The organism is Microbispora siamensis (assembly GCF_016863095.1).
GTDB lineage: Bacteria > Actinomycetota > Actinomycetes > Streptosporangiales > Streptosporangiaceae > Microbispora > Microbispora siamensis.
Genome location: NZ_BOOF01000041.1, coordinates 1 through 112,819, shown reverse-complemented (window position 1 = coordinate 112,819; position 112,819 = coordinate 1). Strand labels below are relative to the sequence as shown.

The 112,819-nt window shown below is 72.1% G+C and carries 101 protein-coding genes and 1 pseudogene; 35 read left to right on the top strand and 67 right to left on the bottom strand.

Annotated elements, in window-relative coordinates; all coding sequences use genetic code 11:
* Positions 1–46: 46 nt before the first annotated feature.
* The 3 genes from Msi02_RS31570 to Msi02_RS31560 form a co-directional block, all read right to left on the bottom strand.
* A complete protein-coding gene (locus Msi02_RS31570; RefSeq protein ID WP_204051569.1) occupies positions 47–886 on the bottom strand; it encodes a GNAT family N-acetyltransferase in 840 nt (279 codons plus the stop codon).
* Positions 887–983: 97 nt separating this feature from the next.
* Positions 984–1,889 carry a hypothetical protein gene (locus Msi02_RS31565; RefSeq protein ID WP_239108870.1) on the bottom strand — a complete coding sequence of 302 codons (906 nt, stop codon included), beginning with the start codon at positions 1,887–1,889 and terminating at the stop codon, positions 984–986.
* A 43-nt stretch (positions 1,890–1,932) separates the two neighbouring features.
* A complete protein-coding gene (locus tag Msi02_RS31560) occupies positions 1,933–2,895 on the bottom strand; it encodes a S66 peptidase family protein (RefSeq protein ID WP_239108868.1) in 963 nt (320 codons plus the stop codon).
* Positions 2,896–2,926: 31 nt separating this feature from the next.
* On the opposite strand from Msi02_RS31560, the gene Msi02_RS31555 reads away from it, so the two are divergent.
* On the top strand, positions 2,927–3,805 hold the full coding sequence (locus Msi02_RS31555; protein ID WP_204051568.1) for a sulfotransferase family protein: 879 nt from the start codon (positions 2,927–2,929) through the stop codon (positions 3,803–3,805).
* Between the two features lie 27 nt (positions 3,806–3,832).
* Here Msi02_RS31555 and Msi02_RS31550 read toward each other — a convergent pair whose 3' ends face one another.
* From Msi02_RS31550 to Msi02_RS31530, 5 genes are all read right to left on the bottom strand, one after another.
* Positions 3,833–5,719 (bottom strand): ABC transporter ATP-binding protein, encoded by a 1,887-nt coding sequence (locus Msi02_RS31550; protein WP_204051567.1) that lies wholly within the window; start codon positions 5,717–5,719, stop codon positions 3,833–3,835.
* A 174-nt stretch (positions 5,720–5,893) separates the two neighbouring features.
* On the bottom strand, positions 5,894–6,748 hold the full coding sequence (locus tag Msi02_RS31545; RefSeq protein ID WP_204051566.1) for an enoyl-CoA hydratase/isomerase family protein: 855 nt from the start codon (positions 6,746–6,748) through the stop codon (positions 5,894–5,896).
* Between the two features lie 201 nt (positions 6,749–6,949).
* Positions 6,950–7,165 (bottom strand): helix-turn-helix domain-containing protein, encoded by a 216-nt coding sequence (locus tag Msi02_RS31540; protein ID WP_030507271.1) that lies wholly within the window; start codon positions 7,163–7,165, stop codon positions 6,950–6,952.
* A 115-nt stretch (positions 7,166–7,280) separates the two neighbouring features.
* Positions 7,281–8,879: an ABC-F family ATP-binding cassette domain-containing protein gene (locus Msi02_RS31535; RefSeq protein ID WP_079318791.1), complete on the bottom strand. Its 1,599-nt coding sequence runs from the start codon at positions 8,877–8,879 to the stop codon at positions 7,281–7,283.
* A 148-nt stretch (positions 8,880–9,027) separates the two neighbouring features.
* Positions 9,028–9,816 (bottom strand): acVLRF1 family peptidyl-tRNA hydrolase, encoded by a 789-nt coding sequence (locus Msi02_RS31530; RefSeq protein ID WP_239108866.1) that lies wholly within the window; start codon positions 9,814–9,816, stop codon positions 9,028–9,030.
* A gap of 117 nt (positions 9,817–9,933) precedes the next feature.
* On the opposite strand from Msi02_RS31530, the gene Msi02_RS31525 reads away from it, so the two are divergent.
* Both Msi02_RS31525 and Msi02_RS31520 read left to right on the top strand, forming a co-directional pair.
* A complete protein-coding gene (locus Msi02_RS31525; protein ID WP_239108864.1) occupies positions 9,934–11,331 on the top strand; it encodes an EAL domain-containing protein in 1,398 nt (465 codons plus the stop codon).
* A gap of 72 nt (positions 11,332–11,403) precedes the next feature.
* Positions 11,404–11,952, top strand: a pseudogene (locus tag Msi02_RS31520) (aldo/keto reductase).
* 14 nt (positions 11,953–11,966) lie between these two features.
* Here Msi02_RS31520 and Msi02_RS31515 read toward each other — a convergent pair.
* The 8 genes from Msi02_RS31515 to Msi02_RS31480 all read right to left on the bottom strand — a co-directional run bounded on the left by Msi02_RS31515 (position 11,967) and on the right by Msi02_RS31480 (position 18,425).
* Positions 11,967–12,572, bottom strand: coding sequence for a response regulator transcription factor (locus Msi02_RS31515; RefSeq protein WP_079318769.1), 606 nt, complete (start codon positions 12,570–12,572; stop codon positions 11,967–11,969).
* The gene (locus Msi02_RS31510) at positions 12,569–13,738 is read right to left on the bottom strand and encodes a sensor histidine kinase (protein ID WP_204051565.1); all 1,170 of its coding nucleotides are present in this window, start codon (positions 13,736–13,738) and stop codon (positions 12,569–12,571) included. The genes Msi02_RS31515 and Msi02_RS31510 overlap by 4 nt, the downstream gene beginning before the upstream one ends.
* An 83-nt stretch (positions 13,739–13,821) precedes the next feature.
* Positions 13,822–14,559 (bottom strand): ABC transporter permease, encoded by a 738-nt coding sequence (locus Msi02_RS31505; RefSeq protein ID WP_079318754.1) that lies wholly within the window; start codon positions 14,557–14,559, stop codon positions 13,822–13,824.
* 2 nt (positions 14,560–14,561) lie between these two features.
* A complete protein-coding gene (locus Msi02_RS31500) occupies positions 14,562–15,446 on the bottom strand; it encodes an ABC transporter ATP-binding protein (RefSeq protein ID WP_204051564.1) in 885 nt (294 codons plus the stop codon).
* Between the two features lie 121 nt (positions 15,447–15,567).
* Positions 15,568–16,134, bottom strand: coding sequence for a hypothetical protein (locus Msi02_RS31495; protein WP_204051563.1), 567 nt, complete (start codon positions 16,132–16,134; stop codon positions 15,568–15,570).
* A gap of 55 nt (positions 16,135–16,189) precedes the next feature.
* On the bottom strand, positions 16,190–17,035 hold the full coding sequence (gene hisG / locus Msi02_RS31490; protein ID WP_079318748.1) for an ATP phosphoribosyltransferase: 846 nt from the start codon (positions 17,033–17,035) through the stop codon (positions 16,190–16,192).
* Between the two features lie 60 nt (positions 17,036–17,095).
* On the bottom strand, positions 17,096–17,359 hold the full coding sequence (locus tag Msi02_RS31485; RefSeq protein WP_030507281.1) for a phosphoribosyl-ATP diphosphatase: 264 nt from the start codon (positions 17,357–17,359) through the stop codon (positions 17,096–17,098).
* 100 nt (positions 17,360–17,459) lie between these two features.
* A complete protein-coding gene (locus Msi02_RS31480; RefSeq protein WP_204051562.1) occupies positions 17,460–18,425 on the bottom strand; it encodes an acetylxylan esterase in 966 nt (321 codons plus the stop codon).
* A gap of 332 nt (positions 18,426–18,757) precedes the next feature.
* Between Msi02_RS31480 and Msi02_RS31475 the strand changes: the two genes are divergently transcribed.
* From Msi02_RS31475 to Msi02_RS31465, 3 genes are all read left to right on the top strand, one after another.
* Entirely contained in the window at positions 18,758–20,014 is a 1,257-nt protein-coding gene (locus Msi02_RS31475; protein ID WP_204051561.1) for an extracellular solute-binding protein, read from the top strand.
* 151 nt (positions 20,015–20,165) lie between these two features.
* On the top strand, positions 20,166–21,080 hold the full coding sequence (locus Msi02_RS31470) for a carbohydrate ABC transporter permease (protein ID WP_204051560.1): 915 nt from the start codon (positions 20,166–20,168) through the stop codon (positions 21,078–21,080).
* Positions 21,080–22,039 (top strand): carbohydrate ABC transporter permease, encoded by a 960-nt coding sequence (locus tag Msi02_RS31465; protein WP_204051559.1) that lies wholly within the window; start codon positions 21,080–21,082, stop codon positions 22,037–22,039. The genes Msi02_RS31470 and Msi02_RS31465 overlap by 1 nt, the downstream gene beginning before the upstream one ends.
* Here Msi02_RS31465 and Msi02_RS31460 read toward each other — a convergent pair.
* The 11 genes from Msi02_RS31460 to Msi02_RS31410 form a co-directional block, all read right to left on the bottom strand.
* Positions 22,002–22,742: an alpha/beta fold hydrolase gene (locus tag Msi02_RS31460; RefSeq protein WP_204051558.1), complete on the bottom strand. Its 741-nt coding sequence runs from the start codon at positions 22,740–22,742 to the stop codon at positions 22,002–22,004. The two genes, Msi02_RS31465 and Msi02_RS31460, sit on opposite strands and share 38 nt — an antisense overlap.
* Positions 22,643–23,857, bottom strand: a complete 1,215-nt coding sequence (locus tag Msi02_RS31455) for an SDR family oxidoreductase (protein ID WP_204051557.1) — start codon at positions 23,855–23,857, stop codon at positions 22,643–22,645. The genes Msi02_RS31460 and Msi02_RS31455 overlap by 100 nt, the downstream gene beginning before the upstream one ends.
* Before the next feature lie 142 nt (positions 23,858–23,999).
* Positions 24,000–25,556, bottom strand: coding sequence for a DEAD/DEAH box helicase (locus Msi02_RS31450; protein ID WP_204051556.1), 1,557 nt, complete (start codon positions 25,554–25,556; stop codon positions 24,000–24,002).
* A 416-nt stretch (positions 25,557–25,972) separates the two neighbouring features.
* The gene (locus Msi02_RS31445) at positions 25,973–26,371 is read right to left on the bottom strand and encodes a metal-sulfur cluster assembly factor (protein ID WP_079318723.1); all 399 of its coding nucleotides are present in this window, start codon (positions 26,369–26,371) and stop codon (positions 25,973–25,975) included.
* A gap of 67 nt (positions 26,372–26,438) precedes the next feature.
* Positions 26,439–26,876 carry a Fe-S cluster assembly sulfur transfer protein SufU gene (sufU, locus tag Msi02_RS31440; RefSeq protein WP_204051555.1) on the bottom strand — a complete coding sequence of 146 codons (438 nt, stop codon included), beginning with the start codon at positions 26,874–26,876 and terminating at the stop codon, positions 26,439–26,441.
* A 3-nt stretch (positions 26,877–26,879) separates the two neighbouring features.
* Complete coding sequence (locus Msi02_RS31435; protein ID WP_139573120.1) at positions 26,880–28,142, bottom strand: cysteine desulfurase; 1,263 nt, start codon at positions 28,140–28,142, stop codon at positions 26,880–26,882.
* On the bottom strand, positions 28,142–28,918 hold the full coding sequence (gene sufC, locus Msi02_RS31430; RefSeq protein ID WP_204051554.1) for a Fe-S cluster assembly ATPase SufC: 777 nt from the start codon (positions 28,916–28,918) through the stop codon (positions 28,142–28,144). The genes Msi02_RS31435 and sufC overlap by 1 nt, the downstream gene beginning before the upstream one ends.
* 6 nt (positions 28,919–28,924) lie before the next feature.
* Entirely contained in the window at positions 28,925–29,254 is a 330-nt protein-coding gene (locus tag Msi02_RS31425) for a non-heme iron oxygenase ferredoxin subunit (protein WP_204051553.1), read from the bottom strand.
* Positions 29,251–30,375: a Fe-S cluster assembly protein SufD gene (sufD, locus tag Msi02_RS31420; RefSeq protein WP_204051552.1), complete on the bottom strand. Its 1,125-nt coding sequence runs from the start codon at positions 30,373–30,375 to the stop codon at positions 29,251–29,253. Before sufD ends, Msi02_RS31425 begins: the two co-directional genes overlap by 4 nt.
* Entirely contained in the window at positions 30,375–31,811 is a 1,437-nt protein-coding gene (gene sufB / locus Msi02_RS31415; RefSeq protein WP_275414193.1) for a Fe-S cluster assembly protein SufB, read from the bottom strand. The genes sufD and sufB overlap by 1 nt, the downstream gene beginning before the upstream one ends.
* Positions 31,784–32,521, bottom strand: coding sequence for a helix-turn-helix transcriptional regulator (locus tag Msi02_RS31410; protein WP_079318787.1), 738 nt, complete (start codon positions 32,519–32,521; stop codon positions 31,784–31,786). The genes sufB and Msi02_RS31410 overlap by 28 nt, the downstream gene beginning before the upstream one ends.
* Before the next feature lie 337 nt (positions 32,522–32,858).
* Here Msi02_RS31410 and Msi02_RS31405 point away from each other — a divergent pair, with 337 nt between their 5' ends.
* From Msi02_RS31405 to Msi02_RS31395, 3 genes are all read left to right on the top strand, one after another.
* On the top strand, positions 32,859–33,815 hold the full coding sequence (locus Msi02_RS31405; RefSeq protein WP_204051551.1) for an ABC transporter ATP-binding protein: 957 nt from the start codon (positions 32,859–32,861) through the stop codon (positions 33,813–33,815).
* A gap of 56 nt (positions 33,816–33,871) precedes the next feature.
* On the top strand, positions 33,872–34,588 hold the full coding sequence (locus tag Msi02_RS31400; protein ID WP_204051579.1) for an ABC transporter permease: 717 nt from the start codon (positions 33,872–33,874) through the stop codon (positions 34,586–34,588).
* A 126-nt stretch (positions 34,589–34,714) separates the two neighbouring features.
* Positions 34,715–35,626 (top strand): EamA family transporter, encoded by a 912-nt coding sequence (locus Msi02_RS31395; protein WP_204051550.1) that lies wholly within the window; start codon positions 34,715–34,717, stop codon positions 35,624–35,626.
* A 10-nt stretch (positions 35,627–35,636) separates the two neighbouring features.
* Here the strand turns inward: Msi02_RS31395 and Msi02_RS31390 are convergent, their stop codons facing one another.
* Positions 35,637–36,362 (bottom strand): GntR family transcriptional regulator, encoded by a 726-nt coding sequence (locus tag Msi02_RS31390; RefSeq protein ID WP_204051549.1) that lies wholly within the window; start codon positions 36,360–36,362, stop codon positions 35,637–35,639.
* A 139-nt stretch (positions 36,363–36,501) separates the two neighbouring features.
* Here Msi02_RS31390 and Msi02_RS31385 point away from each other — a divergent pair, with 139 nt between their 5' ends.
* Complete coding sequence (locus Msi02_RS31385) at positions 36,502–37,509, top strand: COX15/CtaA family protein (RefSeq protein ID WP_204051548.1); 1,008 nt, start codon at positions 36,502–36,504, stop codon at positions 37,507–37,509.
* Positions 37,510–37,512: 3 nt separating this feature from the next.
* Positions 37,513–38,211, top strand: coding sequence for a SanA/YdcF family protein (locus Msi02_RS31380; RefSeq protein ID WP_239108862.1), 699 nt, complete (start codon positions 37,513–37,515; stop codon positions 38,209–38,211).
* Between the two features lie 402 nt (positions 38,212–38,613).
* Here the strand turns inward: Msi02_RS31380 and Msi02_RS31375 are convergent, their stop codons facing one another.
* The 4 genes from Msi02_RS31375 to Msi02_RS31360 form a co-directional block, all read right to left on the bottom strand.
* Positions 38,614–39,693 carry a lytic polysaccharide monooxygenase auxiliary activity family 9 protein gene (locus tag Msi02_RS31375; RefSeq protein ID WP_239108861.1) on the bottom strand — a complete coding sequence of 360 codons (1,080 nt, stop codon included), beginning with the start codon at positions 39,691–39,693 and terminating at the stop codon, positions 38,614–38,616.
* Between the two features lie 355 nt (positions 39,694–40,048).
* The gene (locus tag Msi02_RS31370) at positions 40,049–41,059 is read right to left on the bottom strand and encodes a CaiB/BaiF CoA transferase family protein (RefSeq protein WP_308441842.1); all 1,011 of its coding nucleotides are present in this window, start codon (positions 41,057–41,059) and stop codon (positions 40,049–40,051) included.
* Positions 41,060–41,180: 121 nt separating this feature from the next.
* Complete coding sequence (locus Msi02_RS31365) at positions 41,181–42,431, bottom strand: DUF3500 domain-containing protein (RefSeq protein WP_204051547.1); 1,251 nt, start codon at positions 42,429–42,431, stop codon at positions 41,181–41,183.
* A gap of 31 nt (positions 42,432–42,462) precedes the next feature.
* Positions 42,463–43,188 carry a FadR/GntR family transcriptional regulator gene (locus Msi02_RS31360; RefSeq protein WP_204051546.1) on the bottom strand — a complete coding sequence of 242 codons (726 nt, stop codon included), beginning with the start codon at positions 43,186–43,188 and terminating at the stop codon, positions 42,463–42,465.
* 62 nt (positions 43,189–43,250) lie between these two features.
* On the opposite strand from Msi02_RS31360, the gene Msi02_RS31355 reads away from it, so the two are divergent.
* Both Msi02_RS31355 and Msi02_RS31350 read left to right on the top strand, forming a co-directional pair.
* Positions 43,251–44,105 carry a fumarylacetoacetate hydrolase family protein gene (locus tag Msi02_RS31355; RefSeq protein ID WP_204051545.1) on the top strand — a complete coding sequence of 285 codons (855 nt, stop codon included), beginning with the start codon at positions 43,251–43,253 and terminating at the stop codon, positions 44,103–44,105.
* Positions 44,102–45,589 carry a carboxyl transferase domain-containing protein gene (locus Msi02_RS31350; RefSeq protein WP_204051544.1) on the top strand — a complete coding sequence of 496 codons (1,488 nt, stop codon included), beginning with the start codon at positions 44,102–44,104 and terminating at the stop codon, positions 45,587–45,589. Before Msi02_RS31355 ends, Msi02_RS31350 begins: the two co-directional genes overlap by 4 nt.
* Before the next feature lie 25 nt (positions 45,590–45,614).
* Here Msi02_RS31350 and Msi02_RS31345 read toward each other — a convergent pair whose 3' ends face one another.
* On the bottom strand, positions 45,615–46,967 hold the full coding sequence (locus tag Msi02_RS31345; RefSeq protein WP_204051543.1) for a PrsW family intramembrane metalloprotease: 1,353 nt from the start codon (positions 46,965–46,967) through the stop codon (positions 45,615–45,617).
* Between the two features lie 145 nt (positions 46,968–47,112).
* Between Msi02_RS31345 and Msi02_RS31340 the strand changes: the two genes are divergently transcribed.
* Together Msi02_RS31340 and Msi02_RS31335 are read left to right on the top strand one after the other, a co-directional pair.
* Positions 47,113–48,660, top strand: a complete 1,548-nt coding sequence (locus Msi02_RS31340) for a N,N-dimethylformamidase beta subunit family domain-containing protein (protein WP_204051542.1) — start codon at positions 47,113–47,115, stop codon at positions 48,658–48,660.
* A 275-nt stretch (positions 48,661–48,935) separates the two neighbouring features.
* Positions 48,936–49,334 (top strand): nuclear transport factor 2 family protein, encoded by a 399-nt coding sequence (locus Msi02_RS31335; protein ID WP_204051541.1) that lies wholly within the window; start codon positions 48,936–48,938, stop codon positions 49,332–49,334.
* 262 nt (positions 49,335–49,596) lie between these two features.
* Here Msi02_RS31335 and Msi02_RS31330 read toward each other — a convergent pair whose 3' ends face one another.
* Positions 49,597–50,550, bottom strand: coding sequence for a heme o synthase (locus Msi02_RS31330; protein WP_079319896.1), 954 nt, complete (start codon positions 50,548–50,550; stop codon positions 49,597–49,599).
* Positions 50,551–50,763: 213 nt separating this feature from the next.
* Between Msi02_RS31330 and tkt the strand changes: the two genes are divergently transcribed.
* The 6 genes from tkt to pgl all read left to right on the top strand — a co-directional run bounded on the left by tkt (position 50,764) and on the right by pgl (position 59,127).
* The gene (gene tkt / locus Msi02_RS31325; protein ID WP_204051540.1) at positions 50,764–52,905 is read left to right on the top strand and encodes a transketolase; all 2,142 of its coding nucleotides are present in this window, start codon (positions 50,764–50,766) and stop codon (positions 52,903–52,905) included.
* Between the two features lie 10 nt (positions 52,906–52,915).
* Complete coding sequence (gene tal, locus Msi02_RS31320) at positions 52,916–54,019, top strand: transaldolase (protein WP_079319894.1); 1,104 nt, start codon at positions 52,916–52,918, stop codon at positions 54,017–54,019.
* Between the two features lie 7 nt (positions 54,020–54,026).
* A complete protein-coding gene (locus Msi02_RS31315) occupies positions 54,027–55,652 on the top strand; it encodes a phosphoglucose isomerase-related protein (protein WP_204051539.1) in 1,626 nt (541 codons plus the stop codon).
* A 205-nt stretch (positions 55,653–55,857) separates the two neighbouring features.
* A complete protein-coding gene (gene zwf / locus Msi02_RS31310; RefSeq protein WP_143737806.1) occupies positions 55,858–57,378 on the top strand; it encodes a glucose-6-phosphate dehydrogenase in 1,521 nt (506 codons plus the stop codon).
* 49 nt (positions 57,379–57,427) lie between these two features.
* Positions 57,428–58,351, top strand: coding sequence for a glucose-6-phosphate dehydrogenase assembly protein OpcA (locus Msi02_RS31305; protein WP_239108859.1), 924 nt, complete (start codon positions 57,428–57,430; stop codon positions 58,349–58,351).
* Complete coding sequence (gene pgl / locus Msi02_RS31300; RefSeq protein WP_079319890.1) at positions 58,348–59,127, top strand: 6-phosphogluconolactonase; 780 nt, start codon at positions 58,348–58,350, stop codon at positions 59,125–59,127. Before Msi02_RS31305 ends, pgl begins: the two co-directional genes overlap by 4 nt.
* A gap of 165 nt (positions 59,128–59,292) precedes the next feature.
* Here the strand turns inward: pgl and Msi02_RS31295 are convergent, their stop codons facing one another.
* Positions 59,293–60,177: a hypothetical protein gene (locus tag Msi02_RS31295; RefSeq protein ID WP_204051538.1), complete on the bottom strand. Its 885-nt coding sequence runs from the start codon at positions 60,175–60,177 to the stop codon at positions 59,293–59,295.
* A gap of 37 nt (positions 60,178–60,214) precedes the next feature.
* Between Msi02_RS31295 and Msi02_RS31290 the strand changes: the two genes are divergently transcribed.
* Positions 60,215–60,781, top strand: a complete 567-nt coding sequence (locus tag Msi02_RS31290) for a YciI family protein (RefSeq protein ID WP_239108857.1) — start codon at positions 60,215–60,217, stop codon at positions 60,779–60,781.
* A gap of 70 nt (positions 60,782–60,851) precedes the next feature.
* Here Msi02_RS31290 and Msi02_RS31285 read toward each other — a convergent pair whose 3' ends face one another.
* Positions 60,852–61,928: a GNAT family N-acetyltransferase gene (locus Msi02_RS31285; RefSeq protein WP_204051537.1), complete on the bottom strand. Its 1,077-nt coding sequence runs from the start codon at positions 61,926–61,928 to the stop codon at positions 60,852–60,854.
* 196 nt (positions 61,929–62,124) lie between these two features.
* Between Msi02_RS31285 and Msi02_RS31280 the strand changes: the two genes are divergently transcribed.
* Together Msi02_RS31280 and Msi02_RS31275 are read left to right on the top strand one after the other, a co-directional pair.
* A complete protein-coding gene (locus Msi02_RS31280; protein ID WP_204051536.1) occupies positions 62,125–63,522 on the top strand; it encodes an NAD(P)/FAD-dependent oxidoreductase in 1,398 nt (465 codons plus the stop codon).
* A 10-nt stretch (positions 63,523–63,532) separates the two neighbouring features.
* Positions 63,533–65,140 (top strand): amidohydrolase, encoded by a 1,608-nt coding sequence (locus Msi02_RS31275; protein ID WP_204051535.1) that lies wholly within the window; start codon positions 63,533–63,535, stop codon positions 65,138–65,140.
* A 12-nt stretch (positions 65,141–65,152) separates the two neighbouring features.
* Here Msi02_RS31275 and Msi02_RS31270 read toward each other — a convergent pair whose 3' ends face one another.
* On the bottom strand, positions 65,153–65,755 hold the full coding sequence (locus tag Msi02_RS31270) for a hypothetical protein (protein ID WP_204051534.1): 603 nt from the start codon (positions 65,753–65,755) through the stop codon (positions 65,153–65,155).
* 166 nt (positions 65,756–65,921) lie between these two features.
* Between Msi02_RS31270 and Msi02_RS31265 the strand changes: the two genes are divergently transcribed.
* Positions 65,922–67,862 (top strand): sensor histidine kinase, encoded by a 1,941-nt coding sequence (locus Msi02_RS31265; protein WP_204051533.1) that lies wholly within the window; start codon positions 65,922–65,924, stop codon positions 67,860–67,862.
* Complete coding sequence (locus tag Msi02_RS31260; protein WP_204051532.1) at positions 67,859–68,500, top strand: response regulator; 642 nt, start codon at positions 67,859–67,861, stop codon at positions 68,498–68,500. Before Msi02_RS31265 ends, Msi02_RS31260 begins: the two co-directional genes overlap by 4 nt.
* Before the next feature lie 21 nt (positions 68,501–68,521).
* On the opposite strand, the gene Msi02_RS31255 is transcribed toward Msi02_RS31260, so the two are convergent.
* On the bottom strand, positions 68,522–69,415 hold the full coding sequence (locus Msi02_RS31255) for an MBL fold metallo-hydrolase (protein WP_204051531.1): 894 nt from the start codon (positions 69,413–69,415) through the stop codon (positions 68,522–68,524).
* A 118-nt stretch (positions 69,416–69,533) separates the two neighbouring features.
* Here Msi02_RS31255 and Msi02_RS31250 point away from each other — a divergent pair, with 118 nt between their 5' ends.
* Positions 69,534–70,421, top strand: a complete 888-nt coding sequence (locus Msi02_RS31250; protein WP_204051530.1) for a LysR family transcriptional regulator — start codon at positions 69,534–69,536, stop codon at positions 70,419–70,421.
* Positions 70,422–70,466: 45 nt separating this feature from the next.
* Here the strand turns inward: Msi02_RS31250 and Msi02_RS31245 are convergent, their stop codons facing one another.
* From Msi02_RS31245 to Msi02_RS31200, 10 genes are all read right to left on the bottom strand, one after another.
* Entirely contained in the window at positions 70,467–70,814 is a 348-nt protein-coding gene (locus Msi02_RS31245; RefSeq protein WP_079319880.1) for an RNA polymerase-binding protein RbpA, read from the bottom strand.
* Between the two features lie 75 nt (positions 70,815–70,889).
* The gene (secG, locus tag Msi02_RS31240) at positions 70,890–71,120 is read right to left on the bottom strand and encodes a preprotein translocase subunit SecG (RefSeq protein WP_076441471.1); all 231 of its coding nucleotides are present in this window, start codon (positions 71,118–71,120) and stop codon (positions 70,890–70,892) included.
* A gap of 124 nt (positions 71,121–71,244) precedes the next feature.
* Positions 71,245–72,024 (bottom strand): triose-phosphate isomerase, encoded by a 780-nt coding sequence (gene tpiA / locus Msi02_RS31235; RefSeq protein WP_204051529.1) that lies wholly within the window; start codon positions 72,022–72,024, stop codon positions 71,245–71,247.
* Positions 72,025–73,212 carry a phosphoglycerate kinase gene (locus Msi02_RS31230; RefSeq protein WP_204051528.1) on the bottom strand — a complete coding sequence of 396 codons (1,188 nt, stop codon included), beginning with the start codon at positions 73,210–73,212 and terminating at the stop codon, positions 72,025–72,027.
* Positions 73,212–74,216, bottom strand: coding sequence for a type I glyceraldehyde-3-phosphate dehydrogenase (gap, locus tag Msi02_RS31225; protein WP_204051527.1), 1,005 nt, complete (start codon positions 74,214–74,216; stop codon positions 73,212–73,214). The genes Msi02_RS31230 and gap overlap by 1 nt, the downstream gene beginning before the upstream one ends.
* 310 nt (positions 74,217–74,526) lie before the next feature.
* A complete protein-coding gene (whiA, locus tag Msi02_RS31220) occupies positions 74,527–75,507 on the bottom strand; it encodes a DNA-binding protein WhiA (protein WP_079319876.1) in 981 nt (326 codons plus the stop codon).
* Positions 75,508–75,570: 63 nt separating this feature from the next.
* Complete coding sequence (locus tag Msi02_RS31215) at positions 75,571–76,530, bottom strand: gluconeogenesis factor YvcK family protein (RefSeq protein WP_204051574.1); 960 nt, start codon at positions 76,528–76,530, stop codon at positions 75,571–75,573.
* A gap of 219 nt (positions 76,531–76,749) precedes the next feature.
* Positions 76,750–77,619, bottom strand: coding sequence for an RNase adapter RapZ (gene rapZ / locus Msi02_RS31210; RefSeq protein WP_079319418.1), 870 nt, complete (start codon positions 77,617–77,619; stop codon positions 76,750–76,752).
* A 248-nt stretch (positions 77,620–77,867) separates the two neighbouring features.
* On the bottom strand, positions 77,868–79,916 hold the full coding sequence (gene uvrC / locus Msi02_RS31205; protein WP_204051526.1) for an excinuclease ABC subunit UvrC: 2,049 nt from the start codon (positions 79,914–79,916) through the stop codon (positions 77,868–77,870).
* A 136-nt stretch (positions 79,917–80,052) separates the two neighbouring features.
* A complete protein-coding gene (locus tag Msi02_RS31200) occupies positions 80,053–81,249 on the bottom strand; it encodes an FAD-dependent oxidoreductase (protein WP_204051525.1) in 1,197 nt (398 codons plus the stop codon).
* A gap of 53 nt (positions 81,250–81,302) precedes the next feature.
* Here Msi02_RS31200 and Msi02_RS31195 point away from each other — a divergent pair, with 53 nt between their 5' ends.
* On the top strand, positions 81,303–81,995 hold the full coding sequence (locus Msi02_RS31195; protein ID WP_204051524.1) for a TetR/AcrR family transcriptional regulator: 693 nt from the start codon (positions 81,303–81,305) through the stop codon (positions 81,993–81,995).
* A 159-nt stretch (positions 81,996–82,154) separates the two neighbouring features.
* Here the strand turns inward: Msi02_RS31195 and Msi02_RS31190 are convergent, their stop codons facing one another.
* Positions 82,155–82,604, bottom strand: coding sequence for a Rieske (2Fe-2S) protein (locus Msi02_RS31190; RefSeq protein ID WP_204051523.1), 450 nt, complete (start codon positions 82,602–82,604; stop codon positions 82,155–82,157).
* Positions 82,605–82,769: 165 nt separating this feature from the next.
* Positions 82,770–85,610, bottom strand: a complete 2,841-nt coding sequence (gene uvrA / locus Msi02_RS31185) for an excinuclease ABC subunit UvrA (RefSeq protein ID WP_204051522.1) — start codon at positions 85,608–85,610, stop codon at positions 82,770–82,772.
* 270 nt (positions 85,611–85,880) lie between these two features.
* On the opposite strand from uvrA, the gene Msi02_RS31180 reads away from it, so the two are divergent.
* From Msi02_RS31180 to menC, 4 genes are all read left to right on the top strand, one after another.
* Positions 85,881–86,768, top strand: coding sequence for a maleylpyruvate isomerase family mycothiol-dependent enzyme (locus Msi02_RS31180; protein ID WP_204051521.1), 888 nt, complete (start codon positions 85,881–85,883; stop codon positions 86,766–86,768).
* 12 nt (positions 86,769–86,780) lie between these two features.
* Positions 86,781–87,425 carry an MBL fold metallo-hydrolase gene (locus Msi02_RS31175; protein WP_079319424.1) on the top strand — a complete coding sequence of 215 codons (645 nt, stop codon included), beginning with the start codon at positions 86,781–86,783 and terminating at the stop codon, positions 87,423–87,425.
* A 270-nt stretch (positions 87,426–87,695) separates the two neighbouring features.
* Positions 87,696–89,090 (top strand): GntT/GntP/DsdX family permease, encoded by a 1,395-nt coding sequence (locus tag Msi02_RS31170; RefSeq protein ID WP_204051520.1) that lies wholly within the window; start codon positions 87,696–87,698, stop codon positions 89,088–89,090.
* Between the two features lie 67 nt (positions 89,091–89,157).
* On the top strand, positions 89,158–90,258 hold the full coding sequence (gene menC / locus Msi02_RS31165; RefSeq protein WP_204051519.1) for an o-succinylbenzoate synthase: 1,101 nt from the start codon (positions 89,158–89,160) through the stop codon (positions 90,256–90,258).
* Between the two features lie 43 nt (positions 90,259–90,301).
* Here menC and Msi02_RS31160 read toward each other — a convergent pair whose 3' ends face one another.
* The 13 genes from Msi02_RS31160 to Msi02_RS31100 form a co-directional block, all read right to left on the bottom strand.
* Complete coding sequence (locus tag Msi02_RS31160) at positions 90,302–90,601, bottom strand: hypothetical protein (protein WP_079319427.1); 300 nt, start codon at positions 90,599–90,601, stop codon at positions 90,302–90,304.
* A gap of 100 nt (positions 90,602–90,701) precedes the next feature.
* Positions 90,702–91,541, bottom strand: coding sequence for a CDP-diacylglycerol--serine O-phosphatidyltransferase (pssA, locus tag Msi02_RS31155; RefSeq protein WP_204051518.1), 840 nt, complete (start codon positions 91,539–91,541; stop codon positions 90,702–90,704).
* Complete coding sequence (locus Msi02_RS31150) at positions 91,528–92,187, bottom strand: phosphatidylserine decarboxylase (RefSeq protein ID WP_079319437.1); 660 nt, start codon at positions 92,185–92,187, stop codon at positions 91,528–91,530. The genes pssA and Msi02_RS31150 overlap by 14 nt, the downstream gene beginning before the upstream one ends.
* 138 nt (positions 92,188–92,325) lie before the next feature.
* Positions 92,326–93,339 (bottom strand): TerC family protein, encoded by a 1,014-nt coding sequence (locus Msi02_RS31145; protein ID WP_239108855.1) that lies wholly within the window; start codon positions 93,337–93,339, stop codon positions 92,326–92,328.
* 280 nt (positions 93,340–93,619) lie between these two features.
* On the bottom strand, positions 93,620–94,732 hold the full coding sequence (locus Msi02_RS31140; RefSeq protein WP_204051517.1) for a glycosyltransferase family 4 protein: 1,113 nt from the start codon (positions 94,730–94,732) through the stop codon (positions 93,620–93,622).
* Positions 94,733–94,900: 168 nt separating this feature from the next.
* Entirely contained in the window at positions 94,901–96,583 is a 1,683-nt protein-coding gene (gene murJ, locus Msi02_RS31135) for a murein biosynthesis integral membrane protein MurJ (RefSeq protein WP_204051516.1), read from the bottom strand.
* Between the two features lie 55 nt (positions 96,584–96,638).
* Positions 96,639–97,592: a hypothetical protein gene (locus tag Msi02_RS31130; RefSeq protein WP_239108854.1), complete on the bottom strand. Its 954-nt coding sequence runs from the start codon at positions 97,590–97,592 to the stop codon at positions 96,639–96,641.
* A 52-nt stretch (positions 97,593–97,644) separates the two neighbouring features.
* A complete protein-coding gene (locus tag Msi02_RS31125; protein WP_204051515.1) occupies positions 97,645–98,622 on the bottom strand; it encodes a copper transporter in 978 nt (325 codons plus the stop codon).
* Positions 98,619–99,815, bottom strand: coding sequence for a putative cytokinetic ring protein SteA (gene steA / locus Msi02_RS31120; protein ID WP_079319438.1), 1,197 nt, complete (start codon positions 99,813–99,815; stop codon positions 98,619–98,621). The genes Msi02_RS31125 and steA overlap by 4 nt, the downstream gene beginning before the upstream one ends.
* Before the next feature lie 477 nt (positions 99,816–100,292).
* Entirely contained in the window at positions 100,293–102,062 is a 1,770-nt protein-coding gene (gene recN / locus Msi02_RS31115) for a DNA repair protein RecN (protein WP_204051514.1), read from the bottom strand.
* 182 nt (positions 102,063–102,244) lie between these two features.
* Positions 102,245–103,192 carry an NAD kinase gene (locus Msi02_RS31110; protein ID WP_239108852.1) on the bottom strand — a complete coding sequence of 316 codons (948 nt, stop codon included), beginning with the start codon at positions 103,190–103,192 and terminating at the stop codon, positions 102,245–102,247.
* A 25-nt stretch (positions 103,193–103,217) separates the two neighbouring features.
* Positions 103,218–104,027 carry a TlyA family RNA methyltransferase gene (locus Msi02_RS31105; RefSeq protein WP_239108851.1) on the bottom strand — a complete coding sequence of 270 codons (810 nt, stop codon included), beginning with the start codon at positions 104,025–104,027 and terminating at the stop codon, positions 103,218–103,220.
* 82 nt (positions 104,028–104,109) lie between these two features.
* A complete protein-coding gene (locus Msi02_RS31100; RefSeq protein WP_204051512.1) occupies positions 104,110–104,331 on the bottom strand; it encodes a hypothetical protein in 222 nt (73 codons plus the stop codon).
* 375 nt (positions 104,332–104,706) lie between these two features.
* On the opposite strand from Msi02_RS31100, the gene Msi02_RS31095 reads away from it, so the two are divergent.
* On the top strand, positions 104,707–105,096 hold the full coding sequence (locus tag Msi02_RS31095; protein ID WP_239108850.1) for an SCP2 sterol-binding domain-containing protein: 390 nt from the start codon (positions 104,707–104,709) through the stop codon (positions 105,094–105,096).
* A gap of 339 nt (positions 105,097–105,435) precedes the next feature.
* On the opposite strand, the gene Msi02_RS31090 is transcribed toward Msi02_RS31095, so the two are convergent.
* Both Msi02_RS31090 and Msi02_RS31085 read right to left on the bottom strand, forming a co-directional pair.
* On the bottom strand, positions 105,436–106,440 hold the full coding sequence (locus tag Msi02_RS31090) for an HAD-IIA family hydrolase (protein WP_204051511.1): 1,005 nt from the start codon (positions 106,438–106,440) through the stop codon (positions 105,436–105,438).
* Between the two features lie 20 nt (positions 106,441–106,460).
* Positions 106,461–106,802 carry a tetratricopeptide repeat protein gene (locus tag Msi02_RS31085; protein WP_226873954.1) on the bottom strand — a complete coding sequence of 114 codons (342 nt, stop codon included), beginning with the start codon at positions 106,800–106,802 and terminating at the stop codon, positions 106,461–106,463.
* Between the two features lie 177 nt (positions 106,803–106,979).
* On the opposite strand from Msi02_RS31085, the gene Msi02_RS31080 reads away from it, so the two are divergent.
* Positions 106,980–108,206 carry a DUF1015 family protein gene (locus Msi02_RS31080; RefSeq protein WP_239108848.1) on the top strand — a complete coding sequence of 409 codons (1,227 nt, stop codon included), beginning with the start codon at positions 106,980–106,982 and terminating at the stop codon, positions 108,204–108,206.
* Here the strand turns inward: Msi02_RS31080 and Msi02_RS31075 are convergent.
* The gene (locus Msi02_RS31075) at positions 108,181–108,786 is read right to left on the bottom strand and encodes a single stranded DNA-binding domain-containing protein (protein WP_204051509.1); all 606 of its coding nucleotides are present in this window, start codon (positions 108,784–108,786) and stop codon (positions 108,181–108,183) included. The two genes, Msi02_RS31080 and Msi02_RS31075, sit on opposite strands and share 26 nt — an antisense overlap.
* A 104-nt stretch (positions 108,787–108,890) precedes the next feature.
* Between Msi02_RS31075 and Msi02_RS31070 the strand changes: the two genes are divergently transcribed.
* Positions 108,891–109,817, top strand: coding sequence for an MBL fold metallo-hydrolase (locus Msi02_RS31070; RefSeq protein WP_239108846.1), 927 nt, complete (start codon positions 108,891–108,893; stop codon positions 109,815–109,817).
* Between the two features lie 77 nt (positions 109,818–109,894).
* On the opposite strand, the gene Msi02_RS31065 is transcribed toward Msi02_RS31070, so the two are convergent.
* Positions 109,895–110,977 carry a tetratricopeptide repeat protein gene (locus Msi02_RS31065; protein WP_239108844.1) on the bottom strand — a complete coding sequence of 361 codons (1,083 nt, stop codon included), beginning with the start codon at positions 110,975–110,977 and terminating at the stop codon, positions 109,895–109,897.
* Between the last annotated feature and the right edge of the window lie 1,842 nt (positions 110,978–112,819).

Below are 112,819 nucleotides of genomic sequence, written 5' to 3'. Positions count from 1 at the left end.
CGTTCACCCACATCCACCTGATCCGCACGGCGCAGGCGCTGGCCCGTCACGCCGAGCGGCGGTAGCCGAGGCTCCTGGCGCACTCGCGGAACCCGAGCGACCGGTACAGCCGGGCGGGCACCGGATAGGCGTCGTCGCCGCGCGGGCTCACCACGGCCCGCCGTGCGCCCGCCCGCCGCGCCGCGTCCAGCGCGGCCAGGCAGACGGCCCGCGCGAGGCCGCGCCGGCGGTGGCCCGGCGCGGTGCCGGCCGGTTCGATCCGGGCGGCCAGGTTGGCCTCGTCCAGCCAGACCAGGCAGAACGCCGCGGCGCTCCCGTCCGGCGCCTCGGCGATCCAGTCCAGGTCCGGCCGGTACGGCCAGGCCCGCCGGACCGCGCGGTAGCTCTCCTCGGTCACCCTCGACGGATGGAACGCCGCCCGGTGCGCGGCGACGCGCTGGGGGACGTCGGCGTCGCCCACCGCGCGCAGGCGGTATCCGGCGGGCGGGCTCGGCTCGGACAGGCCGTCGTCCAGGTCCATGACCATGTGCAGGAAGAAGGGTCCCTCGGCCGTACGGCGGTAGCCGTGCCGGTCGAGCGCCGGGAACAGGTGCGTCTCGGTGCTGGAGACCGTGACCGTCCGGGCCGGTCCGGGTGCTGTCGCCGCGAACCAGTCCAGGACCTCGCCGGCCAGTGCGGGGTGCCGCGGATCGGCCGCCAGACCGAGGTGGCCGGAATCGGCCCACCCCCAGGCCGCGGTCGCGTCACCGGCGGCCCAGAGCATGGTCGGCCACTCGTGCTCCCTGCCCGTGTGCTGAAAGCGTTCCCACGCCAGGTCGCCGACGTGCCAGGTCGCCCCCGGGCGACCACAACCGGGCGGCGAGATCCTGCATCGCCCGCAGGTCATCCACCCCGGCGTACGGCCTGCGGTCGAAGCGCGCGCTCGTCACGCCGGCCAGTCTCACCCCTGCCGGCGTCCCCCCGCACCCGATTTCCGGGTCGGGCTACTGCTGGCCGGCGATGCGGGCGAGGAGCCGGGCGAACTCCGGCGGCGGCGCGACGACCAGCCTGGTCTGCCCGTCGTGGCTGATGAGGTCGGCCTGGATGCGGGTCAGCTTGCCCCGGCGCCACCAGTACACGTGGGGGCTCAGCCCGTCGGGCCGGCCGGCATGCTCCCGGTGGGCGAAGATGCGCAGGCGCTCGATCGCCCGGACCACGCCGATGCCGGCCACCGGGTGCACCGCGACCATGCCCCGGTGCGGCAGCACGGCGAGCATGCCGTCCTCGGGCACGTCCATGTACGCCGTCAGGCGGCGCAGGTGGGCCGCCGCGCTGGGCGCGGTCAGCAGCGACACCTCGGTCCCGGCGAGGTCGAGCCGCGACACGGTGGGCCGCTCGTCGGTCAGGGCGTTGCCGATGGCCACGTCGAGCGCCTCGGCCGGCGGGATCGGCCAGCAGAACGCCTCCTCCGGCCGCACCGGACGGGCGCCGATGGTCAGCACCTCGATCAGGTCGGCGCTGAGGTGGCGGCCGATGATGCGGGAGGGGTCGGGGAAGGCGGGGTCGTCGGCGGCGTGCACCCGGGTGCGCAGCAGCGGCTTGATCGGCGTGAGGTTGCAGGCGTCGAACGGCTCGCCCGACACGGCGTGGGCCAGGTGCTCGGAGACGAGCATCGGCCAGTCCTCGCGGGCGCGGCGCGCGGCCTCCCGGCGCAGGCCGACGAGGTTCACCACCCGCTCGCGCTCGGGCGAGGTCAGCGTCAGCGACGTGCCGTCGGCCGCGAACGCGCAGGTATAGCCCATGGTCTCGGCGACCAGGGCCAGCAGGGAGTCGAGATCGACGTCCTCGACGGCTCTCGGGGCGGGATGGTCCGGCCGCGTCCGGCTGAGCAGTCGCCGCAAGAGTCCCAACGCACCATCCCTTCGCCACGGCCCGGGCACATCCGGGCGCGTCTCAGGTTGCCGCGTCAGAGTCGCGGAAGGTGCCCGCGACAGAGCACGATTCGGTCACAATAGTCACATTCGTCTCCAACCACATCGGCAACTGTGGTGCGCCATGGCCCACGGGCAGGCCCGCGACGGTCGGCACGCCCAGCGGAGCCAGGAGTTCGGCCAGCATGGGCAAGGGCTCGCCGCAGTCCACCCACGATCCCAGCACGATGCCCGCCACTCCGTCGAGACACCCGGCCTGCAGCAGTTGCGTCACCATGCGGTCGATCCGGTACGGCTCCTCGGTGACGTCCTCCAGCAGCACGATACGGTCCCGCGCGCGCAGCGCGTACGGCGTGCCGCACAGGGCGGCGAGCAGGGCGAGGTTGCCCCCGGTGAGCCGGCCCTCGGCCCGGCCCGGGACGATCACCCGGTCGCCCGTGATCGGGGCGGGCGTGCCGCCCTCGAACAGGGCCTCCTTCAGGTGAGCGAAGGTGACCGGCTCGGGCCCCTCCGGGTCGCTGATCGTCGCGCAGGCCGGCATCGGCCCGAACAGCGTCGCCAGGCCCAGCCGGTCGGCGAAGGCCCGGTGCAGCGCGGTGATGTCGCTCGACCCGAGCAGGATCTTCGGACCGGCCGCCGCCATGGCGTCCCAGTCGAGCAGCCCGAGCAGCCGGGTGGTGCCGTAGCCGCCCCTGGCGCAGACGACCGCCGCCACCCCGGGATCGCACCACGCGTCCTGGAGGTCGGCCGCCCGTGCGGCGTCCGGCCCGGCCAGGTAGCCCTCCCGCGCGAGGATCGACGCCCCGTGCACGACCCGCAGCCCGAGCCCGGTCAGGACCTCGGTGCCGCGCTCGAGCCGTACGGGATCGACGGGGCCGGCCGGCGCGACCAGCGCGACGGTGTCGCCGGGCCGCAGCCGCCGGGGCAGGCTCGGGACCGTTACCGAGGCGTCACCGCCCGCCCCGCCGGGGAAGCGCTCGCTCACCCTTCAAAGGGTGTCAGACTTAGCGGTATCTATGCGACCTCCGACGCACATCCTCGTGGTCAACGGTGTCAAGGTCCGCCGTCCGGTGTTCGTTGTCGCGGCGCCGCACTCCGGCGCGGACCTGCTGGGCCGTGCCCTCAAGCGCTCGCCCGGCTTCCACGTGACCATGGGCAGGGGCCCGGTGGCCCGGGTCGTCTACGCCTTCGCCAGGAGGCCGTCGATCGCCCGCAGCGGCGGCGCCCCGCAGGTGCTGCGCGACGTGCTGGCGGAGGCGTGGCAGGTGGTCCCGGCGGCGTGCGCGGAGTGCACGGCCGCCTGCAGGGAGGCGGGCGGCATCGTCGGCGCGGGGCCCTGCGTCGGGCCGGGCACGCTGTCCCGGTTCGGCGACGCCAGCCCCGACCTGCTCTACAGTGCGCCGGTGCTGCTGCGGGCGTTCCCCGACGCCCGGCTCATCCAGATCATCCGCGACGGCCGTGACGTGGTCGCCGACATGCTCGCCGACCCCGCCTGCATGACCTGGGTCAAGCCCCACATGCTGAGCGAGGACGCCGAGTTTCCCAACCCGTTCCTCGGCGTGCGCTCCGCCGAGCATCGCGAGCGCTGGGCCGGGATGCCGCCCGCGGGCAAGTGCGCCCTGCGCTGGCGCGGCGCCGTACGGCTGAGCGCCGCCCTGCGGCGCGAACTGCCCGGCGAGCACCTGCTCACCCTGCGGTACGAGGACATGGTGGCCTCGCCGGGAGAGGCCATGGACGCGGTGTCGTCCTTCCTGGAGGCCAAGGTCTCCACGATCGCGCTGTACGGCGCGACGATCCCCCGGCCGGGAAGCTGGCGCAGGCGGCTGTCGGCCGAGGACGCCGAACTGGTCGAGAAGGTGGCCAGGGAGGAGCTCACCCGCCTCGGCTACCGCTGAACCGTCATCCCGGGCGGTCCCGTCCCTTCAGGAGCCGTCCTGGCCCGGGCCGGTGAACTGGGTGCGATACAGCTCGGCGTACGCGCCGCCTCGCTCCAGCAGCTCCTCGTGCCGGCCGCGCTCGACGACCTGGCCGTCCTCGACCACCAGGATCGTGTCGGCCTCGCGGATCGTCGACAGCCGGTGGGCGATCACCAGCGACGTCCTGCCCCGCAGGGCGGTCTTCAGCGCCTGCTGCACCGCGGCCTCGGACTCCGAGTCCAGGTGGGCGGTGGCCTCGTCGAGCACCACCACCCGCGGCGCCTTCAGCAGGAGCCGGGCCAGGGCGATGCGCTGCTTCTCCCCTCCCGACAGCCGGTAGCCGCGGTCGCCGACGACCGTCTCCAGCTCCTCGGGCAGGTTCTTCACCAGGTCGGCGATCTGGGCCGCGCGCAGGGCCTCCCAGACCTCCTCGTCGGTCGCCTCCGGACGGGCGTAGCGGAGGTTGTTGCCGATCGTGTCGTGGAACAGGTGGGCGTCCTGCATGACCACGCCCACCGTGTCCCTGATGCCGTCGAGGGTGGCGTCGCGGACGTCCACGCCGTTGATCCGCACGGTTCCCTCGTCCACGTCGTACAGCCGCGACACCAGTTGGGTGATGGTCGTCTTGCCCGCGCCCGAGTGGCCGACGAGCGCCACCAGCTCGCCCGGGTGCGCGGTGAACGACACGCCCTTGAGCACCTCCTGCGAGGGCCCGGTGTCCGGGCGGGCCACCGACTCGAGCGAGGCCAGCGACACCTCGGATGCGGCCGGATAACGGAAGCGGACGTCGTCGAACTCGATCGTGACCGGCCCATCGGGGATCGGCCGCGCGTCCGGCTTCTCGGCGACCATCGGCTTGAGGTCGAGCACCTCGAAGACCCGGTCGAAGCTCACCAGCGCGGTCATCACGTCCACGTGGACGTTCGACAGGCTGGTCAGCGGGCCGTACAGGCGCATGAGCAGGGACGACTGGGCGACGAGGGTGCCGAGCGCGAAGGCTCCGGAGATCGCGAGCGCGCCGCCGAGTCCGTAGACGAGCGCGGTGGCCAGCGCGGCGACCAGGCCCAGCGCGATGCGGAACACCGCGCCGTACATGGCGACGATCACGCCAACGTCGCGGACCCGGCCCGCGCGCTCCGCGAAGTGGGCCGCCTCGTCGTCCGGCCTGCCGTACAGCTTGGCGACCATGGCCCCGGCCACGTTGAACCGCTCGGTCATCACCGAGCTCATCTCGGCGTCGAGCTGCATCTGCTCGCGGGTCAGCGCGGACATCCGGCGGCCGACCCACTTGGCCGGGAAGATGAAGATCGGCAGCAGCACCAGCGCGACCAGCGTGACCTGCCACGACAGCACGAGCATGGTGCCGAGCACCATGACCAGGCTGATGACGTTGGACACCACCGACGACAGGGTGCTGGTGAGGGCCCGCTGCGCCCCGATGACGTCGCTGTTCAGCCGGGAGACCAGTGCGCCGGTCTGGGCGCGCATGAAGAAGGCGACCGGCATGCGCTGCACGTGGTCGAAGACCTCGGTGCGCAGGTTGTAGATCAGGCCCTCGCCGATGCGCGCGGAGTACCACCGCTGCAGCAGGCCGAGCCCGGCGTCCAGCACCGCGAGCGCCCCGATCGCCACGGCGAGCCACACCACCACGTCGACCCGCTTGGGGGCGATGCCGTAATCGATGATCGCCTTCATCAGCAGCGGGTTGGCGACCACGATGACCGCGTCGACCACGACCAGCGCGAGGAACCCCGCGATCTGGGCGCGGAACGGCCGGGCGTAGCCGGCGATGCGCCGGACGGTCCCCGGTGCGAGCCGCTCCTTCGTCACGGAGCTGTCACGCCGTAAGGACCGCATCACCTGGAGACCGTAGCCCCCGTTCATCATCGACATATGCCGTACATCCTCCCAGCCGTGCAGCGGTGGGAGGACTCCCCCGATTCCCCCGTCAGCTCGAAGCGAACAGCACGTATCAGTTCGACCCGGACACCGACCTTAGTTCGACCCGAACAGCGCCCTTCAGCTCGACCCGAACAGTGCCCTTCAGTTCGACGCGAACAGTGCCCTTCAGTTCGACGCGAACAGTGCCCGGATGCGCGTCACCTGCTCGGCCCGCTCGGCGGCGGCCTGCTCCTCCAGCGTGCGTCCCGGCGCGGCCTGCAGCAGCCTCTTGGTGGCGGCCGCGGCGGCGCGGTCGGTCGCCAGGAGCGCGGCGGCCAGGTCCTGTACGGCCTGGGCCAGCTCGGACGCGGGCACCGCGATCTCGGCCAGGCCGAGCCGTACGGCTTCGGCGGCCCCTACGGTACGCGCGGTCAGGCACATCTCGATGGCCCGGGGAACCCCCACGATGTCGGCCAGGGGCTTGGTCCCGGTCAGGTCGGGAACCAGCCCCAGCGCGGGCTCCTTCATGCAGAACTTCACGTCGTCGGCGACGACACGCAGGTCGCACGCGAGTGCGAGCTGGAAGCCCGCCCCGATCGCGTGGCCCTGCACGGCCGCGATCGACACGATCTCCGGTCTGCGCAGCCACAGGAAGCCCTTCTGGGCCTCGGCGATGCGCTGCTCGAACTCGGTGTCGCCGAGCGCCGCGGCGCTCGCGAACGACCCCTGCCCGGGCACCCCCTCAGGTGTGAACATACGCAGGTCGATCCCGGCTGAGAAGGACGGCCCCTCGCCTCTGACCACGACCACTCTCACCTGCTCCGGAAGGGTTTCCCCGATCCGGGCCAGGGCCGACCATGTCGCGAACGTCTGAGCGTTGCGCTTGTCCGGCCGGTCCAAAGTGACGGTCGCGATCTCGCCGTCCACCTCGAAGCGCAGTCCGACCTCGGCCGGCGCGGCCGCCGAGATCGTCGACACATCGGAGCCGTCGCCCGTTTCACGGGCGTGCTCCAGATTCCCCCCCATTGCCGCTTCCGCCATGCCCTGCTCCTGCGTCCGGTGCGGAGCGACGTCGCCTCGCACGGCCGGTCCGGTGCGGCGCACCGTCCGTGCCGGGCGTCCGCCCTCCTGTTTCATCCCGCGGTCGCGCCCGAGCTTACCGAATATCGTTCTGGCGAGTCGGACGCGACCGCTCCTCCTGCAGGAACGAGCGGCTGCGGTCGCGCGTCTTGAGGTGGATCTCTAGCGCTTGGACTTGCCCCGGGTCGCGCCGCCGCGCCCGCGCAGAGTCACCCCGGACTCGCTCAGGATGCGGTGGATGAACCCGTACGACCGGCCGGTGGAAGCAGCCAGAGCGCGGATGCTCTCACCCGCGGAATAGCGCTTCTTGAGATCAGCGGCCAGCTTTTCCCGGTCGGCCCCGGTCACCCGGGTGCCCTTCTTCAGAGTCTCGGCCACGAGTACCTCCTGTAGTGCCAGACTTCCGCAGCGTTACTTCAGCCCATGATCAGTCATTTCGACGGGATCGGCTACCTACTCCGCGGGAAAAGATCCCTACCCGCTCAAATTAAGATCAGGCAAGCGCCACAAGATCGGAAAATTCGTCGCTCCATGCGTCTTCTACTCCGTCTGGCAACAGAATCACCCTATCCGGCTTCAGCGCCTCCACGGCCCCCTCGTCGTGCGTGACCAGCACAATCGCGCCCGTGTAGGAGCCGAGGGCCGCCAGCACCTGATCGCGGGAGGCCGGATCGAGGTTGTTGGTGGGCTCGTCGAGCAGCAGCACGTTGGCGCTCGACAGCACCAGCGTCGCGAGGGCGAGACGGGTCTTCTCGCCGCCGGACAGGACCCCGGCGGGCTTGTCCACGTCGTCGCCGGTGAACAGGAACGACCCCAGCACCTTGCGCAGGTCGACGTCGGCCAGGTCGGGCCCGGCCGACCGCATGTTCTCCAGGACCGTGCGCTCGGGGTCGAGCGTCTCGTGCTCCTGCGCGTAGTAGCCGAGCTTGAGCCCGTGACCGGGCACGACCTCGCCGGTGTCGGGCTTCTCGATGCCGCCGAGCAGGCGCAGGAGGGTGGTCTTGCCCGCGCCGTTCAGGCCCAGGATGACGATGCGCGAGCCCCGGTCGACCGCGGCGTCGACGTCGGTGAACACCTCCAGCGAGCCGTACGACTTGGACAGGCCGCGGGCCGTCAGCGGGGTCTTCCCGCAGGGCGCGGGGTCGGGGAAGCGCAGCTTGGCCACGCGGTCGGAGCGCCGCTCGCCCTCGACGCCGGACAGCAGCCGCCGCGCGCGCCGCTCCATGTCCTGGGCCGCCTTGGCCTTGGTGGCCTTCGCCCGCATGCGGTCGGCCTGGGACAGCAGGGCGGACGCCTGCCGCTCGGCGTTGGCCCGCTCCCGCTTGCGCCGCTTCTCGTCGGTCTCCCGCTGGGCGAGGTAGGCCTTCCAGCCGACGTTGTAGGTGTCGATGACGCAGCGGTTGGCGTCGAGATGGAGCACCCGGTTTACCGTCGCATCAAGAAGGTTTACGTCATGGCTGATGATCACCAAGCCGCCCTGGTGCGAGCGCAAAAAATCACGAAGCCAGCCGATCGAGTCCGCATCGAGGTGGTTTGTCGGCTCGTCAAGCAGGAGAGTCTCCGCTCCGGAGAACAGGATGCGGGCCAGTTCCACTCGCCGTCGCTGGCCGCCGGACAGGGTCTCCAGCGGCTGGCCGAGGACCCGGTCGGGCAGCCCGAGGCTGGAGGCGATCGAGGCCGCCTCCGACTCGGCGGCGTAGCCGCCGAGGACGTGCAGGCGGTCCTCGAGGCGGCCGTACGCGCGCACCGCCCGGTCGCGCACGCGCTGGTCGTCGGCCGCCATGCCGGCCTCGGCCTCGCGTAGTTCGCGGAGCACGTCGTCGAGGCCGCGGGCCGACAGGATCCGGTCGCGCGCCAGCACGCTCAGGTCGCCGGTGCGGGGGTCCTGCGGCAGGTAGCCGACGCTGCCGGAGATCGTGACCGTGCCCGCGGCGGGCAGGCCCTCTCCCGCCAGCACCTTGGTGAGGGTGGTCTTGCCGGCCCCGTTGCGGCCGACCAGACCGATCTTGTCGCCCGGGTTCACCCGGAACGAGGCGCCCTCGATGAGCAGGCGCGAGCCGGCGCGAAGTTCGATGTCAGAAGCAATGATCATGATGAAGGGGACACTCCCGTAGGTGATGAGGTCGGGATCGGCACCGGGAGCGATCAATCGGGAGTGCGCATGGGCTCAAGTGTAGTGCCGCCGCGTCCATCGCCGCCTGCGGCGAAACCCCGCCCGCGCCCCGCCGCCGCGGGGCCGGTCAGGGGTCGAGCAGGCGGATCCGTACGGCGCGGAACAGTGCGGGGGTGCCCTCCAGGACCGTCAGCCGGGGGTCGGGGACAGTGAGGAAGGGACCGGTCTCCAGGGCGAACAGCGGTGCGAGGCGCCGGTCGGCCCTGATCTCGTCGATCGAGCGCCGGTCCCCGCCGAGCACGACGGCCTCCAGGTCCGCGAGCCTCGGCAGGAGCACCCGGGCGGCCACGTCGGCGGCGGCCCGCAGCGCCTCGGCCGACTGTTTGTCCCTGCGCCGGGCGAAGCGCTGCTGCGACCACCCGCCCGCCGCGCTGCGCCCGTGGACCTGGCGCGAGCCGACCTTGCCGGTGACGAGGCGGGAACCGGTGAAGACGCCGGCGGCGTGCCCGCCGAGCCGGGCCAGCAGCACGCCGACGGTCCGTTCGCGGCACACGTGCGCCACCAACGCCGCCGCGGGCGGAGGAAGACGGAACTCGCCCTCGCTCCCGCCGACGCTCTCGCCCCCGTCATCGCGCGCGCCGTCGCAAGGCGCCGCCGGCTGCGGCGCCACGCGGGCGGGCTCCGCCGACGGGGACGACGAGCTCGGCGGCAACGGCGCCGGCGAGGAGCGCAGCGGCGGGAACGGCACGTGGCACTCGGCGACCGCGCCGTCGGCGGCGTCGAGACGGACCAGGTCCGTCAGGACGACGGCCTCGACCGCGCCGTGCCGCTCGGCGAAGCGCGTGATCCATCCGGCCAGCCGCTCGGGGGCGACCGAGATCCATCTGCCGCCTCCCACGGCGGACCGTGCCGTCATGGCTGATCAGCCTACTCGTGCACCGTCTGTCGGATTCCGTCCAACTGACGGGGAAATATAGGTGAATTTCCTCCTGCGGACGTCAACGTCGGGGGCCCGGCGTCCCACAATTCAATCGTGTCGCTCCCCTCCCCCTCGGCGGCGCCGCTCGCCGCGACCCCTCAGAGCGTCCCGGCGCCCGGCCCGGCCCCGGCGACCCCGTTCCCCCCGGCCAGCGCGCGGGAACACGGCCCGGCGGACACCGTGCGGGAGCACGGCCCGGCGAACGGCGTGTGGGAACACGGCCCGGCCGACGTCGTGCCGGAACACGCCCCGGCCACCATGGTGCGGAGGTACACCCCGGCGGCCGCCGCCCAGCCGTACGACCCGCGCGCGTACGCGCCCGCGGCTCCCGTGCCCGGCTTCCCCGGCCCGGCCGCACCGCTCTTCCTCCCGGTGGTCGACCTCGACACCGGCGGCGCCGTGGCCATCGAGGTGATCGCCGAGGGCGCCTCCTCCGGCGCCCCGGGCGTGGCGGGCACGGTGAACGGCGTGCTGGCCGCCGCCCGCGAGGAGGCCCTGCTGCCGCTGGTCCTGCCGATCTCCGCCGCCGCCGTGGCCGGGGGCTCGGCCGGCCTCGCGCCGCTGCACGAGGCGATGCGCATGTGCAACCGGCGCCCGCGCGAGGTCATCCTCGTGATCGAGGGCGATCACGCGCCCGTGGAGCGTACGGCCCTGCTGTCCGGGATCGACGGGCTGCGCGCGGTGGGCTACCTCATCGCGTTCGGCGGCATCGGCACCGCCGCGCTGCCGCTCGACCTGCTCGCCGACGCCTCGCCGTACGTGATCGCGCTGTCCGCCGAACTGGTGGCGCGGGGGCCGCGCGATCCCCGGCGCGGCGCGCTCGCGGAGTCGCTGGTCCGCCTGGCGCGCGGCATCGGCGCGCACGTGCTCGCCCCGGGCGTGCGGGACGAGGCACAACTGGCGGCCGTACGCGGCTGGGGCATCCGGCTCGCGCAGGGTCCCCTGCTCGCACCGTCCGACTGGCGGCCCTCCCACGGGTACAACCGCGTCCACGTGCCGCTGCCGGTGCCGGAGGCGGCCGCCGTCAACGCGGCGCTGGGCCCCCGGGTGCAGGAGTTCCTGCTTCCCGCGGTGACGCTGCCCGCCGGGTCGACGGCCGAGGAGGTGGTCGCCGTGCTGAGCGCCGAGCCCTCGATCACGAGCGTGATCCTCGTGGACGAGTACCAGCGTCCGCAGGGCAGCATCGACCGCAGCCGGTTCCTGCTCTTCATGGCCGGGGCGTACGGCCACGCGCTGCACGCGAAGAAGCCGGCCGGCCGCCTGGCGGACCCCGCGAAGATCGTGGCGAAGACGACTCCCGTGATCGCGGCCATGCAGGTGGCGGGGCGGGACAACGCCCGCGTGTACGACGACCTCGTGGTGGTCGACGAGGTCGGCAGGTGCATGGGCGTGGTCCGGGTCGGCGACCTGCTGCGGCACGCCGCCGACCTCCAGTCGCAGCCCTCCCGCTGAGCCCGCCGCGGGACCACGGCCGGGAGCGCGTCCCGCCTTCTTCACGGGCGATGCGTACGGCCGCGTCGCCGCTTGCCGCGAACTTTCGGCTCGTCCAACTTCGCCGGGTGGCACATCGCTCAGGCGCAGGAGGCCGCGCGGTCCCGGCACTTCCTCGGGCTCGTCAGCGAACAGTCCATCTACAACCTGATGTCGCGCTGGGCCGAGCTGGAGGTGCTGCCCGCCGCGCGGCACTACGGGCTGGGGGTGATCCCATGGTCGCCGCTGCACGGCGGAGTGCTCAGCGGCGTCCTGCGCAAGTAGCGTGAAGGGGTCGCCGGCCGCAGCGGCTCAGGGCTCTGGGCCGCCGCGCTGGCCGAGCACCGGGACTCCGTCGAGGCGTACGAGAAGTTGTGCGCCGACATCGGCGAGGACCCGGCCCACGTCGGACTGGCATGGCTGCTCGCGCAGGACGGCGTGACCGGGCCGATCGTCGGGCCGCGGACGGTCGAGCAGCTCGACGGCTCGCTGCGCGCACTGAGGATCACGCTCGACGACGGCACGCTCGCCAAGCTGGACGAGCTCTTCCCGTCCCCCGGGCCCAACGGAGCCAGGCCCGCGCCCGAGGCGTACGCCTGGTGACCGCGCCTGCCCCGCTAGAGCCAGCCCTGCGCCTGGGCCTTCTGGACGGCCTCGATGCGGTTGCGCGCGCCGGTCTTCTGGATGGCCGCCGACAGGTAGTTGCGCACCGTGCCCTCCGACAGGTGCAGCCGCAGCGCGATGTCGTTGATCGTCGAGCCGTCCGCGGCGGCGGACAGCACGTCGCGCTCGCGCGGCGACAGGGGGTTCGGGCCGGCGCTGAGCGCGGCGGCGGCCAGCCCCGGGTCGATCACGCGCTCGCCCCGCAGCACCCGCCTGATCGCGGCGGCCAGTTCGCTCGCGGGGCTGTCCTTCACCAGGAAGGCCACCGCCCCGGCCTCCATCGCGCGGCGCAGGTAGCCGGGCCTGCCGAAGGTCGTGAGGATCACCACCCGGCACCCGGGGACCCGGCGGCGCAGCTCCTCGGCGGCGGCGATCCCGTCCCTGCCGGGCATCTCGATGTCGAGCAGCGCGATGTCCGGCCTGGTCGCCTCGGCGACGGTGATCACCTCGTCGCCGTTCGCCGCCTCTCCGACCACCTCGATGTCGGGCTCCAGGCCGAGCAGGGAGGCGAGCGCTCCCCGCACCATGCTCTGGTCCTCCGCAAGCACGACCCTGATCACTTGCCCAACCTATCCGCGATCATCTCCGCCGTACGGTTTGGGGGCGGCGCAACCGCGATCCGCACCCGGAACCCCCGCTCGCCAGCCGCGACCTCCAGGTTCCCGCCCGCCGCGCGCACCCGCTCGCCGAGCCCGGCGAGGCCGTTGCCCGGCTCGTACGCACCGCCGCGGCCGTTGTCGCCGATCTCCAGCACCGCGCCCTCCTCGCCGTACGACACGTCGATCTCGCAGCGGGTGGCGCCGGAGTGCCGTACGACGTTGGTGGTGGCCTCGCGTACGGCCCAGGCGAACAGGCCGTCGAGGTCCTCGGGCAGCGGGGTGCCGCGGGTGCGCACGGTGAGGGCGACGCCGGCGGCGCCCAGCGCCGACCTGGCGCCGTCGATCTCCTCTGACAGGCGGCGCCGGCGGTATCCGCTGACGGCTTCGCGCACCTGGGCCAGCGCCTGCCGCGCCACCGACTCGATGTCGGCCACCTCGCCTGCGGCCTTCGGCGAGCCCTGCTCGCCCAGGCGGCGGGCCAGCTCGCTCTTCAGCACGATGAGCGAGAGGCTGTGCCCCAGCAGGTCGTGCAGGTCGCGGGCGATCCGCAGCCGCTCCTCTGTGGCGGCCAGCCTGGCGACCTCGCTCTGCGCCTGCCTGAGCTGGACGACGAGGACGCGGGTGTTGCGGACGCTCATGAACAGCACGCCGAGCGTGACGACCTGCAGCACGAGCGCCCACACCGTGCCGTCGTCGGCGCCCATGACCTTGCCCTCGGCGACGACGAGCGCGGCCATGGCCGCGACCCCCAGCAGGGCGCGGCGGGGCGGCAGTCCCATGGCGTAGGCGACCACCAGATAGACCGGCAGGGTCAGCCAGGAAGGGCTCCGGAACAACAGCGGGAAGACGGCCCCCATCACCGTCGCGACGCCGAGCAGGGGGAACGTCCACCGGGGATGGTCGTCGAGGGCGCGCGGCCCCAGCACGACCGTCAGGTAGACGGCCACGAAGACCGCGAGCGCGGCCATCCACCAGACCGCCCGCGCGCCGGTCACCGTGCCGTCGACCACCTCGGACACCGGGTAGAAGAGGTAGATCAGGCCCAGCGACATGCCCATCAGGCGCCTCAGGCGGGAGGGACGGTCGTCCATCCCGCCGAAGGTGAACACTCTGGCCAGCCGGCTCATCCCGCTGTCCCTCCGAACGTGGTGATATCAGGCGCACACTGTCGCCGGTGTCCGATCAGGCGCGCACTGTGGCACGTGTCCGATCAGGCGCGCACTGTGGCACGACGGTAGGCGACGAGAGCCAGCGCCACCAGGGCCACCCCCCAGACGAGGATGCCGGCCGCGTCGGCCGTGTGCGGGGTCTCGCCCGCCGCGATCCGCCATCCGATGCGCGCGTAGTCGTACGACGGGGTCACGTGGGCGATGCTCTTCATGGCCGCGGGCATCATGCTCTCGGGGAACCAGAGCCCGCCGAGCAGGGCCAGCCCGAACATCCCGATCATGGCGACGGGCTGCGCGGTGTCGGGCGGCAGCAGGGAGCCGATCGCCAGGCCGAGCGCCGCGAAGGGGATCGTGCCGGCCCACATCGCCAGGATCAGCTCCACCCACCGCACCGGCGACAGCGACACGTGCTGGGTCAGCACCGCGGCCAGTCCGACCAGCAGCAGCGACGGCAGGACCAGCAGCAGCGAGGAGACCAGCTTCGTCAAGATGATCGCCCGGCCGGGCAGCGGGGTGATCTGGAGCTGCCGCAGCCAGCCGCTGTGCCGCTCCTGCGACCAGGGCACGGCCGTCGACATCATGGCGGCGGCCAGCGCGCCGTACGCGGCCATCGAGACCATCAGCAGGACGCTGCCGCGCAGCCCGGTGGCCTGGTCGGACTCCGATCCCCACAGGTTGGAGTAGAGGAGGTAGAACCCGACGGGGAAGGCGACCACGAAGATGACGTAGCGCTTGTTGCGCAGCATCCGCAGCAGTTCGACCTTGATGTAGTGCCGCATCGTCAGGCCTCCTTGGTGAGGGCGAGGAAGGCGTCCTCCAGGTCGGCCCCGTGGAGCTGGAGGTCGCGGATGTCGAGGGTGGTCTTGCGATACAGCGCGGCGACGGTGGCGTCGAGGTCGGTGGTGCGCAGCGTGACCCGGCCGCCCTGGAGTTCCACGCCGGTCGTCCCGGGCAGGGCGTCGAGCCCGGCGACCGGCTGCTCGCCCAGCAGGAAGCTCACCGCCTGACCGGCGACCCCGGCCTTGATCTCGGCGGCGCTGCCGTCGGCGACGACCCGGCCGCGGGCGATCACGACGACCCGGTCGGCGTTCTCGTCGGCCTCCTCCAGGTAGTGGGTGGCGAACAGGATCGTCCGGCCCCGCGCGGCGTACGCCCGCATGTTGTCCCAGAACGTACGGCGGGACTCGACGTCCATGGCCGCGGTCGGCTCGTCGAGCAGCAGCAGCCTCGGCCCGCCCGCGATCGCCAGCGCGAACCGCACCCGCTGGGTCTGCCCGCCGGACAGCCGGTCGGCCCGCCGGCGGGCGAGCTCGGTGAGGTCGGCGAGCCGGAGGATCTCCTCCAGCGGCAGCGGGCGGGGGTAGAGCCGCCGGACGAAGTCCACGGTCTCGGCCACGGTCAGCTCGGGGATCAGCGCGCCCTCCTGGAGCATCGCGCCGATCTCCCCGTTGGCGACCGCCGTCTCCGGCGGCTCGCCGAAGACCCGGATCTCGCCGGAACTGGGCCGCAGCAGGCCGAGCAGCATGTTGATCGAGGTGGACTTCCCGGCCCCGTTCGGCCCGAGGAGGGCGACCGTGGCGCCGGCCGGGACCTCCAGGTCGAGGCCGTCGACCGCGAGCACGTCCCCGTATCTCTTGGTGACGTCGGTGAAGGCGATGGCGTTCATGCCCTCACGGTAGGGATCGGGCGGGTCCGCCCGTCAGTGCCGCGTCTCCGGCCTTCGCGATGACATTTGTCATCCGCCTCCCTCCCCCGTACGAGAGGGGAGGGAGGAGGTACAGGGGTCGTCAGGCCACTCGTCTCAGGTCCATCTGGAAGTTCTGCCGCCAGGTGACGCCGCCGTCGAGGGTGTACTCACCGACCTCGTGCCACGTTCTGCCGGTGAAGCGCAGGGTGTACCGGATGGTGGGCCCCCCGGTGTGGAGGCTCCACTGGAAGAAGTGGTCGCCGACCACGGGCACGGACTCGGTGACGTGCCCCTGGGAGAACGCCTCCCACCGGTACTGCCCGGTCTCGTCGCTGTAGCCGACGACCGCGAGCGCGGTGTCCACGATCCTGCCCGGATCGGCCTTGTCCCGTCCCTGGCCCTCCACCGTGAGCACCTGGCCGCCCGCCTTGTAGGCCACCTTCTCGGTCTGGAGGAACTCCTGCCGGCCGGAGGCGGTGTCGACCCATCCCGAACCGGCCCATCGACCGACCATGAAGTCGAGCCTGCGGATCGCGTCGAGTTGCGTCGCGGGGACCTCTGCCGTCCCCGCGCTGGTCGCCGAGTGCTCCGCCGCGACGGCGGGCGCGCCCGCCGCGAGGGTGAGCGCGCAGATCAACGGCACCAGCAGACGTTGTAATCGCATCATGACGCGATCTTGACACAGGGCGCGCCACGGTGACAGCGGGTCGAGAGAGCCTGGTTCAGAGGCGGCAGGCGAAGATGGCGGTGACGAGGATCGCCTTGGCGCCGATCTCCCAGAGCTGGTCCATCACCTGCTGGTGGCCCTTGCGCGGGACCATCGCCCGCACGGCCACCCAGCCCTCGCGGTGGAGCGGGGAGACGGTCGGCCCCTCCATGCCGGGGGTGATGGCGATGGCCTCGTCGATGCGCTCGGCCCGGATGTCGTAGTCGATCATGACGAAGTCGCGGGCCACGATCACGCCCTGCAGGCGGCGGATGAGCTGCTGGAACCCGTTGGCCTCGGGCGCGCCGGCCCGCTTGATCAAGACGGCCTCGGAGTGCGCGATGGGCTCGCCGAACACCTCCAGGCCGACGTTGCGCAGCGTCGTGCCGGTCTCCACCACGTCGGCGACCGCGTCGGCGACGCCGAGCCTGATCGCCGTCTCGACCGCGCCGTCGAGCTTGATGACCCGGGCGTCCACGCCCTGGTCGGCCAGGTACTTGCCGAGCAGCCCGGCGTACGAGGTGGCGATGCGCAGGCCGGACAGGCCGGAGACGCCGGAGTAGGCGCCCGGCGTGGAGGCGAAGCGGAACGTCGACCGGCCGAACCCGAGCGGCATGACCTCCTCGGCGGGGGCGCCGGAGTCGAAGAGCATGTCGCGGCCGGTGATCCCGGCGTCGAGGGTGCCCTCGCCGACGTAGACGGCGATGTCGCGCGGGCGGAGGAAGAACAGCTCGCAGGAGTTCTCGGAGTCGACGACCACGAGCTCCTTGCTATCCCTGCGCTGGCGGTAGCCCGCCTCCTTCAGCATGGTCTGGGCGGCCTCGGAGAGCGCGCCCTTGTTCGGTACGGCGATGCGCAGCATGAGTGGGAGATCCTTTCGGGCAAGAACGAGGTCGATGGACGATCCGGGCCGCCGTGGCGGCTACAGATGCTTGTAGACCTCGTCCAGCCCGATCCCGCGCGCCAGCATCAGGACCTGGACGTGGTAGAGCAGCTGCGAGATCTCCTCGGCCGCCCGGTCCGCCGACTCGTGCTCGGCCGCCATCCAGCTCTCCGCGGCCTCCTCGACGACCTTCTTGCCGATGGCATGGACGCCGGCGTCCAGGGCGGCCACGGTGCCGGACCCCGCGGGCCGGGTGCGCGCCTTCTCTGCCAGCTCGGCGTACAGCTCTTCGAAGGTCTTCATGGTCTCTCTCGGGTCGTGTGCCTGCGCGTTCAGGGTATCGGCCCCAGGGTAGTCGCGGGGGCGGGCCGCCGCGCCCCGCGTCCACCCTGCGAGATCGGATTCAGCCGAGGATCTTCCTGGCCAGCCTGAGCAGCTCGAGCGCCTGCTGCGACTCCCCGCCCTCGTGGCCGTTGAACGGCCAGACCGTGATGTCCTTGGGGCCCGCGTAGTGGTTGTAGGCACCGAAGACCGTCGAGGCCGGGGTGACGCCGTCGCGCAGGGCGACGGAGAACCGGGCGGGCGTGCGGGCCCGCGCCGCGAAGTGCAGTCCGTCGAAGTAGTCGAGGGTCGCGAAGATGTCCTCCACCCGGGTCCTGTGGATCCCGCAGAACCGGCCCAGCTCGCCGTACGGGTCCTCGTCGGTGATCTCGACGGCGCGCCGGATGTCGCACATGAACGGCACGTTGACGAACGCGTAGGCGAGGTCCGGCACGAGCGCGGCGGCGGCCAGCGCCATGCCGCCGCCCTGGCTGCCGCCGGTCACGACGACCCGCCCGGCGTCCACCAGGGGGTGCGACCTGGCCGCCTCGACCGCGCGCACGACGTCGGTGTAGAGCCGCCGGTAGTAGTAGTCGTCCCGGTCGAACACGCCCTGGGTGAGCTTGCCGGGGATCTGCGCGCCGTTGCCGCCCACCGGGTCGGGGGTGTCCCCCGAGCGCCAGGTGCCGCCCTGCCCGCGGGTGTCCATCACGAACGTCGCGTATCCGGCGGCCGGCCACAGCAGCCAGTCGTGCGGCCGGCCGCGCCCGCCGCCGTACCCGATGAACTCCACCACGCACGGCAACGGTCCCGGCGCGCCCGCCGGCGCGATGAACCACCCCTTGATCGGATGCCCGCCGAATCCCGCGAACGTCACGTCGGCCACGTCCACCAGCGCGAGGTCGGCCTCGTACGGCTCGAAGACGGGGTTCAGGTCGTGCGCGCGGGCCTCGGCCAGCGTGCGGTCCCAGAACGCGTCGAAATCGGCCGGTTCCCGGCGCTCGGGCACGTACGCGCGCAACTGGTCGAGGGGCATGTCGACGAACATGGGGGCTCCCGTGGGGATGGTGGGCCTGGCTCGTGTACGCCGCAAGGTTACACAAGTGCCCTGTTTCATACTTCTGACCCGGTTAAGAGTCGTACGCCGGAATCCACCTCGCCACCGGCAACCCAGCTGACCTGCGAAATCACGTACCGAACGGCGTGACGTCCGGATTGACGGGATGAAACGCCCTCTTGAAACTAATCCGGTTTAGTGCTGGACTCTGCACGAATTCCAAGCGTGGGAGGTGCGCCGCGCGGACACGGCCTCGCGGCGGGCCGCCTCTCGGGGGGCGCGACATGTCAGTCGATCACTTTCCGTAGAGATCGGAGACGTCCATGCGACGAACGACGGCGGCCACCTGCGCCGCCCTGATCGCCGCCCTCGGCGCGGGCTGCGCCACCAGCGGCACGCCGGAGACCAAGCAGGCGGACGCGAACGCCCCCGCCGCCATCACGTGGTGGTCCACCGGGGGCGACGACGAGAGCGCGGCCTTCCAGAAGGCCGCCGACCTGTACACGAAGTCGCACCCCAACGTGACGATCAAGGTGCAGACGCTGAGCTGGGACGACGCGTACGCGAAGCTGCTCGCGGCCTCGACCAGCCGCAGCGGGCCCGACATCATCTCCGGCGGCATGACCTGGACCATCCAGTTCGGCCTGCGCGGCGGCATGGTCGACCTGCGCAAGTACGGCATCGAGCAGCTCCAGGCCAAGGCGCAGCCCGCCCAGTGGAAGTCGGCCGTCTCCCCCGACGGCACCGTCTACGGCATCCCGCTCGACATGTCCACCGAGGCGCTCTACTACCGGACCGACCTGTTCGAGAAGGCCGGGCTCAAGGAGCCGCCCAAGACCTGGAACGAGCTGACCGCCGACATCGAGAAGCTCAAGAAGTCGGGGGTCAAGACGCCGATCAGCATCGACTGGGGCAACCTCGACTGGATCGGCTACTTCAACTTCCTCTACCAGGCCGGCGGCAGCTTCTACACGCCGGACTGCAAGCCCTCGCTGAACACCCCGCAGGCCGAGCAGGCGCTGTCGTACTGGATCGACCTGTACCGCGAGCACGGCGCTCCGAAGGACACGGTGACGACCTCCGACGCGCTGGACGCGGGCACCGCGATGGTCTACGGCGGCAACTGGAACGCCCTCGCCATCGACACCAGCAAGCCCAAGCTGAAGGGCAAGTGGGCGATCGCCCCGCTGCCGGTCGGCCCGGCGGGGCCCACGACCTTCATCGGCGGCCGGGCCGTCGGAGTCACGTCGTACAGCAAGCACATCCAGCAGGCGGCGGACTTCGTGAAGTTCCTCTACACCGACGAGGCCGTCGACGCGGTGTCGGCGGAGTCGAAGGCCCGCAACGTCGCCTACATCCCGCCCCGCCCGGACAAGGTCGCCGACTCCCCGTTCACGCCGGAGCACTCGGCGGTGTTCGCGGAGATCATCAAGACCGGTGCGGCGGCGCCCGGGTGTCCTGGCTGGGACGAGAGCGCCTCCGACGTGGCCAAGCAGCTCCAGGCCGCGATCCTCGGCAATGCCGACGTGAAGACGGCGCTGGCCGAGGCCGCCAAGGTCATGGAGCGCAACGCCGGATAGGGACGGCCGTGGCTCGCCGGTGACGCCTGACCCCTCACCGGCCGCGGCCTCCGTCCTCCACACCTGCCCGGGCCGGTGCCGCCCGACCCCGCACCGGCCCGGGTCCGCCCACGGTTTCCCTCGCACGGGGAACGACCCGACTGGAGACGACATGGCAACCCACGCCGCCGCACCCCGGCAACGATGGCGCCGCTACGGCACGTCCTATCTGATGCTGCTGCCGTTCCTCGGCCTGTTCGCCGGTTTCCTCGTCTGGCCGCTGGCCAACTCGCTCTACCTCAGCTTCACCAAGTTCGACGGGGTGAACGCACCCGAGTTCGAGGGGCTGGAGAACTTCCGGCGCCTGCTGTTCGACGACGACCGGTTCCGGCACGCCCTCGGCAACACCTTCCTCTACGTCGTGGCGTCCGTCGGGATCGGGACGCTGCTGTCGCTCGGCCTCGCGCTGGCCTTCAGCGGGTCGAGCTGGCCGCACCGCATCATGCGGACGATCTTCTTCCTGCCCTCGGTGACCTCGTCGATCGCGCTCATGCTGCTCTGGAAGTGGATCTTCAATCCGGGCGACTTCGGCCTGGCCAACACGGTCATGACCTGGTTCGGCGGCAGGGCCGTCGAATGGCTCGCCACCCCCGGGCTGACGATCCCCATCCTCGTGCTCATGTCGGTCTGGGGCGGGATGGGCTACGGCATGGTGCTGTACGTCGCCGGGCTCAACACGATCCCGCAGGAGTACTACGAGGCGGCCCGCATCGACGGCGCCACCAGCTGGCAGCAGTTCCGCCGGGTGACGCTGCCGCTGCTGCGCCCGGTCACCACGTACGTGGTCGTGACCGGCCTCATCGGGGCCTTCCAGGTCTTTGAAGCCGTCTACATCGTGTTCCGTGGCACCAACAACATCGGCGGCGTGCTCGACTCGGGCCTGATGATCGTGCCCTACCTGTACGACCAGGGCTTCACGCACTTCAAGCTCGGCTACGCCTCGGCCATCGCGTGGGTGCTCTTCCTGATCATCTTCGCCCTCAGCATGGTCAACCTCCGCATCGGCCGCGCCCTGAAGGAGCTGTGATGGCCGTCGCCCCCACGACCACCCCGCTCGTCGCCGATCCCGCCGCCGCGCCCCGGCAGGCGCCCGCCGCCGGGTCGGGCGCCACCTGGCGGGGCCATCTGCTGCGCCTGCCGTTCTACCTGCTGTCGCTCACGATGATCGCGCCGTTCTACTGGATGCTGATCACGGTGTTCAAGCCGGTGACGGAGCTCAACCGGCAGCCACCGTCGTTCGTGCCCGAGCATCCCACGCTGAGCAACTTCTACGACCCCGGCTACTCCCCCACCCAGGTCAACCCCGGCCATCTCCAGGGCATCTTCCAGCGGTTCCAGGTGGACTTCGGGTTCGGCCGCTTCATGTTCAACAGCCTGGTGATCACGGTCGCCATCACGGTCGGGTCGCTGCTGATCGCCTCGCTGGCGGCGTACGTGATCACCAAGCACCGCGTGCCGGGGCGGCGGCTGATCTTCCTGCTGATCGTCGCCTCGATGATGGTGCCCTGGCAGACCACCCTGGTGCCGAACTACGTCATCATGCGGAACCTGGGCTGGCTGGACACCTACCAGGGCTACATCGTCCCGGCGCTGGCCAAGGCGTTCGTGCTGTTCTTCCTGGTGCAGTTCCTCCACTCGGTGCCGGACGAGCTCATCCAGGCCGCCCGGGTCGACGGCGCCGGGGAGTGGCGCATCTGGTGGCAGATCGTGCTGCCGCTGCTGCGCCCGGCCCTCGCCGCGATGTCGATCTTCATCGTGCTCGCCGAGTGGAACAACTTCCTGTGGCCGCTGATCATCGTGCAGAGCGACGAGATGGCCAACATCCCGGTCGCGCTGGCCCGCCTCAACACGTACTTCGGGGGCGCGCAACACCAAGGGGCGATCATGGCGGGCGGCCTGCTCGCCTCCCTGCCGTCGATCGCCTTCTTCCTCGCCTTCCAGCGCTACTTCACCCGCGGAATCGTGCTGAGCGGCCTGAAGGGCTGAACGTTCTGAAGGGCTGGACGGCAGGCGCTCCCGGGGAGGCGTTCCACCCGCCGACGGCGTGGGCGACCTCCTCGGGGTGCGTCAGTTGCGGGTGATGACCCGCGCCCGGGATCACCGTCACGGTGGCCCGCGGGAGCGTGTCCAGGAGGGCCCGTCCTTCCGGACCGAGAGGGTCGCGGGAGCCCACGACGACGTGCACGTCTCCCGGGTAACGCGCCAGCTCGGCCCGGAGGTCCGCCCGCCACCGCGGCGACGCCGCGGCGGCCAGGAGCCGGGCGGCGGTGGCGGCGGCGCCGCGGCGCAGATCCGCCACGCTCGATTCGAGGGCGGTCGCGTGCGCCGGGTCTCCGGTGAGCCGCTCGGCCAGCGCCCGCGGAGAGACCCGGGTGAGATACCAGCGGGCCGGAAGCCGGGCGGCGGGAGCGGAGCGCGGCTGGAGGAAGAACGGCGCCACGAGCGTGAGCCGGTCCACCGTTTCCGGATGGGCGGCCGCGGCCTCGACGGCGGCCGCGGCGCCGATGGAGTGGCCGACCAGGTGACGCGCGCCGGTCTCGGTCACGAGGGCGGTCAGCCAGGACGGCCAGTCGTCGCGGCCTCCCGCGCTCATCCCCAGCCCAGGCAGGTCGGCGGCGCGAGCCCGGCCCAGCGCCGCGACGACCGGCGCCCAGGTGTCGGCGTTGACCGGCAGGCCAGGCAGCACCACCGTGGGCGCGCCGGTTCGCCGAGCTCAAACGTCCGCACCCCGCCCGGGCCGGTGAACCGCCTGCCGTCGGCGGGGGCGTCCCCGAACCGGCTCGCCGCCAGGTCGTCGGCCCAGCGGCGGATCGTCGTGGCGGTGTCCGGCATGGTCAGCCCATGACGGGCGGCGAAGGCACGCGCCGAGCCGGTGGGATAACGGTCGGCCGACAGGAACGTCAGCGTCTCCGGATCCGCCTTCGTGAGCCGGCGGGGCAGGCGCTTCACCAGGGCCACCGGAACCCGCACCCGGGGCGCCCTGACCCCGTAGTGCTCCGCGACGAGCGCGATCAGGCCGGGCAGCGCGGGCGTGTCGTCGTCCAGCAGCCAGTAGGAGGCGCTCTGGGCGGTCTCGTCCACCGGCAGCAGGGTCATGAACCGGGCGAGGTGGTCGACCGCGACCACGGGGACGAACGTCCGCGCGTTCCCCGGAACCGCCGCGAGGCCGCCCTGCCAAAGGTCGCGCAGGGTCGACGCGAGCCCGAGGTACTGGCCGGACTCGCCGGTGACGCTGTCACCGATCACGCTGGCCGGATTGACGACCGACCAGGGAACGCCCAGCCGCTCCGCCTCGGCCCGGAAGACGGCGTCCGCCTCCATCTTGGACGCCTCGTACGCGCCCAGGGCCCGGTAGGTCTCTCGCCGCCGCTCCTCGCTCCAGGGACGGGAGTCCTGCCGGCCCACGCGATACCCCGAGACGTGGACGAGCCGGCGCAGGCGCGGCAGCCGCGCCGCGAAGGCGACGACCGCGCGGACGCTGTCGACGTTGGCCCGGCGAGCCTCGTCCGCCGACATGCCGAACCGGTAGGCGCCGGCGCAGTTGTAGACCTCAGTGACGTCGTCGGCCGCCCCCTCGATCAGCGGCCCCTCGAACGGGGACGGCTTCGCGAAATCGACCCGGAGGTCGGCCGGGGCCTCGTCATGCCCGTGCTCGGCCAGCCAGCGGGCGAGCCGCCGGTAGGACTCGTGGCTCCGATTGGCCGTGCTCACCCGGACGCCGGCATGGCCGAGCGCGAGGACCAGGTGCCGTCCGACGAAGCCGGTCGCGCCCAGGACCAGCGCGTGCCGATCCCCGGCGCTCACGACGCCACCATGCTGACCGCGGCCGTCTTATCAATCATGCCGGGAGAATAGACCGGTCTACATAGTTTGTGTCAACAGGGGCCCACATGCCACCGGGCCGCCCGTACGGACGGCCCGGTGGTGGTGGGGAGGACGGTAGGGATCAGCGGCCGGTGAAGCGGCTTCCGCTGCCGCGGCGCCCGCCACGGCCGCCGTCCCCGCCGTAGCCTCCGCGCCCGCCCTGGCCGCCGTGTCCGCCCTGGCTTCCGTATCCGCCTTGGCCGCCGTGCCCCCCGGCGCGGCCACGACGGTGGCCGCCGCGGGGCTCGGTACGACCGTCGCCGGTCCAGGGACCGCGAGGCCGCTCACCCTGGTCGGACGGCCTGCGCCGGCCGTCCCCGTCGCCCGGGCGGTCGGCGCCGCGGTGGCGGTCCCCGCCGTGCCGGCGACGGCCGGGCGTACGGTCGTCCCGCGCGGGCCGCAGCGGCCTGCGCACGTCGGGCTCCCACACCGGGACGGCCTCGCCGCTCGGCCGCCGGGCCCCGGCGATCTCGGCCAGGATCGGGTCGCCCGGCGCCACCCGGTGGCGGGACGGAGTCACGCCCGCCTTGCGGGTCATCGACTCGGTGGCGCGGCGCTCGCTCGGCAGGACCAGCGTCAGCACCACGCCGCGCTCGCCCGCGCGGGCCGTACGGCCGCCCCGGTGCAGGTAGCTCTTGTGGTCGGCCGGCGGGTCCACGTGCAGCACGAGGCTCACGTCGTCCACGTGGATGCCGCGGGCGGCGACGTCGGTGCAGACGAGCACCCCGATGGTGCCCTCGCGGAACCCGTCGAGGATGCGGGTGCGCTGGTTCTGCCGCTTGCCGCCGTGCAGACCGCCCGCGCGGACCCCCAAGCGGGCGAGTTGCTTCACGACGCGGTCCACGCCGTGCTGGGTGCGGACGAACATGATCGTACGGCCGGCCCGGTTGGCGATCTCCGCCGTCACGTCCGCCTTGTCGTCGCGGTGCACCTGGAGCAGGTGGTGCTCCATCGTCTCCACCGAGGAGGTGGCCGGGTCCAGGGAGTGGATCACCGGGTCGGTCAGGAAGCGTTTGACCAGTGTGTCCACGTCACCGTCGAGCGTCGCGGAGAACAGCAGGCGCTGCCCGTCGGCGGGCGTGCGCGCCAGCAGCGCGCTGACCACGGGCAGGAACCCGAGGTCGCACATGTGGTCGGCCTCGTCGAGGACGGTGATCTGGACGTCGTCCAGCGCGCACTCGCCCTGCTCGATGAGGTCGGTGAGGCGGCCGGGCGTGGCGACGACGATGTCGACCCCCCGGCGCAGGTCCTCGATCTGACGGCCCATGGACATGCCGCCGACGACCGTGCGGGTGCGCAGCGACAGCCCGCGGCCGAGCGGTTCGAGGGCGTCGGTCACCTGCAGGGCCAGTTCGCGGGTGGGCACCAGGACGAGGGCCCGGGGCCGGCCGGGGCGCGCCTTCTCCCCCGCGACCCTGGCCAGGGTGGGCAGGCCGAAGGCGAGCGTCTTGCCGGAGCCGGTCTGGCCCCGGCCGAGTACGTCGTACCCGGCGAGGATGTCGGGGATGGCCGCCCGCTGGATCGGGAACGGCGCGGTGATGCCCTGCCGGGCGAGCCCTGTCACGAGCGGTCTGGGCAGCCCCAGCACCGCGAACTCGGCGGGGGTGGTCGTGCCCTCACCGAGGTCAGAGATGGTCACGTAATCGTGCCTTTCGAGAAAAGACGTGCCGGAACACGCGGGCGCGTCACTTCTGCGAAAGGACGAGCCGGGTCGGGTACGGCAGGCGAGCCGTACCGATCGAGCGCCACGGGCCGGAGACTGAAGCGGCCTGCGCCCGCATGATGCGGTGAGCACGCGTCCCGCAGAAGTGGAGACCGCCGGGCGGCGGCTCTCACGGACGCCTTTCACTCACGTCGCACAAGGGAAAGCAAAAAACAACTGTACGGCATTCCCGCGCCGCGCCGGCCGTTCGCGCCGTCGCGGCGCGCCTTGGCGCACAGAGCGCGCCTGGCGCGCGGCACGGCCGCACGCACGGAAACCGGTCGAAAAGCCACGCGTCCCGCCGCGTACGAACGCGGCGGGACGGCGCGGAATGCCCCGGGCGGGAAGCCGGCTCAGACGTTGAAGCCCAGCATCCTGAGCTGGTCGCGGCCCTCGTCGGTGATCTTGTCGGGGCCCCACGGCGGCAGCCAGACCCAGTTGATGACCACGTTGGAGACCAGGTCGGCGAGCGCCGAGTTGGCCTGGTCCTCGATGACGTCGGTCAGCGGGCAGGCGGCGCTGGTCAGCGTCATGTCGATGGTGGCGATCGGGCGCTCGCCCTCGCCGGCCGGGTCGAGGTTGACGCCGTAGACGAGGCCGAGGTCCACCACGTTGATCCCCAGCTCGGGGTCCACGACGTCCTTCAGCGCCTCCAGCACGTCGTCGAGGGCGGTCTCCCCGTCGTACGTGCCGGGGGCGGCGCCGGCCGTCTCCGCGACCGGTCCCGTGGGGGTCTGGGTCGGCTTGCTCACGTCGTCTCCTCACCTCGCGGCGCCCGCGGCGCGGCGCCGTTCTCACCAACGCGCCGAAGGCCGCCGGTCATCCCTGGCTCCTCATCAACGCGTCCTTGTACGCCATCCAGGCCAGCAGCGCGCACTTGACGCGGGCGGGGAACTTCGCCACACCGGCGAACGCCACCGCGTCGCCCAGCACGTCCTCGTCGGGCTCCACCTGGCCCCTGCCCTGCATGAGCCGGGTGAACTCGTCCACCACCGACAGCGACTCGTCCACCGTGGACCCGGTGGCGAGCTCGTGCAGCACGGAGGCGGCGGCCTGGCTGATGGAGCAGCCCTGACCGTCGTAGGACACGTCGAGCACCTTGCCGCCGTCGGCCACCTTCACCCGCAGCGTCACCTCGTCGCCGCAGGTCGGGTTGACGTGGTGCACCTCCGCGTCGTACGGCTCACGCAGGCCCCGCCCCTGGGGATGCTTGTAGTGCTCCAGGATCAGCTCCTGGTACATGGATTCACCGATCATGGCTCAGCCGAACACCTTCTGCACGTGGTGGAGGCCGCGGACCAGTGCGTCGATCTCGGCCGTCGTGTTGTACAGGTAGAAAGACGCCCGCGTGGTCGCCGGAATTCCGAACCTAAGGTGGAGCGGCCGGGCGCAGTGGTGACCTACCCGCACCGCGATCCCGTACACGTCGTCGAGGATCTGCCCCACGTCGTGCGGGTGGATCCCCTCCAGCGTGAACGAGATCGTGCCGCCGCGGGCGATGGGCGTGCGCGGGCCGATGATCCTGAGCCCGGGGACCTCCGGCAGCGCCTCCAGCGCGTACGCGACCAGCTCCTTCTCGTGCGCCTTGATCTGGTCCATGCCCACGGCGGTCAGGTAGTCGGCCGCGGCGCCGAGGCCGATCGCCTCGACGATGGGCGGAGTCCCCGCCTCGAACTTGTGCGGCACCGGCGCGTACGTCGAGCGGTCCATCCAGACCGCCTCGATCATCTCGCCGCCGCCGAGGAAAGGCGGCATGGCGTCGAGCAGCTCGCGGCGGCCCCACAGCACGCCGATGCCGGACGGCCCGACCATCTTGTGGCCGGTGAACGCGACGAAGTCGACGCCCAGCTCGGTCACGTCCACGGGCTGGTGGGGCACCGACTGCGACGCGTCGAGCATCATCAGCGCGCCGACCTCGCGTACGCGGGCCAGGATCGGCGAGACCGAGTTGACCGTGCCGAGGACGTTCGACTGGTGCGCGATCGAGACGATCTTCGTGCGCTCGTTGACCAGCTCCTCCAGGCCCCCGATGTCGAGGCGGCCCTCGTCGGTCACCGGGAACCAGCGCAGCGTCGCGCCGGTCCGCTGCGCGAGCAGTTGCCACGGCACGATGTTGGAGTGGTGCTCCATCTCGGAGATGACGATCTCGTCGCCGGGCCCGATCCGGAACCGCTCGTCCTCGCCGACGGGGTTGCCGAAGGCGTACGCCACGAGGTTGAGGGCCTCGGAGGCGTTCTTGGTGAAGACGATCTCGTCGCGCGACGGGGCCTTAACGAACGCGGCGATCTTGTCGCGCGCCGCCTCGTACGCCTCGGTCGACTCGCTGCCCAGCACGTGCAGCGCCCGGCCGACGTTGCCGTAGTGCCAGGTCAGGTGATCGCGCATGGTCTCGATCACCTGGGTCGGCTTCTGGGAGGAGTTGCCGGAGTCGAGGTAGACCAGCGACCTGCCTCCGGGGAGTTCGCGGCCGAGGACCGGGAAGTCCTTCCTGATCCTCTCCACGTCGAAGCCGGGCGCACTCATCAGGCGGACGCCGCCTTCGCCGTGTCAGCCTTTCGCGCGTCCCGCACGTATGCCTCGTAGCCCTCGTTCTCCAGCTTGTCGGCCAGCTCGGGGCCGCCCTCCTCCACCACGCGCCCGCCGGCGAAGACGTGGACGAAGTCCGGCTTCACGTAGCGCAGGATGCGGGTGTAGTGGGTGATCAGCAGGACGCCGGTGTCACCGGAGGCGCGGAACCGGTTGATGCCCTCGGAGACGACGCGCAGGGCGTCGACGTCGAGGCCGGAGTCGGTCTCGTCCAGCACCGCGATCTTGGGCTTGAGCAGCTCGAGCTGGAGGATCTCGTGGCGCTTCTTCTCGCCGCCGGAGAAGCCCTCGTTGGTGTTGCGCTGGGCGAAGGCCGGGTCGATGGACAGCGCGTCCATGCCCGACTTCAGCTCCTTGGCGAAGTCGCGGAGCTTCGGCGCCTCACCGCGGACCGCGGTGATCGCCGAGCGCAGGAAGTTCGACACGCTGACGCCGGGGACCTCGACCGGGTACTGCATGGCGAGGAACAGGCCGGCGCGGGCGCGCTCGTCCACCGACATCTCCAGCAGGTCCTCGCCGTCGAGCAGCACGGTGCCGGAGGTGACGGTGTACTTGGGGTGCCCGGCGACGGCGTACGCCAGCGTGGACTTGCCCGAGCCGTTCGGGCCCATGATGGCGTGCGTCTCGCCGCTGCGGACCGTCAGGTCGACGCCGCGCAGGATCTCCTTGTCGCCCACGGCGACGTGCAGGTCACGAATCTCAAGGGTGGACACTTGTATTTACTCCTTCGAGAGCGAGACGTACACGTCGTCGCCTTCGATCTTGACTCGGTAGACGTTGACGGGCCTGGTCGCGGGCGGCCCGGTGGGCTTGCCGGTGCGCAGGTCGAAGCAGGAGCCGTGCAGCCAGCACTCCAGCGTGTGGTCGTAGACCTCGCCCTCGCTGAGGCGGACCTCGGCGTGGGAGCACACGTCGTGCAGGGCGAAGACCTCGCCGCCGGTCCGCACCAGCGCGACCGGCGTCTCCCCGACCTCCAGGCCGAGGGCGCCGCCGTCGGGGATGTCGCCGACCTGGCAGACCTTCTCCCAGTGGGCGGTCTCCGCGCTCATCGGGCCAGCTCCGCCTCGACCGCGGACAGGACCCGCTCGCGGATCTCCGGCACCTCGATCTTCTCCAGCAACTGGGCGAAGAAGCCGTGGATGACCAGGCGGCGGGCCTCGTCGAACGGGATGCCGCGGGCCTGCAGGTAGAAGATGTGCTCGTCGTCGAGGCGGCCGGAGGCGGACGCGTGGCCCGCTCCCGCGACCTCGCCGGTGAGGATCTCCAGGTTCGGCACCGAGTCGGCGCGGGCGCCGTCGGTGAGGATGAGGTTGCGGTTCAGCTCGTAGGTGTCGGTGCCCTCGGCCTCGGCCCGGATGATCACGTCGCCGATCCAGACCGCGTGGGCGCCGTCGCCCTGCAGCGCGCCCTTGTAGGTCACGTTGCTGCGGCAGTTCGGCACGCTGTGGTCCACCAGCAGGCGGTGCTCCAGGTGCTGGCCCTCGTCCACGAAGTACAGCCCGGTGAGGTCGGCGTCGCCGCCCGGCGCGGTGTACGACACCGAGGGCGACAGCCGTACGAGGTCGCCGCCGAGGGTGACCACGAACGAGCGGAACGTCGCGTCCTTGCCGAGCCGCGCGTGGTGGTGGGAGACGTGCACGGCGTCGTCGTCCCAGTCCTGCAGGCTGACGACCTTGAGCGTCGCGCCCTCGGCCACGTCGAACTCGACGTTGTCGGCGTAGACGGCGCTGCCACGGTGGTCCAGGACCAGCACGGCCTCGGCCATCGGCTCCACCGACACGAGGATGTGCCCGTACGCGGCGGCGCCCGCCCCGGAGCCCCGCAGCGTGATCACGGTGGGCCGGGAGGCGGCCGTCATCTTCGGCACCGTGACGACGGTGGCCTTCTCGAACGACGAGTACGCCTGCGCGCTGACCCGGTCGGCCGGCGTGTAGGCCCTGCCGAGCCGGGCGTCGTCGCGGCCGACGGTCTCGACGCGCACCTCGGGCGCGGCCTCGACGTCGACCACGACGCCGCCGGTGACGGCGGCGGTGCCGTTGTGCAGCCCCTTCAGCCGCGACAGCGGCGTGAAGCGCCACTCCTCCTCGCGGCCCGTCGGCACCGGGAAGTCGGCCACGTCGTACGACGACTTCTCGTGCAGCGTCGACAGCGGCTTGGTCTCCAGGCCCATCAGCCGACCGCTCCTTCCATCTGCAGCTCGATCAGGCGGTTGAGCTCCAGGGCGTACTCCATGGGCAGCTCGCGGGCGATCGGCTCGACGAAGCCGCGCACGATCATGGCCATCGCCTCGTCCTCGCCGAGGCCGCGGCTCATGAGGTAGAAGAGCTGGTCCTCCGACACCTTGGAGACCGTGGCCTCGTGGCCCATCGACACGTCGTCCTCACGGACGTCCACGTAGGGGTAGGTGTCGGACCGGCTGATCTGGTCGACCAGCAGCGCGTCGCACTTGACGGTCGAGGCCGAGCCGGCCGCGCCCTCCTCGATCTGCACCAGGCCCCGGTAGGACGTGCGGCCGCCGCCGCGCGCCACGGACTTGGAGATGATCGTCGAGGACGTCTTGGGCGCGAGGTGCACCATCTTGGCGCCCGCGTCCTGGTGCTGGCCCTCACCGGCGAAGGCGACCGACAGCGTCTCGCCCTTGGCGTGCTCGCCCATCAGGTAGACGGCCGGGTACTTCATCGTGACCTTGGAGCCGATGTTGCCGTCGATCCACTCCATGGTCGCGCCCTCGTACGCCACGGCGCGCTTGGTGACCAGGTTGTAGACGTTGTTCGACCAGTTCTGGATCGTCGTGTAGCGGCAGCGGGCGCCCTTCTTCACGATGATCTCGACGACCGCCGAGTGCAGCGAGTCGGACGAGTAGATCGGCGCGGTGCAGCCCTCGACGTAGTGGACGTAGGAGTTCTCGTCCACGACGATCAGGGTCCGCTCGAACTGGCCCATGTTCTCGGTGTTGATCCGGAAGTAGGCCTGCAGCGGGATCTCGACGTGCACGTTCGGCGGCACGTAGATGAACGAGCCGCCCGACCACACGGCGGTGTTGAGCGCGGCGAACTTGTTGTCGCCCACCGGGATCACCGTGCCGAAGTACTCCTTGAAGAGCTCCTCGTGCTCGCGCAGGCCGGTGTCGGTGTCGACGAAGATGACGCCCTTCTCCTCGAGGTCCTCACGGATCTTGTGGTAGACGACCTCGGACTCGTACTGGGCGGCGACGCCGGCGATGAGGCGCTGCTTCTCCGCCTCCGGGATGCCGAGCTTGTCGTAGGTGTTCTTGATGTCGGCGGGCAGCTCGTCCCAGGACGCGGCCTGCTTCTCCGTCGAGCGGACGAAGTACTTGATGTTGTCGAAGTCGATGCCCGTGAGGTCGGAGCCCCAGGTCGGCAGCGGCTTCTTCTCGAACAGCCGAAGGCCCTTGAGGCGCAGGTCGAGCATCCACTCCGGCTCGTTCTTGAGCGCGGAGATGTCGCGGACGACCTCTTCGGACAGCCCACGACGGGCCGTGGCTCCGGCCACGTCCGTGTCGGCCCAGCCGAACTTGTAATTCCCGAGGCCTTCCAGCTCCGGGCGGTCGGTGACAGTCACCTTCCGGACTCCTTGCTCGTCGATGTGCTCGATAGATGTGCGGCCGATAGATCGGCGGTCGGTAGATCGGGACGCGCGTGCCGTGCGGCGAGCGCGTGTGAACTCACGTGGGTGGTGCAGACCCCGTCGCCGTTGGCGATCGTGGCCAGCCGCTGCACCGGCGTGCCCAGCAGCCGGGCGAAGGCCTCGGTCTCCGCCTCGCACAGCTGGGGGAACTGCGCCGCGACGTGCGCGACCGGGCAGTGGTGCTGGCACAGTTGCTCGCCGCCCTTGCCCGTCGCGGACGCCGAGGCCGCGTAGCCCTCCGCGGACAGCGCCTCGGCCAGCACGCGGACCCGCTGCTCGGCGGGGACCTCGCGCATCAGCGCCTCAAGCCGGCCGACCAGCCCGGACACCTGCGCCCGAGCGAACTCCGACACCGCCTCGCCGCCCAGGCGCTCGGCCAGGAAGCGCAGCGCGCTGCCGGCCAGGTCGTCGTAGGCGTGGACGAAGGCGCTGCGGCCGGCGTCGGTGATCGCGAACATCTTCGCCGGTCTGCCGCGCCCTCGCTGGCCGCGCGGGCGGGCCGTACGGGGCTCTATCATGCCCTCGGCCAGCAGCGCGTCGAGATGGCGGCGCACCGCGGCCGGGGTCAGCCCGAGTCGCTCGCCGAGCGCCGCCGCGGTGACCGGGCCGTGTTCCAGGATGAGCCGCGCCACCCTGGCCCGGGTGCCGCGCTCGGCACTGATGTCCATGTGCACAGGGGTTGCCGGAACAGGCCGTGTCACCACGGCCTTCTCGGCGCTCTGCTTCCCCTGCACGTTTTTCACAACATCAGTGTGCCGTAATTCCTTCCCCGGCGACAAACCCAAGGCGAGGTCGGCGGAGATGCAATTTCTCACGCAGGTAAGCCTTACCTAACCTGCGATGACGCGACTTTTCCACATCCTTTACCTCTCAGGGCTGGAATGGCGGCACTCGCCGACGAGAGCGCGCCTCCCGCTCCCTAGACTCGATGCCGTCGACGACTGACCAGGGCGGCCGCATCCGGCCGGCTCCGGCGGTCGGTCCTGTGAGGGGAGGCCGGTGGGAGTGCCGGGGGTTGACAGCACGTTCGAGAGCACGCTCGGCAGCGCGGGCGACGGCGCGCCGGCGGTCGAGATCGACGGGCTGGTCAAGCGCTACGGAAGCACCACGGCCGTCGACGGGCTGAGCCTCACCTGCGCGCGGGGCGCCGTCACGGCGATCCTCGGGCCGAACGGCGCGGGCAAGACCTCCACGATCGAGATCTGCGAGGGCTTCCGCCGGCCGGACGGCGGGACCGTGCGCGTGCTCGGCCTGGACCCCGCCGACCCCGCTCTCAGGCCGCGCCTGGGGATCATGCCGCAGACCGGAGGGGTGCCTCCCGCCGCCCGCGCGGGCGAGTGGCTGCGGGTGGTCTCCCGGTTCTACGCCCACCCGCTCGACCCCGACGCCCTGCTCGGCCTGCTCGGCCTGGCCGACCACAGGCGCACGCCGTACCGGCGGCTGTCGGGCGGCCAGCAGCAGCGCCTGTCGCTCGCGGCGGCGGTGATCGGGCGGCCGGAACTGGTCTTCCTGGACGAGCCGACCGCCGGGCTCGACCCGCAGGCGCGGCACGCCTGCTGGGACCTGGTCGCCGCGCTGCGCGCCGCCGGGGTGTCGGTGGTGCTGACGACCCATCAGATGGACGAGGCCGAGAAGCTCTCCGACCACGTGGTGGTCATCGACCACGGCCGGGTGGTGGCCGAGGGCACGCCCGCGTCGCTGACCGGCGCCGAGCGTCAGCTCAGGTTCCGCGCGCGCCCGGGACTCGACCTGGAGGAACTGCTGGCCGCGCTGCCGCCGGGCAGCGCCGCCAAGGAGTCGCCCTCGGGGCACTACATCATCGAGGGGCAGGTCGGCCCGCAGCTGCTCGCCACCGTCACCGCCTGGTGCGCCACCGAGGGCGTCACCACCGAGGACCTGCGCATCGAGCGGCGCACGCTGGAGGACGTCTTCCTCGAACTGACCGGCAGGGAGCTGCGGTGAGCACGATCGCCACGCTGGACCTCACGCCGCGGCCGGGGGCCGCGCCGCTGCACCGGATGGTCCTCGCCCAGGCGGGCGCGGAGATCCGGGCCATGCTGCGCAACGGCGAGCAGCTCCTGCTCACGATGATCATCCCGATCCTGCTGCTCGTCGGGTTCTCCACGGCCCCGCTGGTGGACGTCGGCGGCGGCGCGCGCGTCGACTTCGTCGCCCCCGGCATCCTCGCGCTCGCGGTCATGTCCACCGCGTTCACCGGGCAGGCGATCGCGACCGGCTTCGAGCGCAGGTACGGCGTGCTCAAGCGCCTGGGCGCGACCCCGCTGTCGCGGGCCGGGCTGCTGCTGGCCAAGACCGTCGCGGTCGTCGCCGTGGAGGCGCTGCAGGTCGTGGTGATCGTCGCGGTGGCGCTGGCGCTCGGCTGGTCGCCCCACGGCGACCCGCTGTGGGCCCTGCCGCTCCTGCTGCTGGGCACGGCGGCCTTCAGCGGCCTCGGCCTGCTCATGGCGGGCACGCTGCGGGCGGAGGCCACGCTGGCCGGGGCCAACCTCGTGTACCTGGTGCTGCTCGGGCTCGGCGGCGTGCTGTTCCCGCTGGACCGGGTCCCTGCCGGGGTGCAGCACGTGCTCGGGCTGCTGCCGATCAGCGCGCTCACCTCGGGCCTGCGGACCGTCCTGAGCGACGGCGGCGGCTTCCCCGGCGGCCCGCTGCTCGTGCTGCTGTGCTGGACGGTCGCCGCGCTCGCCCTGGCCGCCCGCACGTTCCGCTGGGAATGACACCGGGCCCCCGGAAATGAGCGGGCCGCCTGCGGTGATACCGGGGGCCTCACCTGCGGCCTGACGGCCGGCGCATATGATTGCGGCGTTTGTTCGTGATCTATGCCATTTTGTGGGGTTGCCGGCATGACCGCTGAATCCCTTCCGGGAGCCGAGCCGTATCGCATGAGGCCGTCGCCCGGCCGGGTGCTGCGGGCCGCCTCGGACGCGATACCGCCGTCGGGGCTGGTGCTGCTGGGCATCCTGTCGGTCCAGGTGGGCGCCGGACTGGCCAAGAACCTGTTCACGCAGCTGCCCCCTTCGGCCGTGGTCTTCCTGCGCATCGCCACCGGCGCCCTCATGCTGCTGGCCATCGCCCGGCCCAAGGTGCGCGGGCTGTCGCGGCGCGACCTCGCCGTCGGCGTCGCGTTCGGGCTCAGCCTCGGCCTGATGAACCTGTCGTTCTACGAGGCCCTCGCCCGGCTGCCGATCGGGATCGCGGTGGCCATCGAGTTCATCGGGCCGCTCACCCTGGCCGTGTTGTCCTCCCGCCGCCGGCTCGACCTGCTGTGGGTGGGTCTGGCCGCCGCGGGCGTGATCCTGCTCGCCCCCTGGGGAGGGGCGGGGACCGTGAGCTGGGCCGGCATCGGGTTCGCGGCGCTGGCGGGGGCGTGCTGGGCCGCCTACATCGTGTTCTCCGCGGCGACGGGCGCCCGCTTCCCCGGCGCGAGCGGGCTGTCGTTCGCCATGATCGTGTCCACGGTCGTCATCGCGCCCATCGGGGTCACCGCGGGCGGGAGCGGCCTGCTGCGGCCCGAGGTCCTGCTGATCGGTGCGGGGGTCGGCCTGCTCTCCTCGGTCATCCCCTACTCGCTGGAACTCGAGGCGCTGCGCCGGATGCCCAAGCGGGTCTTCGGCATCCTGATGAGCCTGGAGCCCGCCGCCGCCGCGCTCGTCGGCCTGTTCGTCCTGCACGAGGTGCTCCAGGTCCGCGAGTGGGCGGCGATCGGCTGCGTGGTCGTGGCCTCCATCGGCGCCACCCGCGTCGGCGACGGCTGAGCCGTACCGGTCAGGCCGGGGGCGGGTGCGCCGACCAGATCGCGCGCGCGTGCTGGAGATGGTGGTTCATCAGGCTCTCGGCCGCTGCGGCGTCGCCGCGTACGAGAGCGTCGAGAAGGTCGAGGTGCTCGCGCGCCGAGGCCGCCATCATCCGCGCACTGGACAGCCCGTGCAGCCCGTGCAGCCCGCGCAGCCCGTAGAGCCGGCACCGGGCGCGCAGGTCCCTGACCGTCTCGACCAGCCGGGCGTTGCCCGACAGGGCCAGCAGCGCGAGGTGGAACCGCTGGTCGGCGGCCACGTAGGCGAGCAGATCGCCCCTTCCCGCGGCCGAGACGATCTCCTCGGCGATCGGGCGCAGCCCCTCGGCCTCCGCGACCAGGGACTGTCCGGCGAGCCGGGCCACCGTGGGCACCTCGATCAGCCGCCTGATCTCGATGATCTCGTCGAGGTCGCGCTCGGACACCTCCGCGACCCGGAAGCCCTTGTTGCGCAGGGCCTCGAACAGGCCCTCCTTGGCGAGGTCGAGCATCGCCTCCCGCACCGGTGTGGCCGAGACCCCGAACCTGGCCGCCAGCGCGGGGGCCGAGTAGACGACGCCGGGCCGCATCTCCCCGGCCACCAGCGCGTCGCGCAGCGCCTGCGCCACCTGCTCGCGCAGGTTCTGCCGCGCTCCGGCGCCCGGCGCGCGGTGGTCGTCGCGCTCGCGGCCCGCCGGGCCGTCCCACGCCCCGCCCATCGACCGGCCACCGCCCTCCTCGGTCCCGTACGGCCGATCGTACCGGCCTGTGCCGGGGGAAACGATCAGCGTGTGCCCGCCCGGGCATCGCCGGACGGCACGTGGGCCGGGGAAGGGACCACCCGCGGGGCCGCCTACGATGAAATCCGTGAATCCCACGACTGACCGGATCCGCGGCACGCTGCTCGCCTTCTACCGCTCGTTCATGTTCCCGACGAGCGAGTCCATGCGGCGGTGGGCGCTGGCGGCGATCGTGGTCAACGTCGGCATCACGGTCACCGGCGCCGCCGTCCGCGTCACCGGCTCCGGCCTCGGCTGCCCGACCTGGCCGCGCTGCACGCCGGACAGCTTCGTGCCGGCGAGGATCGACACGCACGCGCCGGTCAACATGGCGATCGAGTTCGGCAACCGGCTGCTGTCGTTCCTCGTGCTCGCGGTCGCGGTCGCGTCCGTGATCGCTGCGTGGCAGTTGTCCCGGGGCGAGCGCGGCCGCCCGGTCCTGCTGCGGCTCGCGCTGCTGCAGCCGGTCGGCGTCGTCGTCCAGGCCCTGTGGGGCGGGCTCGTGGTCCACACGATGCTCAATCCGGTGACCGTCAGCGTGCACTTCCTGCTGTCCATCGGCATGACCGCCGCGGCCGTCGTGCTGTTCGCCCGGGCGGGCGAGGGTGATGCCCCTGCGCAACGGCTGGTCCACAGGGACATCCGCACGCTCGGATACGTGCTGGCCGCGGCCGCCTTCGCGCTGCTGCTGGCCGGGGTGGTGGTGACCGGCACCGGACCGCACTCGGGAGACGAGGCCGCCTCCCGCTTCGGCTTCGACATCCAGAGCGTGGTGCGGCTGCACACCGACATCGCCTACGTCGTCGTCGGGCTGACGTTCGCCCTGCTGTTCGCCCTGCACGTCACCGACTCCCCCGGGCGCGTACGGCGCGCCGCGCTCGTGCTGCTCGGGGTGGAGCTGTCCCAGGGTGTGATCGGGTACGTGCAGTACTTCCTCGCCGTCCCCGCGGCGCTGGTGCTCCTGCACGTGCTCGGAGCGACGCTCGTGTGGGTCTGCGCGCTGCGCGTCGTGTTCCTGATGCGGACCCGGGGCCCCGCCCCCGCCCCCGCTCCCGAGCAGCCGGAGCTCCACCACGCGGGGGTCTGACCAGTGCGCGCCCTGCGCCCCTGGACCTGGTCCCGTACGGCCCTGCGCCGGGGCTTCCAGGGGCTGGTCGCCCTGAGCGTGCTGCCGCTGGTGCCGATGACCTGGGCCTGGCTGACGAGCGCCGCCCACCGGGTGACGGCCGAGCCGGGCAAGCGCTGGACCGCCGAGGTGCCCGCGATGCCGGCCGCGCTCGTGCTGGGCGCCGGTGTCCAGGGCGACAATCCGTCCGCCATGCTGAGGGCCCGGCTCGACATCGCGGCCGAGCTGTACCGCACGGGCAGGGTGCGGGCCCTGCTGCTGTCCGGCGACAACAGCCGCAGGGACTACGACGAGCCCTCGGTCATGCGCGGCTATCTCGTCTCCCGCGGCGTGCCGGCGGAAAGGATCGTGCTCGACTACGCCGGGTTCGACACATGGGACTCCTGCGTACGGGCCAAGACGATCTTCGGCGCGTCCCGTCTCGTCGTCGTGACCCAGGTGTTCCATCTTCCCCGGGCCGTCGCGCTGTGCCGCGCGGCCGGGCTGGACGCCTTCGGCGTCGGCGACGACTCCAGCCGCGACTGGCCGATTGAGACGGTGGCCTACGCCGTCAGGGAGTTCCCCGCCTCGGCCAAGGGCATGCTGGACGGCCTGGTCCTGCACTCCTCGCCGCGCTTCCTCGGCCGTCGCGAGACCGCGCTCGACCGCGCGGTGGCCCGCTGACTCTCGCCTCCCGGGCGTCCGGAGAGGACGGCACGACGGGCGGCACGGCCGGACTTTCATCGGGCGGCACAACGGGCGGCGCGGCGAAACTTTCATCGGGCGGCACGCCCTGAGCTGGGCGGACAGGGCGGTCGGAGGCGCGTCCGCTGGCCGGTGACGGCGCGGCGCGTTAGGGTCCGGGCCATGTGGGAGCGCTCCCACCATCCCCAGAGGGAGGTGAGGCCACACCCACAGTGGCTATCGCACCGCGGGTACGAGGCGGATCCTCCTCCGCCCACCCATCGCGCAACGCCCGGGGAGCCGCCGTGACGGCGTCCCCGGGCGTCACCCGCGGAGTCCGGTGCCGGGCCGCACCCGGCGAGATCGGGTCCCGCCCGGCCGCCCGGCACCGCCGGGATCCGCTCAGCCGCAGCTGATGTCGCTGATCGTCGGCGTGGCCGACCCGCTGCCGAGGAACCCGGCCGTGGCCGAGGCCCCCGGGGCCAGCGAGGAGTTCCACTCCGGCGCGTGGATCATGGCGAACGGCCCGCTCTGCATCGACGTCCCGTTCCACGCCTGGGTGATCGTCGCACCGTTCGACATCTGCCACTGGACGTACCAGCCGTTGAGCGGGCCGGTGCCGGTGTTCTTGATCGTGACCTCGCCCTGGAAGCCGCCCTGCCAGGTGTTGGTCAGCTTCACCGTGGCCGTGCAGGCCGGGTTCCCGGCCGTCGGGGAGGCCGAGGGGCTCGGCGACGGGCTCCTGGTGGGCGAGGCGCTCGGTGACGGGCTCGGCGAGGGGCTGGGCGTGGCGTTGTCATTGACGAAGTTCACGTCCGAGCAGCCGTAGAAGGTCTCCTGGCTGTCCGACCGGTACCAGACCGCGTAGATGATGTGCCGGCCGCTCTTGTTGGGCAGCCTGCCGGAGAAGCGGTAGGCGCCGTTGCTGACCGCGGGCTCGGGGTCGACTGTGAGGAACGGCTGCTCCTCCATGTCGGCCCACGTCAGCGGCTTGGTCGGGTCGTAGCCGTCCTTGGTGACGTAGAGCTTGAAGCCGCCGGGGTGCGGCACCCACGCGCCGTAGACGAAGTCGTACGTGCTGTTGGCCTTCAGCGTGGTGGTCGGCCAGTCGGCCCTGGGCGCGTCGTAGGCGGCGTACTTGCTGAAACCACCGCTGCACAGCTGGCCGTCGGGGATGAAGCCCCGGGTGCGGCCGCCCCCGTCGGAGCGGAGCACGCCGTACCAGTCGTAGAGGGGCTGGGTGCCGCCGGCCGCCACGGCGTCCTTGCAGGCGGGGTTCTTCGGGATGATCTGGCCGCCGGTGAGGCCGTCGGTGTAGCACGCGTACGTACGGCTCGCGGGGGCCTGCAGGGCGCCGTGCGCCTCGGCCGCCGTCTGCGTCAGGACCGCGACGAGGCCGGCGAGCACGGCCGCCACCGCGGCGAGGACGGCGAGCTTTCGCCCGGATCTCAGGGACAGCGATCTCGGACGCGGGGATTGCATTGCGCTTCCCGTGGTGGGGGTTCCCATGGTGGGGGTTCTCCTCATGGTGGGCGGGCACGCCTTCCGGGGAAGGGCGCGCCGTCGAGGCTGTCGTACGAGAAGAACGCATGCGGCATCGCCGCACGCCCTCCTGGAGCCCACCCATCAAGTGGCCACCGCGCACAGTGATTGAAACACGCACCGGCCGTCCGGGCCAAGCGGCCCGGCCGGACGATCCCGGGCCGCCGTCCCGCCGGCGACCGTGCCGAGGATCCGTCAGGTCGGCCGAGGCCGCCGGGGGACGCCGCCGGCGCTCCGGGCCACCTCCGCGCGGATCGCGGCGCCGTCGGCGTCGAGCACCGGCGGGGCGGCGTGCTCACGGCGGGTGGTCTCGATCTCGCCGTCCGGGCCGGGGGTGAAGAAGCGCAGCGGAGGGGCCGGGCAGTCGCAGCCGGCCGAGGGTGTCGTGCTCCACGTCGACGAGCAACCCCTGCGACAGGGTCTGCCCCCACGTGTAGACCTCGTCGATCGTGCGCACCCTGCCGGCCGGGATGCCGGCCGCGGCCAGCCGGGCCAGCAGTTCCTCGGCGGGATGGTGCGCGAAAGCGTCCTCGAGCAACTCGATCACCCGTTGCCGGTCGCCCACGCGCTCCGCATTGGTCGCCATGCCCGGCGTCTCGGGGTCCAGGCCGAACTCGGCGCAGAGCCGGCGCCACAGCGACTCGCTGCCGCACGACAACTGCACCGATCCGCCCTTGCAGCGGAACAGCCCGTACGGCGCGATCGACGGGTGATGGTTGCCCTGCGCCCGGCCGACCTGGCCGGCGACCGTCCAGGCCGTCCCCTGGAAGGCGTGCACGCCGACGATCGCCGCGAGCAGCGAGGTGCGCACCACCTGGCCACGGCCGGTGCGTTCCTTCTCCACCAGCGCGGCCAGCACGCCGTAGGCGCCGTACATGCCGGCCAGCAGGTCCGCGATCGGGACGCCGACGCGCTGGGGATCGTCCGGATCGGACCCGGTCAGGGACATCAGCCCGGCCTCGCCCTGGGCGATCTGGTCGTAGCCCGCCCGGCCGCCCTCCGGCCCGTCGTGCCCGAAACCGCTGATCGACAACACGACCAGCCGCGGGTTCAGCACCGCCAGGACGTCGGTGCCGAACCCGAGCCGGGCCAACGTGCCGGGCCGGAAGTTCTCCATGAGCACGTCGGCCCGCCGCAGCAGTGTCGTCAGCACCTCGCGGTCGGCGTCGTCCTTCAGGTCGAGGGCGATCGACTCCTTGTTCCGGTTGGCCGACAGGAAGTACGTCGACTCACGGCCGCCGGTCTCCGGCTGGGCGAAAGGCGGCCCCCAGCCCCTGGTGTCGTCCCCGCTCCCGGGGTTTTCCACCTTGATGAGCCGAGCAGCGCGACGGCGGCGTCGACGTCCTTGCGATCGGCGATGCCGGTGTAGGTGTGCAGCAGGTTGGCGATGTGATGCCGGGCCTCGGCGCCCGGCTGCCGGTCGTGGCTCACCGCGCCCGCCGCTCCTGCCACTGCCGGACCCAGGCGCGGCCGTAGTCGTTGCCGTGCGGGGTGCGCAGCACGGTGTGGACGTGGAACGGCTTGGGGGTGTCGTAGTCGAGGAAGACGCCGCAGTGGTGGTCGAGCTCGGCGATGACCACCGGGGACTGCAACCGGAAGTAGAAGACGTCGCCCGGCTCGTGACCGCCGATCCAGCAGAACCAGGTGTCGTCGAGGTGCTCGGCGATCTCCCGCATCCGGGCGGCGCGCGGGCCCCGCGGGAGCGGCTTCACGAAGGACTCGGCGATCGCCAGGGCGTGCCGCCGGGCCTCGGCGGGCATGTCCGCGACCCGGACACCCTCGACCGGGATCACCCGGTTGTCCTGGAACGCCCCGGCCAGGTGCCGCTCGTCGCCCGGGTGCACCCGGCCCTCCGGCATGGCGGGGTCGTCCATGCGCTCGTAGACGACGGCCCGCCGCCGTTGCTCGCCGGGCAAGGCGGCCATCAGCCGCAGGCCGAGGTCCACCCGGTCGGCGAACAGGCCGCGCAGCCCGGCGCGCGGGCCCGCGTCGATCTCGTCGGGCTCGGCGCCGAGGAACACCGGCGACAGCGCCATGCGGCCCTCGGCGACCAGGCAGTTGAGGGCGCAGTGGTGGCCGTAGAGCTGCCAGCCCCACGGGGCCCGCGGGTCCGGGGTGCCGTAGAGGGCGATGTTGTAGCTGAACTCGTTGAGGATGCTCTCCAGTCCGACGACCTCTCCGAGGAAGCCGTTGATCAGCATCATCCCGTGCGCGAGTTCGTAACCCTCCGGCGAGAGCGAGGCGCGCATCAGGGCCAGCGCCTTCTCGCGCACGAGCTGCGGCTGCAGGTCCAGCCGCAGCCCGGTGTCGAACTGCATGAACTCCGGATTGGCCCAGGTCTGCCACTCCACGGCGTCGACCGGGAAACAGATCCGCTCGCGCCCCTCGTCGTCCAGGACGGCGAGCAGATCGTTCGCGGCGGCCACCATCGCCGCGACCGGCGCCTCCTCCCCCGGCTCGGCGGGCGTCAGCGGGTAGAGGCCCTCCCGGAGGGCGCCGTCCTCGGTGATGCCGCGGAAGTCGTTCTTGTACAGCGGCGTCCAGCCCTCGATCAGGCCACCGGTGAACGTGCCCGGCTTCTTGGCGAACTCGCCGTAGGCGTAGGGGTCCAGGCCCCGCACCTCAGCCAGCCTCGGGTGGTCGTACGGAAACAGGTGCTGGCGAAACTCACCGGGCATGACGGGCCCTTTCGGCGCTCAGTGGTCGGTCTCAGGTGGTGGCGTTGTGCCGGGCGACGGCGGCGCGGACGGCGGCCTCGTCGCCGTCGGCGATCGCCTCGACCAGGTCGGCGTGGACCTGGTAGCGGCCGGCCCGGTAGTGGGCGGCGGCCGCGTCGTCGTCGGCCAGCCGGGAGGACGCGGTGCCCAGATGGCCGAGGGTGCCGATGTAGACGGCCCGCGCCATCGCGTTCGGGCTGATCGCGGCGATCCGTTCGTGCAGCGCCCAGTTGACGCGCATGAAGCCGTCCCAGTCCGGCGTGGCGCGCATCTGCTCCAGCAGACGGCGGAGGTCGGCGACGTCCCGGCCGGTCCGATGCCTGGCGGCGCCGACGTCGATGAGCTCCTCGAGATGGTCACGCAGCTCGATGGCGTCGGCGACAGTCCCCGGCTCCTCCGCGACGCTCAGCAGGGTGTGCCGCAGCCGGACCACCGGCCCGCGGTCGGCGACGAACAGGCCCCCGCCGCGTCCGGGCCGGATCTCCAGCACACCCCGGTCGCGCAGCAGCCGTACGGCCTCGCTGACCGTCGCGTAGGCGAGACCGGTCTCCGCGCGCAGCGACTCCAGCGTCCCGACCGGGGCCCCGGGCGCCAGCCCGCGCGAGCGGATGCGGTCGTCCAGGGCGGCGGCCAACTGCTCGGCACGGGTGCGGGCACCCCGCCCGACCCCGGTCAGCGGGTCGTCCGGGACTTGTCCCGGAAGGTCTGTCTGCGGCATAGTCCTTAAACCTACGAACCTTTTGAAGGATTCGCAAGATTGTGGACTGGAGGAGACGGCCGATGAGGATCGTGGGGATCCGCCGGAACGGCGGCCCGGTGGAGGTGGCGTCGCTGTCGCCCGACGGCGCCGAGGTCACGGTGCTGGCCTCGCTCGAGCGGTTCTGGGCCGACGCGAAGGGATTCGTCTCCCGGGAGCCCGCCGGCGAATCCGTCCCGGCCCGGGAGGTCGCCTTCGTGCCGCCGGTGCTGCCGGAGGCCCGCGTGATCTGCATCGGGCTGAACTACCTGAAGCACGTCGCCGAGGGCTCCTTCGCCGGCGAGGGCGTCCCGCCGCACCCGACGCTGTTCGCCCGCTGGACGCGGTCGCTGACCGTCGACGGCGCTCCGGTGCCGGTGCCGTCCGACGAGGAGGGCCTGGACTGGGAGGGCGAGGTCGTCGCGTACGTCGGCGCGCCGCTGGTGGACGCCGGCCCGGACGAGGCGCTGGCCGCCGTCGTCGGCTACTCGGCCTTCAACGACATCACCGCGCGCAGGGCCCAGAAGCTGACCAGCCAGTGGATCCTCGGCAAGAACGGCGACAACTCGGGGCCCCTCGGTCCCATGGTGCCCGCGGCCGAGGTCGGCGACCTGCGCGACGGCCTGCGGGTGCGCACCCGGGTCAACGGCGAGGTCGTGCAGGACGGGCGCACCGACGAGATGGTCTACACCGTCGGCGACACCCTCGCTCTCATCTCGCGCACGTTCACGCTGCGCCCGGGAGACCTGCTCGCCACCGGCACCCCTTCCGGGGTCGGCTACGCCCGCACTCCCCCGTGGCTCCTGCACCCCGGCGACGTCGTCGAGGTCGAGGTCGAGCGCGTCGGCACGGTGCGCAACCCGATCGTCGGCAACGACGCCCGGGTCCGCGGCGCATGACCCGGCTGGGCGCCCGCGCGCTGATCGACGCCACGGTCGACCCCGGCAGCTTCCGCTCCTGGGACGAGCCGATCGACCGCACCGGGTACGACGCCGGCTACCTCGCCGCGATCGAGCGGGCGGAGACGAAGGCCGGAACCGACGAGGCCGTGCTCACGGGCCGGGCGCTGATCCGCGGGCACGCGGCCGCGCTCGTCGTCAGCGAGTTCGGCTTCCTCGGCGGCTCCATCGGAGTGGCCACGGCGGCGCGCATCGTCGCCGCCGTCCGGCGGGCCACCCGAGAACGACTGCCGCTGATCGCCGCTCCGGCCTCGGGCGGCACGCGCATGCAGGAGGGAACGCCGGCGTTCGTCCGGATGGTCGAGATCAGCCGGGCGGTCGTCGCGCACAAGGCGGCCGGCCTGCCCTACCTCGTCTACCTGCGCCATCCCACGACGGGCGGCGTGTTCGCCTCCTGGGCATCGCTCGGGCACGTCGCGGTCGCCGAGCCCGGCGCGCTCATCGGCTTCCTCGGCCCCCTCGTCTACCGGACCCTGCGCGGACAGCCGTTTCCCGACGGCGTCCAGGTGGCCGAGAACCTCGTCGCCAAGGGAATCCTCGACGCCGTCGTCCCCACGGGGGAACTGGCCGAGGTGGCCGCCCGCGCGCTCGCCCTCCTTTCCGGAACACGCCGTCTTTCCGGAACACGCCGTCCAGCCGCCGGGACGCCGCCCCGGGAGGCGCAGTTCGAGACGGCGCAGGCCGAGACGGGGCAGGCGGGCACCGGGGGTGACGCCTGGTCCTCGATCACCCTCACCCGCCGGCCCGACCGGCCCGGCGTACGGGAACTGCTCCGTCATGCCGCCGACGACGTCCTGCCGCTGAACGGCACCCAGTCCGGGGAGACCGACGACGCGCTCCTGCTGGCGCTCACCTCTTTCTCCGGCACTCCCTGTGTCCTCGTCGGGCAGGACCGGCGTACCCAGTCCCAGCACCGTCCCCTGGGTCCCGCCGCATTGCGCGGCGCCCGCCGCGGCATGCGCCTCGCCCAGGAACTGGGCCTGCCGTTGATCTGCGTCATCGACACCCCTGGAGCGGACCTGTCCGCCGCCGCGGAGGAGGGCGCGCTGGCCGGCGAGATCGCCCGCTGCCTGGCGGAGATGGTGGAGCTCACCGTCCCCACCGTCTCGGTGCTGCTCGGCGAGGGCAGCGGCGGCGGCGCGCTGGCCCTGCTGCCGTCCCGCCGGGTGATCGCGGCCGGCAACGCGTGGCTGTCCCCTCTACCTCCGGAGGGCGCCAGCGCGATCCTGCACGGCGGTCCCGAGTTCGCGGCGCAGGTGGCCCGACGGCAGCGGGTGCGCGCGGTCGACCTGCTCGCCGACGGCACCGTGCACGCCGTCGTGCCCGAGCCGGTGCCGGCGCACCGGGATCCTGCCGGGTTCGCCCGCCGCGTCGCCGACGAGTGCCTCCGCCAGATCGAGAGCCAGCGCCGTACCCCGGCGTGAGGAGACGCCCCGAGGACGACGCCCGTCAGTTCCCCCACCCGGGGTCCTGCGGCCCGTTCCGCGGCGGGTTCGGGCCGCCCATGGGGGGCCGGCCGGGAGGCGGCGGACCCGGCGGCGGACCGTAGCCCGGCGCGCCCGGCTGCTGCCCGTACCAGGGCGGCACCGCGGGGCCGCCGCCCGGCCACCGGCCCGGCGGCGGGGCGCCCGGCGCGTACCCCGGCGGGGGCACCCCCCGCGCGGCGTTCGCCTGGTGGCGTTCCGGCAGCGGGAACGACATCCGGGCGTAGGCCATGAGATCCGCGAGCGACCGCTGCTGGGCGCGGAAGGTCTCCTCGTCCACCCCGCCCCGGGCCGCGCGGGCGTGCAGCAGCCCGAGCTCGGTGGAGGCGACCTGGTAGTCGATCATCGCCCGTGCCCCGGCCCTGCCGCCGTGGGCCTTGGCCCACGCCCTGGCCTGCCGCCGCCGGCGCAGGGACGACAGCATGAAGATGTCGGCCTGGTTGATCAGCCCGTTGCGCTCGTACGGCGGCAGGTAGTGCTGGATCAGGCCGACGATCCGCCGTCTGTCCCGGAAGATCACGATGATCTCGACGATGAGCAGGATCATCAGCAGCAGGTAGGCGATGGCGAGCCCGCCGAGGCCGCCGAAGGAGGCGAAGCCGTTCCAGAGGCCGTGCAGCAGCATGGCGCCGATCCACCCGATGACGATGACGACGACCCCCACCGCGCCCCCGCGCTGGGCGGCGTACGCCACCGCGATGCCGATCAGGGAGGTGAACAGCGGATGGGCGAACGGCGACAGCACGGCCCGCAGCACGAGCGTGGCGGCCAGCCCCTGCGCGCCGTTCTCCTCCAGGGCGGCCAGGTAGTAGCTGACGTTCTCCGACATGGCGAAGCCGAGCCCGACCATGCTGGCGTAGATGATCCCGTCGGTGGGCCCGTCCAGCTCCTGCCGCCGGAACCACAGCAGCCCGAGCAGGACCAGCCCCTTGGCCGTCTCCTCCACGGGCGGGGCGCCGAACGTCGCGACGAGATTGCGCGCGCTGGTCGTGTCCCCGAGCTGATGGGCCACGTAGACGAGGTTGAGCGAGTTGAGCACGCCGGCGAGCAGGACGGCGATGCCGGCGCCCCAGGCGAACGCGAAGATCAGGTTGCTGCGCGGCTCCGGCTCCATCCGGTCCAAAGCGAGCACGCCCGCGAGCAGCAGCGGCACGGGGGCCACGGCGAGCCCGAGCGCGATGAAGAACTGGACCGGCTCGCCGTTGATGATGTCGAAGGAGAACGACACGAGGGCGCAGATTCCGGCGACGACCAGACCCACGATGAGGCCGATGGACGGACGCTCCCTGAGAACGGCGCGGGGGTCGAGGCCTGCCACTGTGCGACTGTAACCGACCACGCCCGCCGAGGTCCTCCTCCGGCCCCAAAAGATCCCCATGCATTCCGTGCCGGGGCAAGTATCTCGCAGGCCGGGCGTGCCGTCCGTCCCGAGCACGTCCCGGTTGCGGGCACAATGGGCGATCATGGATGTCGCACCACGTGGCGGGCTCGGACGACGCGGTTTCCTCCGGGTCGCGTGCGCCGCCGCCGTCGGCTCGGTCGCCGCATGCGCGCCCGGGTCCCGGGAGGCCTCCGCTCCCGCCTCCCCCGCGCCCTCTCCCGCCCCCACGGCGGCCGGGAAGCCGGTGCCGGAACGGCTGCAGCCGGGCGACCCCGACTGGCGTGTGCGCAGGCGCGGCCCCGACGAGGCGATCGAGGGCTACAGCGACCGCGCGAGCGTGCTGCCCGGGGAGACGTTCGGGCTGCACGTCTCCACCACCGAGGGCCGCTATCGGGTCACGGCCTACCGGATGGGCTGGTACGGCGGGACACTCGCCCGCCGGGTGTGGCGTTCCGGGTGGATGAGGGGACGCGACCAGGGCCGCGGACGACTCGTCGGCGACACCCGCACCGTACGGGCCGGGTGGCGGCGCTCCCTGAGCGTTTCCACCGAAGGCTGGCCCGAGGGGGCGTACCTGCTGCGCCTGGACACCGAGCGCGGCCACCAGCGCTACGTGCCGATGGTCGTGCGCTCGGCCTCCGGAGCCGGCCGCACGGTCCTGGTCCACGCCACCCCCACCTGGCAGGCGTACAACCGGTGGGGCGGCTACAGCCTCTACTACGGCGAGGACGGCCGCTACGAGAGCCGCTCGCTCGCGGTCAGCTTCGACCGGCCCTACGACCGCACCGGGATGGAGAAGTTCCTCATCCACGAGCGGCCGGTGGTGGCGCTGGCCGAACGACTCGGCCTGCCCCTGGCGTACACGACGGGCGGCGATCTGGAGGCCGGCGACGACGTGCTCAGCGGCGCCGCCGCGGTGATCTTCCTGGGACACGACGAGTACTGGACGCCCGGGGTGCGCCGCACGGTGACCGAGGCTCGCGACGCGGGCGCCAACCTGGCCTTCCTGGGCGCCAACACCTGCTACCGCCGCGTCCGCATGGAGGAGGACGGCAGGCTGGTGGTCTGCTACAAGACCGCGGTGGACCAGGATCCGCTGGTCCGCACGCGCCCGTCGCTGGCGACGACCGACTTCAGGGCGGCGCCGAAGGCCGATCCCGAGTCGTCGCTCATCGGGGTGTACTACGACGGCTATCCCGTGGACGCGCCGTTCGTGGTGCACGATCCCGGCCACTGGATCTTCGCGGACACCGGCGTGCGCCGCGGCGACGCGTTCCCGCACCTGGTGGGCGTGGAATACGACCGGGTGAACACGGACGTGCCGACGCCCAGGCCGCTGCAGATCCTCGCCCACTCGCCGGTGACCTGCGTGGGGCGGCCCAGCTTCGCCGACGCGGCCTACTACACGGTCCCGAGCGGGGCCGGGGTGTTCGCCTCGGGGACCATGCGGTGGGCCGAGACGCTCATGGCGGGCACCCGCGACCTGCCGCGGGCCCACGGGATCGACGCCCGTACGCGGGCCTTCGTCACCAGGGCGACGACCAACGTGCTGAAGGGCTTCGCAGAAGGCCCCGCCGCCGAGCGCCTCCCCACGCCCGACGACAACGTCCGCCGTACCTATCGCCGCTGACGCTCACGGCATCGCCAGGGAGCGGCTGCGGGCCGGGCTCCGCCCCTTCCAGGCGGCAGGAGCCCTCGTCTCTCCGGCAGGCCTCCCACGTCGACGCGTTCGCCGGGATCGCGCCGGGTTGCGCTGTGGCGACCTCGACGTGCTGGTCTGCCGGGCTGCCGGGATGCCGATCGAGGAATCCGACCTGATCGCAGACCCCGGTCCCGTTGACGAGTAGATCGACCGGTCGATATAACACTATAGACCGAACGTTCTATCCCTTCCAAGGAGCCGAAGTGCCGCAACGAACCACGGCCGAGGTCATCGACCGCTTCAACCACGCGTTCGTCCGGCACGACCCCGAGATCCTCGACGACCTGATCGCCGAGGACTGCGTGATGGAGGCGATCCAGCCGGCCCCGGACGGGGAGCGCGTCGAGGGACGCCAGGCGTGCCTGACGTTCTGGCGGGCGCTCGCCGGCGACCGCACCACCCAGTTCGGGCCCGAAGAGGTCTGGGTCGACGGCGACCGCGCGACGATTCTGTGGCGCTACCGGTTCGGCGACGGCCCCGAGGACTCGGTGCGCGGGGTGAACCTCATGCGGGTCCGTGACGGGAGAATCTTCGCGGCCCTCGGCTACAGCAAGACCGGCGCCCCCGTCCCGCTCGCCACCGACTCCGAGGCCCGGGCCTGATCATGCGCGGCTACCACCTCGACAGCGGCGCCGGGCTCGCGGGCTGACGATCAGAGACCACCCCGGCCCGGTCCCCGGCGCCGGTCAGGTCGTCGTCGCCGTACGCGCGGCGTCTCTGAGCTTCCGGGAACTGATGATGCTCACGACGCCTACCGCCACTACGCCTCGGGCAAGGCGTTCGGCAAGGTCGTCATCACCATCTGACCGGAACAAAGGACGAGGTCCCGTCCGAACTCCTCTCGGACGGGACCTCGTGGGTGGATCAGACGAACAGGGAGTCGAGCGCGACGGCGAGGAACAGCAGCGCCAGGTAGATGTTCGACCAGTGGAAGAACCGCATCGGGCGCAGGTCGACGCCGGTCTTGCCGGCGTTCACCCGGCCGAGCAGGCGGTAGACCTCCACCAGGCAGACCGCGCCGAGCACGAGCGCGGCGGCCGGGTAGAGCAGGGAGGTGCCGGCGACCGGCCACAGCAGCAGCGAGCACAGCACGGTGGCCCAGGTGTAGGCGACGACCTGCTGGACGACCCGGCGCTCGGTGGTGACGACCGGGAGCATGGGCACGTCGGCCGCCGCGTAGTCCTCGCGGTAGCGCATGGCGAGCGTCCAGGTGTGCGGCGGCGTCCAGAAGAACACGACGCCGAACAGCACGACCGGGGCCCACGACAGCCCGCCGGTGATGCCGGCCCAGCCGATCAGCACCGGCATGCAGCCGGCGATGCCGCCCCACACGATGTTCTGTGACGTACGCCGCTTGAGCACCAGCGAGTACACGAAGACGTAGAAGAGGATCGCGCCCAGCGCCAGCGCCGCGGCCAGTACGTTGACCGCGAGGGCGAGGCCGAGCGTGGAAAGAGTGCCGAGAATCACACCGAATATCAGCGCGCCCGCCGGCGACACGTCGTGCTTGGCGAGCGGCCGTCTGCGGGTGCGCCGCATCGTCCGGTCGATGTCCCGGTCGATGTAGCAGTTCAGGACGTTCGCGCTGCCCGCCGACAGGGTGCCGAACACCATGGTGGCGGCCGCGGTCCACAGGTCGGGCAGGCCATGCGCCGCGAGGAACATGACCGGCAGGGTCGTGATCAGCAGCAGCTCGATGATCCGGGGCTTGGTGAGCGCCACGTAGGCCTTCACGAGCGCCCCGATGGAGCGGGGAGCCGTGGCCGTCGCGGTGGACCCGAGAGGGGCCGCCGTCTGCTTGTTCGTCAGGACCGTCAAGGCGCTTCCAACACGTGCGGGGTCAACGCGTAACCTCTGATTAGGGCGGATCTCCGGGCAGCCTGTCTCCGGGCGGCAGCCGGCACTTGCGAAATCACTGTAGTCGCCACCGCAGGTGGTCCCCGAACCGGGGCCGAAGCCGCAGGCGGCGTTACCGAGGTGGCTACCAAACGGTATTACGAGGAACCCGTTAGGGTCCCCTGTGGGCGGGAAATGCCAGAACCGGCGCGAAAACAAGAGGGGATCGAGCAGTTGAGCAGCGCAAGCCTTGAGTGGAGTGACCTTGACCGGCAGGCGGTCGACGTCGTGCGGGCCCTGGCGATGGACGCCGTGGAGAAGGCGGGATCGGGTCACCCCGGCACCGCGATGAGCCTCGCGCCCGCCGCCTACCTTCTCTTCCAGCGGGTCCTGCGTCATGACCCCTCGGATCCCAAGTGGGCGGGACGCGACAGGTTCGTCCTCTCCTGCGGGCATTCGAGCCTGACGCTCTATATTCAGCTCTACCTGTCCGGCTACGGCCTGACCCTGGACGACCTCAAGGCGCTCCGGCAGTGGGGCAGCCTCACCCCGGGCCACCCCGAGTACGGCCACACGGCCGGTGTGGAGACCACGACCGGCCCGCTCGGCCAGGGCATCGGCAACGCCGTCGGCATGGCCATGGCGGCCCGCCGCGAGCGCGGCCTGTTCGACCCGGACGCCGCGCCCGGCGCCTCGCCGTTCGACCACATGATCTGGTGCTTCGCCTCGGAGGGCGACCTCGAGGAGGGCATCAGCCACGAGGTCAGCGCCCTCGCCGGCCACCAGAAGCTCGGCAACCTCGCCGTGGTCTTCGACTCCAACCACATCTCCATCGAGGACGACACCCAGATCGCCCTGTCCGAGGACATCGCCAAGCGCTACGAGGCGTACGGCTGGCACGTCCTGGAGGTCGACTGGACCGCCACCGGCGAGTACAAGGAGGACGTCCAGGCGCTGTACGACGCGCTGGAGGCGGCCCGCGCCGAGACCGAGCGGCCGACGTTCATCAAGCTCCGCACGATCATCGGCTGGCCGGCGCCGAACAAGCAGAACACCGGCAAGATCCACGGCTCGGCCCTGGGCGCCGAGGAGGTCGCCGCGACCAAGCGCGTCCTCGGCATGGACCCCGACAAGAGCTTCGCGGTGCCCGCCGAGGTGCTGGACCACGCGCGTGAGGTGGTCGCGCGCGGCCGGGCCCTGCGCGCCGAGTGGGACAAGGGCTACCAGAGCTGGCGCGAGGCCAACCCCGAGCGGGCGGAGCTGTTCGACCGCATCTCCAAGCGCAAGCTGCCGGAGGGCTGGGACAAGGCGCTGCCGTCGTTCGAGATCGGCTCGCAGGTCGCCACCCGCAAGGCGTCCGGCGAGGTGCTGAGCGCGCTCGCGCCGGTGCTGCCGGAGCTGTGGGGCGGCTCTGCCGACCTCGCGGAGTCCAACAACACCACGATGAAGGGCGAGCCGTCCTTCATCCCGGACGAGTACCAGACCAAGGAGTTCCCCGGCAACCGGTACGGCCGGACGCTGCACTTCGGCATCCGCGAGCACGGCATGGGCGCCATCCTCAACGGCATCGCGCTGCACAACGGCACCCGCCCGTACGGCGGCACGTTCCTGGTGTTCAGCGACTACATGCGGCCGTCGGTGCGGCTCGCCGCGCTGATGAAGCTGCCGGTGACCTACGTCTGGACGCACGACTCGATCGGGCTCGGCGAGGACGGCCCGACCCACCAGCCGATCGAGCACCTGTGGGCGCTGCGCGCGATCCCCGGCCTGGACGTCGTCCGCCCGGCCGACGCCAACGAGACGGCGGCCGCGTGGAAGGCCGTCCTGGAGCACAACGACCGGCCGGCGGGCCTCGCCCTGACCCGGCAGAACGTCCCCACCCTGGACGGCACGGGCGACCCGGACGCCGTCGCGCGGGGCGGCTACGTCCTGCAGGACGCGTCCAACGGCCAGCCCGCGGTCGTGATCATCGGCACCGGCAGCGAGGTCCAGCTCGCCGTCGAGGCCCGCACGATCCTGGAGTCGCAGGGCATCCCGACCCGCGTGGTCTCGATGCCGTGCGTGGAGTGGTTCCGGGAGCAGGACGCCGCCTACAAGCAGACCGTGCTGCCCCCCGCCGTCAAGGCCCGGGTCGCGGTCGAGGCGGGAATCACGCTGGGCTGGCGCGAGTTCGTGGGAGATGCGGGCGAGGTCCTGGGTCTCGAGCACTTCGGCGCCTCCGCGCCGTACAAGACGATCTACGAGCAGTTCGGCCTCACCGCCGACCGCGTCGTCGCCGCCGCCAAGGCCAGCCTGGCCAAGACGGGCGCCGACAAGGGCGAGACGACCGGAAACTGAGGGACGAAGGATGAATGAGAATCTGAAGCGGCTGACGGACGCCGGAGTCTCCATCTGGCTCGACGACATCAGCCGGGAGCGGCTGCGCTCCGGCAACCTCGCCGCCCTGATCCGCGACAAGAACGTGACGGGGGTCACCTCCAACCCCACGATCTTCGCTTCCGCGCTGAGCAAGGGCGACGCCTACGACGCGCAACTGCGCGACCTCGCCACCCGCGGCGTGACGGTCGAGGAGGCCGTACGCGCGATCACCACGTTCGACATCCGCTGGGCGGCCGACGTGCTGCGACCGGTCTTCGACGCCACCCGCGGCGTCGACGGGCGCGTGTCGATCGAGGTGGACCCTCGCCTGGCCCGCAAGACCGAGGCGACGATCGCCGAGGCCCGCGCGCTGTGGTGGCTGGTCGACCGGCCCAACGTGCACATCAAGATCCCGGCGACCGTCGAGGGCCTGCCGGCGATCACCCAGGCCATCTCCGAGGGCATCAGCGTCAACGTCACGCTGATCTTCTCGCTGGAGCGGTACCGCCAGGTGATGGACGCCTGGCTGAGCGGCCTGGAGAAGGCGAAGGCCAACGGCCTCAACCTGGCCACGATCGAGTCGGTCGCGTCGTTCTTCGTCAGCCGCGTGGACACGGAGATCGACAAGCGCCTCGACAAGATCGGCACGCCGGAGGCCGCCGAGCTGAAGGGCAAGGCCGCCGTGGCCAACGCCCGCCTGGCGTACGCCGCGTACGAGGAGGTCATGAACTCGCCGCGCTGGCAGGCGCTGCGCGCGGCCGGCGCGCACCCGCAGCGCCCGCTGTGGGCCTCCACCGGCGTGAAGAACCCCGACTACCCCGACACCCTGTACGTGGAGCAGCTGGTCACGGCCGGGGTCGTCAACACCATGCCGGAGAAGACGCTGGACTCCTCGGCCGACCACGGCCGGATCTCGGGCGACACGATCCGCCCCTTCTACCAGCAGGCGTGGGACGTCATGGCCTCGCTCAAGCAGGCCGGCATCGACTACGACGACGTCGTCCGCGCGCTGGAGGAGGAGGGCGTCGAGAAGTTCGAGACGTCCTGGAGCGAGCTTCTCGAAACCGTCGACGGCGAGCTGCGGAAGGCCTGAGCTGCATATGACAATCGAGGTGACCCTCGGCGACGAGGCGGACGCCGTCAAGGCGGTCAAGGACAAGCTCGTGGCCGAGGGGGTGCCCGCGGCCCTCGCCGCGGGCGACTCCACGCTGTGGGGCCCGCAGGCGCAGTCCGAGGCCGCGATCCGGCTGGGCTGGCTGGGCCTGCCCGGCACGAGCCGGGAACTGCTGCCGGAGATCGCCAAGCTGGTGGAGCGGGCCCGCGCCGAGGGCCTTGACCACGTGGTGCTCGCCGGCATGGGCGGCTCCTCCCTCGCTCCCGAGGTGATCTGCGCCACCGAGGACGTGCCGCTGACCGTCCTCGACACGACCGACCCGCACCAGGTGCGGCGCGCGCTCGCCGACCGGCTCGACCGCACGATCGTGGTGGTGGCGAGCAAGAGCGGCGGCACGATCGAGACCGACAGCCACCGGCGCGTCTACGAGCAGGCGTTCCGCGACGCGGGGATCGACCCGGCCGAGCGGATCGTGGTCGTCACCGACCCCGGCTCCCCGCTGGAGCGGACGGCGATCGAGGCCGGATACCCGGTCGTGCTCGCCGACCCGAACGTGGGCGGCCGCTACAGCGCGCTCACCGCGTTCGGCCTGGTCCCGAGCGCCCTGGCGGGCGCCGACGTGGCCAGGCTGCTCGACGACGCCGCCGCCGTGGCGCCGCTGCTCGCTCAGGACGAGGGCAACCCGGGCCTGGAGCTCGGCGCGCTGCTCGGCGCGCGGGCGCTGCACGGGCGCGACAAGCTGATCCTGCGCGACGCGCCGTCCGACATCACCGGCCTGCCCGACTGGATCGAGCAGCTCATCGCCGAGTCGACCGGCAAGGAGGGCAAGGGCATCCTGCCCGTCGTCGGCGCCGAGGCCGCCGAGGCCGACGACCAGTTCCTCGTCACCATCGGGCCCGACAGCGGCACGACCGTCGACGGCCCGCTCGGCGCGCAGTTCCTCGTCTGGGAGTACGCCACGGCCGTCGTCGGCCGGGTGCTCGGGATCAACCCGTTCGACCAGCCGAACGTCGCCGAGTCGAAGGAGAACACCACCCGGATCCTGCAGGAGGCCGGGGACGGCCCGCTGCCGACCGGCACCCCGGTGCTCACCGACGGCCCGGTCGAGGTGTACGGCGACCTGCCCGGCGACCTGAAGAACCTGGCCGACGTCCTCACCTGGCTGCTGCGCGCCATTCCGGAGCGCGGCTACCTGGCGATCATGGCGTACCTCGACCGCGAGGCCGCGTTCGACGCGGCGGTCGTCGGCGAGGCGTCCTTCGAGGAGATGACCGAGACCTGGGCGAGCGCCGACGTCGCCACGCTGCGGGCGCTGCTCGACTACCGCACCGACCACGCGGTCACGTTCGGCTGGGGCCCGCGCTTCCTGCACTCCACGGGGCAGTACCACAAGGGTGGGCCGGCGTCGGGGGTGTTCCTGCAGATCACCGGGGCGGTGACCGACGACGTCGACGTCCCCGGCAAGCCTTACACGCTGGGCAGGCTGCAGCTCGCGCAGGCGCTGGGCGACCTGGGAGCCCTGACCTCCCGCGGCAGGCCGGCCGTGCGCCTGCACCTCACCGACCGCGTCGCCGGGGTCAGGCACCTGCTCTCCGTGGCGGAGGAGCTCTGACCATGCGATGCGTTACTGGCGAAGGGCCCGTCCGCAGGGAGGACACATGACGGAGCAACAGGAGCCGCAGGCCCCCGCCGACGACGCCCGGCAGGCGCCGGAGGCGCGCGGCGCCGTGCAGCAGGCGGGGGACGAGCTGACGAGCGCTGAGCAGGCGGTGCTGGCCGCCGCTCAGGCCGCCACGACCGCGACGACCGAGCTGACCATGGCCGCCAACCCGCTGCGCGACCCGCGCGACCGGCGCCTGCCCCGGGTCGCCGGGCCCTGCGTGCTCGTGCTGTTCGGCGTCACGGGCGACCTCGCCAAGCGCAAGCTGCTGCCGGCGATCTACGACCTGGGGAACCGGGGGCTGCTGCCCCCGGGCTTCTCCCTGGTCGGCTTCGCCCGCCGCGACTGGGCGCACGAGGACTTCGCCCAGGTCACGTACGAAGCGGTCAAGGAGCACGCGCGGACGCCGTTCCGCGAGGAGGTCTGGAAGCAGCTCAGCGAGGGCATCCACTTCTGCCCGGGCGAGTTCAACGACGACGGCGCCTTCGACGTGCTCGCCATGATGCTCAAGGAGATCGACGAGACCCGGGGCACGGGCGGCAACTACGCGTTCTACCTGTCGGTGCCGCCGAAGTTCTTCCCGGTCGTGATCGAGCAGCTCAAGCGGACGAACCTGGCCAAGGCGCCCGAGGGCGCCTGGCGCCGGGTCGTCATCGAGAAGCCGTTCGGGCACGACCTGAAGAGCGCCAGGGAGCTCAACGAGATCACCAGCGCGGTGTTCCCGGAGAGCTCGGTCTTCCGGATCGACCACTACCTCGGCAAGGAGACCGTCCAGAACATCCTGGCGCTCCGCTTCGCCAACACGCTGTACGAGCCGATCTGGAACCGGGGCTACGTCGACCACGTCCAGATCACGATGGCCGAGGACATCGGCATCGGCGGCCGGGCCGGCTACTACGACGGCATCGGCGCGGCCCGTGACGTGATCCAGAACCACCTGCTCCAGCTCCTCGCGCTGGTCGCGATGGAGGACCCGACCTCCTTCGACGCCGACGCGCTGCGCCGGGAGAAGGAGAAGGTGCTGCGGGCCGTCAAGCTGCCCGCCGACCTGGCCACCGGCACCGCCCGCGGTCAGTACGTCAGGGGCTGGCAGGGCGGCGAGCCCGTCGTCGGCTACCTGGAGGAGCAGGGCATCTCCCCCGACTCCACCACAGAGACGTACGCCGCGGTGAAGCTGGAGGTGGCCAACCGCCGGTGGGCCGGGGTGCCGTTCTACCTGCGTACGGGCAAGCGGCTCAGCCGCCGGATGACCGAGGTGGCCGTCGTCTTCCAGCGGGCGCCGCACCTGCCGTTCAGCAAGGACGACACCGAGATCCTCGGGCACAACGCGCTGGTCATCCGCGTCCAGCCGGACGAGGGCATCACGGTGCGCTTCGGCTCCAAGGTGCCGGGCACGGCCATGGAGGTCAGGGACGTCAACATGGACTTCGCCTACGGCGAGTCGTTCATGGAGTCCTCCCCCGAGGCGTACGAGCGGCTGCTGCTCGACGTGCTCATCGGCGACCCGCCGCTGTTCCCGCACCAGCGGGAGGTGGAGCTGTCGTGGAACATCCTCGACCCGATCGAGGAGTTCTGGGCCTCCCACGGCAAGCCCGAGGGGTACGCGTCCGGTTCCTGGGGCCCCGCCTCGGCCGACGCGATGCTGGCCAGGGACGGACGCGCCTGGAGGCGGCTGTGAGCGTGGCTGTCAGCGAGGCGCGTCCGGGGTGGAGCGAGCGGAGAGCGGTGTGACGACCTTCAACCTGACCGAGACGACCGCGTCGAAGATCTCTTCGACGCTCACCCGGCTGCGGCACCAGATGGGCGCGCCCGCCGTCGGCATGGTGCTGACCCTCGTCGTGGTGGTGGACGAGGCGGGGCAGTACGACGCCCTGCGCGCGGCCACCGAGGCGGCGCGCGAGCACCCCTCGCGCATCCTCATGGTGATCATCCGCGATCCGGCCGAGCCCAACCGGCTGGACGCGGAGATCCGCGTGGGCGAGTCGGCGCCGGGCGAGGTCGTGCTGCTGCGCCTGTACGGCGAGCTGACCGAGCACGCCGACTCGGTGATCACGCCGCTGCTGCTCACCGACACGCCGGTGGTGGTGTGGTGGCCGGGCGAGTGCCCGGAGGTCCCCGCCAAGCACCCGATCGGGCACCTGGGCAGCCGCCGGATCATGGACGCCAGGTCGGCCGCGGACGCGGTCGCCGCCATCTCCTCGCGGGCCGGCAGCTACGTCCCCGGCGACACCGACCTGGCCTGGACCCGGCTCACGCCGTGGCGCAGCCTGCTGGCCGCCGCCTTCGACCAGCCCATGGGGAAGATCACCGGGGGCGTGGTGGAGGCCGCGGCGGGCAACCCCAGCGCGCCGCTGCTCGCCGCCTGGCTGTGCGACCGGCTGGAGGCGCCGATCGAGGTCGTCGGCTCCGGCGGCCCCGGCCTGACGGGCGTGCGGCTGTCGATCGAGGGTGGCGGCGAGCTGACGGTGAGCAGGAGCGACGCCAGGCTCGCCACGCTGTCGCGGCCCGGCAACCCCGACCGGCGGGTCGCCCTGGCCCGCAGGCCGACCTCGGAGCTGCTGGCCGAGGAGCTGCGCAGGCTCGACCCGGACGACATCTACGCCGCCTCGATCCGCCGCCTGGCGGAGATGAAGGGGCGGGGACGGGCGTGACCGGCGTTCCCACCGTCATCGTCCACCGGGACGCCGAACTGCTGGCCCAGGCCGTGGCCGCCCGCCTCATCACGCGGCTGGTGGACACGCAGGCGGCCCGCGGTTCCGCGCACCTGGTGCTGACCGGCGGCACCGTGGGCATCGCGACGCTCGCCGCCCTCGCGGGGACGGCGGCGCACGACGCCATCGACTGGCGGGCGCTCGACATCTGGTGGGGTGACGAGCGGTTCCTGCCGACCGGCCATCCCGAGCGCAACGAGACCGGGGCACGCCAGGCCCTGCTCGACCACGTTGACGTGGATCCGGCGCGGGTGCATCCGATGCCCGGCCCCGACTCGGGGATGACCGCCGAGGAGGCCGCCGACGCGTACGCGGTGGAGCTGGCCAAGGCGGCCAGGCCGGAGGACCATGGGCCGGTGCCCTCGTTCGACGTGCTGCTGCTCGGCATGGGCCCCGACGGCCACGTGGCCTCGCTGTTCCCGGGCCAGCCGGCCGTCTACGAGGAGGACCGGCCGGTCGTGTCCGTGCACGGCTCCCCCAAGCCGCCGCCGACCCGGGTCTCGCTGACGTTCCCCGCGCTGCGGGCCGCCAGGGAGGTCTGGGTCGTCGCGGCGGGCGAGGAGAAGGCGCAGGCCGTCAGGATGGCGCTGTCCGACGCCGGACCGTTCCAGGTGCCGGCCGCCGGGGCGCGCGGGCGGCAGCGCACGCTGTTCCTGCTCGACCGCGCCGCCGCGCACAAGATCCCACCGTCGCTGGGGCGGATCGCCTCCCCCTGACGGAGATCACATCGGAACGGCCGGGCCGGGGCACACGCCCCCGCCCGGCCGTTCCGGTATGAGAAGTCACCAAGGTGAGGCAGCACCGCCCACTGTGAGACGTCACTGCGCCGGGCGGAAGCTCCGGTCCTCGCGAAGCCCGCTCCGCTCCTTCCCGCCGCGCCGTCATTCGTGGGCGGATCGGGCCTCTTCGAGGGCGGCACGGGCCTGGTCGGCGCGCTGGCGGGCGGACCGGGCGGCGCGTTCGGCGTTCGTCTCCTCGCGGCGGGCGACCTCGAGCCGGTGTTCGGCCGCGTTCAGCTTGTCCTTGGCCTTGGCCAGCTTGGCCGTGAGCGTCTCGACCTTGGCCGCGCGCCGCTCGTGCTCGCGTACGGCCTCGGCCCGCTCGGCCTCCCAGTCGGCGCGGCCCCGCTCCGCCTCGGTCGCGGCTCGTTCGGCCTCGGCGAGCGCGTTTTCGAGGCTCTCGATCCGGCGCTCCCGCTCCGCTTTGCGCCGTTCCCGCTCCGCCTCGTCGCGTTCGGCCTTCGGCGCGGGCTGCCTGCGCGCCGCCGGTTCGGGTGCGGGCCGTACGACGGGGGCGGGCGTGAAGCCGCTGTAGCTCAGGGGTCGGGTCAGCCGGCCCAGGCGCACCTGCTCGGCCGCGTCCTCGTCCACCACGGCGGCGTCGAGGGTCTGCTCGATCTCCAGGTCGGCCGTGGGGCCCAGCGGATGCCCGGCCGCCTCCGCCTCCTCACGTACGGACCGGACGAGACGGGCGATGAGCGGGGTCCGTTCGCGGCCCGCCTCGGCCAGGGCGTCGGCGTCCTGGGTCCGCCACGCGTCCCGCAGCCGCCGGCCGAGGTCGAGCAGCCGGCCGAGTTCCTGGCCCCGTTCCCGGGCCGTCCGGTTGACGGCCCAGGCCACGACCGTGGGCTTGCGCAGCGCCTTGATCCGCTTGGCCAGCGCGGCGTCGCCGCCCGCCTTCGCCTCCTTGGCCAGCGCGTCGCGGGCCGAGGTGAACTCCTCGGGCACCATGCCGTAGAGCCGGTCGGCCGCCTCGTCGAAGTCCACAGACCACCTGTACCTGAGTTCCCCGTGGCGGTCCACCATGGTAGGTACTCTCCGCGTGGAGTTCTTCTGTTATCACCGCGATCGGCCCGGCTCGGGGGCGCTGCGCGACGAACTGCTGGAAGAGCACTGGTCCTACATGGACCGGTACGACGCGGAGATGATCGCCCGCGGCCCGACCTTCGACCGCGTCACCGACATCGCCACCGGCAGCGTGCACATCGTCGACTTACCGGATCTCGCGACGGCGCGTGCGTTCGCCTTCGACGAGCCCAACTACCAGGCCGGTGTGTACCGGGACGTGATGGTACGGCGATGGCGCAACGTGCTGGGGCGCACCATGTGGGACTTCCCCGGCGGCAGGGACGGCGGCAACCGATATCTGGTGCTGGGCCTGGGCTCCGGGGAGGCCGCCGACCTCGTCCCGCCGCCGGACCGGGACGAGCTGATCGCGTACGGGCCGCTGCTGTCCGACGACGGCGCCGCCTGGCTGGGTACGGCGGTGCTGGTCCGGGCGCCGGACCCGGACGCGGCACGCGCCGTCCTGACCAGGGACCGGTACGCCGACATCGAGGTGCACGACTGGGAGTTCGGCGGGCGGCGGTGAGAAGCACGGCGACCCGTCCTGGTCCGGCGCCCTGAGCTACGCCGGACCAGGAGGATCACCCGTGAGGGCGTCAGCTCGGGGAAGCCGTCGCCATCACGCCCACGGCGATCCGCGCCTCCATCACACCGGGATCCTCGGTGTGGGTGAGCGTCGCGCCGAGGGAGCCGAGCAGCCTGCGCATGCGCGTGTTGTCGTACAGGAGGGTCGCCCGCACCTCGGCGAAGCCGAGGTCCCTCGCCTGGGCGAGGAGCATCCGGGCCAGCCGGCCGCCGAGCCCCCGGCCCTGCCAGCGGTCCTCCACGAGGAAGGCGATCTCCGCGATGCCGGGGTCGGCGGTGAACATCAGCGACGCGAGCGCGACGACCTGGCCGTCGTGCCCCGCGACGAGCGACTGGCCGCGGGCCCGGTCGCACAGCCGGTCGAACGTGCGCGGCGGCAGGGTGGGGTTGGCGGTGAAGTAGCGGAACCTGCGCGTCTCGGGTGAGCAGCGCTCGTGCAGGTCGCGCAGCGCCTCGCGGTAGAGCGAGGTCAGCGGCTTGACCTGCACCTCGGCGCCGTCGGCGAGCCGCACCGGCCCCTCGGCCGCGGACGGTTCCGCCGGCGGCTGCGCCAGCCTCACCATCGCGGCGGCGCGGGCCGCCTCGGTCAGGGTGAACGGCAGCCCGGAGCGGCGCAGCCGGATCGACCGCCGCGGCGCCACGGGCACCACCAGCAGGGTCGGGTCGGGCAGCTCCGAAGCCTCCTCCTTCTCCCGCTCGCCGTCCTCGTTCGGCGCGCGTACGGCGGTCGCGCCGTACACCCAGCGGGCGTCGTCTGCGCGCAGCAGTTCGCCCAGGATCTCCGGCAGGCGCCACGGCGCCGAGCGCAGCCGGGCGGCGAGCAGCAGCGTCCGCGTCGGCTCGTCGGTCAGTTCGTGCGCGGTGGCGGGCACGATCCGCACCCGCCTCCCGCCCGCGGCCTCCAGCGCCTCGCGTACGGCCTCGGGGGAGGCGGGGATGTCCGTGACGAACTCGTCGACCGTGCCGTCCGTGTCGGGCTGCACCGACAGGCCCAGGATGTTGCCGCCCTTGTCGGCCAGGGCGGTCGCCAGCGACGCCAGCCGCCCGGGCCGCTCGTCCACGGTCGTACGAATCCGGAAGAACCCCATCGGTATCCGCTCCCTCCGTTGCACTGGTCTTCAGCGTGCCGGAGCGTTGTTACGCGTTTGCTACACAGCGGTGAGCCGATCGTTTCCTTCCGATGGAGCACGTTACGACTACGGTTATCCGCATGTGTCTCCACGGATCTCCACGACATCCGTCGCCGAATGGCGAGATGAGCACGGATATAGCAGGATGTGCACCATGACCGCTCCCCTGTCCCCCGGATTCGTCAACGGTGAGGTGTCCTTCTGGTACCGGTCTCTGGGGGTGCCCGCGCCCGGAGAGCCGCTCGGCGGCGACCTGCAGGCCGACGTGGCCGTGGTCGGCGCGGGCTACACGGGACTGTGGACCGCCTACTACCTGAAGAAGGCCGACCCGTCGCTGCGGGTCGTCGTGCTGGAGAAGGAGTTCGCGGGCTTCGGCGCCTCCGGACGCAACGGCGGCTGGCTGACCGGCGCGCTGGCCGGCTCGCCCGAGCGGTACGCCAAGACCCACGGCCCGGACGGGGCCCGGCGGCTGCAGCGCGCGATGTTCGAGGCCATCGACGAGGTCATCCGTGTCGCCCGCGAGGAGGGCATCGACGCGGACATCGTCAAGGGCGGCCTGCTCACCGTCGCCCGCGGCCCGGCGCAGGCCCTGCGGCTGCGCGAGGAGCTGGCGGGCCAGCGCGCCTGGGGCTGGGACGCCGACGACGTCCGGCTGCTGACCACCGACGAGATGAACGACCGGCTGCGGGTTGCGGGAGCCACCGGGGCCACCTGGAGCCCGCACTGCGCCAGGATCCAGCCGGCCAAGCTCGTCCGCGGCCTGGCGCGGGCCGTACGGGACCTGGGCGTCGAGATCTACGAGCGGACCCCGGTCACCGAGATCATCCAAGGCCGGGCGGTCACGCCGTACGGGACCGTCCGGGCGGACCACGTGCTGCGCTGCACCGAGGGGTTCACCGCCACCATCGCCGGTCACCACCGCGACTGGCTGCCGATGAACAGTTCCATGATCGTCACCGAGCCGCTGCCCGAGCAGGTCTGGGCGGAGATCGGCTGGCAGGGCCGCGAGCTGCTCGGCGACATGGCGCACTACTACATGTACGCCCAGCGGACGGCCGACGACCGCATCGCCTTCGGCGGGCGCGGCAGGCCCTACCTGTACGGGTCGAGGATCGACGAGCGGGGGCACACGCACGCCTGGACCGTGGACGCGCTGTGGGAGCTGCTGGTCGCGTTCTTCCCCGCGGTCGCCGGGTCGCGGGTCGAGCACGCCTGGTCGGGCGTGCTCGGCGTGCCGCGCGACTGGTGCTCGGCCGTCCGCCTGGACCCCGCGACCGGTCTCGGCTGGGCGGGCGGCTACACCGGCCACGGCGTGACCACCACCAACCTCGCCGGGCGCACGCTGTGCGACCTGGTGCTGCGCCACGACTCCGACCTGACCCGGATGCCGTGGGTGGACCGGCGGGTGCGCGCGTGGGAGCCCGAACCGCTGCGCTGGCTCGGCGTCCACTCGATGTACCGTCTCTACCGCCTGGCCGACGCCCGCGAGAGCAGGGGCATGGCCAGGACGTCGGTACTGGCGCGAATCGCCGACAAGATCACCGGGCACTGAAAGGCATCACGTGAGCTCCTCCCTTCTGTTCCGCGGCGGCCGCGTCTTCGTCCCCGGCGGCTTCGCCGAGGCGGTCCTCGTCCGCGACGGTGTGATCGCCGCCGTCGGCGCCGAGTCCGACCTCGTACGGCTGGCGCCGAGCGCCGAGCCGGTGGACCTCGGCGGCGGCCTGCTGACGCCGGGGTTCACCGACGCGCACGTCCACCCGGTGCAGGCCGGGCTGGAGCGGGCCAAGTGCGAGCTGTCCGAGGTGTACGGGCTCGACGCCTACAGGGCGAAGATCGCCGACTATGCCGCGAAAAATCCGGACAAGGAGTGGATCGACGGCGGCGGCTGGGACATGTCCGCCTTTCCCGGCGGCCTCCCCCACCGGTCCCAGATCGACTTCCTCGACCGGCCGGCGTACTTCGTGCAGCGCGACCACCACGCCGCCTGGGTGAACACGCGGGCCCTGGAGGTCGCGGGCATCACGAAGGACACCCCCGACCCCGCGGACGGCCGCATCGAGCGCGACCCGGACGGCACGCCGAGCGGCGTGCTGCACGAGGGCGCCATGGACCTCGTCGGCCTGCTCACCCCGCGCCCGACCCCGGCCGACGCCGACGCCGCCCTGATGGACGCGCAGGCCCACCTGTTCTCGCTGGGCATCACCGGCTGGCAGGACGCCATCGTCGGGTCGTACGCCGGGTCGGACGACCAGCTGCCCACCTACCTCTCCGCGGCCTCCTCAGGACGGCTGAAGGCGCGCGTGGTCGGCGCCCTGTGGTGGGACCGCACCCGGGGCGCCGAGCAGATCCCCGGCCTGGTCGAGCGGCGCGCGATGGCCGAGGGCCTGGACCGGTTCCGGGCGACCTCCGTCAAGATCATGCAGGACGGCATCCCCGAGAACTTCACCGCCGCCGTCATCGAGCCCTACTGCCGCTGCGGCGGCACCGGCCTGTCGTACATCGACCCCGCGCTGCTCGGCGGGTACGTCAAGGAGCTCGACGCCCTGGGCTTCCAGGTGCACTTCCACGCCATCGGCGAGCGGGCCGTGCGCGAGGCGCTCGACGCGCTGACCGGCACCGACCCCGCCAACCGCCACCACATCGCGCACGTGCAGATCATCACGCCGCAGGACGTGCCGCGCTTCGCCGAGCTCGGGGTGACGGCCAACCTGCAGGCGCTGTGGGCGACCCATCACCTGCAGATGGACGAGCTGTGCATCCCCTACCTCGGCGAGGAGCGCGCCTCCTGGCAGTACCCCTTCGCCGACCTCGTACGGCACGGCACCCGCTTCGCCGGGGGCTCGGACTGGCCGGTCTCCTCGGCCAACCCGCTGGAGGCCATGCACGTGGCGGTCAACCGCACCGAGCCGGGCGGTTCCGTCCACGCGACGTACCCCACGGCGCAGACGCCCTTCCTGCCCGAGCAGAGCCTCGACCTGCGGACGATCATGACGGCCTACACCGAGGGCTCGGCCTGGATCAACCGCTCCCCCGCCGGGATGATCGAGGAGGGCCGCCCCGCCGACCTCGTCGTGCTCGACCGCGACCCCTTCACGCTCGACCCGAAGGACATCTGGACCACCAAGGTCGTCATGACGTTCCTCGACGGCGAGCCGGTGCACGGCGGGTAGCCGGGCGGCGTTTCAGCGGTCCCCGGCCAGGGCGGCGCGGTGCCGGGACACGGCGAACGCCACGGCGAGGCAGCCCGCGGCGAGCAGCAGCGCCGAGCCGCGGAAGCCGAGCGGACCGCCTTCCCCGACGGGGCCGCCGACCACCCAGCCGACGGCCAGCGACGGACCGGCCCACCAGGGCAGCACCCGGGCGCGAAGCAGGCCGATGGCGAAGAGCACCAGCCCGATCAGCGAGGCGAGCATGGACAGGAGGTAGACCGGGCCGAGCGACTCGGCGTCGCCGCTGACGAGCGACACCGCGAGCGGAGGCAGGAAGCCGAGCATGCCGACCGTGGTGAGGACGAGCGCCACCGAGCCGAGCCGGCCGTCGCGGCCGCCGTGCAGCGCGTGGATCGCCGCGACCGATACCAGCATGCCCAGGACGAAGGGGAACCCGTCCGCGGTGAACGCGTAGTCGGCGGCGTCGATCAGCCGGTCATGCTGCGGCACGGACGTGAACAGGTCGAGCAGGGCGAGCGCGGCGGCCGACGCCGCGCCCGTCAGGAGGCCGGCCTGGGCCAGCCCGTACGGCAGGCGCGCGGGTCCGGTGTGGGCCTGGGTGGCCGATGTCGTCATCGTGTTCTCCCTCGATGTGGTCATCCGACGGTCGGCGACGACACTAGGAACCGGCAGGCCGCCGGTCGTCCGGCCGCGCGGGGAAATCCCGTCCGCCCGCCGCATGAGCCAGGAGTCCGCCCGTGGTGGGACGACACGGAAGCGGACGGGGCCTAATCTTCGGGCGATGGACCAGCTCTTCCCGCCATACCGATGGGGTACGGCCGTCAGCGGCGATCTGCTGCTCGCGGCCGCGCTCGCGCTGGTCATGGCCGCGGCGGCCGCCCTGGACGGGCCGGCGACCCTCAGCGGCCGGGTGGGCGCGGTGGTCGCCGCGGGCGGGCTGCTGGCCCTCGCCCACCGGCGCCGCCGTCCGGCGACGGCGGTCGCCGTCGTGACCGTGGTCACCGTGACCGAGGTCGTCGCCTCCCCGCAGGCCAGCACGGCTCCGGCGTTTCTCGCCATCATGGTCGCCACGTACTCGCTCGGCGCGTACGCGTCGACGTGGCCGCTCGTCGCGGGCCTGGCGCTGGCCACGGCCGGGGTGGCGACCGCCCAGTATCTGGGGCCCTCGCAGGGATACTCACGCGCCTCGGCCGACACGTTCCTCGTGGCGTCGCTGGTGCTGGCGCCGGCGGTCGTCGGCGGCGTCGTGGGAGCGCGCGACCGGCTCGGCCGGCGGCTGGACGCGGGGACGGAACGGCTGCGAGCGGCGCGGGACGAGCGGATCGCGGAGGAGCTCTCCCGCGAACGGCGGCGGGTCTTCGGCGCCCTGGACGTTCTGCTCCGCGGCCTGGACGAGACCAGGCGGCACGCGGCGGTCACCGGGCTGGCGGACGTCACCGCGCTGGAACGGATCGCCCGCGACCTGCTGACCCGGATGCGTACGCTGGTCGGGGAGCTCCGGGCGCCGAGCACCGGCGACAGGCGGCCGGTCCGCGAGGTCGCGGAGCTGCGGACGCAGGTGCGAGAGGCGCTCGCCATCGCGAACCTGCCCGAGACGGCCTGGAGCGGGCTGCGCCCCGCGGGCAGGTGGACCCTGGTCGCCCCGAAGTGGCGGGACGGGGTGCCGGCGAGGGTCGCGGCCCCACTGGACTGGGCCAGGCGGCATCCCTTGACCTGCGCCGTGATCTGCCTGGCTGTCACGCTCGCCTACACGGCGGCGACCGCGAGCCCTGATCCCTTCGACGGTCTCGCGCCCTGCGGGGTCCTCGTTGTGTCGCCGTTCATTCTCGGTGTGGCCTGCCCGATCCGCCGGGCGCTGGCCGGGCTCGCGCTCTGCCTGCTGGGCTGCGCGGGCCTCGGCCTCGCCGGCTCTGCCGCGCTGATCACGGCGCCGGAGGCGACCGCGCTTATCACGGCGCCAGAGGCGGCCGGGGCGGTCGCGGTGATCGTGGGCTGCTGGGCGGCGGGCCGCGTGCTGCGCGGCGGCGCCGAGGCGCTGGCCGCGCGGGCGCGGACCACCATCGCCGTCGCGGAGGAGACCCGGAGAAGCGCGACCGCCGCGCTGGACGAACAGCGGGCCCGCCTCGCCCGGGACCTCCACGACGCCGCAGGGCACATGATGACCGTCATCGTCCTGCAGGCGACCGCCGCACGGCGGGTCTGGGAGACCCGCCCCGACCTGGCCGGCGAGCACGTGGCCGTGTTGCGCCGCACGCTCGCCGAAGCGCTCGGCGAGTTGCGCCCGCTCCTGCTCTCACTCGCACTCGCCGACGTCCCCGCCACGATCGGGCTCGGCGGCCTGCCCACGCTCGCAGAAAGAGCGAGCGGCTGCGGGTTGCGGGTGGCCCTGGAAGTGGACCAGGACACCGGCACGGGGGCGCCGCTTCCGCGTGCGGTCGACGCGGCCGCCTACCGGATCGTCCAGGAAGCACTGACCAACGCGGCCCGGCACGCTCCGGGCGCGTTCGTCCGCGTCAGGATCACGCGCACGAGGCGGACCCTGGCGGTCGACGTGAGCAACACCCCGCCCGCCGATCGGCCGGCGCTGTCCACCTCCGCCGGGCATGGCCTCAGCGGCATGGCCGAGCGGAGCGCCGCCTGCGGCGGCACGTTCGCGGCCGGTCCCCGGCCCGGCGGCGGCTTCGGCGTCCGTGCCGCGTTCCCTCTGGAGGAAGCAGCGTGATCCGCGTCCTGCTCGCCGACGACCAGCCCTTGGTGCTGACCGGGCTGCGCACCATCCTGTCGGCCGAGCCCGACATCGACGTCGCCGGCCAGGCGCGGGACGGCCACGAGGCCGTCGCGCTCGCGCGTGACCTGCGGCCGGACGTCGTGCTGATGGACATCCGCATGCCGGGCCTCGACGGGCTCGCCGCCGCACGCCAGATCCTCGCCGCCATGCCCGACGTCCACGTGATCATGCTGACCACGTTCGACCTGGACGAGTACGTCTACGAGGCGCTGCGCGCGGGAGCCAGCGGCTTCCTCGTCAAGGACCTTCCGGACGAGCAACTCGTGGCGGGCGTGCGCACGGCGGTCCGCGGGGACACCCTGCTCGCTCCGTCGGTCACGCGCCGGTTGATCGAGGCGTACACGCGGCGTCCTCCGGCCCGGGTCGCCCTTCCTCCTGGCGCCGACAGGCTGACCCCGCGGGAGGTCGAGGTCTGGAGGCTGGTCGCCCGGGGCCTGTCGAACACCGAGATCGCCGCCGAGCTGTTCGTCGGCGAGGCCACCGTGAAGACGCACGTCTCCCGGCTCATGGCCAAGCTCGGGGCCCGCGACCGGATCCAGGCGGTGGTGCTGGCCTACGAATGCGGCCTGTGACGAGCCTTCCCGCAAAGCGCGTCAGGCGGGGTGCTCGGCGCACAGGCAGCCGACGCCCTTCTCGATCCATTCCCGGCCGGCCCACTCCGGGTGCCGCTCGATCATGAGCGCCCTGACCTCCTCGACGATCGTCTGCTCGCTCACGGCCGAGTCCCGGCGCGCCCAGGTCTCGTCGCGCAGCAGTTCGAGGTAGTCGCGGACGTCGGCGAGCAGTTGCGGGCCGCCGACGTCGCCGTGGCCGGGCACCACCACCCGCGGCGATGCGTCGGCCAGCCGCCGCATCACGCTGATCCAGCGGGTGCCGGACACGTCGGTGTCGTGCGGCGGGAACCACGGGAAGATGGCGAACTGCCCGGCCTCTGCGAGATCGCCGGTGAACATCACCCCGGCGTCGGGGACCGTGATCACCTGGTCGCCCCTGCTGTGCGCCCGGCCGGCGGCCCGCAGCCGCACCACCCGGCCGCCCAGGTCGAGGTCGTACGCGTCGTCGTAGACCACGTCCGGAGTGGCGATCTGGACGCCCTCCAGCTGCCGGGCGACCGGTTCGCCGAGCCCCCTGAACATGTCGAGGTAGGCGGCGCCCTTCGCGGCCAGGTCCTCGGCCTGCGCCCGGTTGACCAGGAACGTCGCCTCCCCGGCGAACACCTGCGCCCCGAAGGCGTGCTCGGGGTGGAAATGCGTCGTGGTCAGGTAGAGCCGGCGGCCCGCCGCGTACTCCGCCACGAACTTGAGCACGGTCTCGGCGTTTCGCGGGCCCATTCCGGTCTCGACGACCAGCACGGAATGCGTGCCGCCGATGACGCCGATGTTGGGCACCAGTTGCACCCGGCGATTGGGGATCACCACCAGGTCGCGGGCGAGTTCCCGCACCTCCTCGATCCGCACGACGGGCTCGGGCAGCATGTGTTCGGACATGGGAGATTCACTCCTCGGAGAGCCTGACAACCGGGCCGCTCCAGTCCATTACGGGATGCTCCGCCGCGTCCAACACCGGTTGCGCACGCCCGATACCGTGCCGGTATCGTCGCCGGTGATGGACCTACGCTCGCTGCGCTATTTCGTGGCGGTCGCCGAGGAGCGCCACTTCGGGCGGGCCGCCGCGCGCCTGCACATGACCCAGCCGCCGCTGAGCCGCGCCGTCAGGCAACTGGAGGCCGACCTCGGCGCCCTCCTGCTGCACCGGTCGCCCACCGGCGTCACGCTGACCGCCGCCGGTGCCGCGCTCTACGACGAGGCACGCGCGCTGCTTGAGCAGGCCGAGCGGGTGCGCGCCCGGGTCGCCGCGGCCGCCGGCGCCGCCACCCTGACCATCGGCACGCTCGCGGACAGCGCCGAACAGGCCGGAGCCCGGCTCGCCGCGGCCTTCCGCCGGCGCCACCCCGGAGTCCAGGTCCGCGTCCGTGAAGCCGACTTCACCGACCCGACCACGGGCCTCCGGGCCGGGCTCGTCGACGTCGCCCTCACCAGGGAACCGTTCGACGACACCGGGATCACCACCCGCCTGCTGCGCTCCGACCCCATGGGGGTGGTCCTGCGGGCCGACGACCCGCTCGCCCGCCACCAGACCCTGCGGCTGAACGACCTCGCCGACCGCCCGTGGTTCCGGCTGCCCGACGGCGCCGATCCCATCTGGCGCGCCTACTGGAACGCCTCCACGCCCGGCGGCGAGCTCAGGGACGGCCCGGTGGTGCGCACCGTCCACGAATGCCTGCAGGCCGTTCTCTGGAACGGCACGGTCGGGCTGGCGCCGACGGCCCACGCGCTGCCCGAGGGGCTCACGTCGGTGCCGCTGGCCGACATGCCGCCCAGCCGCCTCGTCCTGGCCTGGAACAGCGCCGACGCCAACCCGCTGATCCGCTCGTTCACCCACATCGCCGCGGCCGTGTACCGCTCCGCCGGCCGGGAGCCGGCACATACGTGAAGGCCCTCCCCGCCTGAGCGGGAAGGGCCTTCACGGTCGTCCGGATCAGTAGATCGGGCGGGAGGAGGAGCGCAGCCGCTCCAGCGCCTCGGCGAGGATCTGCGCGCCGTCCTTGTCGCTACGGCGCTCCTTCACGTACGCGAGGTGCGTCTTGTACGGCTCGTTCTTCGGCGGAGCAGGCGGGTTCGACTGGTCCTGCCCGGCCGGCAGTCCGCACCGCGGGCAGTCCCAGAACTCGGGGACGGCCGCGTCGCTGGCGAAGCTCGGGCGCGTCTCGTGCATGTTCGCACACCAGAACGAGACCCGCACACGGGGGGCGGCCTCGCCGCGTTCGGCCTCTCCCATGGGGCCGGCGCCGACTCGGCTGCCACGGATCGCGTTGCCACTACCCACCGATGAACTCCTTGCTCGATCGCCCCGCGGACGGGGGGAGGTGAATCTCTGTCACGCGTGGCCGGAGGCCGTCCGCTACGGCTTGAGCAGCAGGCCCAGCGCGATGATGCAGACGAACCAGACGATGCCGGTGATGATGGTGAGACGGTCCAGGTTACGCTCCACCACCGACGAACCGCCGAAGGAGGACGAGAACCCGCCTCCGAACAGGTCGGACAGGCCGCCGCCCTTGCCCTTGTGGAGCAGGACGAGCAGCACCATCAGAGCGCTCGACAGGATGAGGGCGATGGAGATTCCGATTGTCACCGTAGACCTGTTCCTATGTCCGGGCGTGCACGACGCGTTGTGCACGATGCCATCGGCGTGACGATTCAATTGTGTTCTTTGAGGGTACGTCCTGATGTCAAGTCGCACCCCCCAAACGGCTCAGCTAGCCGGCGGTCTCGCCGAATCGGCAGATCTTGGCGAATTCTCCCGCGTCGAGGCTGGCCCCTCCCACGAGGGCGCCGTCGATGTCGGCCTCCGCCATGACGCCGGCGACGTTGTCCGACTTCACCGAGCCACCGTAAAGGATACGGACAACAGAGGCCACATCGGCACCGTAAAGCTCGGCGAGTCGCGTCCTGATGGCGCCGCACACCTCCTGGGCGTCCTTCGGCGTGGCGACCTCACCGGTGCCGATCGCCCAGACCGGCTCGTACGCGATCACGATGGACTTCGCCTGCTCGGCGGGCACGCCCTCCAGAGCGCCGTCGAGCTGGGCCAGCGTGTGCTCGACGTGGCGGCCCTCCTGGCGCACCGGCAGCCCCTCGCCCACGCACAGGATGGGCGTCAGCGAGTGCCGGTAGGCGGCCTTGACCTTGGCGTTGCACAGCGCCTCGTCCTCGCCGTGGTACTGCCGCCGCTCCGAGTGGCCCACCAGCACGTACGTGCAGCCGAGCTTGCCCAGCATGGCCCCGGAGATCTCCCCGGTGTACGCCCCGGAGTCCTGCGCCGACAGGTCCTGGGCGCCGTAGGCGATGCGGAGCTTGTCGGCGTCCACGAGCGTCTGCACGCTGCGCAGGTCGGTGAACGGCGGAATGACCGCGACGTCCGCCTTGTCGTAGTCGCGGTCGGTCAGCGTGAACGCCAGCTTCTGCACCAGGTTGATGGCCTCGAGGTGGTTGAGGTTCATCTTCCAGTTGCCGGCGAACAGCGGCTTGCGGGCCATCTACTCCTCCAGCGCGGCGAGTCCGGGCAGCGTCTTGCCTTCGAGGTACTCGAGGCTCGCGCCACCACCGGTGGAAATGTGCGAGAAGCCGTCCTCGGGCAGGCCGAGCCTGCGCACGGCCGCCGCCGAGTCGCCGCCGCCGACCACGGTGAACGCCGTGGAGATCACCAGCGCCTCGGCCACCGCGCGGGTGCCGCCGGAGAACGCGTCGAACTCGAACACGCCCATCGGGCCGTTCCAGAACACGGTCTGGGCGTCGGCCAGCTTCGAGGCGAACAGCTCCCGGGTGCGGGGTCCGATGTCGAGGCCCTCGCGGTCGGCCGGGATCGCGGTGGCGTCCACGACCTCGTACGGCGCGTCGGCGCCGAACTCCGTGGCGGCCAGCACGTCCACCGGCAGCACCAGCTCGACCCCGCGGGAGGCCGCCTCGTCGAGGAAGCCCTTGACCTGGTCGATCTGGTCCTCCTGCAGCAGCGACTTGCCCACCTCGTGGCCCTGGGACTTCAGGAACGTGTAGGCCATGCCGCCGCCGATGAGCAGGCGGTCCACCTTGGACAGCAGGTTCGCGATCACGCCGAGCTTGTCGGAGACCTTCGCGCCGCCCAGCACGACGACGTACGGCCTGGCCGGGTCCTCGGTGAGCTTGCGGAGCACCTCGACCTCGGCGAGGACCAGGTCGCCCGCCGCGTGCGGCAGCCGCTTGGGCAGGTCGTAGACGCTGGCGTGCTTGCGGTGCACCGCGCCGAAGCCGTCGCCGACGTAGAGCTCGGCGAGGGCGGCCAGCTTGTCGGCGAACTCGCCCCTGACCGCGTCGTCCTTGGACTCCTCACCCGGCTCGAAGCGCAGGTTCTCCAGGAGGGCGACCTGCCCGTCCTGCAGGCCCGCCACCACGCTCTGCGCGGACTCGCCGACCACGTCGGTGGCGAACGCCACGTCCTCGCCGAGCAGCTCGGCCAGCCGCCGGGAGACCGGGGCGAGCGAGTACTTCGGCGTGACGGAGCCCTTGGGGCGGCCGAGGTGGGCGGCGACGACGACCTTCGCGCCGCGCTCGATCAGCTTCCTGATCGTCGGCACCGACGCCCGGATGCGGCCGTCGTCGGTGATCGTCTCCCCGTCGAGGGGGACGTTGAGGTCGGCGCGCACGAACACGCGCCGGCCCTTCACGTCGAGCTCGTCGATTCCGATCATCAGAGGGAGGCGCCCACGTACTCGATGAGGTCCACGAGGCGGTTGGAGTAGCCCCACTCGTTGTCGTACCAGCCGACGACCTTGACCTGGTTGCCGATGACCTTGGTGAGGCTGGCGTCGAAGATGCAGGACGACGGGTCGGTGACGATGTCGCTGGAGACGATCTCGTCCTCGGTGTAGCTGAGGTAGCCCTTCAGCGGACCCTCGGCGGCGGCCTTGAGCGCGGCGTTGACCTCCTCGACGGTGGTCTCGCGGCCGACCTCGACCGTGAGGTCGGTGGCCGAGCCCGTCGGGATCGGCACGCGCAGCGCGTAGCCGTCGAGCTTGCCCTTCAGCTCCGGCAGGACCAGGCCGATGGCCTTGGCGGCGCCGGTGGAGGTCGGGACGATGTTCAGCGCGGCGGCGCGGGCGCGGCGCAGGTCCTTGTGCGGGCCGTCCTGCAGGTTCTGGTCCTGCGTGTAGGCGTGGATGGTGGTCATCAGACCCTTCTCGATGCCGAAGGTGTCGTTGATGACCTTGGCCATCGGGGCCAGGCAGTTGGTGGTGCAGGAGGCGTTGGAGATGATCGTGTGAGCGGCCGGGTCGTACTTCTCGTGGTTCACGCCCATGACGATCGTCACGTCTTCGTTCTTCGCCGGAGCGGAGATGATGACCTTCTTCGCGCCGTTGTCGGCGTGCACCTTGGCCTTGGTGGCGTCGGTGAACAGACCGGTCGACTCGACGACGACGTCCACGCCGAGGTCGCCCCAGGGCAGCTTGGCGGGGTCGCGCTCGGCGAACGCCTTGATCGCCTTGCCGTCAACGGTGATCTCGTCCGCCGAGGCCTTCACCTCGTACGGCAGGCGGCCCAGGATGCTGTCGTACTTCAGCAGGTGGGCCAGCGTGGCGTTGTCGGTGAGGTCGTTGACGGCGACGACCTCGATGTCCTTGCCGCTGGCCGCCACAGCGCGCCAGAAGTTGCGGCCGATACGGCCGAAGCCGTTGACGCCTACGCGGATGCTCACGGATCCGATCTCCTCGTACGTCGTGCGCCGGAGTACCGGCGCCAGGGCTGTGTTAAACCTCAATGACAGACCTTATCGGACCCAAATTGGTGTAGACCACCGGGCCACGCTTTGACGGCGTGTCAGGCCGGACGAGCCGGTGAGCGGGCCGTTTCCGCACGGCGACGACCCCGCCTCGCCCCTTCCGCAGGGCCCTCGCCGGGGCGCCCGCGAACGCCCGACCGGACGGCGCGAGGGCGGCATAGCGGACCGTCCCGGCGGCCGGGACAGGACCGGGACGGAACCTGGGACGGAACGTCCGAAGGCGTCGCTACTGCGCCAGCATGTCGGCGGTGAGATTGGCCTCGGTGTTGGCGATGCCCAGGTCCTGGGCGCGCTTGTCGGCCATGGCCAGCAGCCGCCGGATGCGCCCGGCGATGGCGTCCTTGGTCAGCGGCGGGTCGGCGATCTGGCCGAGCTCCTCCAGGGACGCCTGCTTGTGCTCGACCCGCAGCCGGCCGGCGATCACCAGGTGCTCGGGGGCGTCGTCGCCGAGGATCTCCAGCGCCCGCTGCACCCGCGCTCCGGCGGCGACGGCCGCCCTGGCCGACCTGCGCAGGTTGGCGTCGTCGAAGTTGGCCAGGCGGTTGGCGGTGGCCCGCACCTCGCGGCGCATCCGCCGCTCCTCCCAGGCCAGCACGCTGTCGTGGGCGCCGAGCCGGGTCAGCAGTGCGCTGATCGCGTCGCCGTCGCGCACGACCACGCGGTCGACGCCGCGCACCTCGCGGGCCTTGGCATGGATCTTCAGCCGCCGGGCCGAGCCGACCAGGGCCAGCGCCGCCTCCGGCCCGGGGCAGGTCACCTCCAGCGACATCGACCGGCCGGGCTCGGTCAGCGAGCCGTGCGCGAGGAACGCGCCCCGCCAGGCCGCCTCGGCGTCGCAGGTGGCTCCGGAGACGACCTGCCGGGGCAGCCCCCGCACGGGACGCCCGTGGTTGTCGATCAGGCCGGTCTGCCGGGCCAGCGCCTCGCCGTCCTTGTAGACGCGCACGACGTAGCGCGAGCCCTTGCGCAGTCCCGCGGGGGCCAGGACCAGCACCTCCGCCTTGTGGCCGAAGACCTCGCCGATGTCCTTGATCAGCCTGCGGGCGGTGGCGTTGGTGTCGAGCTCGGCCTCGATCACGATGCGCCCGCCCACCAGGTGCAGCCCGCTGGCGAACCGCAGCAGCGTCGAGACCTCCGCCTTGCGGCAGCAGGGCTTGAGCACCGGAAGGCGGCTCAGCTCGTCTTTCACCACACCCGTCATGGCCATCAGCTCGTGTCCTCCCCCAGACAGACTCTGCCCGTCAGTCTCTCGCACCTTGGGAGCACGCAATCACCGCTTCTCACGGAAAATCTCATCCAGGACAGCGGCAAGACGTGGTCCGTCGTGCCGCGCAGATCCGTCAGAGGCGGCCACATCGGCCAAAACGACTCGGCCGCCCATCGACCATGCCGCCTTCTCCAGCGCCCTCGGGTCGGCGACCACACCGCCGTCCGCGATCACCGCGTCGACGACCAGTGCGGGGGCGTGCTCCCTGAGCACCTCCAGGTGCCGTTCCGGCGAGAAGCCGTCGGTCTCCCCCGCCTGCGGCGAGAGGTTGAGGATCACCAGCCGCCTGGCGCTCGTCTCGTGCAGCGCCCGGGCGAGCTCGGGCACCTTCAGGTGCGGCAGCACGCTGGTGAACCAGGACCCCGGCCCGAACACCACCCAGTCGGCCGCCTCGATCGCCTCGATCGCCTGGGGGCAGGCGGGCGGGTCGGACGGCAGCAGCGAGATCGAGCGCACCCGCCCGGGTGTCAGCGCGCAGGCGACCTGCCCGCGCACCGTCGTGATCGTCCCGTCCAGCTCGACCTCCGCCTGGATGTCGAGCGGCACCGAGGCCATGGGCAGCACCCGGCCGTGCGCGCCGAGCAGCCGGCCCACCCACTCCAGGCCGACGACGGGGTCCTCCAGCAGCTCCCAGAGCGCGACGATGAGGAGGTTGCCGACGGCGTGGCCGTGCAGTTCGCCCTCGCTTCTGAAACGGTGCTGGACGACCTCGCTCCAGGTCTGGCCCCACTCGTCGTCGCCGCACAGGGCCGCGAGCGCCATCCGCAGGTCACCGGGCGGCAGAACCCCCAGCTCGCGCCTGAGACGCCCGCTGGAGCCGCCGTCGTCGGCGACCGTCACCACGGCGGTCAGGTCGTCCGTGACGGTCCTGAGGGCCGACAGGGAGGCGTACAGGCCGTGGCCGCCGCCGAGCGCGACGACCTTCGGGCCGCTCGTGGCGGTCGCGGGGTGCGGGGGAAGCATCGGGCTGCCGGGGGTTGGGGACTTCCGGGGATGATCGGGGACGGAGGGGTCCGCGGGTTCGGGGGCGGGGTCCTTCATCGTCCTCCTCGCCTCGCCACGAGCACCGCTCTGCGGAGCCGTGGCGCTCATGTCGTGCCGATCGGCCCGGCCCCGGCGCCCGCCGGGGCCCGCCGTACGAGGTTCCGCCCGCGGGCCCGCGGGCGGCCCGGGCGGGGGCCGTCACTCGCGGCCCGTGTCCCGGTGGCTGACCTGGACGTCCATGCCGCGCTCGCGCAAGCGGGCGCCGAGTTGCTCGGCCATCGCGACGCTGCGGTGCTTGCCCCCGGTGCAGCCCACGGCGAGGGTGGCATAGCCCTTGCCCTCGCGCGTGTATCCGGCGGCCACGACGCCGAAGACCTCCTCGTAGCCGTCGAGGAACTCCTTGGCCCCGGGCTGGCTGAGCACGTAGTCGCGCACCGGCGCGTCGAGCCCGTTCATGGGCCGCAGTTCCGGCACCCAGTGGGGGTTGGGCAGGAACCGGCAGTCCACGACGAGGTCGGCGTCGACCGGCAGGCCGTACTTGTAGCCGAAGGAAACGACGTTGACCTTGAGACCCGGCCGGTCCTCGCCGCCGAAGAACGACACGATCTTCTTGCGCAGCTCGTGGACGTTCAGCAGGGACGTGTCGATGACGAGGTCGGCGTTGGCGCGGACCTCGCGCAGGATGCCGCGCTCGCGGTCGATCCCGTCGACGAGCCGCCCGTCGCCCTGGAGGGGGTGGGGCCTCCGGACGTTCTCGAACCTGCGGACCAGTTCCTCGTCGCTCGCCTCCAGGAACACCACCCGGACGCCGACGCCGCGCCCGTCGAGTTCCTCGATCGCCGCGTTCAGGTCGGTGGTGAAGGCGAGGCTGCGCACGTCGACCACGGCCGCGACGCGGTCGGTCGCCATGTTCACCCGGCCCGCCTCCTCGGCGAGCGAGGACAGCAGCCCCGGCGGCAGGTTGTCGATCACGAACCAGCCGAGGTCCTCCAGAGCCTTCGCGGCGGTGCTGCGCCCCGCCCCCGACATTCCGGTGATCACCACGAATGCCGGCTCAGTCGTGCTCATCGCCCGCTCACCGCCTTGCCGCCCATGTCAGCTCGCCCAACGTCAGCCCCGTCGCCGTCCGCCGCCCACGCCGGGATGGCCGACCCTCCCGCGGGGACCGGGTCCGCTCCCGGCGGGAGGGACCCTTTGGTGCCGGAGCATGACACCTCTTCACCTGATCACGCCACCGCCACGCCGGGCGACTCCCACGGCGCCCTCCCCGCTGCCCTGCCGGGGACGGGACATGCCACGGTGCTCGCGCGGGCACCTCACGACCCCTGCCCCGCGGGGGACGGGCTCTCACCGCGCAGCGCCGCGACGATGGCCTCGGCGGTCGCACGGCCGATGCCGGGGACCTCGCGGATCTCCTCCGCGCTCGCCTCCCGCAGCCGCTTCACCGAGCCGAAGTGCCGCAGCAGGGCCTGACGGCGTGCCGGGCCCAGGCCCGGCACGTGGTCGAGCGCGCTCTCCTTGAGCGATTTCGACCTCTTCGTCCGATGGTAGGTGATGGCGAACCTGTGTGCTTCGTCGCGGACGCGCTGTAACAGGTAGAGGCCCTCGCTGCTGCGCGGGAGGATCACCGGCTGGTCGTCGCCGGGCAGCCAGACCTCCTCCAGCCGCTTGGCCAGCCCGCACACTGCGATGTCGTCGATGCCGAGCTCGTCCAGGGCGCGCTGGGCGGCCGCCGCCTGCGCCGGGCCGCCGTCCACCACCACGAGGTTGGGCGGGTAGGCGAACTTTCGGGGGCGGCCGGTCTCCGGGTCGATCGGCGTCGCCGCGCCCCCACGACCGACCGCTTCGTATCCGTCCGCTTCGTACCCGTCCGCGTCGTGTCCTGCCCCGTCGTACCCTGCTCCGTCGTGCGCTGCGTCGTGCGCTGCGGCGTCGTGCGCCGGCGCGTCGTCCGTCTCCGCGTCCAGCTCGCCCGTCGCCGCCCGCTCCTCCAGGTAGCGCTTGAACCGCCGGCAGATCACCTCGTATATCGAGGCGACGTCGCCTTCCGTCGTCCTGACGGAGAAGCGGCGGTACTCGCTCTTGCGGGCCAGGCCGTCCTCGAAGACCACCATCGAGGCCACGACGTTCTCGCCCTGGATGTGCGACACGTCGTAGCACTCGATCCGCAGCGGCGCCTGGTCGAGGTCGAGGGCGTCCGCGATCTCCTGCAGGGCCCGGCTGCGCGTGGTCAGGTCGCTCGCGCGGCGCAGCTTGTGCTGGGCGAGCGACTCCTTGGCGTTGCGCTCCACGGTCTCCATGAGGCTCTTCTTGTCGCCGCGCTGGGGAACGCGCAGGTCGACGCGGGAACCTCGCTGCTCGCTCAGCAGCTCGATCAGCGCGGCCTCGTCCGGGGGCCGCGCCGGCACGAGGATCTCGCGAGGGATAGTGGCCTCGCCGTACATCTGGAGCAGGAACTGCTCCACCAGCTCGCCGGGGGTGGCCTCCTCGACCTTGTCGACCACCCAGCCGCGCTGCCCGCGGATCCGGCCGCCGCGCACGTAGAAGACCTGGACCGCCGCCTCGAGGGGGTCCTCGGCGAGGGCGATCACGTCGCAGTCGGTGCCGTCGCCGAGCACGACCGTCTGCTTCTCGAGGGCCCGTTGCAGCGCCTGGATGTCGTCGCGCAGCCGCGCGGCCCGCTCGTACTCCTCCACGGCCGCCGCCTCGCGCATCTCGCGCTCCAGCCGCTTCATGAAGCGGCCGGTGTTGCCGGCCATGAAGTCGCAGAAGTCCTCGGCGAGGGCGCGATGCTCCTCGGGGGTGACCCGGCCGACGCAGGGCGCGGAGCACTTGTCGATGTAGCCCAGCAGGCAGGGCCGTCCGATCTGCCCCGCACGCTTGAAGACCCCCGCCGAGCACGTCCGCACGGGGAAGACGCGCAGCAGCAGGTCGACGGTCTCCCGGATGGCCCAGGCGTGCGAGTAGGGGCCGAAGTAGCGGGTGCCCTTCCGCTTGGCCCCGCGCATCACCTGCACCCGGGGGAAGTCCTCCCCCATCGTCACGGCCAGGTACGGGTACGACTTGTCGTCGCGGTACTTGACGTTGAACCGGGGGTCGAACTCCTTGATCCAGGAGTATTCGAGCTGGAGCGCCTCGACCTCGGTGCCGACCACCGTCCAGTCCACGGACGCCGCGGTCGTCAGCATGGTCTGCGTCCGCGGGTGCAGGCCGGCGAAGTCCGCGAAGTACGAGTTGAGCCGCTGCCGCAGGCTCTTCGCCTTGCCCACGTAGATCACCCGGCCGCCGGGGTCGCGGAAGCGATAGACGCCTGGCGACTCAGGAATCGAACCGGACGCCGGTCGATAGGTTGCCGGATCCGCCACACCCAAAGACTACTGGCCTACGCCGACAATCCCGCCGTGGCGGGCGGTGGATCCGCCCGGGAGGAACCGCGGCGGCGCCGTGCCGTCCCGCGAAGTCGCGACGAGCCGCCGGCGCCGGTGCTCTCACACGTGGCGCTCAGGATGGCTGGACTTCGTCGAAGAAGGCGAGGGCCTCGGTCGGGTCCGGGCTCACGAGGCGTTCCAGACCGGCCATCGTGAACTTCGCCCACCTGCCGGCCCGTGCCCACATCTGTTCCTCGAAGGCGCGGACGGCCTCGTCCAGATCGCCAGGACCGGGGGCGGCGGCGACGGACTCGGCGAGTTCGGCGCCCTCCAGCATCGCAAGGTTCGCGCCCACCCCCAACGGGGGCATCAGGTGGGCGGCGTCGCCCAGTAGCGTCACCCCGGGGACGTGGGCCCAGGTGTGGGACACGGGCAGGACGTACAGGGGGCGGGGGACGAAAGCGGTGCCGTGGCGGAGGAGGTCGAGGACGGGAGCGGCCCAGCCCTCGAACAGAGCCAGCAAACGTGATCGCACGGCCTCGACATCGGCCAGGTCCAGGCCTGCGCCCAGGACTGCGCCCAGGCCAGCGTCCAGGCCCGCGCGCCGGTTCACGCCCCTGTGCCGGTCCAGGCTCGTGTGCCAGTCCAGCGGCGCACGGAACTGGGCGTACACCTTGACGTGGCCGCCGCTGTTGCGCTGGGCGACGAGGCCGCGGTTCACGCCGTACACAGCCACGGAACCGTCGCCTATCAGCCGGGCCAGGTCGGGGTGACGGGTGTCGACGTCGTCCAGGGAGGTCTCGACCACGGTCACGCCGGTGTAGTGCGGCGTCGCGGACGAGACCGCCGGGCGGACCCGGGACCAGGCGCCGTCCGCGCCGACCACGAGGTCGAACGTCTCCTGTCGCCCGTCCGCGAAACGGACCAGCACGCCATCTCGGGTCCCCGGCACCACCTCCGTCACGCCCCGCCCCCACTGGACGTCCAGGGGGCCGAGCAGCAGATCACGGAGTTGCCCGCGGTCGATCTCGGGATTGGCCCGGTCATCCGGACGGGGTCGCCAGTCGCGCAGGACGGTCCCGTCCGTGTCCAGGATGCGCATGGCCTGCCCCTCGGGACGGGACAGCGCCCGGAACTCCGCCAGCAGTCCCGCCTTGTCCAGCGCGAGCTGGCCCAGATTTTCGTGCAGGTCCAGCGTGCCGCCCGGGGGACGGGCGTCGGGGGCGGGATCGCGTTCGAGGACGGTGACGGGGTGATCGTGGCGGTGCAGGACGCGGGCGAAGGTGAGGCCGGCGGGACCGCCTCCGATCACGGCGATACGATGTCTCATGTCGATACACTGTATTTTGCCGAGACGATGTATCGCAACAGTACGATGTACGCATGACTGTGTGGGACCGGCCGGAGCCGCCGACTCGCCCCGCGCCGCTCGACCGGGAGCGAATCGTCGCCGCCGCCATCTCGCTGGCCGACGAGGGCGGACTGGAGGCGGTGTCGTTGCGCAAGGTCGCCGCCCGGCTGGACGTCGGCCCGATGCGGCTGTACGGATACATCTCCACCAAGGAGGAGTTGTTCGACCTCATGGTGGACGAGGTCTACGCCGAGATCCTCCCCGAGGAGCGGCCAGGCGACTGGCGGGAGGCGCTACACATCCTCGCCCACCGCACCAGGCAGGCCACCCGCCGTCACGAATGGCTGGCCGACCTGCTCGGCGGCCGTCCGGCCCTGGGCCCGAACGCCCTCGCCGTGACCGAGACCACGCTCGCCGCCTTCGACGGCCTCGCCGACCTCGAGACCGTCGCGCGCGCCGTGGAGACCGTCAGCGCCTACTTCACCGGCGCGATCAGGCGCGAGATCGCGAACCTGCGGGCCGAGCGCGCCACGGGCCTGTCCGATCGCGACTGGCAGCGCGCCTCCGGACCGCATGTGACGAGGATGCTGGCCACGGGCCGGTTCCCGGCGCTGGCCAAGTTCGTGCACGACGGCACGGAGGTGGATGCCGACGTGTCCTTCGCGACCGGCCTGGACTGGGTCCTCGACGCCGTGGCCGCCAAACTCGCCCGGCCGTCGGCGTGACGCGCAGGATTTCCCGGTGACATCCGTGGCACCGCACGGCGCCGCCGGACCGGGCCCGCGCGATGGTGTGTCTCCTGGCGCCCTCGGGCGAGGGGGTGCTCGCGCGCCGGCGGCCATCGGGCACCGGGCCTGCCGGAACGGCAGGCCCGGTAGCCCCCGTCAGGCGAGGGTGATGCTGTCGCCGCTCACCGTGATCTTCTTCTCGGCGAGCGGCTTGGCCGCCGGGCCGTTGGTCACGGAGCCGTCCTTGGCGCTGAACTTGCTGCCGTGGCACGGGCAGACGATCTCGTTGTTCGAGACGCTGGAGACCGGGCAGCCCTGGTGGGTGCAGGTCGCGCTGAACGCCTTGAACTCGCCGGCCGCCGGCTGCGTGACGACGACGTCCTTGTCCTTGAAGACCTTGCCGCCGCCCTGGGGAATGTCGGAGGTCTTCGCGAGCTCGCCCCCGCCCTGTGCCGCCTGAGACTGGGACTGGCCGCCCTGGGACCCGTCCTGGCCCGCCGACACCGTCGTGTCGTCCCCGTCGGAGGCGCCGCACGCGCTCAGCGCCACGGCCAGCCCGGCGCCTCCGGCGCCGAAGATCACGGCCCGGCGTGTCGTATCCGTCATGCTCATCCTTCCCTGATGCGGCGGCCCGGGACGTCCACGGCCCCGGGTCCTTCCCCTGCGCGACGCGTCACCCTGTGTGTCCTCAGGTACGGCCATCACCCCGTCGCCGGTTCAGAGTGACGCGGTCGGAAGCAGAAGAGTAGGGAGAAATAATGAGACGAATACTCATACGCCCAAGATCTTGCGCAGGAACGTGCCGGTGTGGCTCTCCTCGACCCGGGCGACCTCTTCGGGCGTGCCGGCGGCGATGACCCTGCCGCCGCCGGACCCGCCCTCGGGCCCCATGTCGACGATCCAGTCGGCGGTCTTGATGACGTCGAGGTTGTGCTCGATCACGATCACCGTGTTGCCGGCGTCCACGAGCCGGTTGAGCACGCCGAGCAGCCGCCGGATGTCCTCGAAGTGCAGACCGGTGGTCGGCTCGTCCAGCACGTACACCGTGCGGCCGGTCGAGCGCCGCTGCAGCTCGGAGGCGAGCTTCACCCGCTGCGCCTCGCCGCCCGACAGCGTGGTCGCGGGCTGGCCCAGCCGTACGTAACCGAGACCGACGTCGTTCAGGGTCTGCAGGTGACGGCGGATGGCGGGGATCGCCTCGAAGAACTCCAGGGCCTCCTCGATCGGCATGTCGAGGACCTCGGCGATCGTCTTGCCCTTGTAGTGGACCTCCAGCGTCTCCCGGTTGTACCGGGCGCCGTGGCAGACCTCACAGGGGACGTAGACGTCCGGCAGGAAGTTCATCTCGATCTTGATGGTGCCGTCGCCGGAGCACGCCTCGCAGCGCCCGCCCTTGACGTTGAAGCTGAACCGGCCCTGAAGGTAACCGCGGACCTTCGCCTCGGTCGTGGCCGCGAACAGCTTGCGCACGTGGTCGAAGACGCCGGTGTACGTCGCCGGGTTGGACCTCGGCGTACGGCCGATCGGCGACTGGTCGACGTGGACGACCTTGTCCACCAGGTCGGTGCCGACGACCCGGGAGTGCCGCCCCGGCACGGTCTTGGCCCCGTTCAGCTCCTTGGCCAGCGCCGCGTACAGGATGTCGTTGACCAGCGTCGACTTGCCGGACCCCGAGACGCCGGTGACCGCGGTGAAGACGCCGAGCGGGAACTCGACGTCCACTCCCTTCAGGTTGTGCTCACGGGCGCCCTTCACGACGAGCTGCCGCTTCTTGTCCCGCGGGCGCCGGATCTCCGGCACGGTGATCGCCTTGCGGCCCGACAGGTACGCGCCGGTCAGCGACTGCTCGCTGGCGAGCAGCTCCTGCACGGTGCCGGACACGACGACCTGGCCGCCGTGCTCACCCGCGCCCGGGCCGATGTCGACCACCCAGTCGGCGGCGGCGATGGTGTCCTCGTCGTGCTCGACCACGATCAGCGTGTTGCCCATGTCGCGCAGCCGGATCAGCGTCTCCAGCAGGCGCTGGTTGTCCCGCTGGTGCAGGCCGATGGACGGCTCGTCCAGCACGTACAGCACGCCGACCAGGCCGGAGCCGATCTGGGTCGCCAGCCGGATCCGCTGCGCCTCGCCGCCCGCCAGCGTGCCGGCGGCACGGTCGAGCGTGAGGTAGTCGAGGCCGACGTCGAGCAGGAAGCCCAGCCGGGCGTTGATCTCCTTGACCACCCGCTCGGCGATGTGCATGTCGCGCTCGGACAGCCGCAGGCCGGACAGGAACTTGGCGCAGTCGGCGATCGACATCCCCGAGACCTCGGCGATCGAGGCGTCCCCGACGGTCACGGCCAGCGAGACCGGCTTGAGGCGGCGGCCCTTACAGGCGGGGCAGGGCACCTCGCGCATGAAGCCCTCGAACCGCTCCCGGCTGGCGTCGCTCTCCGACTCGGCGTGCCGGCGCTGGACCCAGGGGATCACACCCTCGAACTCGGTGTAGTAGGACCGCTGCCTGCCGTACCGGTTGCTGTAGCGGATGTGGACCTGCTCGTCGTGACCGTGCAGGATCGCCTTCTGCGCCTTCTTCGGCAGCCGCTCCCACGGGGTGTCCAGGTCGAAGCCGAGCGCGTTGCCCAGCGCCTCCAGCAGCCGCACGAAGTAGTCGCTGGTGTGGCCGTTCGCCCACGGGCTGATCGCGCCGTCGCCAAGCGTGCGTTCGGGGTCGGGCACGAGGAGGTCGGGGTCGACCTCCATGCGGGTGCCGAGGCCGGTGCACTCGGGGCAGGCGCCGAAGGGCGAGTTGAACGAGAACGACCGGGGCTCCAGCTCCTCGAACGACAGGTCGTCGTAGGGGCAGTAGAGGTGCTCGGAGTAGAAGCGCTCACGGTTGGGGTCGTCGTCCGGAAGGTCGACGAAGTCGAGCGTGATCGTGCCGCCGGACAGCTGCAGCGCGGTCTCCACCGAGTCGGTGAGCCTGCGCCGCGCGCTCTCCTTGACCGACAGCCGGTCGACGATCACCTCGATGTCGTGCTTCTCGTACTTCTTGAGGGTCGGCGGCTCCTCCAGCCGCACGATCGTGCCGTCCACGCGGGCGCGGGCGTAGCCCTTGGTCTGCAGCTCGCGGAACAGCTCGGCGTACTCGCCCTTGCGGCCGCGGATGATCGGGGCGAGGACCTGGAAGCGGGTGCCCTCCTCCAGTTCGAGCACACGGTCGACGATCTGCTGCGGCGTCTGGCGGGCGATCGGGCGTCCGCACTGCGGGCAGTGCGGCTTGCCGATGCGCGCCCACAGCAGACGCAGGTAGTCGTAGACCTCGGTGATCGTGCCGACGGTCGAACGGGGGTTGCGGCTGGTGGACTTCTGGTCGATGGAGACGGCCGGGGAAAGGCCCTCGATGAAGTCCACGTCGGGCTTGTCCATCTGACCCAGGAACTGCCGGGCGTACGCGGACAGGGACTCCACGTACCGGCGCTGTCCCTCGGCGAAGATCGTGTCGAAGGCCAGGCTGGACTTGCCGGAGCCCGAGAGCCCGGTGAAGACGATCAGAGCGTCTCGCGGGAGGTCGAGCGAGACGTCCTTCAAATTGTGTTCGCGTGCGCCACGCACGATCAGGCGGTCAGCCACGGTGGTCCCGATAGGTCGATGAGGTGAATGGAGGTGCACGGGCAGGCTATCCAGAGCCACCGACAATTTCGGGGGGCATCGTCCGGCGGCCGGAAGGGGCGGCCCCGCGTGCTTCCGTGGGACACGCTCCGTGAACCAGGGTATGAGCTTCGTCAAACCCGCGCCCGGCATCCGCGCGAAACCCCTGCTCATACAACCTCCGGGGACGCCCTCCTCTTCCCGCGCGGTTGCGGGGACGGCGGCCGGGGACTCCAGGGCATGATTCTTGCCATGTCCGTTATCGACGAGATCGCGCGGGAGCTGGCCGAGGCGACCGAGCGCCTGCTGGCGACCGCCGCACGCCTCACCGACGAGGATCTCCGCGCGCCGTCCCTGCTGCCCGGGTGGACGAGGGGGCACGTGCTCACGCACGTCGCCCGCAACGCCGACAGCTACGTCAACCTGCTGGACTGGGCGCGCACGGGGGTGCGCACTCCGCAGTACGCCTCGGCGCGGGCCCGCGAGGCCGGCATCGAGGCGGGTGCCGGCCGCCCGGCCGGTGAACAGCTCGCCGACCTGCGCGACAGCGCGCAGCGGTTCGCGGCGGCGGTCGGGCGGATGCCCGCCGAGGCGTGGACCACGCCGGTCTCGGGGATGAACCCGCCCGAGCACCCCTCCTGGTACGTCCCGATCCGCCGGCTCAGGGAGGTCGAGGTGCACCACGCCGACCTCGGGGCAGGGTACGGATGGGCCGACTGGCCCGAGACGTACGTGAGACGAGAGCTGTACGACACGATGCTCTGGCTCGGCGACGAGGGCCCGGTGGGCGAGGTCGTCGCCCGCGACCCGGGCACCGGCGAGGTGCTGAGGGTCTGGACCGGCCTCGGCGACGGCCCGGCCGTGGAGGGGACGCCGCGCGAGCTGCTGGCCTGGCTCGCGGGCAGGACCGACGGCACGGGCCTGCGGCTCGCCGCACCGCACGGACACATCCGGCACGACGCCTCCGATGCGCGCCTCCGGCACGACGCCTCCGATGCGCGCCTTCGGCATGACACAGCCGGTGCACGCGACCGGGACGACGCGGCCGGGAGGCTGCCGTCCCCACCGCCCTGGCCGAAGCCGTCTCCGGCGGGGCTGCCCACCGAACCACCGTCGTCCTGGCCGCCCGCCGGGAACTAGAGAGGAACGATCATGACTTATACCGGAAACGTCACCAAGGGCGGACCCGCCGACGTACGCGAGGTCCCCGGGCTGACGATCTCGAAGATCGAGGTCGGCGACTTCGGCAACAACGCGTACCTGCTCCGGTGCGCCGAGACCGGCGACGGGCTGCTGATCGACGCGGCGGCCGAGCCCGACCGGCTGCTCGAACTCATCGGCGACATGCCGATCAGCTCGATCGTGACCACCCACCGGCACCCCGACCACTGGGGGGCTCTGGAGGAGGTCGCCCGGGCCACCGGCGCGCAGACGGTCGCGCACCCTCTCGACGCCCCCGAGCTGCCCGTGAAGATCACCAGGGAGGTCGAGCACGGCGACCGGGTGACGGTCGGCGTGGTGACGCTGGACGTCATCCACCTGCGCGGTCACACCCCCGGCTCGATCGCGCTGCTCTACCAGGACCGCCACCTGTTCACCGGCGACTCCCTGTTCCCCGGCGGCGTCGGCAACACCCAGAAGGACCCGGCGCGGTTCGAGCAGCTGTTCACGGACGTGGTGGAACGGATCTTCGACCGTCTGCCGGACGAGACGTGGGTCTACCCCGGCCACGGCAGGGACACCACCCTCGGCGCCGAGCGGCCGCACCTGCCCGAGTGGAAGGCCCGCGGCTGGTGACGTACGCCTGACGTACGCCCGGACGACCGGCGTCCCGCCGCGGGACGCCGGCTCGCGCGCCCCGGTTCTCTCAGTCCGATTCTGTCGGTCCGGTTCCGTCGGTCCGGTTCCGTCGGTCCGGTTCCGTCGGTCCGGTTCCGTCGGTCCGGTTCCGTCGGTCCGGTTCCGTCGGTCCCGGGCCGTGAGCCGCGGCGCGTGATCCGGTTCGCGTGATTCGGAGGGCTCCTGAGGGGCAGCGGCTACCGCACGGACCGTCGGAGGAGCCCCCGGATGACCCCCCTCGTGACCACCCCCCTCGCGAGCGCGGCCGCGTGGAGCGGCCATGACACGCGCCTCATCGTGGCCGCCCTGGCCGGCATCGCCGTCATCGTGCTGCTGATCACGAAGCTGCGGACCCACCCGTTCCTCGCCCTCGCGCTCGGCTCGGGCGTGCTCGGCCTGGTGGCCGGCATGGCCCCGGAAAAGCTGATCGACAGCTTCTCCACCGGGCTCGGCTCGACCGTGGCCGGCGTCGGCGTGCTCATCGCACTCGGCGCGATGCTGGGCAAGCTGCTGGCCGACTCGGGCGGGGCCGAGGAGATCGTGGACGGCATCCTGCGCCGCAGCGGCGACCGGGCCCTGCCGTGGGCGATGACCCTGATCGCGGTGCTCATCGGACTGCCGATGTTCTTCGAGATCGGGCTGGTCCTGCTGATCCCCGTCATCCTGCTGGTGGCCCGGCGCAGCGGCCGTCCGCTGCTGCTGATCGCGGTCCCCGCCCTGGCGGGCCTGTCCGTCCTGCACGGCCTGGTGCCCCCGCATCCCGGACCGCTGGTCGCGATCGACACGCTCAAGGCGGACCTCGGGCTCACGCTCGGGCTGGGCCTGCTGGTGGCGATCCCGACCGTGATCGTGTCCGGCCCGCTGTTCGCCAGGTTCGCCGCCCGATGGGTGCGGCCGGCGCCGCCCGAGCGCCTCGAACGCGAGCAGACCCCCGAACCGGAGGACGCGGAGCGCCCCCGGCCGGGGTTCGGCGTCACGGTGGCCACGATCCTGCTGCCGGTCGTGCTGATGCTGGGCCGGGCCGTCGCGGAGATCGTCCTGCCGAAGGACCACGCGGTGCGCACGGTGTTCGAGGTCATCGGCACTCCCCTGATCGCCCTGCTCATCGGGGTGATCGTGGCGATGTTCACGCTGGGCCGCGCCGCGGACTTCGGCCGGGCCCGGATCTCCTCCGCGATCGCCGACTCGCTGCCGCCGATCGCCGGGATCCTGCTCATCGTCGGCGCGGGCGGAGGATTCAAGCAGACCCTGGTCGACTCGGGCGTCGGCAAGGTCATCGGCGAGGCCGCGCAGAGCGCGAGCGTGCCCGTGCTCGTGCTCGGCTGGCTGATCGCCGTCGGAATCCGTCTCGCCACCGGTTCCGCCACGGTCGCCACGATCTCCGCCGCCGGGATCGCCGCTCCGCTGGCGGCCGGGCTCTCCCCCGCCCACGTCGCCCTGCTCGTGCTCGCCATAGGCGCCGGTTCCCTGTTCTTCTCCCACGTGAACGACGCCGGGTTCTGGCTGGTCAAGGAGTATCTCGGGATGTCCGTCGGCGAGACCGTCAAGAGCTGGTCGATCATGGAGGCGATCATCTCGGTGGTGTCGTTCTGCTGCGTGCTCCTGCTCGGGCTGGTGCTCTGAGGACCTTCCGGGGACCTCCGTATAGTTGTCGGCGCAAGCCGTCCTTCCCCTGGAGCCCGGGCACCTCATGGAGATCACTGGAATCGAACTGCGCCGGATCGCGATGCCGCTCGTCGCGCCGTTCCGGACGTCGTTCGGCACCGAGACCACCCGCGACGTTCTGCTGGTGCGGGTGGTGACGCCGGAGGCCGAGGGCTGGGGCGAGTGCGTGGCGATGTCCGAGCCGCTGTACTCCTCCGAGTACGTGGACGCGGCGGCCGACGTGCTGCGGCGTTTCCTGATCCCCGCGCTTCCCCGCGAGCTGGATCCGCAGGCCGTCGGTCCCGCCCTCGCGCCGTTCAAGGGCCACCGGATGGCGAAGGCGGCGCTGGAGGCCGCGGTGCTCGACGCGTCGCTCCGGATCACCGGGGAGTCCTTCGCCCGCTACCTCGGCGCCACCCGTGACCGCGTCCCCTGCGGCGTCTCGGTCGGGATCATGGGCTCGGTGGCCGAACTGCTCGACACCGTCGGGGCGTACGTCGAGGAGGGCTACGTACGTGTCAAGCTGAAGATCGGGCCGGGGTGGGACGTGACGCCGGTCCGCGCGGTCCGCGAGCGGTTCGGGGAGGACCTGCTGCTCCAGGTGGACGCCAACGCGGCCTACACGCTCGCGGACGCCCGTCATCTGGCCCGGCTGGACGACTTCGACCTCCTGCTGATCGAGCAGCCGCTGGCCGACGACGACCTCGTGCAGCACGCCCGGCTCGCCCGCTCGATCCGCACGCCGATCTGCCTCGACGAGTCCATCGAGTCGGCCGCCCACGCGGCGGCGGCGATCAGCCTCGGCGCGTGCTCGGTGGTCAACATCAAGCCCGGCAGAGTGGGCGGTTACCTGGAGGCCCGGCGCATCCACGACCTGTGCCGCGCCCACGGCGTCGCGGTGTGGTGCGGCGGCATGCTGGAGACCGGGATCGGGCGGGCTGCCAACGTCGCGCTGGCCGCGCTGCCCGGTTTCACGCTCCCGGGCGACACCTCCGCCTCCCGGCGCTACTTCCACACCGACGTGACCCCGCCGTTCGAGCTGGACGGCGGGCACCTCGACGTTCCGGACGGTCCGGGGCTGGGCGTGGACCCCGTCCCGGACGTCCTGGACAAGGTCACCACGGCGACGGAGTGGATCAGCCTGTGACGGCCCGGACCGGTCAGGCGTCGCCGAGAGCAGGGACGACCCGTCAGGCGTCGCCAAGAGCAGGGTGCGGCCGGGGCTCGCCGGTGGTGAAGACCTTCACGATGCGGTCGGCCGCGAGAGCGGGCTCCTCCGCGCTCTCCACGACGTCGCCCCAGGACCAGCGGTAGAACCAGCCGTCCGACATCGCGACGCAGTCCACGGTCTCGGTGAACAGCGCGGCGTCAGGGTCGCGGACCTTCAGCGAGGGCGGGTCGGGGCGCAAAGACGCCTCCAGCCCCCGCAGTTCAAGCTCCCGGGCCAGTTTGCCGAGGAAGTACGTCCGGGTGTGCTCACGAGGAGGCATGGCGACCAGGGCTCCATTGGACTAGGCGGTTTTCTCCACTGATTGGCCGGGCCCAAGGTGGCGGGCCCCAGCCGACCGGGGCCCTGTTCGTGCGACGACGTCAGCCCGCGTTCTCCGAGCGTCGTTCCCTGCGCTGCTGCTGTTTGAACATGAGAACGCGAAGCGGAATGGCGGACACGATCGCGATCTGCATGGTGGCGCCCACCTTGATGAGCTGGTCGCCGCCCGCGAGACCGGCCGCCCAGATCGTCAGGCAGGCCACGTTGATCAGCATCCAGGCCAGCACGACGGCGGCCAGGTTGCCCTTCGGCTTGGGGTATTCGATCCGGCTGACCATGAGCCAGGCCACGGCGAAGATGGCGGCGAGCGTGACGTAGTTCGGCTGGAAGAGCAGCACGATCGACACCACGGTCATCGCGCCCATCGGGATCGGCAGGCCCATGAAGTCGCCGCTCTTGGTCTTCACGCAGGCGAAGCGGGCCAGCCGTACGACGCCGGCGAGCAGCACGGACCCGGCCGCGCACAGCACCAGCCACAGCGGGAGCTTGCCGGAGAAACCGGCCCAGATCATCACCATGAAGGCGGGCGCGAAGCCGAAGCTGATCACGTCGGCGAGGTTGTCCAGCTCGGCGCCCATCGCGGACGCGCGGAACTTCCTGGCCACCAGGCCGTCGAACAGGTCGCAGGTCGCGCCGATGAGCAGCAGCACCACGGCCGTGCCGAAGAAGCGCGGGTCGGGGGCGAACTTGCCGCCGGCCTGCAAGTCGCTGATCGCCGACCAGGCGAGCACGCAGACGGCGAGGAAACCGCTCAGGGCGTTGCCGAGCGACAGGGAGTCGGCGGCCGACAGGCGGAAGGCCTTGCCGACGGGCCCACGCGGCTCCTCGGCCACCTCCTCCACCGGCCAGGAGGCCTCGGCTCCGAGGTCAGACGTGGTCAAGGCGCGTCACCCCCGCGACGGTCCGGGTGCCGACGGTGACCGCCGGCCTGATGCCCTCGGGCAGGTAGACGTCCACCCGGGAGCCGAAACGGATCAGGCCGACCCGCTCGCCCTGGACGACCTTCGCGCCCGCGAACAGGTACGGCACGATACGGCGCGCGACGGCGCCGGCGATCTGCACCATCTCGATGTCCCCGATCGCGGTGTCGAAATGCCAGACGACACGCTCGTTCTTGTCGCTGTCCTTGTTGAACGCGGGCACGAAGCCGCCGGGCACGTGCTCGACCGAGGTGACCGTGCCGGCCGCGGGCGCCCGGTTGACGTGCACGTTCAGCGGGCTCATGAAGATCGCGACGCGGGTGCGGCCGTCCGGCCACGGGTCGATGCTCTGCACGACGCCGTCGGCGGGCGAGATGAGCCTGCCCTCGCCGGGCGCGCGCTCGGGATCGCGGAAGAACCACAGCATCCCGCCGGTGAGTGCGGCGAGCGGCGCCGCGGCCAGCGCCCAACGGGGCGACCTGCGGGTGAGGACGGCGGTGACGGCCGCCGCCGCGGCGGTCGGAGCCAGCCACGGGGACACCCCGCGTGCGAGCCTGACTCGGCCCCGGGCACTTCCCGCGAGCCCGGATTCAGGGCCGCGGGGCAACGATTCGTTGGACACAGATGACCTTTGTACTCTTCTGGCGACTATGGAGCGGCATGCGAGCTAACGATCGATATTACCGATCCGGCAGTCAATGTGTGGCACAACGAGAACAAGCAAACAGGGTGAGTGCCCGTTTCGCTAGCCCTGCGGGGCTTCCGCCTGAGACGCCTCCGTCTGAGAGGCTTCCGCCGGAGTAATGGCCCTGTCGTCGCGGCGAGCCTTGATGAGACTGGCGACGGTGGTCACGGCCATGGTCACGCCGATGACCGCCAGCGACACCCAGATGGGGATCTGAGGGGCCCAGGAGACCTCGTTCTCGTGAAGTGCTTCGAGAATCAGCTTAACCCCGATGAATCCGAGGATGAACGCCAATCCGTAGCTGATGTAGACCAGCCGCTGCAGCAGTCCGCCGAGCAGGAAGTAGAGCTGACGCAGTCCCATCAGGGCGAACGCGTTCGCGGAGAACACGATGAAGGCCGCCTTCGTGAGCCCGAAGATGGCCGGGATCGAATCGAGGGCGAACAGTAGATCCGTGGTGCCGATGGCGATCATCACGATCAGCATGGGTGTCACCATGCGCTTGCCGTCCACGCGCACGGTCACCCGGGAGCCGACGTAGTCGGGGGTGGTCGGGAAGACCCGCCGGGCCCAGCGCAGGAGGATGTTCTCGTTGAACTCCTCGTCCTCCTTGTTGTGGTCCCTGATCAGCGTGTACGCCGTGTAGATGAGGAAGACCCCGAACGCGTACAGCAGCCAGCCGAAGCGGCTCAGCGCGGCGGCCCCGATGGCGATGAAGATCCCGCGCATGACGAGCGCCAGGAGGATGCCGACCAGCAGGACCTTGTGCTGGTAGATCCGGGGCACCCCGAAGCGGGTCATGATGATGTAGAAGACGAACAGGTTGTCGACGCTGAGGCTGTATTCCGTCAGATAGCCCGCGAAGAACTCGCCACCGGTCCCGGGACCGGCCCAGACCGTTAACCCGATGCCGAACAGCACGGCCAGGCAGACGTAGAAGCCCACCCAGATGCCGGCTTGCCGCATCGAGAACTCGCGTGGTTCACCCCGATCGACGATCCACAGGTCGACGGCGACCACGACAAGAAGACCCACGATGACCAGGGCCCACAACCACAGGGGCGCATGTACCACGATTACCTCCGGCGCGCGCTGAACACACTGCCGGAGGTCTCTCCCGCCCGTACGCGCACGGCGGACCGACGGCCCCGGGTGCTTACACCGTGATGACGGAACCGCCGCGAAGGGATACTCCCCCCCCAACCCGTCCAGTATATGGATCAGACTTAGCCTCACCTAATCCTTGCCGGAACGTCGGCGCTCGTCCGCAGGAACGCGCGACGGCTCACCGGGCCGCCGGTCTTGTGTCACCGGCGCGAGAGGGGGGTCGCACCCTCTCGCCACCCCGCCGCCGCTACGAGGCGAGCCCGTACGCCGCGAGCACCGCCCGCAGCGCCGCGTCCTCGTCGGGCAGCTCACGGCCACGCCGTACGGACGCCTCCGCCAGGCGGGCGGCCAGGGCCGGATCGCCGAGCAGGCGGCCGATCTCCCGGCTCAACGCGCCGGGGTCCTGCGGTGGCACCAGCAGGGCCGCCTCGCCCACCATCCCGGGCACGCCGCCCACGCGGGTCGCGATGATCGGCCTGCCCGCCCGCAGCGCCTCCTGGACGCTCAGCGGCTGCCCTTCCCATCGGCTGGGCACGATCACCGCCGTCGCGACCTGGAGCAGGTCGGCCGGTTCTGCCCAGCCGTACAGGACCACGGGCAGTTCCTCGGCCTCGACGCGGGCCTGAAGCTCCTCGCGCAGCGGCCCGTCACCCGCGATCACGAAGACCGGGTCCCCCTTGTACGGCGCGGCCGCCGCGTCGAGCAGCGTCTCCAGGCCCTTCTGCTGGGCCAGCCGGGCGACCGTGAGCAGGATCGGCCGCTCCTGCACGGCCCGCGGCGCGTCCGCCGGGCCGGGCAGCCGGGTGGCGATCTCGGCCCGCACGTCCTCGGCCGGGCGGGCGGGTTCGGCGAGCGGCGGCGCGGGCACGACCGCGAGGTCCACCCCCCGGGCGCCCCTGGCCCGCATGCGCTCCGCGACGTCGGGCGAGATGGCCAGAACCCGGTCCGCACGCCGGGCGACGATCCGTTCCAGCAGCCGGTAGACCGCGCCGATCGCGCCGCCCGCCGTGACCGCGTTGTGCAGGGTGACCACGAGGCGCGGCCATCCCCGCGCCCCGGTGAGGGCGAGCGCGGCCAGCGCTCCGGCCCGCAGGCCGTGGGCGTGGACGACGTCCGCGCCGCGGGCGAGCCTGCGCAGGCGCAGGGCGGTCCGCAGGTCGTACGCGGGGTGCGGCCGATCGGCGATCACGACCTCGGCGAAACCCGCGCCGGTGCCGGTGAAAGAGAATGCCTCCTCGGTGCTGCCGGGACCCGCGACCAGCACGCGGTGCCCCCGCGTGACCAGCCCACCGGCGAGCATCCGCACGTGCCGGGCCACGCCCCCCACGCTCGATCCCAGCACGAGCACGATTCGACTCATGCCGCCTCCTCGCCTCCGGCTCGGAGTGGCATGCGCCAGACGCTGTGCTTACTGATTCGCTCGCTACGCTCGCTCATGCCACCTCCTCGCCTCCGGCTCGGAGTCCGGTCGTGCCGGAGGCGCGCGATCCGGCGCCTCGCCAGACGCTGTGCCTACTGATCAGCTCGTTCATACCGTCTCCTCGGCCGGTGGCTCCGCCGGGCTCGCGCCTCTCCCGCGTCTCACTCCGGACAGGGCGGCGGTCAGGTCTCTCCGATCCACGAGGGCGGCGACGAGGACCCCCGCGACCACGGCGGTCAGACCGGCGAGAGCGGCCGTCAGGAGCCCGCCCCACGGGCCCTCGCCTGACAGGGGAAGCCGCGCGGCCGCCGCGCCCGCGAGGAAGCCCGCGCCCCCGCCCAGCAGGGCGGCCAGACCGGCCCGCGGGACGCCGTGAACGGCCCGCGCCCCTCGCGCCCGCACGACCGAGGCCAGCAGCAGCCCTGCCCCTACCGTCATGCCGGCCGCCTGGCCGAGTGCGAGCCCGCCCAGGCCCCAGCCGTCCGGCAGTACGAGGACGAACGCCACCTGGGCCACGGCCACGACCAGCCATCCGGCGACCTGCCCCCGGGCCGCCGCTCTGCCCTGTCCCGCCGCGTACAGCACCCGGCTGAGGTGAGCCACCAGGCCATACCCGATGAGCCCCGGCGCGAACAGCGCGATCCCCCGGGCGAAGTCCGCTGCGGCGACCGCGGTGTCGGCCCGGGCGAGGAAGACGTGCGCGACCGGTTCCGCGACCGCGGCGAGCGCACCGGCCGCCAGGCCGCAGACCAGCACGACCGCGCGTGTCGTCCGCGCCGCCAGTGCCGCGAAGCCGTCGCCCCCGCCTCCGTCCCCGCCCCCGTCCGCGTCCTCGGCCTGCGCCCGGGCGGCGAGCGCGGGGAACGCGCTGGTCGCGATGGGCACCGCGAGCACGGCGTACGGCACCTGGTAGATCGCCCACGCGTAGTTGTAGGCGGGCAGCGCGCCTCCGCCGACGCGGTTGGCGATGGGAATCAGGATCGCCGCGGCGGCCTGCTGGGCGACCAGCGCGCTCAGCCCGGCCAGAGCGAGCCGCCGCACCTGTACGGCGACGCCCTCGGGAAAGCGGAGCGTGGGCCGCCACCGCAGGCCGAGCCGCCACGTGGGCCCGGCCACGGTGACGACCAGAGCCAGCACGCCGAGCGTCGTGCCCGCAGACAGCGCGATCTCGGCCGGCGCGGGCACCGCGGCGGGGTCCTTGTGACCGCCGCTGAGCGGCCCGAAGGCCAGGTAGGCGATGATGACCACCACGCTCGACACCAGCGGCGCCAGCGCCGGCCCCGAGAAGCGGCGATGGGCCTGCAGCACGCCGTAGAGCACCACGGCCATGCCGTACAACGGGATCTGCGGCGCGAACACGACCAGCATGCGCGCGGCGACGGCAGCCACCTGGCCCACGTCGCAGTGCTCCACCTCGGAGCCGACGAGCAGGCGCGCCACCGGCGCCGCGACCAGCGCGGTCAGCGCCGCGAGCGGCACCAGCAGCACGATCACCCAGGTCAGCAACGCGGAGGCGATCCGGCCGACCTCCGCACGCGCCCCGCCGTCCGATCTGGCGGCGGCGCCGGCGAGCACCGGGACGACCATCCCGGCGAGTGCGCCGCCCACCACGACCTCGAACACGATGTTCGGCACGTTGTTGGCCGTGTAGTAGGCGGTGGCCAGGCAGTTCGTGCCGACCGTGCGCGCGAACGCCAGTTGCTTGGCGAAGCCGGTCACCCGCGCCAGGACCGTGATGACCCCGATGAGGACCGCCGCCCCCGCGATCCCCGCCCCGAGCCGTCTAACCATTCCGCTTACCCATGCCGGTGCCGCACGCCTCCGCGGACGGCCCTGGTCGTCCAGGTCACCCGTGCGACCCCGGCGAGCCGGGGGCGGTCTGGGGAGCGCGGCGGCCGAGCATGTCCAGGCGGTTGAGCACCCGGTTGCCGGCGATGACCTTGGTGAAGCTGACCTTCTCCGAGGCGGCGGTGAGAGCGGCGACGACACCGAGGGCGGCGATCCGGCCGGGCCTGCCCAGCCGGGCCGTGGCCGCCAGGCCGAGCAGCGCGCCGAGCGCGTTCGCCCCGGCGTCGCCGAGCATCGCCCGCTCGCCCAGGTCCTCGGGCAGCAGCGCCGCCGCCGCGCCCAGCGGGACGGCGGTCAACGCGGCGGCCTGACGGGAGCGCGGGCCGTAGGGCGCGGCAATCGAGGCGGCCAGCAGGGGGACCCCGGCGAGCAGCCCCACCTTGATCGCGCGGCCGGGCCGCAGGTCGAACAGGTTGGCCAGATTGGCGCTGCCAGCGATCAGCGCGCCGTCGACGAGCGTGTCGAGGGACCGCGCCACCACGCCCTCACCCTGGGCGTGCCGGGGGGCGAGGACCGCCGCGGCGAGCCCGGTCGCGCCGATGCCGAGGATCTTGACCGCTCCGCTGGTCACCTCGCCGCGTGCGAGCGCGGCCAGATGGCCCTTGAACCCCTTCGACGAGGTCGTGCCGAACAGGTCGTCGTACGCGCCGAGGACGCCGCTGCCCGCGCCGGCGAGCACGGCGGCCGCGCGGGCGCGTACCGGGAGGCCGGGGGCGAGGGCGGAGGCGGCCACGGCGCCGGCGGCGAACGCGGGGCCCTCCAGCAGCGTGACCGGCTCGCCCCGATGGTTGACCCGGGTCCAGTACTCGTCGGCGGTCTTCTCGTCGCCGATCGGCGGGCGGCGCCGGAAAGCGGCGAAGGCGGCGCGCGCGGCGGCCGCGCCGAGCGCGGCGCCGACGGCGGCTCCGAGCACCGCGGCGGCGCGGGTGCCGGCCTGGGGACGTCTGGCCACGGCTGTTGCCCTTCTCTACGTGTTCGTCAGGCGTGATGTGCCGGTCGGCGGCTCAGCCCCGGCTCGCCGCCGGGGTGGGGGTCTGGCTGGGCGCGGTCACCGTGGGCTCGAACGCCGTCGCGCCGCTGCCGATGCCGTACGAGCCCGAACGGCCAGCCAGTTGCTCCCGCAGAGCGTAGACCACCACGACACGGCCTGCGGCGAAATCGACGGTGTCGACGGTCGAGACCGCCGAGGCCACGCCGCCGGTGTCGTGCAGCGCCGCGATGACGCCGCCGTTGGCGGAGGCGGTGACGGTGCCCGCCAGGACGGTGCCGAGAGCGCCGCTGTCGAGGCCGGCCGCGACCGAGACGAGCGCGTTCGTCTGCCGGTCGGCGTCCTCCCCCTCGTACGGCTGGGCCGGCGCGAGCACGATGGCCATCGTCGCCCGCTGCTCGGGGTCGCCGTTCAGAGTCAGGAAGTCGCCCGCCTGGAACGCCTCGAGCACGCCGGTGGCCGCGGGGTTGGCCCGGCCCGCCTGCGCGCGGTCGTTGGTCACGATCGCGCCGGCGAGCATCGCGGCGGCCTTGTCGTACGGCGTGGCCCCGTCGGGGAAAGCGGTGCCGGCCGGGGCGAGGTTGGTGGCCAGCCCGTCCACCACGCTCGCCTGCTCGGCCTCGACGAACTTCTCGGTCAGGCTGACCCTGCCGGCGTAGGAGGCGCCCGCGCTCGTGACGAGCTTCTCGATCGGGTCGCGCAGGGCGGCCGACGCACCGGGAGCCTCGACGAGCACGACGCGCTCCCCCGCGAGCTGGCCGCGCACGAGCTCGGGCAGGTGGGTCGTGACCAGCGAGTCGCCGCCCTCCTCGCGCGTCTGCAGCTGCGAGATCTGCGTCAGGTATTTCTCGTTGGCCTGCCGCAGCGACGCGGTCATCTCCTCGGCCGACTTGAAGAACGTGGGCTCGAGCACGGTGCTGCCCAGCACGATGCCGACCGTGAGCGCGAGGAAGATCGCCACGATCGAGACGAGGTGATAACGGAAATCGATCACGAGAAGAGTCCGACCAGCCAGAAGATGAAGCCGTTCCAGGCCACGCGCAGGCCGTTCAGCCACACCTGACCAATCGGCGATACCGAGAGGACCACGCCGATCGTGACCAGCGTGGTGGCCACGAGCAGCAACAGGGAGGGCGTGGAGATCCGGCTGCGGTAGAGCCTGCTCACGCCCTTGGCGTCCACGAGCTTGCTGCCCACCCGCAGGCGGGTGAGGAAGGTGCTCGCCGCGCCCGACCTGCCCTTGTCCAGGAACTCGTCGAGCGTCCAGTGGGTGCCGACCGCGACGATCAGCGTGGCGCCCTTGTCGTCGGCCAGGAGCATCGCGATGTCCTCGCTCGTCCCGGTCGCGGGGAACACGACCGCCTCCTGGCCCAGCTTGCGCACCCGCTCGAGCCCCGGCGCCCGCCCGTCGCGATAGGCGTGGACGACCAGTTCGGCGCCGCAGCACAGCGCCTTCTCCGAGACGGAGTCGAAGTCGCCCACGATGATGTCGGGCACGTACCCGGCCTCGAGCAGCGCGTCCGCCCCGCCGTCCACGCCGATCAGCACCGGGCGGTACTCCCGGATGTACGGCCGCAGCGTGGCGATGTCCTCCTTGTAGTGGTAACCCCGCACCACGATGAGGGCGTGGCGGTTCTCCAGGGAGGTACGGATGTCGGGCACGCCGACCCCGTCGATCAGAAGGTCGCGCTCGCGCCGGACGTACTCCATCGTGTTCGCGGCGAAGGCCTCGATCTGGACGGCGAGGCCCGCGCGCGCCTCGGTCATCGCCGCTTCGACGCTCTCGGCGGTCTGCGGCTCCCCCTTGCCGACGAGTTCCTCGCCGAGGTAGACCATGCCGTCGTGGACGCGGACGACCTCGCCGTCGGCGATCCGCTCGAACAGTTCCGGCGACGCGTTGTCGATCAGAGGGATGCCCGCGTCGATCAGGATCTGCGGCCCGAGGTTGGGGTAACGGCCGCTGATGCTCGCGGCGACGTTGACCACGGCCGCCACGCCGCACGCGACGAGAGCCTCCCCGCTGACCCGGTCGATGTCGACGTGATCGATAATCGCGATTTCCCCGGGCTTGAGGCGCTTGGTCAGCCTCTTCGTCCGCCTGTCGATTCTCGCCACTGCCGTCACCCCGGGAAGGCCGTCGGCCTTCCTGCGGCGGAGGCCCGGAACATTCAAGCTCGGGACCTTCATCATGACCATCCTGCCAGAGGCGGCGACCGCCACGCTTCCACACCCCACGGCTCGTCTGAATTGTCACTGCAAGTCAGGGATGTTGCCGAGGTGCGCCGACCGGGGGCAGCCGAGCCAACGCACACCTTCCGCGACGCCGTCCGCCCCCCGTTCCTCCGCCCCCTCGTTGCCGGGGCTTGACTGCTTCCCGGCGCGCCCTGCTCCAAACGTCACCCCCGCGCGCGCCCCGCCGAGTGTACGCGCTGGACGGGCCGGCGGCGGCGAGCCGCGGCAGGTCCAGCAGGCTCGCCCCGGCCCGGCATCTGCGCGATTTCGCGCTGCCGCAACCGCGAGCCCCCCGCGCGCGAAACCGCACCGCGCCTACACCGCGCCTACACCGCGCCTACACCGCGCCTGCACCGCACCGCCTGCACCGCACCGCCTGCACCGCACCGCGCCTGCACGGCACCGCGCAGTGGCCGGCGACGGCCGCAGCCCTCAGCCGGCGGCGCGGCGGCCCCCGCGCCTGGTCGCCCCCGGGGACGCCTTCTCCCAGGCGGCCTTGTCGGCGGCAGCGATGGACAGCAGCTCGGCGGCGTGCGCCCGGCCGAGCTCGGAGTCCTCCAGGCCGGCGAGCATCCGCGACAGCTCCCGCTCGCGGCCCTCCTGGTCGAGCGTCACGACGCCGCTGCGGACCACCCTGCCGTCGCTCGCCTTCTCGACCACGAGGTGCTGGTCGGCGAAGGCCGCCACCTGCGGCAGGTGGGTGACCACGATGACCTGCGCCGTCCTGGCGAGCTTGGCCAGCCGCCTGCCGATCTCCACGGCCGCCTTGCCGCCCACCCCCGCGTCGACCTCGTCGAACACGAACGTCGGAACGGGGTCGGCACCGGCGAAGACCACCTCGATGGCGAGCATCACCCGGCTCAGCTCGCCGCCGGAGGCGCCCTTCGTCAGCGGCAGCGGCGGCGCGGCGGGATGGGATGCCAGCCGGAGCTCGACCTCGTCCACACCGTGCGGGCCGAAACCGTCGGTGGCGGTGATCGCCACGCTCACCCGGGCGTGCGGCATGGCGAGCGCGGTCAGCTCCTCGGTCACCGCCTGGCCGAACCGGTCGGCCGCCGCGGTGCGGATCGCCGTCAGCTCACCGGCCAGCTCGCCCAGCCGCTCGGTGAGTTCACCGTGCTCCCGTGTCAGCTCCTCGATGCGCTCGTCGTCGCCTTCGAGCTCCGTCAGCCTCTCGGCGGCCCGCTGCGCCCACGCGAGAACCGCCGTGACGTCCTCGCCGTACTTGCGCATGAGCCCGTTCAGCGCCGCCCTGCGCTCCTGCACGGCGGCCAGCCGCGCCGGGTCGGCCTCGACCGACTCGGCGTACGCGGCCAGCTCGGTCGCCACGTCGGAGACCAGGTAACCGGCCTCGGCCAGGCGGTCGGCGAGCCCGGCGAGCGCGGGGTCGAAGTCGCGCACGGACTCCACGGCCGCCTTCGCGTGACCGAGCAGCGACACGGCGTCCTGCACGTCCTGCGCGCTCGACATCGGATCGCCGAGCAGCGCCGCGTGAGCGGTCGTGGCGGCGGTGCGCAACGCGTCGGCATGCGAGAGCCGCTCGGCCTCCTCCTTCAGCTCGGCGTCCTCCCCCGCCCTGGGCTCGACCTTCTCGATCTCCTCCAGGCCGAACCGCAGCACGTCGGCCTCCTGCGCCCGCTCCCTGGCCTTGACGGTCAGCTCGTGGAGCAGCTCGCCCACCTGCTTGTGCCGCTTGTAGGCCTGCTCGTAGGCCCGCAGGGGTTTGACCAGCTCGTCACCGGCGTAGCGGTCGAGCGCCGCGCGCTGCCTGCCGGGCTGCAGCAGCCGCTGCTGGTCCATCTGCCCGTGCACGGCCACGAGGTCGTCGGCGATGTACGTCAACGTGCCCACGGGCACCGCACGGCCGCCCAGCCAGGCGCGGGAGCGGCCCTCCGCGGAGACCGAGCGGGAGATGATGAGCTGCCCGTCCTCGACCTCGCCGCCGACGTCGGCGACCTGCTGGGCCACGCGGCCCCCGGGCTCGATCACGAGCGTGCCCTCGATCAGCGCCTTGTCGGCGCCCGGCCGGACCCTGGCCGGGTCGGCCCGCCCCCCGAACAGCAGGCCTAGACCGGTGACGACCATCGTCTTGCCGGCCCCCGTCTCACCCGTGACGACGGTGAATCCCGGTGACAGCTCCAGTACGGCCTCGTCGATCACGCCGAGCCCCTGGATGCGGACCTCCTCGACCCGTGGCCGCACTGGTCCCTCCCGTTTTGCCGACCGAACTCGCCAGAGATCCTACGCGTAACTCGTCAAGATTTTCGAGGACAGCGTGTCCGGACCGCGACCCGAACGAGAATCTGTGGACACGAAAGCCCTGCTCACCCGGCATATCACCATCAACCACCACAACTCGCTGTGGACCACGGCGCGTCTCGCGGTCAACCGGAGCGTACGCGGCCCCGCCAGCCCTGCACCGGCAATCCGAACTTCGCGACCAGGCGGTCGGTGAAGGGCGCGCCTGTGGTCTCCACGCCGAGCAGGCGGGCCAGCCGTACGGGCACCTCGCCCCTGCGGACCTCCACGCGGGCGCCGGGCGGGATGTCGAAACGGCGGCGGCCGTCGCACCACAGCACACCGGCGCTGGTGTCGGGGAGGATCTCCAGCGCGAGCGTGGACTTCGGCGACACCACCATCGGCCGGGCGAACAGGGCGTGGGCGCTGTTGGGCACCAGGAGCAGCGCCTCCACCTCGGGCCACACGACCGGACCGCCCGCCGAGAAGGCGTACGCCGTCGAACCGGTGGGGGTCGCGCAGATCACGCCGTCGCACCCCCAGCGCGACAGCGGCCGGCCGTCGATCTCCGCGACGACCTCCAGCATGCGGTCCTTCTTCTCGACCGACGCCTCGTTGAGCGCCCAGGTCCGCGCGAGCACCGAGCCGTTCAGGCGCACGACGACCTCGATCGTCATGCGCTCCTCGACCTCGTAGCGGCCCTCGACCACCAGGTCCACCACGGACGACAGGTCCTCCACCTCCGCCTCGGCGAGGAAGCCCACATGCCCCAGGTTCACGCCGAGCAGCGGCACCGCGGCCGGGCGGGCCATCTCGGCGGCGCGCAGCAGCGTGCCGTCACCGCCGAGGACGATGATCAGCTCGGCCTCCTCCAGCGCCGCCCCGTTGTCCGGGACCACCTCGGCGTGGGCGCAGCCGAGCTCCTCGGCCTCCTCGTCGAGCACCCGGACGTTGATGCCCGCCTCGATCAGCCGTTCCATCACCAGGCGGGCGCTGCGCACGGCCGCCTCCCGGCCCGTGTGCGCCGTGACCAGGACGGTCCTCTTGGCGTCCGCCCGGTCGTCCGTCGCGCCGCCCGTGCTCATCGCGCTCATCGTCTCCACGCCTCGCCGCCCGCGCTCACCGGGGCCCCTCCGCGACCGCCGTGTCGATGGCCGCGTCCACGTCGGGCACGGGGTCGTGTCCCGGCCCCTTCCCGAGCCACAGAACGTATTCCACGTTCCCCGACGGCCCCGGCAGCGGGCTCGCCGTCACGCCCTTCACGGTCAGGCCCAGCGAGCCCGCCGCCGCAGCGACGTCCCGCACCGCCTCCGCCCGCAGAGCCGGGTCGCGTACGACGCCTCCCGAGCCCACGCGCTCCTTGCCCACCTCGAACTGCGGCTTGACCAGCATCGCGAACTCCGCCACCTCGGCCGCGCAGCGCACCAGGGCCGGGAGGACGAGCCGGAGGGAGATGAAGGACAGGTCTCCCACGATCAGCGTCGGCGGCTCGCCCACCATCTCCGGGGTCAGGTCGCGCACGTTGACCCGCTCCATCACCGTGACCCGCTCGTCCGTACGCAGCGACCAGGCGAGCTGGCCGTATCCCACGTCGACCGCGAGCACGTGGGCGGCGCCGTGCCTGAGCAGCACGTCGGTGAAGCCGCCGGTCGAGGCTCCCGCGTCGAGGCACCGGCGCCCCTCGACGCGGAGCCCTTCGAACGCACGCAGCGCGCCGAGCAGCTTGTGCGCGCCCCTGGACACGTAGTCGGGTCCCTCGGCCGTCTCGGCGACAACGATGGGGGCGGCGGTGTCCACCTGCGTGGCCGCCTTGCCCGCCACCCGTCCTCCGACGCTGACCCGGCCCGCCTCGATGAGCTGGGCCGCCTGCTCTCTGGACCGGGCGAGCCCGCGGCGTACGAGTTCGCTGTCGAGCCGTACGCGCTTCACCGGGCCCGCTCCGCGCCGTCCCGTGCCGTCCGGCCCGGCGTCCGCGTCCCACTCGTGGCGTCCACGGCCGCTCCCGTGGCGCTCACTGATCGTTCTCCCGGCCGCCGTGGGCTTCCGGCTGCCGCCCGTCGGCATCCTCCACGGACGCGAGCACCGATTCGAGGCCGGCGAGGACCTGTTCGAAGACGCCCACATGCTCGGAGACCGGCGCGTGAGCCAGCCGTCCGAGAGGCGACAACGCGGCCTGCACGCCGTCGGCGCCCGAGGCGAGGTGTTCCCCGGCCGCGATCCCGCTGTCCGTCATGGTCCCTTCCTGCTCCGATCAGCTGCCCCCGTCACGCTTGCCTGTCCAGCTTCCCGTGCGCGGCCTCACGCTCGCGCCGGGGCTGGTCGCCTCGACGCTATCGGACGCCACCGACGATCGTGCGCCATCCGGCCCTTCCACGGGGAGCACGGGCCTGCCACCGCGTGATCTCGCCTCAAGTCCTGAGCGAGGCCACCCACACCTCGCCGTCCCTTTGGTTGCGAAATCTACGGCTCGCGGACCGCCGAACTCGTGCCGTTGCCTTTCCATGACCCGACGCGGATTTCGCGCGGGCCGCCCGTGGAAAGCTACTGTCGGTAGGTAGAGGGGAATCACATCGTCGACCGGTGATCCGTGCGCGGTTCGCAAGGAGACATGGTCCGCGGAGACACGGTCCGTGAGGAGAAAGGCAGGCGCATGGCGACCGTCGAGGAATGCCGGGCGGCGCTGGACAAACTCGTCGAGCAGTTCGGCGAGATAAGCGAGGAGGACCGTGCCAAGCACGTGGTCGAACGCCGGCTGGCCTGCCGGATCTCCGACCTCGGCGTGACCTTCTACGGCCGCATCCACCGGGGCGGGCTCGACCCCTTCAAGGAGGTGCCCCCGGAGGACGGCCGGCCCGCCGAGGTCAAGCTGACGCTCAAGAGCGAGGACCTGGTCTCGATGGTGAACGGCGAGCTCGACATGGGCCGCGCGCTGCTGGGCGGCCGGGTCAAGATCGACGCGAGCCTCGGCGATCTGCTGCGCCTGCGCAAGCTCCTCTGATACCAGCCCCTCCGACGCGAGTTCCTCTGGCCGCCTCCGCACAGACCACGCCGCACGGAGCATGCCGTACATAGCGGGATCCGGACCGCGAGAACGCGGCGTGTCTGAGCGGGCGGGGTCGCCGGGCCGCGACCTCGAATGCAGGTGGACGGGGTCGCGGGGTGACGACCTGGAACGCGGGCGGACGGCGTTGCGTGGGGCCACGACCTCGAACGCAAAGCGGACGGCGTTGCGGGGCGACGACCTGGAACACGGGCAGACGGCGCTGCGCGGGGCGATCTCGAACGCAGGCGGACGGCGTGACGCATGGTGCGTGCGACGACACCGCCCCCGCGTCGATCAGCGGCCGAGCGCCGCCAGTGCGGCCTTCACCGCGTCCTCGTCCGCTCGGCCGTCCCCCGCCGCCTCCCAGGTGGCGGCGCACGCGGCGCGCAGCCCCTCGACAGGGTCGCCCTCCCCGGCGAGCACGAGTTTCCCGTCCTGCCACACGGCCGTCCAGCCGCCGCAGGTCCAGCCGCCCGATCCACGCCGCACGGGGACCACGGCGGCGTGCAGGCCGGACAGGTCGGCGGCGATGTGAGTGGGGCGGTGGTGAGGCGCGGCGGTGAGCACGTCGAGAGGAGTGGCGACGCCGGTCAGCACGAGCAGGCTGTCGACACCGGCCCGGGTCGCGCCCTCGATGTCGGTGTCGAGCCGGTCGCCGACGATCAGCGGCCTCTCGGCGCGGGTGCGAATCATCGACTCGCGGTGCAACGGCGGCTCCGGCTTGCCCGCGACCACCGGTTCGACGCCGGCCGCGGTGGCGATCACGCGGCTCATCGACCCGTTTCCGGGCTGCTCGCCCCGGCCCGTCGGCATGGTCGTGTCGCCGTTCGCCGCGACGAACCACGCGCCTTGACGTACGGCGAGCGCCCCTTCGCACAGCAGCCCGTAGGACAGGTTGTCGGCGATGCCCTGCACCACGGCGGCGGGCGCGTCCAGGGCCGTGGTCACGGGGCGCAGGCCGTGCTCGCGCAGCGCCATCCGCAGTCCCATGCCGCCCACCACAAGGACGGCCGAGCCCGCCGGTACGTGCTCGGCGACCAGCCGGGCCGCCGCCTGTGCGGACGTCACCACGTCCTGCGGTGCGGCCGGAATGCCGAGATGGCTGAGGTGCTGGGCGATCGCCCCCGGCGTGCGGGACGCGTTGTTCGTCACGAACGCGAGCCGCACGCCCTGGTCCCTGGCCTTCACCAGCGCCTCCGGCGCACAGGGAACCGCGTGTTTACCGAGGTAGACGACACCGTCGAGGTCGAGCAGCAGCGTGTCGTAGGCGTCCACGAGCACGCCGGTGGTTTCTGGCATGTCGGAAGTATGGCCTACGGTCACGCCCGCCTCGCCCGCAGCGTGGCCCTGACCTGCTTCAGCGCGGACACGTAGTGCCGCAGGTCGGGGCGCATCGCGACGGCCACCGCGAGGGGCTCCTGCGCTCCCTCGATGTCACCGCTGCGCCACAGGGACAAGCCGAGACCGAAGTAGGCGTAGTCCTCGGCGGGGTTGGCGTCGACGATCCAGCGGAAGCTGCCCGCGGCCTCGTCGTAACGCTTCGAGTTGAACTGGGCCCGCGCGAGGGCCTCACGGAGGCTGCGCGAGTCCGGCTCGGCCCGTACGGCATGCTCCAGGATCGCCGCCGCCGCGGCCGGGCTGCCCTCTTCGAGCAGTTTCATGCCGCGCTTGAACCACTCATAGACGCCGCCGGAAGGCGTACCGCCCGGATCATTGGAAGAAGCAGAGGCCTCGTTTCGTCCTTCGATCATGGGGTAAGCCCTCCTGCACTCCGATTTCACAAGCAACCGGGCACCGCAGCGTCGGGGAGTCCGGGCACTTATGGCAACATGCCCGGTATGGAGAGTTCTGAACGGGCGGGACTGGTGCTACGTCCGTTCCACGGCGTCCGTTACGCGGTGGACGATCTGGCCGCTGTCACCTCCCCGCCGTACGATCTCATCTCCCCTGACGAACTGCGGGAACTGCTCAGTCGTCATCCGAACAACGTAGTGCGCCTGATCCTTCCCGGGGTCAGCCATTACGGTGAGGCCAGCGCCGCGCTGAGCGAGTGGCTCTCCGACGGGGTGCTGACGGTCGACTCCCTGCCCGGTCTGTACGTGTACGAGCAGAGCGGCGTCGGTTTCCTGCAGCGGGGCCTGATCGGAGGCGTCGGGGTCGGGTCGACCTCGGTCCTTCCGCACGAGAACGTCCTGCCGGAGCCCGTCGCCGACCGGCTCGCCCTGATGCGGGCCACGCAGGCCAACCTCGAGCCGATCTTCCTGTTGTACGAAGGCGGCGGCACCGCCTCCCGGCTCGTCGACGACGTGGCGGCACAGCGTTTCCCTCTTATGGACGTCCGGACCCGTGAGGGCGTGCACCATCGGCTCTGGGCGGTGACCGACCCTCACGAGATCGAAGCCGTCGCGGAGGACCTGCGTGATCGTCAGGCGCTGATCGCGGATGGTCACCATCGTTACGCCACTTACGAGGCGCTGCAGAAGGACCACATCGGCCCCGGCCCCTGGGACTACGGCCTGGCGTACCTGGTCGACTCCACGGTCTACCCGCCCGACCTCAGGGCCATCCACCGGGTCATCCCGGGACTGCCCCTGCAGGAGGCCGCCGCCCGGGCCAAGGGCGCCTGGCAGGTCCACGAGTTCCCCTTGGTCGAAGACGCCCTCGCAGGGCTCGCCACGACGACCGGCCCCGCCTTCGTGCTCGCCGGCGAGGGACCCGCCCATCTTCTGACGGACCCGGACCCGCTGCAGGTCGAGCACGCCATGCCGTCCGGGCAGTCCCCGCGGTGGCGGATGCTCGACACCTCGATCCTCACGACGTTCCTCCTGCCCAGGGTGTGGGGGATCACCGACAGCGAGCAGTCGGTGATGGTCGTGCACCACGACGCGCTCGCCGCCGTCGAGAGGGCGCGCCGGCTCGGCGGGACGGCGGTGCTGCTGAATCCGCTGTCCACGGAGGACGTCCTCACTGTCGCGGCGCAGGGCGAGCGGGTGCCGCGCAAGTCGACCTCGTTCGGTCCCAAGCCCCGTACGGGCCTGGTCATGCGGACCTTCGCCACTGACTGATCACCCCGCCGGCGGGCTCAGCCACGACGGCCTCGTCCCGGTGGCCGCGGGACGACGTCGCCGGAGGGCCGACGGCCTGACCGTCCGAAGAGCCTGCCGGAAGCCCCCCGGGCTTCGCCTCATGTCCGGAGGCACCGGAGGACGCCTCACCACCGGAGGCCGCCTCCTCGGTCACGCCCGCATCGGCGACCGCATCCTCATGATCGGCCTGACCGGTCTCGGCGGCGGTGCCGTCGTCGGCGTGGGGCCTTCTCCTGCGCGGCCTGCCGCGGGGCACGGCCGCTTCGACGCGGCGTGCCGTACGGACCTCGATCTCGTAGCGGCTGCCGCCCCGCCACCAGCGGCGGCGCAGCGCGCCTTCCACCTCCACCAGATCATCGAGTTGCCACCCGGCCAGCATGCCGCGCACGACGTCGTCGAGCGTCGCGCACTCGATCGCGTCCGACCGCTGATGGCCCGAGCGGCCCCCCGGCCTGCGGACCGCGAGACGCCACTGCGTCAGCAGGGCTCCGCTCGGCAGTTCCCGGTGTGCCGGCTCCATGGACAGCCGCCCGGCCAGCACCACCTCGTTGCGGTGCATGTGATCTCCTCTCCGCCGTGGAGATCACTATGCGTGGCCGGGTTGGGTCGGCGCGGCCCTGAATGCCATTCTGTGGATACCGGTTCTAGTTTCAGGAGTGGGCTGTGGACAACGTGACTCCACTCGGCGGCGACGTCTACGAGATCGACACGCGGATGGCGGGCTATTCCGGCATCACCGCGGGCTATCTGATCCTCGGCGACCGCCCCTGCCTCGTCGAGACGGGCACCTCGACCTCGGCTCCCGTGGTCAGGGACGCCCTGTCCTCCCTCGGGGTGGGACCGGACGATCTCGCGACCGTCGTGGTCACCCACATCCACCTGGATCACGCCGGCGGCGTGGGGGACATCGCGAACTACTATCCGTCGGCGGAGATCGTCGTCCATGAGAAGGGCGCCCGCCATCTCGCCGATCCGTCCCGGCTCATGGCGAGCGCCAAGATGGTCTGGGGCGACAAGCTCGACGTACTGTTCGGCACTCTGGCGCCCACCGACGCGGCCCGCATCAGGGCCCTGGGCGACACCGGAACGATCGATCTGGGCAACGGCCGCACCCTGGCGAGCCACTACTCCCCCGGCCATGCCAAGCACCACGTAGGCCTGCTCGACTCGCTCACCGGTGACCTGTACGTGGGCGACGCCGCCGGCGTCTACCTGCCCGAGACCGGAGACCTGCGGCCCGCCACGCCGCCACCGGACTTCGACCTCGACGTGGCCCTCGGCTCGATCGCGCTGTTCACGGCCCTGAAACCGCAGCGGCTGCTGTTCAGCCACTATGGACCGGTGGAGGACGTGCCCTCGACCCTCGAACGGTCGGCCGAGGAGCTCCGGATCTGGGTGGACCTCACCAGACGGGCCAGGGCCGAGGGACTCGACCTCGATCACGCCGTCGCCATGGTGCGCGACCGGACACGGGAGCGGTACGCCGCGCTGCGCGCCGACGAGGCCACCGCCGAGCAGTTCGAGCTGCTGAGCGGCGCGCCGTCGAACGTCGCGGGAATCATGCACTGGCTGGACCGCACCCCGCACTGACTCCCGAACCCCTGAAAGCGCCGCTTCTCCCGACGCAAAGTAAACGGGCGCCGCCGAGGCGGCGCCCGTCCACAACGTCAGGCCTGACGCTTCACCGGATCCTCGGAATCCTCGGGGCCGTCGAGCACGTCACCGAAGTCCGGCTCGATGAACGCGGGACCGTAGGACGGCGCGCTCGTAGCCGAAGGCCGCTCGGCCACCTCATCGGCGTCACGGGCCTCCTCTCCGGCCGATGCCGACGGTACGGCCGGTGCCGACGGTACGGCCGGTGCCGCCGGTGCCGCCGGTACGGCCGGTGCCGCCGGTGCCGCCGGTGCCGCTGGGGCGGCCACCTCGCCGGCCGAGGACGTCACGGCCGCATCGTCGTTCGCGGGCTCGCCGTCCACCGCGTCGTCGGTCAGATCGCCCTCGTCGGAGAGGTCGCCGTCCCGGCCGCCGTCGGAAATGTCCGCGTCGTCCTCCTCGTCCTTGACCGCCTCGCGAATCGCCTCGTCGCCGACTTCCTCTTCATCGTCGGCGAGGTCGTCCAGGAGATCACCGGACTCGGCATCGGACTCGTCGTAGCCCTCTTCCAGGTCCTCGATGAGTCCGCCGGTCAGCTCGGCGTAGCGTTCGGCCGCATCGGTCTCGCCGTCCTCGTCGAACGCCATGGCCCGGGCGAACCAGTCGGTCGCCGCTTCCTCGTGCCCCGCGTCGGCCAGGGCGTCCGCGTACGCGAACGCGAGGCGTGCCGACCACGGCTTCGGCTGAGGATCGCGCAGTTCCGGAACCCGCTGCAGCGTGATCACGGCCGCGTCGTGCTGGCCGAGGTCGCGACGGGCCCCGGACTCCACGATGGCCAGTTCGATCTTGCCCGCGCGGTCCAGCCGTTCGGCCTCACGCGACCGGACGAGGTCGAGCGCCCGCTCGGGCCGCCCGAGCCCACGCTCGCAGTCCGCCATGATCGGCAGGTACTCGTCCGAGCCGGTGATCCGCCTGGCGGCCCGGAGGTCGCCCAGCGCCTCGGCGTACTGACCGGCGTGGTAGGCGGCGATCCCGGTGGCCTCGCGGACCACGCCGATCCTGCCCGCGAAGCGGCGGGCCACCTTGGCGTGCTCGTAGGCCTTCTCCGGCTCCTCCGCACTCAGCGCACGGGCCGCCGCCACAAGGTGGCTGGCCACGAGATCCGCCAAGTCGTTCGGCAGCGAGCGGAGCTCCGCACGCGCCTCCCGGTCCAGCTCGTCCGGCGTGATGTCCGGGTCGAGCGGAGGAATCTCCTCCCGCGTCCTCGGCCTGCTCTGCTCGTCCGGCCTGCCATAGCGGGTACGGCTGCCGCCCCGATCGTCGCGGCTGAAGGGACGTGCCGCGTCGCGGTCGCCGCTGAACGGCCTGGACTCGTCACGGTCCCTGCCGAACGGCCGGGCACCGCGATCGCCATCGAACTGGCGTCGTGGCCGGTCGCCGGAGCCCGACTCACGCCCCCGGAACGTCCGAGCCCCTTCGTCACGGTCGCGGCCCGGCCGCCTGTCGTCGCGGTCCCGGAACGACCCCCCGGGCTTGTCCCCCGGCGTACGGCGCGGCCTGTCGCGGAACGAGTCCCGGTCGCGGTACCGGTCCCCACCGACGTCCTGCCGATCCCCATAGGGGCGCCTGGGCCTGTCCCCGCCGCCTCTGCCGTCGCGGTCGCCGAACGAACGCCGCGGCCGCTCCTCACCGCCGAAGGCGCGATCGGTGCCCCGGTCGCCACCTCGATCGCCGTACGGACGCCGGGGACGGTCCTGCCGCTCGTACCCGCTTCCGCCCCTGTCGTCGCGGCCGTAACCGCGCTCCTGGTCCGTACGTCGCGGCGGGCGGCTGCCGGACCCGTCACGATCATCACGCTCGTACCGAGGCGTGAAGGAGCGGCCTTCCCGGCTCTCCCGACCCTCACGGTTGTCGCGGCCGTCGCGCTCGCGGAAGCCGTAGCGTCCACCGAACCCGCCGCCCTGGCGCTGCGGGCGGTCTCCGTATCCGCCGCCTTCCCGCCGATCCGTGCGGCGCTCACCGTACGGCCGGCTGCCGCGGTCGTCCGACCGGAACGGGCGTCCGCCCCGTTCCTCGCGGTCCCGCGAGCCCTGTCCGCCTCGGAAGCCGTCGCGGTCGCCGTAGGAACGGCGCGGCCGATCGGTACGGAAGGCGTCCCGGTCCTGATAGACGCGCTCCCCGCGTCCTTCGGAGCCTCCGGCTTCCTTACGTCCTTCGTAGCTTCCGGATTCCCGGCGTCCCTCGAAGCCGCCGGCCGCGCGTGGCCGGTCGAAGCTCCGCCCTCCGTCGCGGTCGCGGTATCCGCCGCGGTCGTCGCTTCGGCCACCCGTGCGATCCCCGGTGCCGAAGGGACGGCGACCGCGGTCATCCCGGTCACGATAGCCGCCGCGCCTGTCACGATCCCCATAGGAGCCGGTCGCCCTGTCGTCACGATCACGCGAACCGAACCGTCCCCCGGACGGTCCGCCCTGGTCGCGGTTGCCGCGCCTGTCGGACTGGAACGGGCGCTCGCCGCGTTCGCCGCGGTCGCTCCGGAAGCCTTCTCGCCGCTCTCCATAACGACCGCCGAAGCCGCCGCTTCCTCCGTTACCGCGGAATCCTCCGGAGCGCTCAGCCCGGTTTCTGCTCTCTTCGCGGTTGTCTCCGCCACGGCCCGCGCCGTCGCGCCCGTCTTCTCTGTTCACTTCTGTCCTCTGTTGCTTGCTCACCGCGTCCGGTTCGCCGGCCGCAGGGCTCTGTCTTCCCACTGTCCTGACTTTTGGGGATCCGCCCCATACCCGATGAGTTCCAGGGAAGACACGTTGTTTGCGCCGCAGGTCCGCTGGGATCGCGTCCGCCGCAGCCTTCGCTTCTCGTCCGATGCGACGAAGGCCACCCGTGGTGGGGTGGCCCGGCATTGCCAGCCTAGCGCGCCGTCACCACCGCCCGGGCCTCGACGGGAGCTTTCGTTCCCGTCAACGCGGTTTCCGCAGGGTGAAGACATGGCCTCATAAACACAG

Excerpts from the sequence above, each read along its gene's own strand:
- Msi02_RS31570 (WP_204051569.1), bottom strand. The coding sequence starts at position 886 with ATGACCTGCGGGCGATGCAGGATCTCGCCGCCCGGTTGTGGTCGCCCG.
- Msi02_RS31555 (WP_204051568.1), top strand. The coding sequence starts at position 2,927 with ATGCGACCTCCGACGCACATCCTCGTGGTCAACGGTGTCAAGGTCCGC.
- Msi02_RS31550 (WP_204051567.1), bottom strand. The coding sequence starts at position 5,719 with ATGTCGATGATGAACGGGGGCTACGGTCTCCAGGTGATGCGGTCCTTA.
- Msi02_RS31545 (WP_204051566.1), bottom strand. The coding sequence starts at position 6,748 with ATGGCGGAAGCGGCAATGGGGGGGAATCTGGAGCACGCCCGTGAAACG.
- Msi02_RS31535 (WP_079318791.1), bottom strand. The coding sequence starts at position 8,879 with ATGATCATTGCTTCTGACATCGAACTTCGCGCCGGCTCGCGCCTGCTC.
- Msi02_RS31530 (WP_239108866.1), bottom strand. The coding sequence starts at position 9,816 with ATGACGGCACGGTCCGCCGTGGGAGGCGGCAGATGGATCTCGGTCGCC.
- Msi02_RS31510 (WP_204051565.1), bottom strand. The coding sequence starts at position 13,738 with ATGAGCCGGCTGGCCAGAGTGTTCACCTTCGGCGGGATGGACGACCGT.
- Msi02_RS31505 (WP_079318754.1), bottom strand. The coding sequence starts at position 14,559 with ATGCGGCACTACATCAAGGTCGAACTGCTGCGGATGCTGCGCAACAAG.
- Msi02_RS31500 (WP_204051564.1), bottom strand. The coding sequence starts at position 15,446 with ATGAACGCCATCGCCTTCACCGACGTCACCAAGAGATACGGGGACGTG.
- Msi02_RS31495 (WP_204051563.1), bottom strand. The coding sequence starts at position 16,134 with ATGATGCGATTACAACGTCTGCTGGTGCCGTTGATCTGCGCGCTCACC.
- hisG (WP_079318748.1), bottom strand. The coding sequence starts at position 17,035 with ATGCTGCGCATCGCCGTACCGAACAAGGGCGCGCTCTCCGAGGCCGCC.
- Msi02_RS31485 (WP_030507281.1), bottom strand. The coding sequence starts at position 17,359 with ATGAAGACCTTCGAAGAGCTGTACGCCGAGCTGGCAGAGAAGGCGCGC.
- Msi02_RS31480 (WP_204051562.1), bottom strand. The coding sequence starts at position 18,425 with ATGTTCGTCGACATGCCCCTCGACCAGTTGCGCGCGTACGTGCCCGAG.
- Msi02_RS31475 (WP_204051561.1), top strand. The coding sequence starts at position 18,758 with ATGCGACGAACGACGGCGGCCACCTGCGCCGCCCTGATCGCCGCCCTC.
- Msi02_RS31470 (WP_204051560.1), top strand. The coding sequence starts at position 20,166 with ATGGCAACCCACGCCGCCGCACCCCGGCAACGATGGCGCCGCTACGGC.
- Msi02_RS31465 (WP_204051559.1), top strand. The coding sequence starts at position 21,080 with ATGGCCGTCGCCCCCACGACCACCCCGCTCGTCGCCGATCCCGCCGCC.
- sufU (WP_204051555.1), bottom strand. The coding sequence starts at position 26,876 with ATGATCGGTGAATCCATGTACCAGGAGCTGATCCTGGAGCACTACAAG.
- Msi02_RS31435 (WP_139573120.1), bottom strand. The coding sequence starts at position 28,142 with ATGAGTGCGCCCGGCTTCGACGTGGAGAGGATCAGGAAGGACTTCCCG.
- Msi02_RS31425 (WP_204051553.1), bottom strand. The coding sequence starts at position 29,254 with ATGAGCGCGGAGACCGCCCACTGGGAGAAGGTCTGCCAGGTCGGCGAC.
- sufD (WP_204051552.1), bottom strand. The coding sequence starts at position 30,375 with ATGGGCCTGGAGACCAAGCCGCTGTCGACGCTGCACGAGAAGTCGTCG.
- Msi02_RS31410 (WP_079318787.1), bottom strand. The coding sequence starts at position 32,521 with ATGGACATCAGTGCCGAGCGCGGCACCCGGGCCAGGGTGGCGCGGCTC.
- Msi02_RS31400 (WP_204051579.1), top strand. The coding sequence starts at position 33,872 with ATGGTCCTCGCCCAGGCGGGCGCGGAGATCCGGGCCATGCTGCGCAAC.
- Msi02_RS31395 (WP_204051550.1), top strand. The coding sequence starts at position 34,715 with ATGACCGCTGAATCCCTTCCGGGAGCCGAGCCGTATCGCATGAGGCCG.
- Msi02_RS31390 (WP_204051549.1), bottom strand. The coding sequence starts at position 36,362 with ATGGGCGGGGCGTGGGACGGCCCGGCGGGCCGCGAGCGCGACGACCAC.
- Msi02_RS31385 (WP_204051548.1), top strand. The coding sequence starts at position 36,502 with ATGAAATCCGTGAATCCCACGACTGACCGGATCCGCGGCACGCTGCTC.
- Msi02_RS31375 (WP_239108861.1), bottom strand. The coding sequence starts at position 39,693 with ATGCAATCCCCGCGTCCGAGATCGCTGTCCCTGAGATCCGGGCGAAAG.
- Msi02_RS31365 (WP_204051547.1), bottom strand. The coding sequence starts at position 42,431 with ATGCCCGGTGAGTTTCGCCAGCACCTGTTTCCGTACGACCACCCGAGG.
- Msi02_RS31360 (WP_204051546.1), bottom strand. The coding sequence starts at position 43,188 with ATGCCGCAGACAGACCTTCCGGGACAAGTCCCGGACGACCCGCTGACC.
- Msi02_RS31355 (WP_204051545.1), top strand. The coding sequence starts at position 43,251 with ATGAGGATCGTGGGGATCCGCCGGAACGGCGGCCCGGTGGAGGTGGCG.
- Msi02_RS31350 (WP_204051544.1), top strand. The coding sequence starts at position 44,102 with ATGACCCGGCTGGGCGCCCGCGCGCTGATCGACGCCACGGTCGACCCC.
- Msi02_RS31340 (WP_204051542.1), top strand. The coding sequence starts at position 47,113 with ATGGATGTCGCACCACGTGGCGGGCTCGGACGACGCGGTTTCCTCCGG.
- tkt (WP_204051540.1), top strand. The coding sequence starts at position 50,764 with ATGCCAGAACCGGCGCGAAAACAAGAGGGGATCGAGCAGTTGAGCAGC.
- tal (WP_079319894.1), top strand. The coding sequence starts at position 52,916 with ATGAATGAGAATCTGAAGCGGCTGACGGACGCCGGAGTCTCCATCTGG.
- Msi02_RS31315 (WP_204051539.1), top strand. The coding sequence starts at position 54,027 with ATGACAATCGAGGTGACCCTCGGCGACGAGGCGGACGCCGTCAAGGCG.
- zwf (WP_143737806.1), top strand. The coding sequence starts at position 55,858 with ATGGCCGCCAACCCGCTGCGCGACCCGCGCGACCGGCGCCTGCCCCGG.
- Msi02_RS31290 (WP_239108857.1), top strand. The coding sequence starts at position 60,215 with ATGGTAGGTACTCTCCGCGTGGAGTTCTTCTGTTATCACCGCGATCGG.
- Msi02_RS31285 (WP_204051537.1), bottom strand. The coding sequence starts at position 61,928 with ATGGGGTTCTTCCGGATTCGTACGACCGTGGACGAGCGGCCCGGGCGG.
- Msi02_RS31280 (WP_204051536.1), top strand. The coding sequence starts at position 62,125 with ATGACCGCTCCCCTGTCCCCCGGATTCGTCAACGGTGAGGTGTCCTTC.
- Msi02_RS31270 (WP_204051534.1), bottom strand. The coding sequence starts at position 65,755 with ATGACGACATCGGCCACCCAGGCCCACACCGGACCCGCGCGCCTGCCG.
- Msi02_RS31265 (WP_204051533.1), top strand. The coding sequence starts at position 65,922 with ATGGACCAGCTCTTCCCGCCATACCGATGGGGTACGGCCGTCAGCGGC.
- Msi02_RS31255 (WP_204051531.1), bottom strand. The coding sequence starts at position 69,415 with ATGTCCGAACACATGCTGCCCGAGCCCGTCGTGCGGATCGAGGAGGTG.
- Msi02_RS31250 (WP_204051530.1), top strand. The coding sequence starts at position 69,534 with ATGGACCTACGCTCGCTGCGCTATTTCGTGGCGGTCGCCGAGGAGCGC.
- tpiA (WP_204051529.1), bottom strand. The coding sequence starts at position 72,024 with ATGGCCCGCAAGCCGCTGTTCGCCGGCAACTGGAAGATGAACCTCAAC.
- Msi02_RS31230 (WP_204051528.1), bottom strand. The coding sequence starts at position 73,212 with ATGATCGGAATCGACGAGCTCGACGTGAAGGGCCGGCGCGTGTTCGTG.
- whiA (WP_079319876.1), bottom strand. The coding sequence starts at position 75,507 with ATGGCCATGACGGGTGTGGTGAAAGACGAGCTGAGCCGCCTTCCGGTG.
- Msi02_RS31215 (WP_204051574.1), bottom strand. The coding sequence starts at position 76,530 with ATGCTTCCCCCGCACCCCGCGACCGCCACGAGCGGCCCGAAGGTCGTC.
- rapZ (WP_079319418.1), bottom strand. The coding sequence starts at position 77,619 with ATGAGCACGACTGAGCCGGCATTCGTGGTGATCACCGGAATGTCGGGG.
- Msi02_RS31200 (WP_204051525.1), bottom strand. The coding sequence starts at position 81,249 with ATGAGACATCGTATCGCCGTGATCGGAGGCGGTCCCGCCGGCCTCACC.
- Msi02_RS31195 (WP_204051524.1), top strand. The coding sequence starts at position 81,303 with ATGACTGTGTGGGACCGGCCGGAGCCGCCGACTCGCCCCGCGCCGCTC.
- Msi02_RS31190 (WP_204051523.1), bottom strand. The coding sequence starts at position 82,604 with ATGACGGATACGACACGCCGGGCCGTGATCTTCGGCGCCGGAGGCGCC.
- Msi02_RS31180 (WP_204051521.1), top strand. The coding sequence starts at position 85,881 with ATGTCCGTTATCGACGAGATCGCGCGGGAGCTGGCCGAGGCGACCGAG.
- Msi02_RS31175 (WP_079319424.1), top strand. The coding sequence starts at position 86,781 with ATGACTTATACCGGAAACGTCACCAAGGGCGGACCCGCCGACGTACGC.
- Msi02_RS31170 (WP_204051520.1), top strand. The coding sequence starts at position 87,696 with ATGACCCCCCTCGTGACCACCCCCCTCGCGAGCGCGGCCGCGTGGAGC.
- menC (WP_204051519.1), top strand. The coding sequence starts at position 89,158 with ATGGAGATCACTGGAATCGAACTGCGCCGGATCGCGATGCCGCTCGTC.
- Msi02_RS31160 (WP_079319427.1), bottom strand. The coding sequence starts at position 90,601 with ATGCCTCCTCGTGAGCACACCCGGACGTACTTCCTCGGCAAACTGGCC.
- Msi02_RS31140 (WP_204051517.1), bottom strand. The coding sequence starts at position 94,732 with ATGAGTCGAATCGTGCTCGTGCTGGGATCGAGCGTGGGGGGCGTGGCC.
- murJ (WP_204051516.1), bottom strand. The coding sequence starts at position 96,583 with ATGGTTAGACGGCTCGGGGCGGGGATCGCGGGGGCGGCGGTCCTCATC.
- steA (WP_079319438.1), bottom strand. The coding sequence starts at position 99,815 with ATGAAGGTCCCGAGCTTGAATGTTCCGGGCCTCCGCCGCAGGAAGGCC.
- Msi02_RS31110 (WP_239108852.1), bottom strand. The coding sequence starts at position 103,192 with ATGAGCGCGATGAGCACGGGCGGCGCGACGGACGACCGGGCGGACGCC.
- Msi02_RS31100 (WP_204051512.1), bottom strand. The coding sequence starts at position 104,331 with ATGACGGACAGCGGGATCGCGGCCGGGGAACACCTCGCCTCGGGCGCC.
- Msi02_RS31095 (WP_239108850.1), top strand. The coding sequence starts at position 104,707 with ATGGTCCGCGGAGACACGGTCCGTGAGGAGAAAGGCAGGCGCATGGCG.
- Msi02_RS31090 (WP_204051511.1), bottom strand. The coding sequence starts at position 106,440 with ATGCCAGAAACCACCGGCGTGCTCGTGGACGCCTACGACACGCTGCTG.
- Msi02_RS31085 (WP_226873954.1), bottom strand. The coding sequence starts at position 106,802 with ATGAAACTGCTCGAAGAGGGCAGCCCGGCCGCGGCGGCGGCGATCCTG.
- Msi02_RS31080 (WP_239108848.1), top strand. The coding sequence starts at position 106,980 with ATGGAGAGTTCTGAACGGGCGGGACTGGTGCTACGTCCGTTCCACGGC.
- Msi02_RS31075 (WP_204051509.1), bottom strand. The coding sequence starts at position 108,786 with ATGCACCGCAACGAGGTGGTGCTGGCCGGGCGGCTGTCCATGGAGCCG.